Below are 81,364 nucleotides of genomic sequence, written 5' to 3'. Positions count from 1 at the left end.
CCCCGCGGGGCTTCGCGGGCGCGGGAAGAGGGCTGCTTTTGTGCACCCTCCCGCACAGACGGGTGAAAGGGTGTGTCTACCCCCGGCCCCCCCCCCCCCCCCCCCCCCCGCGCGTACGGTCACACGCCGGCCGGCGCGCTGCCCGCGCATGCCTGGAGCAGCCCGGCGGCCTCGGCCTCGCGCAACGTCGGCGCCTTGGCGTCCTGGTCCGACAGGATCCGCGGCGAGGCCGCCCACGGCAGCGCGAGGTCCGGGTCCAGCGGGTTGACGCGGATCTCCAGCGCCGGGTTGTAGGCGGTGGAGCACAGGTAGACCACGGTGGCCTGCTCGCTGATGGGCGCGAACGCGTGCCCCAGCCCTTCGGCGAGGTGGACGGCGTGCCGGGAGTACTCGTCCAGCGGCACCGCCACGTGCTCCCCGAACGTGGGGGACCCGGGGCGGATGTCCACGATGACGTCCAGGATGGCCCCGCTCACGCAGGTGACGTACCTGGCCTGGCCGGGCGGTGTCGCGCAGGAGTGCACGCCCCTGATCGTCCCGCGCCGGGAGACGGAGCAGTTGACCTGGGCCACCGGCATCCGGCCGCCGGTCGGTCCCTCGATGGCGCGCTGCTGGAACAGCTCGGCGAAGTGCCCGCGCTCGTCGGGGAAGATCTCCGGCTCGACGAGGAAGGCCCCTTCGATCCGCAACGGTTTGACTGACGTGCTCACGGCGTCACCATCCAGACTCGATCGTGTTCACGAGGTGCTCCTGACCGGCCCCCGGGGCCCGGTTCCACGGTCCGGTCCCGAGGTCCCGGGGGCCGGTTCCGGGGTCCAGTTCCGGCAGCCCACCGTGACAGCGCCGCTTGGAGATCGCCTGGACGCCCGGTCGAGCCGCGCGCCGGTCCGCGAGCGGGCGCGCACCACCCGGGCTCGAGCGGCCCGCGCCATGCTGGCGCGCATGAACGCTCTCAGATGCCCGGCCCCCGCGCGGAGCGCGCCATGAACGGCGGCATCCAGGCGGAAGGGCTGGTGAAGCAGTACGGCTCGGTCCGCGCCCTCGACGGTCTCGATCTGCACGCCCCGGAAGGACAGGTGCTCGGCCTGCTCGGCCCCAACGGGGCGGGCAAGTCCACGCTGGTGCGCATCCTGGCGACGCTGCTGCGCCCCGACGGCGGGCACGCCCGCGTGTGCGGCTTCGACGTCGTGCGCGAGGCGCAGGCCGTCCGCAGGGTCGTCGGCCTGGCGGGACAGTACGCGGCCGTCGACGAGTACCTGACGGCCCGCGAGAACCTCGACATCTTCGGCCTGCTGGCCCGCATGAGCCCGGCTGCGGCTCGGGCCAGGGGCGAGGAGCTGATCGAACGCTTCGACCTCACCCGCGCCGCCGACCGCCCGGTGCGCACCTATTCTGGCGGCATGCGCCGCCGCCTCGACCTGGGGGTGGCGCTGATGGCCCACCCCCGCGTGCTGTTCCTCGACGAGCCCACGACCGGCCTCGATCCCCGCGGCAGGGCGGAGGTGTGGCGGGCGCTCGGCGACCTCGTCAAGGAGGGCACGACCGCGCTGGTCACCACCCAGTACCTGGAGGAGGCCGACCAGTTCGCCGACCTGATCGTGGTCATCGACCACGGGCGGGAGATCGCGACGGGCAAGCCGTCCGAGCTCAAGGACCAGGTCGGCGGCGATCACCTCGACGTGGCGGTGCGCTACGCCGGCGATCTGGCCCCGGCGCTGGCCGCGCTGGCCTCGGCCGGCCTCCCCGAGCCGCAGGCCGACGAGGACACCCTGAGCGTGACGGCGGTGCTGCCCGGCGGCGCCGGCCGGATGGCGGACGTGGTCAGGGAACTGGACGCCTGCGGAGTCGAGGTCGCCGACCTCACCGTCCGCCGGCCCACGCTGGACGACGTCTTCTTCGCCCTGACCAGGAAGGCGGACGAGCATGGCCGTGACTGACCGGGGCGCCGCGCCCTCGGACCTCGCCCTCGCGCTGCGCGACTGCGCCGTGATGACCAGACGGGGGCTGCTGCGCATGGGCCGCGTCCCCGACGAGCTGGCCTACCAGCTGGCCCAGCCGATCATCTTCGTGCTGCTGTTCAGCTACGTCTTCGGCGGCGCGATCCCGCTGCCCGGCGGCGGGCCGTTCACCGAGTACGTCGTCGTGGCGGTCTTCGCCCACACCCTGGCGTTCATGGGCGTCGGCACCGGCACGAGCCTGGCCGTGGACATGAGCAGAGGGGTCATCGACCGGTTCCGCGCCCTGCCGATGGCCCACGTGGCGGTGCTCGTCGGACGCGCCAACGCCGAGCTGGTGCGGGCCGTTCTCGTGACCGGCGTGCTCGCGGTGGTGGGCCTGCTGGTGGGCTGGCGGGCGCACGCGGGCCCGCTGTCCACGGCGGCCGGGCTGGGGGTGCTGCTGCTGTTCGCGTACGCGATGACGTGGGTGGGCATCGCCATCGGCCTGTCGGTGCGCAGCCCCGAGGTGGCCGGGACCGCCGGGCTGCTCTGGGTGTTGCCGCTCGGCTTCGTCTCGAACGGGTTCGTCCCGATCTCCTCGATGCCGGACTGGCTCCAGACCGTGGCGGCGTGGAACCCCGTGAGCGCCGTCGTCACCGCGGCGAGGAGCCTGTTCGGCAACCCGCTCGGGATGGCCGCCCAGGACCGGCTGCCGCTGGAGCACCCCATCGCCGCCGCCGTGATCTGGTCGCTGGCGGTGGTCGCGGTCTTCGTCCCGCTGTCCCTGCTCGCCTTCCGCCGCTCGGCCCGCCGCGGATGACCCCGCCGCCCGTCCCCGGCGCGGGGGTACGCCGTGCCGCCCTGCCCCGAGCCGGTCCCAGGATCAGTGCCGCCGGGTCCTGAAGCGGCTGAGGAAGCGCCGTACCTGCTGCTGCGTGTGCGGGTCACGGGCCATCCGCTTGGCCTTCTCGACGTTCTGCCTGCCTTTGGGGCTGCGCATGTACGCGCGTACCCGATCCATGAGTGCCATGCGCGTGCCCCTACCCCGGCTTTGCACGATCACGCACCCCGCGTGGCAGGAGAGGCCGATCAGCCGAACTCCTCGACGTACTCCTCCACCGGCCCCAGCTCGGGACGGTCCCTCAGTTCCAGGACGGCGCCGAGCCGCTCCAGTTCCATGACCGTCACGGTGTTCTCGCCCGCGCGGAGCAGCGGCGCCGGGCAGTACAACGTGACCTGCGGCCCGATCTCCCAGTAGCGGCCGAGCAGGAAGCCGTTGACCCAGACGAGGCCGCGGCCCGATCCCGGCAGCGCCAGGAAGGTGTCGGCGGGCGTGGCGATCCGCACGGTCGCGACCGCGAACCCGGTGCGCGTGGTCGCGGGGCCGGCGGCGAGCGCGCGGGCCGTCTCCCCCTCTGACCACTCCTGCAGGGCGATCGGCCTGCTGTCCCAGCCCTGGACCATCCGCCGGTCGACGAGCACCGGGCCGATCAGGCCCTTGTGCCGGCCGAGGCCCGGCCCGTAGTTGACCCGGCCGAGGCTCTCGACCAGGACCTCCAGGCGTACGACGGCGCCCGTTCCGCGTACCGGGAGCTCCTGGCGGTCGGGGCCCGCCTCTCCGAGGAACGTGCCGTCGCAGAAGACCAGGGCCCGGTCGCGCACGTCGGTGAGGACGAGCCGGTGCTCGCCCGCGGGGATGCGCGGGTGCGCGGTGTGCAGGACCATCCCCGCGTCGAGCCCGAGCCGCTCGAACGAGGCCGGGCGGGGGCCGGTCGAGGTGGGCGCGGGCACGGCGCCGAGCCCGGCGAGCAGGTCGGCACGGTGCGCGAGGGGGACGTGGGCCGGCGGCAGCGTGGGCATACGTTCTGGCGTCCGCAGCGGGCCGCGCGCGCCGAGCGCCTCCCGCAGGGCGAAGAACTTGGGCGTGAGCGTGCCGTCCTCGGCGACGGGCGCGTCGGAGTCGTAGCTGGTCACGGTGGGCTGCAACCGGCCGCTCGCCTCGTTGGCGCCCGCCCAGAGCCCGAAGTTGGTGCCGCCGTGGGCCATGTAGACGCTCACGCTGCCGCCGTCGGAGACGATCTCCTCGAGGACGCGCGCGGCACTGTCCGCGCCGCGGACGTGGTGCCGCTCCCCCCAGTGGTCGAACCAGCCGTTCCAGAACTCGGCGACGACGAACGGCTCGTCCGGCCGCCGCGCCGCGAGAAGGCGCCGGGCGGCGTCGGGCTTGGAGCCCAGGGTGACGGCGGCCAGGGTGCCGGGCAGGGTGCCGCCGTCCTGCATCAGGTCGGTGGGACCGTCGGCGGTGAACAGCAGTTCCCTGATGCCGCGGGTGATCAGCGCCTCGCGGTTCCAGCGCAGGTAGGCCTGGTCGTCGCCGTAGCTGCCGAACTCGTTCTCCACCTGCACCGCCACGACCGGCCCGCCCTCGCCGGCCTGGAGCGCGGCGATGCGCGGGATCAGCTCGTCGAACCAGCGGCCGACCGCGGAGGTGAACGCGGGGTCGGAGCTGCGGAGCGCGACGTCGCGGGCGGTGAGCCAGCTCGGCAGGCCGCCGTTCGACCACTCGGCGCAGATGTACGGCCCGGGCCGGACGACGACGTCGAGGCCCTCCTCCCCCACCGTGCGGATGAACCGCTCGACGTCCCGCCAGCCGTCGAAGCACGGCTCGGCGTCCTCGCGGGGCTGGTGGAAGTTCCACGCGACGTAGGTGTCGACCGTGTTGAGCCCGAGGTCGGCGAGGCGGCGGATCCGGTCACGCCAGAGGCCGGGGTGCACGCGGAAGTAGTGCAAACCTCCCGACACCATGCGGTGGGGGACGCCGTACCGGTGCAGGCGGCGCCCGCGCCAGGTGAGCGCGCCAGTGAGCGGGCCGGTGAGAGGACCGGTGAGAGGACCAGTGAGAGGACCAGTGAGAGGACCAGTGAGAGGACCAGTGAGAGGACCAGTGAGAGGACCAGTGAGAGGACCAGTGAGAGGACCGGTGGGAGGACCGGTGGGAGGGCCGGCGGGAGCGCCGGTGGGAGGGTCGGCCGGCGCGTCGGCCATCTCGTCGGCCATCGCGTCGGCCGTGGTCGTCGTCTGGTCCGGGGAGGCGTCAGGCGGGGAAGGCTCGATCACGGGGCGAGAGCCTATGTTATCGATGCCATATGTAACAAGCGCGGTAGGATCCACCTGACGACCCCGCGGGCGGGCCGCGAGAGAGGAGCGCCATGACCGGAGCCATCGAGCGGCCCGCGAGGCAGCCGAGCATGACCGACGTGGCCAGGACGGCCGGGGTGTCGGCGCAGACCGTCTCCCGCACGCTGCGCGACTCGCCCAACGTCAACCCGGAGACCAGGAAGCGCGTGCTCGCCGCGGTCGAGCAGCTGGGCTACCGCTTCAACAACGCGGCCAGGGTGCTCTCCTCCGGGCGCAGCCGCACCATCGGGCTCGTGCTGTTGCAGTCGGGCGGCTACTACTCGCGCTCGGCGGTGACCGCGGGCGTCGAGGCGGCCGCGGGCGAGGAGGGCTACGCGGTGAGCATCGCGACCATCGCCAGGCTCGACACCGGCCTGATGGAGCGGTCCCTGTCCAAGCTCGCCGACCAGGGCGTGGAGGGCATCGTCATCGCCGTGCCGCTGATCTCCGTGACGCAGAAGATGGAGGACATCACGCGCGACATCCCCACCGTCACCCTCGACGGCTCCCGCACCGCGAGCGCCCGGGTGCTCGGGATCGACCAGAAGGAGGCGGGCCGCATCGCCACGCGGCACCTGCTCGACCTCGGACACCGCCAGGTGTGGCACGTCTCGGGGCCCGACGAGTGGATCGAGGCCCGCCAGCGGCGGCAGGGCTGGCAGGAGTGCCTGGCCGCGGCGGGGATCCAGGCGCCGCCCCCGCTGGAGGGCGACTGGTCGCCCGACTCGGGCTACCGGCAGGGGCAGGTCCTCGCGATGATCCCCGACGTGACCGCCGTCTTCGCCGCCAGCGACGAGATGGCCTTCGGGGTGATCCGCGCCCTGCGCGAGGGCGGCAGATCGGTGCCGGAGGACGTGTCCATCGTCAGCGTCGACGACATCGAGCTGGCGGCCTACTGCACCCCGCCGCTGACCACCGTCCGCCAGGACTTCTACCGCTCGGGCGCGGCGGCCGTCGCCCTGCTGCTGCGGCAGGCCGACGCCGGGGAGACGCTCGTCACCGCGTCGCTCTCGGTGCGCGCGTCCACGGCGCCACCCCGTTCTCCCTGAGCCCCATGCCGGCCATTCCAGGAAGTACCCTCTTGCGCCGCCATGTTATCGATGCCACTGTAACAACGTCCGGATCCCGGACTCGTTCCTCCGCCCCGTCAGGTGGGCAGCCCTTCACGGAAGGATCCCAGAACCATGAGGAGATCACTCGTCCTCGCCGGCGCCGCGATCACGGCGCTCGGACTGCTCACCGGCTGCGCGGCCGAGGGGGACGGCCAGGACTCCGGCAAGACGACCCTCAACGTCGCCGCCCTCGAAGGCGGCTACGGGCGCGACATGTACACCAAGGTCATCCAGGCGTACGAAACCGCGCACCCCGACGTCGACGTGCAGCTGCAGATCTCGAAGAGCATCGAGGACGAGATCACCCCCAACATGAAGGCGGGCCGGTTCCCCGACGTCGTGGTGCTCGGCCAGGGCCGCAAGGCCGCGCTCACCGAGACCCTCATCAAGGACAAGGCGCTGGAGGACCTCACGCCCGTGCTGCAGGCGAAGGTCCCCGGCGAGGACAAGACCGTCGGCGACAAGCTCATCGAGGGCATCGTCGGCAACCTCAACACCAACCCCTACGGCGACGGCAAGACGTACACGATGCCGATGTACTACGCGCCGACCGGCCTGTTCTACAACAAGGGCCTGTTCGACAAGAAGGGCTGGAAGGTCCCGGCCACCTGGGACGAGATGTTCGAGCTCGGCGAGAAGGCCAAGAAGGACGGCATCGCGCTGTTCACCTACCCGACCGCCGGCTACCTCGACTCCTACTTCTTCTCGCTGCTCGCCGACGTCGGAGGGGAGCAGTTCTACACCGACGTCATGACGTACAAGCAGGGCGTGTGGCAGACGCCGCAGGCCCGGAAGGCGCTCGACCTCACCGCCCGGCTGCTGAAGTACGCCGCGCCGACCACGGTCGGCTACGCCAACGAGCAGGACTTCACCAAGAACCAGCAGTCGGTGCTCGACGACAAGGCGCTGTTCATGCCGAACGGGACGTGGATCGTCGGCGAGATGGCCGACGCCCCGCGCGCCGACGGCTTCGCGTGGGGCCTGACCCCGCTGCCCGCCGTCACCGAGGGCGGCAAGCGCTACATCACGACGTCGGTCGAGTCGGTCTGGGTCCCTGCCGCCGCCAGGAACAAGGACGCGGCCAAGGACTTCGTCGCCTACCTCTACTCCGACGCGGCGGCGAAGATCTTCGCCGCGTCCAACGCGATCCAGCCGATCGAGGGCATCGCGGGCAGCCTGTCGGAGGAGAACGCCGAGTTCTACAAGGTCTACGACGACCCGTCGGTCTCCGCGCTCGTCGGCGGGTTCGCCAGCACCGCGCCCGTCAAGGGCGTCGACATCAAGGCCACCCTCTTCGACACCGCCAACAGCATCATCAGCGGCGACAAGACCCTGGACCAGTGGCAGGCCGCGCTCGACGAGGCCAGCGAGAAGCTGCGCCAGGCGGGCAGCTGACGTGCCGGGCAACCCACCGGACAGCTCACTGGGCACCTCACCCGGTACCTCACCGGGCACCTCACTGGGCACCTCACTGGGCACCCTGCCGCGCCCCGCGGCGCGCCGCGCGGCAGGACCCGCGCCCCGCCGGCGCGGCGCGGCCGGGTCCGCCCCGCGCCGGCGCGGCAACGGGCTCTTCGTGCTGGCCTGCCTCGCGCCCGCGCTCGTGCTCTTCGCGCTGTTCATGATCGTCCCGACCGTGAACGTGTTCCGGATGTCGTTCTACACCTGGAGCGGCTTCTCCCCCGACATGCGCTTCGTCGGGCTCGACAACTTCACCGCGCTCCTCGACGACGCGCAGTTCGTCCGCGCGTTCCAGAACACCGTCGCGCTCCTGGTCGTCGTGACCGTGGTGACGATGGGCATGGGCCTGTTCCTGGCGGCGATCATGACCCGGCAGCGGCTGCGGGGCCGGACCCTCTACCGGTTCGTCCTCTACGTCCCGAGCGTGCTGTCCGTGGTCGTCATCGCGGCGATCTTCTCCGCCGTCTTCGACCAGGAGAACGGCCTGATCAACGGCACGCTGCGGGCGCTGTCGCTCGACGGGCTGCGCCAGGTCTGGCTCGGCGACCAGGACCTCGTGCTCTGGTCCGTGGCGATCGCGATGGTCTGGCAGTCGCTCGGCTACTACATGGTCCTCTACATGTCCGGCATGGCGAGCATCCCCGAGGACGTCTACGAGGCCTCCGCGCTCGACGGCGCGTCCCCTGGACGGCAGTTCTTCGCCATCACGCTGCCGCTCATCTGGCAGAACCTCCGCACGACGCTGACGTTCTTCGTCATGAGCGCGGTCAACCTCAGCTTCGTGCTCGTCCGCGCCATGACCGGCGGCGGACCCGACGGCTCGTCGGAGGTCCTGCTGAGCTACATGTACAAGCAGGCCTACACGAACTCGTCGTACGGCTACGGCATGGCCATCGGCGTCGTCATCTTCGCGTTCTCGTTCCTCGTGTCGCTGCTGGTGAGCCGGGCGACACGGCGCGAGCCCCTCCAGTTCTAGAGGACCCTCACCATGACCACGATCAGAAGCGCCGCACGGCCGAGGACCGGCAGGGCACTGACCTACGTCCTCGTCATCGCGATCGCCCTGGCCATCGCGGTGCCGGTGGCGTGGGTGCTGCTCGCCTCGCTCAAGCAGAAGGGCGAGTTCTACGGCAGCCCCTGGGTGCTGCCGGAGGGCCTGCACCTGCAGAACTACGTCGACGCGTTCGTCACCGCGCGCATGGGACAGTATTTCCTCACCTCGGTGCTGGTCACGGTGCTCGGGCTGGTGTTCGTCGTGGCCGTGTCGGTGCCCGCGGCCTACGTCGTCGCGAGGTACGAGTTCCGCGGCCGCGGCCTGGTCGAGGTCGCGCTGCTGGCCGGGTTGTTCGTCAACGTCAACTACATCGTCGTGCCGATCTTCCTCATGCTCGTCGGCTGGGATCGCGCGCTCGTCGACGTGTTCCCCGGCGGCTTCTTCATCGACAACCCCGCGGTCCTCTCGCTCGTCTACGCGGCCACCTCGATCCCGTTCACCATCTACCTGCTCGCCGCGTACTTCCGGTCGATCCCCGTCGACTTCGAGGAGGCCGCGGCCCTGGACGGGGCCTCCCGCTTCCAGATCATGACCCGGGTCATGCTGCCGATGGCGCGGCCCGCGCTCACCACCGTGCTGCTGTTCAACTTCCTGGCCTACTGGAACGACTACATCATCGCGCTCACCCTGCTCCCAGGTGAGGGCAAGACGCTGCAGGTCGGGCTGCTCAACCTGATGACCGCGCAGAAGGCGGCGGCCGACTACGGGCGCCTGTACGCCGGCATGGTCATCGTCATCGTCCCCGTCCTCATCTTCTACGCGCTCATCCAGCGCCGGCTCATCGAAGGCATGGCGTCCGGCGGCGTGAAGGGCTGACCGGCGCCTCCCGGAGAGAGGAAACCCATGAAGGAATCGACGCGCAGCGTGCTGCTCGTCACCGCCCGGACGCTCGTCGCGGCGCTCTGCGTGGCCGTGGTCGTCGTCGCCCGCGCGACGGTCGGGTGGGGCAGCCTCGCGATCATGCTCGTCGCGCTGTGCGGGCTGCTGGCCGTGCTCGCCTCGTACAACCGGCGGTTCCGGTGACCGGGCCGATGACCGGGCCGGTGACCGGGCCGGTGACCGGGCCGATGACCGGGCCGATGACCGGGCCGGTGCCGGACGGGCGGGCCCTGGCCCGGGTACGGCCGAGCGGGCGCCAGCTCGCCTGGCAGGCGATGGAGTTCTACGGCTTCATCCACTTCGGCATGAACACGATGACCGACCGGGAGTGGGGCGAGGGGCACGACGACCCGGCCGCCTTCGACCCCGCCGGCCTCGACGCCGACCAGTGGGTCACGGCGCTGAAGGCCGCGGGGATGACCGGCGTGATCCTCACCTGCAAGCACCACGACGGCTTCTGCCTGTGGCCGAGCGACGTCACGACGTACTCCGTCGCGTCGTCGCCGTGGCGCGGCGGCCGGGGCGACGTGGTCGCGGAGGTGGCGGACGCGGCACGGCGGCACGGGCTGCGGTTCGGGATCTACCTGTCGCCCTGGGACCGCACCGAGGCCTCGTACGGCTCCGGCGCCGCGTACGACGACTTCTACGTGGCCCAGCTCACCGAGCTGCTCACCCGGTACGGACCGGTGTTCACGGTCTGGCTGGACGGCGCGAACGGGGAGGGCCCGAACGGCCGGCGGCAGGTGTACGACTGGGAGCGGTACTACGCGGTGGTCCGCGAGCTGCAGCCCGACGCGGTCATCAACGTGTGCGGGCCCGACGTGCGGTGGTGCGGCAACGAGGCCGGGGCGACCCGTCTCGACGAGTGGAGCGTGGTCCCGCGGGCCCTCCAGGACGCCGAGCGGATCGCGGACCGCTCGCAGCAGGCCGACGACGGCGCGTTCGCCCGGCTGGTCCGCAGCGACGACCGCGATCTCGGCAGCCGCGCCGCGCTGGCGGGGCACGAGGGCGACCTGGTCTGGTATCCGGCCGAGGTGAACACCTCGATCCGCCCCGGCTGGTTCCACCATCCCGCCGAGGACGACGCGGTCCGGTCGCCGGACGAACTGTTCGGCATCTATCTGCGTGCCGTCGGCGGCAACTCCTGTTTCCTGCTCAACGTCCCGCCGGCCCGCGACGGGCGGATGCGGGACGCCGACGTGGCGGTGCTGGAGCAGCTCGGGCGGCGCATCGACGGCTTCCGCGGGCGGCGCGCCGAGGCGGGCGCGACGGTGTCGTCCGGTCCCCCCGGCGACGTCGCCTCCGCGTGGCCTGGTGGGGGCCGTACGCCGTGGCGGCCGGACGGCGACGACCCCCTGCCCGGCGTGACGCTCACCTTCGCTGAGCCCCGCCGGATCGAGGCGGTCGTCGTGGGCGAGGACATCGCGCAGGGGCAGCGCATCGAGCACGTCGTCGTCCGGGGCCTCGGGGACGGCGGCTGGCTGCCGCTCGCGGAGGCGAACGCCGTGGGCTACCAGCGCATCCTGGCGTTCCCGCCGGCCGAGGTGCACGCCGTGCGGGTCGAGATCCCGCAGTTCCGGGACACTCCCGTCGTCGCCCGGGTGGCCGCGATCGAGGGGACGCCATGAAGACGTCCGGGAAGAAGGGCGCCGCGGGAAGGGGCGCCGGCGAGAAGGGCCACGGGAAGAGCGCCGCGAGGAAGGGCGGGGCGGCGAAGAGCGCGGCGCGCAGGCCGTCGCGCAGGGCCGCCGTCCTGGTCGCCGGCGTGTGCGCCGTACTCGCCGCGCTGCTGCTCACCGGCGCGGTGATCAGCCAGCGCGGCGGCGAGGTCGCCTCCGTCGACGGGCACGCCGTGACCCGCGACGAGTTGCTCTTCCACATGCGGCGGCTGGCGCCGAGCGTGCAGAACGAGCTGCGCAACCGCTACCACCTCCAGGGCGCCGTCGACTGGAACGCGCGGGCCGGCGACCGGAGCGCGCTCCAGCGGCTGGCGGCGCGCGCGCTCGACGAGGTCGGGCGGGACAAGACGGTGCTCATCCTGGCGCAGGAGCAGGGGCTGGTCGAGTCGGTCGACCACGCCGGCTTCCTCGCCGAACTGGCCGCCGAGAACGAGCGGCGCGCCGAGGCCGTCACCAGGGGCGAGGTCGTGTACGGCCTGACGGAGTTCTCTCCCGACGAGTACTACTCGCACCGGCTCACCGAGCTCACGACCCGCCTGAAACAGCGGCTCAGCGCGTCCGCGGACGGCCCGCTGCACGTCAGCGACGCCGACGTCCGGCGGGAGTTCGACGCCGACCCGGCGGCCTGGAGCGCCAACGCGACGACGTACGCGTACGCCAGGCTCGTGGTGCCGGTGCCCGACGGCGCCTCCGCCGGGCACCTGGCCGAGCTCCAGCGGCGGGTGGACGCCGCCGACCGGCTGGCGGACCTCGCCGGCCGTGAGCCCGGCGCGCGGCTCACGAAGGCCACGCACCAGGGCGGCGGCTCGGCCGCCCACGAGCAGGACCTCATGGCGGTGCTCGGCAAGCTCGCGCCGGGCGAGATCTCCGCCCCGGTCCGGGGCGGCGGCCAGGTCACCTACTACGAGCTCACCAGCAAGTCCGTCGACGAGGACGCGGCGTTCGCCGAGTACGCGCGGCGGATCCGGCAGTCACTCATCGACAGGAAGTTCGGCTCCTACCTCCAGCGCCGCGTGGACGACCGTGGCGTCACGGCCGACACGGCGGCGGTGGAGTCCATCAACGCAGAGGATGTTCACAGTGAAACCTGACGGCACCACATCCCCCGGCGCGCCGGTCCGGCGACGACCCGTGGCGCGGGCGTTCCGCGCGGGCCTGGCCGCCCTGCTCGCCGCGCTCGTCGCGGCCTCGCTCGCCCCCGCGGCGCACGCCGCGGCGGCTCCCGGCCGCACCGCCGCGGCCGAGCGGGACCTGCCCGGCAACAAGCCCAACCGGACCGGCGGCAGCGACTACTACGTCGACGCCACGAACGGCCGCGACGACGCCGCCGGCACCTCGCGGAAGACCGCCTGGCGGAGCCTGGCAAAGGTCAACGCCACGACGTTCGACCCTGGCGACCGCATCCTGCTCAAGGCCGGCGAGCAGTGGCACGACGAGCAGCTCTGGCCGAAGGGCTCGGGCAGCGCGAACCGGCCGATCACCATCTCGGCGTACGGCGACGCGCGCGCCCGCCTGCCCTACATCGCGACCAACGGCAAGGTGCCGAACCCGTTCCGCGCGGACGGCACCAAGAACCCCGACACGGTCGGCCTGACCGGGGCCATCGTGCTGCGCAACCAGCAGTACTTCGAGATCGACCACGTCGAGCTGTCCAACGACGACGACTTCGCCACCGACATCACCACCGGGACGTACGTCCGCGACGGCATCTCGGTCTCCATCAACGCCGACCTCCTGGAGCCGGGCGCGGACAGCGTCATGGACCACTTCCGCGTCTCCGACGTGTACGTCCACGACCTCGACGGCCCGAGCACCTGGCAGAAGATCCACTACGGCGGCGTGAACTTCCAGGTCTTCGGCAGCAAGAGCTACAAGGAGTACGGCACCGGCGGCCACCACTTCAAGGACGTCCGGATCGAGAACAACACCTTCAAGAAGGTCGAGCTGCACGCCGTGCAGTTCGCGTTCAACTGGTTCGCCGCCGACGGGCAGGACGCCGGTGAGTACGACGACAGCGGGAAGTTCCACGAGGGCTGGGAACAACTCTGGGTGCGCACCCGCGACCTGTACAGCCGGGACGTCTCCATCAGCCACAACTACGCCGAGAGCATCGGCCAGGGCGCCTTCCAGTTCGCCAACAGCAAGAACCTGATCTCCGAGTACAACGAGGTCAACGGCTTCCTCCAGCGCTATGACGCGGTGTCGTGCGGGTTGTACCTGTGGGCGGGGGCCGACTCGGTCATGCAGTACAACGAGGTCTACGGCGGCCCCGACAACGAGTTCGACGGCACCCCGTGGGACCTCGAGTACACGAACTTCAACGTCACCTACCAGTTCAACTACTCGCACGACAACGCGGCGGGCTGGATGGCGTACATGGGTAACAGCTCGAATTCGGTCGCCCGCTACAACCTGAGCGTGAACGACAACGGCGTGCTCGTGAAGAACATGTTGTCGACGAACTACTCGCCGACCTATTTCGTGAACAACACGTTCGTCTACGACGGCGCGGACCTCGACACGTTCCACGACGAGACGTTCCTGAGCACCGTCTACTTCCTGAACAACATCTTCTACAACACCTCGAAGACGGATGCCACGCCGTGGTACCGCCGCACCGGGGCGCTGCGCCAGGCGGTGTTCTCCAACAACGACTACTACGAGGCGAGCGGCACGCACTCTCCCCAGGAACCGGCGGACCGGCGCGGGCTGCGCGTCGATCCGAAGTTCGCCGGCGACCCCGCCGAATACGTCACCGGGGCGGGCGTGAAGAACATCCGCAAGGCCGCCGCCCACTTCAGGCTCCGCAACGACTCTCCCCTCATCGACGCCGGCCGCTACAACCCCCGCCTGGGCACGGAGGACTTCCTCGGCACCCACATCTACTACGGCGACGCGCCCGACATCGGCATGGCCGAGAGCCGCAAGGGCAGGAAGGTCACCAACCCGGTGGACGACGATCCCATCGAGGAGGAGACCGGCGACGACCGCGTCAACCTCGCCCTCGGCAAGCCCGTCACCGCCAGCTCGACCCACCCGGGCGCGAACGGCACGCTCGTCGCGAAGAACCTGACCGACGGCGATCCGGCGACCCGCTGGGCGGCGGCCGACGACGCCTCCTACCCGGTCACGCTGGACGTCGACTTCGGCGCGGACACCACCTTCGACGAGGTGTACCTGGACGAGTACACCGACTCGGGCACCAATCCGCGGGTCAGGTCGTACGAGCTGCAACGGTGGGACGCCGGCACCGGCGCCTGGGTGACGTTCGCCCGCGGCTCCGACGGCATCGGCCACGACGCGTCCGTCACCGGTTTCGGCGACGTCACCACGTCCAGGCTGCGCGTGTCGCTCACCGACCGGCTGCCGGGCGAGGTGTACAGCCCGACGCTGACGGGGGTCGCCGCCTACCGCACCGGCGGGTGACCGCGTACGGGGTGGACGTCACGGCGTCCACCCCGTACGGCCGTTCACCGGCTCGGGGCGGTCTCGGGCTGCTCGGTGTTCAGCGAGTCGACCAGCTCGTCGGCCTCGGCGTCGCGCGCGGGAGCGACCAGGCCGACCAGCACGAACACCACCAGCGCCGACAGGACCGGGGCGGCCACCTCCACGGTCTGGCCCTGGCCCGGGAAGACGTACTTCAGCAGCGCGAAGACCACGAGCCCGGTCGCCCACGAGCCGATCGCGGCCGCGGGACCGCTGCGGCGGAACATCGGCAACATGCCGAGCAACATCGGGATGGCGATCGGGCCGACCAGCGCGCCGAACCAGAGGATCAGCAGGCCCAGCACGCCGCCGAAGCTGTCCGCGCCGAGCGCGATGCCCATCGACAGCGCGATGAACAGGAACGTGGAGACCCGGCCGGCCAGCAGCTCGGACGCGGACGACAGCCGGTTCGCCCGCTTCCAGACCGCGGGGATGATGTCCCTGATCACCACCGAGGAGATGGCGTTGGCGTCGGAGGACGTCATCGCCATCGTGTGCGCGAACATCCCGGCGAGCACGAGACCGATGAGCCCGCCCGGCAGCAGCTGCTGGGTCAGCAGCGCGTACGACTGGTCGGGCTCGGCCAGGCCGGGCAGCAGGACCGGTGCGGCCCACATCGGGAAGAACAGCACGAGGGGCCAGAAGAGGTAGAGGCCCGCGGAGAACAGCGCGGCGCGCCTGGCCGACTCGCCGGTCGGCGCGGCGATGAAGCGCTGGGCGAGGTTCCAGGTCCCGCCGTTGTAGGAGAGCGTGTTGATCAGCAGGTAGACCAGGACGAATCCCATGGTGTACGTGCCGTTGAACGGCTGGCCGTGCCCTTCGGGAAGCCTGTCCCACAGCGTCCAGATCGCGGACACGCCGCCGAGCTGGGCGAGCACCGCGACGAACAGCGTGATCCCCGCGACGAGCTGGATGACGAACTGGCCCAGGTCGGTGAGCGCGTCGGCCCACAACCCGCCGATCGTCGAGTAGATCAGCGTGACCCCGCCGGTGAGCAGCACGCCCCAGGCGATCGGCACGCCCGCGAACACCTGGAGCAGCAGCGCGGTCGCCGCCCACTTGGCTCCCACGTCGAAGACCTTCAGCGCGGTGCCGCTCCATGCGAGTACCTGCTGCGCCGGCACGTTGTAGCGGGTCGCGAGGTATTCCAGCGGCGAGATGATCCCGAGCCGCTGCCGCAGCCGTGGCCAGCGCGGCGCGAACAGCACCGATCCGACCAGCATCGCGAACGTGATGCCGATCGCCCACCAGACGTACAGGGTGAATCCGGCGGTGTAGGCGATGGCCGCGTAGCCGACGAACACCGCGGAGCTGTAGCCCGACATGTGGTGGGAGATGCCGGACAACCACCAGGGCATTCTGCCTCCGGCGGTGAAGAAGTCCTTGGCGTCACGGATGCGGGATTTCGCCCAGACACCGATCGCGATCATCACCACGAAGTAGCCGCAGATCACTAGCCAGTCGAGAAAGCCCATGAGATCTCCCAGGTCGGGGGGTGGGGAGGGGGTCAGGCGCCGTGGACGGGCACGCCGTTCACGAAGGTGCGCAGGACGGACAGGTCGGATATATCGGATGTGGTGACGATCAGATCGGCGGGCGCGCCAGGCTCGATCCGGCCGCACTCGGCTCCGAGCAGCCGGGCCGGGTTCGCCGCGGCCAGGCGCAGCGCGGTGCCGAGGTCGATCTCCGTGTGGGTGACCGCCCATGCGACGCACTCGATCAGCGAGCTTCCGGAACCGGCCAGCAGCTCGCTCCCCGGCAACGTCACCCGGCCGTCCCCGCGTACGGTGATCCGGCCGCCGACCGGGGTCGTGTAGTCGCCCGGAGCGCAACCGGCCAGCGCGACCGAGTCGCTGACCAGCAGCGCGCGGGCGGTCCCCTTGGCCCGCACCATCGCGGTGAACGTGTCGGCCGGCAGGTGGTGCCCGTCCGCGATGAACGTCGCGGCGAGCCGGTCCTCGGCGAGCTGCGCCCAGATGTAGTTGGGGTGCCGGCGGATCACCGCGTGGGCGCCGTTGCCGAGGTGGGTGGAGAGCCGCGCGCCCGCCCGCACGGCAGCCCGGATGCCGGCGGGCGCGGCCGCCGTGTGCCCGATGGACACGATGACGTTCCGCCGGGAGAGCTCGGCGATGTAGGGGACGGCGCCCGCCCGCTCGGGAGCCAGCGTGACGATCCGCACCAGCCCGCCGCTCGCCTCCTGCCAGCGCCCGAACTCGGCGAGATCGGGATCCCGCAGGTGCGCGGCGTCGTGCGCGCCTCGCGGCCCGTCCTCGGCCGCCAGGCAGGGACCCTCGATGTGCAGGGCCGGTATGGCGTGCCGGACCAGCGGATCGGCCTCGCGGGCCGCCGCGATCACGCGGAGGTTCCTGACGATCTTGTCTTCCGGCGCGGTGATGACCGTGGGGCACACCGTCGTGGTGCCGTGCCGCCACAACTCGCGGACCAGCTCGGCCACGTCGCCGGCCGACAGGTCGTCGGCGTTGAAGTCACGCCCGCCGTACCCGTTGACCTGGATGTCCACCAGGCCGGGGAGGATGAGCACGTCGGGCGCGTCACGGAGCTCGGTGACCGTGGCGATCCGCGGTCCGTCCAGATCGACGCGGACGGGACGCCCGTCCGCGAGCCTGCCTTCGACGCTCACCGTGCCTCCCCCGCCTCCCCTGCCAGGGCCCTGGCGGCGGCCATGACCAGGTGGCCGGCCTCGGGCGTGAACGCGGCGCGCAGCCCGTAGGCCCTGTGGGCCTCGCAGATCTCGTAGCCGCCCGCCTCATAGTGCGTCTCCGGGTAGGGCAGGTAGCCGGGGACCCCGCCCGTGTAGCCGGCGACGAGCAGCCCGGGATCGCCGAGCGCGGCGCGCAGCTCCACGGCGAACTCGACGAACGGCTCGCCGGGCAGGAACACCAGCGGCACGCCGCCCCACCGGTGCACGGCGACCTGCACCTCGACCGCCGCCGGCCCGGTGCCGGTCAGCTGGGCACGCGCCCACGCCGCCCAGATGCCGCCGGGCTCGTCCGCGAGCTCCCGCAGCCGGTCGGGCGGGAGGGGCTCGCCGAGCGGCAACTCGACCCGCGCGGCGGCCACCGACACCCGCCCCGCCCCGGTGGGCGACCCGGTGGGCGACCCGGTGGGCGACCCGGTGGGCGACCCGGTGGACGACCCGGTGGACGACCCGGTGGGCCGGGCTGCGAGTGGTCGTGTCGCGGTGCCGAGCACGGCCTCGCCCACCAGGGTCCCGATCCGTTCCGCGGCCTCGAAGGTCCTGCCCGGCCGTGGCCCGGCGCCGCGCAGGCTGTCGATCGCGGTGTGCCCGGTGTTCAGCTGGCCGCAGCAACCTTGGAGGAACACGGCCACGCCGCCGGCCCCGGACTCCACGTGCCGCCGCGCGTACCCGGGCCAGTCGGCGGTGATCTGGAGGTTGTCGGGGCCGAGCGTCACCGGGTGGCAGGCGTAGGAGAAGACGGTGGCGATGGGCTCGCCGTCCTCGCGCTCCAGCCGTACGACGGGGACCACGGGGTCGGTGAGGGTCCCGCCGCGCCGGTTGCTCGCGACGCCGTCGAGCGTGCCGCTGCCGCGGCGGAGCACGGCGGGGGTCATGGCGTCGAGCGCGGCCTCCCCCGCGGCGACGATCCGCGAGCGGGCGTGCCGGACGTACGAAGGGTCGGCGACGCCGCCGATGCCGCCCCTGGTCACCGCGGGCCCGGCGTGCGTGTGCGTCACCGCCACGGCCACCCGCTCCTCCGGGATGCCCGTGCGCTCGCGCAGGTCGCCGGCGATGTGCCGGGTGGTGTCCGGGTCGAGAGCGACGAGATCGGCGCAGATCACGACGGACGTGGTCGTGCCGTCGGAGACCGCCACGGCGGTGGCCAGCAGCGGATCGTGCACCTCCGTGGACGGGGAGGTCCTGGCGGCGTAACCGGCGAGCGAACCGCCGGGCCGCGGCGTGATGTCGGCGACCGCGGCCCCGGCGAGCAGGCCCTCCCCTGTCACAACCACCGGACCCGCCCCCGGAAGCGGTCGAGGAAGAGCGCGTTGCGCTCGTCGCCGCCCGGCGCGTTCCCGCTGCGCCAGATCTCCGGAACGGTGCCGCGCTCGGCCAGCTCGGCGATCGCGGCGGCCATGACGCAGTTGAGCGTGTACGCGTTGGCGAACGTCGAGATGGCGCCGACCCGCTCGGGCACCCCCTCGATCTCGAGTACGGCGTCGCCGACCGGCACCTTCGTGTCGATGTGCAGATCGACGAGGTCGTGCAGGTTCTGCCCGGTGGGGTGCCTGGCCGGATGATCGGGCGCGGTCCGGTCGGCGTGCTCCCTGGAGGAGACACCGAGGACGGCGACGCCGCGCTCGCGGGCGGTCAGCGCGGCGTCGATGAGCGCGGCGTTGATGCCGTAGGCGTTGACGAGGATGAGCAGGTCGCCCGCGCCGAGCCGGTTGTCCTCGATGACGACGCGACCGTAACCGGGGGTCCGCTCGATGGCCATCGAGCGCAGCGCGCCACCGGACAGCAGCGTGCCCTCGTCGAGGATCGCGCTGACGTTGACCAGGCCGCCCGCGCGGAAGAACACCTCCTGCGCGGCGAGGTTCGAGTGCCCGCCGGGGCCGTAGACGTAGAGCAGCCGGTCCGCCCCGGTGATGTGGTCGGCGATGAGCTCCGCCGCCGCCTCGATGGCGCCGGCCTCCTCGGTTTCGATCCTGCCGATCAGGCCCGTGACCTGCTCGGCGTACGTCCGCATGAGCGACGCGTGCCGTCCGTTTGGCCGTCCGTTTGGCCGTCCGTTTCGCACCCTGCAAGCTCCTCATGACCGATGAAAGCGATTGCAGGCATTCAAGACTACGACCGAACCCCGGTCAAGAGGTGGACCGCGGCACTCTGGAGTGCCCCGTGGAGTCGCGCGCGACGAACACGCCGGGCAGCCTGTGGTGCTCCGGCGCACCGCCCGGCGCCTCGATCTGCCTGGTCAGCACCTGGACCGCGGTGGCGCCGAGATCGTCCATCGGCGCGGTCACCGTGGTCAGGCTCGGCGTCACGGTCCTGGCGAGCAGCACGTCGTCACAGCCGACGACGCTGCGGTCGCCGGGCACGGCGACGCCCCGCCCGGCCAGCTCGGCGAGCACTCCGCACGCGGTGAGGTCGTCGAAGGCGAACGCGGCCGTGGCGTCCGTCTCCAGCAGCGCGGCGCCCGCCTGCCTGCCGCCCTTGAACGTCGCGCGGAACGGCCCGAGCTCCGTCAGCTCGACCCCGCGGCCCCGCGCCCACCCGCGGATCGCCTGCGAACGCCGGGCCGCGGCCCACGACGCGCTCGGCCCGGCGAGCAGCGCGAACGAGCGGTGACCGTGCTTGTGGAGGTGCTCGCCCGCGTCGAAGAGCGCGCTGGTGTTGTCGCAGATCACCGAGGACAGGTCGCGCAGCGGGCGGTTGAGCAGGACGCAGGGAAGCCCTTTCGCGGCCTCGCGCAACGCCGCCGACGACGAGCGCGGCGAGGCCACGATCACCCCGTCCACCCTGCCGCGCAGCCGGGCGACGTGTCTCACCTCGGCCGCCGCGCTCTCCTCCGCGTCGACCAGCATGACCGAGCTCCCCATCCGCTCCGCCGTACGCTGGATCGAGCGCACCAGCAGCGGGAAGAACGGGTTGGTGATGTCGGAGACGATCAGCCCGATCGTCTCGGCCCGGCCCGTGACCAGCCCGCGCGCGGCCGGGTTGGGCAGGTAGCCGAGCTCCCGGGCGACGGCCGTCACCTGCTCCCTGACCTGCCGGCTGACCAGCTCGGGGCGGTTGAAGACCCGCGACACGGTCGCCGCGGAGACGCCGCACCGCTGGGCGATGGAGTAGATCGTCGGCTTGCTCAACCCGCGCTCCTCGGCATCGGCTCGCCCCGGCTTGACCGAAGTACTCTAGCGGAGCAAGAATCAATGCAATCGCTTTCATTGTTCCTCAGGAAAGGACGGCATGGGTTCGGAGCAGCCCGAGCAGGTCGCCCGCAGGCAACTCGAGGACGTCATCCTCCCGTTCTGGCTCGGGAACGGCATCGACGCCGAGCACGGCGGGTTCTTCACCTGCTTCGACAACCGCGGCCGGCGCCTGCTGTCCACGAACAAGTTCACCTGGTCCCAGGGGCGTTTCGTCTGGCTGCTCGCCCGCGCCGCCCGGCTCGCCGACCGCGGCCTGCTCTCGCCGGGCGAGCTGGGCGCCGACGCCGGCACGCTCGTCCGGCACGCGGAACGCGGCGCGTCCTTCCTGCTCGACCACGCCGTCGGCCCCGACGGCCGGTGCGCCTACGTCCTCGGCCGGCGGGGCGGGACGGCGCTCGACGAGCAGGGCCTGCCGCTGCCCGCGGAGCGCAGCATCTTCGCCGACGCCTTCGTCGCCATGGGGCTCGCCGAGCTCACCCGCTACACCGGCTCGCCCGCCCACCTCCCCACGATCGACGTGATCGTCCAGCGGATCGCGGACGACGTGGAGGCCGGCGATCCCCCGACCCCGCCGTACCCGCTGCCGCCCGGCTGCTCGGGGTTCGGCGCCCGCATGATCGTCCTCAACGCCAGGCTCGACCAGGCACGCGCGCACCAGGCGGCGTCCGCGGACCGGACCAACCCCCACGCGGACGAGTTGCGCGCCGCGCGCCGCGCCGTGCTCGCGCACCGGGAGGACGGCGGCCTGTTCACCGAGACCTTCGTGGCCGATCCCGGCATGCGCGACACCGTCCTGGCCAGGCACCGCACGCCCGGCCACGCGCTGGAGGGGATCTGGATGGCGCTGGAGGCGGGCGAGTCGCTCGGCGAGACCGGCGACCACGGCGACCTGCTCGCCAGCGTCTCCGCACTGTGCGCCGCCGGGTGGGACGACGAGCACGGCGGGCTGTTCCGCTACGTCGGCGTCTCGGGGCGGCCCGCCGGAGGGCCGTACGAAGACCTGGTCAGGCGGACCTGGTCGACCAAGCTGTGGTGGGTCCACACGGAAGCCGCCTACACCACCCGGCTGGCGGCCGAACGTTACGGCGACCGGGAGGCGGCCGGCTGGTTCGACCGGATCTGGGACTACACGCTCCGCACGTTCCCCGGCGGAGCGGACGGCGCGGAGTGGATCCAGATCAGGGACCGGGCCGGGGCTCCCTTCGACGAGGTCGTCGCCCTGCCGGTCAAGGACCCGTACCACATCACCAGGAACCTCATGCAGATCATCGAGCTCCGCTCCCAGGGAGGCCGGCCGTGACGGCCACGAACACGGACCCCGTGATCGAACGGGTGGCCGGACACCTCGAGGTCCGGATCTACAGCGACCGGGCGCGGTCCGGCGCCGCCGCCGGACGGGCCGCGGCCGCGGCGTTGCGCACGGCCCTCGCCGCCCGCGACGAGGCCAGGGTCATCTTCGCGGCCGCCCCCTCGCAGCGGGAGACGCTGGCCGGGCTGCGCGCGGCCGAGGGGATCGACTGGTCCAGGGTCGCCGTCTTCCACATGGACGAGTACATCGGCCTGCCCGCGGACGCGCCCCAGCGGTTCGGCCGTTTCCTCCGCCACGAACTCTGGGAGTCCGTACGGCCGGGCGCGGTCCACGTGATCGAGCCCGGCGACGACCCGGAGGCGGAGAGCTCCCGCTACGCCGCGCTCCTCGGCAGCGCCCCGATCGACCTGGTCTGCCTGGGCATCGGCGACAACGGCCACCTGGCGTTCAACGACCCGCCGGTGGCCGACTTCGCCGACCCCCTCGCGGTCAAGGTGGTCGAGCTGGACGAGGACTGCCGGCGGCAGCAGGTCAGCGACGGGTGCTTCGCCACGCTCGCGGACGTGCCCGAGCGGGCGATCACGCTGACCGTTCCCGCGCTGATGGCCGCGCGCACGCTGGTCGCCACCGTGCCCGGCGCGAACAAGAGGGCCGCGCTCGCCGCCGCGCTCGACGGGCCGATCAGCGAGAGCTGCCCCGCCTCCGTCCTGCGCACCCACCCGGCCTGCACCCTCTTCGCCGACCTGGAGGCCTACCGGTGAGCATCGCGGGCGGCGCTCCTCCGGGAGGCGTGCCGATGAGCGTCGCCGGCGGGAGCGTGCGCTCTTGGTGAGGCTCAGCCGCGCCACCCTGTCCAGGGTCGCGCCGGCCGCGCGCCCGCTCGCGGAGCCGCGCGCGACCGGGGTCGTGCACCTGGGCATCGGCGCCTTCCACCGGGCCCACCAGGCGATCTACACCGAGCGCGCCATGGCCGCGACCGGCGACGACCGCTGGGGCATCTGCGGGGCCAGCCAGCGCAGCACCGACGTGGCCGACCGGCTCCGCCCCCAGGACTGCCTGTACGGCGTGCGCGCCGGCGAGGAGGCCCGCGTGGTCGGCTCCCTACGCGAGGTGCTCGCCCCCGGGGACGACCTGGCGGCCCGGCTGAGCGCCCCGGAGACGTCGGTGGTGACGCTGACGATCACGGAGCGGGCGTACCGGCGCGATCCGCGGGGCGCGATCGGCAGGCTCGTCGCCGGGCTGCGTGCCCGGGCCGCCGCGGACGCGGGCCCGCTCACCGTCATCTCCTGCGACAACCTGCCCGGCAACGGCGCCACCCTCGCCGCGCTCGTGGCGGACCTGTGCGAGCCTCCGCTGCTCGCCTGGGTCGCGGAGAACGTGACCTTCCCCGCCTCCATGGTGGACCGGATCGTTCCCGCGACCACGCAGGCCGACCTGGACGACATGGCCGCCAGACTCGGCGTGACCGACCTGGGCGCGGTCGTCACCGAGCCGTTCACGCAGTGGGTGATCGAGGATCGTTTCGCCGGTGACCGGCCCGCGTGGGATCGGGCGGGCGCGCTGCTGGTGGGAGACGTCCGGCCGTACGAACGCATGAAGCTGCGCCTGCTCAACGGCAGCCATTCGGCCATCGCCTACCTGTCGGGCGCGGCGCACGTGTCCGAGGCCGTGGGCGATCCCGTGTTCGCCGGGTTCCTGCGCCGGCTGATGGACGACGACCTCTCGCCCACCCTGGACGGGCTGGAAGGTTTCGACCTCACGCGGTACAAGGAGTCGTTGCTGGCCAGGTTCGCCAACCCCGGCCTGCGGCACCGCGTCGCGCAGATCGCGGTGGACGGCTCGCAGAAGGTGCCCCAGCGCCTGCTCGACCCGGCCCGCGAGAGGCTGGCGGGCGGGCACGAGCCCCGCTGGATCGCGCTGGCCGTGGCCGGGTGGATGCGGTACGTCACCACGGCCCGCGAGCTCACCGACCCGCTGGCCGACCGGCTGCGCGGCGACGAGAGGGCCTCCGCCGCGGCGACCGTGAACCGCCTGCTGGCGATCGAGGAGATCTTCGGCGCCGATCTCCCCGGCGACCGGGTCTTCCGCGCGCTCGTCACCGACTGCCTGGAGCGGCTCGACGCCGGCGGCCTGCCCGCCACTCTGCGCGCACTCACGTAGTGGTACGGACCTATACCGGAACGTTTGACACATCACTCCCCCAGCGGCCAAGATTCCCTTCCAGTGGTACGGACCACTTCGAAGGGCGGCCAGGGGATGACGCAGGAGACCAAGTACGAAACGCTCCGGCGCGTCCTCACCGACCTCATCGAGGCGCGGATGGCGCCGCACGACCCGCTGCCGAGCGAGCGCGAGCTGATGCAGCAGTACAACGTCAGCCGCATGACGGTGCGCCAGGCCATGGAGGGCCTGGCTCGTGACGGCCGCGTCTACCGGGTCCAGGGGGCGGGCACGTTCGTCGCCGACTCCGGGAAGATCACGAAGTCGCTGACGTTCAGCTCGTTCAGCGAGGACATCAGGGCCAGGCGCATGAAGCCGGGCGGCCGGCTGCTCGTGCTGGAGAGCGAGCCCGCCGAGATCGACGTGGCCCGCGACCTGTTCCTGGAGCCGGGCACGCCGGTCGTGCACGTCACCCGGCTGCGCACCGCCGACGGCGAGCCGATGTGCCTGGAGAACGCCTGGGTCCCCGAGCACCTGGTGCCGGACCTCGTCACACGGGGACACGTCGAGAGCCTGTACGCCGTGCTGGAGGCGGCGGGCGCCGCTCCCGAGCACGCCGACCAGACCATCTCGGCCACGGTCGTCAACCGTGAGCAGGCCGAACTGCTGGGCGTGCCCAACAACTTCCCGGCGCTGCGGGTCTCGCGGGTGACGCACGACGCGCGCGGCCGGGCGGTGGAGCGGGCCGTCAGCCTGTACCGCGCCGATCGTTACGACTACCGGCTGTCGATCGCGAGGGGGCGCGGGACGTGAGGCTGGGCATCGACATCGGCGGAACCAAGATCGCCGCCGGGCTGGTGACGCCGGAGGGGACGGTCCTCCGCCGGGCGTACGCTCCGACACCGGCCGCGCAGGGACCGGGGGCGGTCGTGCGGGCCGCGGCGCGACTGGCCCGCGAGCTGGGCCTGGACGGCATCACCTGCGCCGGGGTGGGAACGGCGGGAGTCGTCGACCCGGCCGGCAGGAAGATCGCCGGAGCGACGGACGCGATCCGCGACTGGGCGGGCACGCCGCTGGCCCAGCTGCTGGAGACCGAGCTGGACCTGCCCGTGCTGGTGCGCAACGACGTGCACGCGTTCCTCGCCGGCGAGCTGGCGGGCTCCCCGTGGCGGGCGGCCCTGGGCGTCACCGTGGGCACCGGCATCGGCGGAGCCCTCGCCCTGGACGGCCGCGTCGTGACCGGCGTCCGCGGAGCCGCCGGCCACGTCGGGCACGTACCTGTCCCCGAGGCGGCGGGCCTGGCGTGCTCGTGCGGCGCCGAAGGCCACGTCGAGGCCGTCGCCAGCGGGCCCGCCATGACAGCCGCCCTGGACCGTGAGCGAGGTCGTGGCCTGCGCGCTGACCTGCGACGGGTGGTGGGGGCGGCCGGGGAGGGCGACGCGGACGCGCTCGGCGTGCTGGCGCGCGGCGGACGTGCCCTGGGCAGGGCCCTGGCCGGCGTCGTGAACGTCTGGGACCCGGACGTGGTGATCCTCGGGGGCGGGGTGCTGGCCGCCGGAGAGCTCTACCTGGCCCCGCTGCGCGCCGCGCTGGCCGCCGGCGTCCTGCCCGTCCTGGCCGACGTTCCCGTGGTCACCGCCCGTCTCGGGGACGACGCGGTACTGGTGGGCGCCGCCGCTGCCGCCGCGGAAGCAGAACGGGCACGCCGATGAGCCCGTGCCGGGGCGGCGCGCGGATGAGGCCCCTCCAGGACCGGCACGAGCGGACCCCGGACCCGGGACGCGACCGCACTGATCCGGCGGGCGCGCTCGCCGTGGCGAAAGGAAGAGCATGACCGACGGCGAGGTGTTCGGGCTCCTGCGCGGCGGCCTGGTGGTCTCCTGCCAGGCCTACGAGGGCGAGCCGCTGCACGGGCCGCAGTTCATGAGCGCGATGGCGCGCTCCGCCGTCCTGGGCGGCGCGGCCGGCGTGCGGATCAACGGCCCGGCCGACGTCGAGGCCGTCCGCGCGGCCGTGTCCGTCCCGATGATCGGCCTGTGGAAGGACGGCGACCGTGACGTCTACATCACGCCCACGCTCCGGCACGCCCTGGCGGTGGCGCGGGCGGGAGCGGACATCGTGGCGGTCGACGCCACCTCCCGCCCCCGCCCCGACGGCCGGGGCCTGGCGGAGACGATCGCCGGCGTACACCGGGCGGGGGCGCTCGTCATGGCCGACGTCTCCGCCGCCGAGGAGGGCCTGGCCGCCGCCGAGCTCGGCGCCGACTGCGTCTCGACGACCCTGTCGGGCTACGCGTCCGCCTCACCGCCTCCTGACGGGCCGGATCTGGAGCTGGTGGCCGTGCTGGCGGGCAGCCTGGACGTCCCGGTCTTCGCCGAGGGCAGGATCGGCACCCCCGGCCAGGCCGCCCGGGCGATCGAACTGGGCGCGCACGCCGTCGTCATCGGCGGCGCGATCACCCGCCCCGCCGACATCACCCGGCGTTTCGCCCAGGGCCTGGAGACGGCCCGGCCCTGACCTCCAGCCCGCTCCCCACCTCCTGGCCACCGGCCCGTGACCGCGATCGTGACGGACCGGTCGAGACGGGCCGGCGCCGGCCGCCGGCCGCCCGCGCCGGTGTCGGTGTCGGTGTCGGTGTCGGTGTGGTGTGGTGTGAGGAACCGCGGGCGGGCCGGCCGAGGGAACGGCTCACGTCCGCCGGTTCCAGGTGGTGAGCTCGATCGTGGTGCCGCCGCGGCCGACGCGCAGGTCGACCCGGCCCTCGGGAGCGTCGGAGTCGATCTCCGGGTAGTCGTCGCTGGACACGGTGACCCGCGGCTGTGCCCGGCCGGGAGCCGGTAGTGCGTCGGCCAGGTGCGGATCTCCAGGTCGTACGTCTTGCCGGGGCGGACCGGCACCGCGCGATGGTGCCCGAAGCGGTGGCCGGCCTTGAGCCAGCCCTGGGTGATGCGGACGGCCGTGCCGTCGGGGGCGACGTCCTCGACCACGACCGCGATGTTGCCGTCGGTGGCGCTGAAGGCGGCCCGGACCTTCGCTGTGACGTCACCGGCCAGGACGACGTCCGACGCGTACGGCTCCGTCTGGAACGCCAGGCGCTCGTAAGCCGGTGCCGCTCGCCGCGGTCCCCGAGATCTCGTGGGACGTGACCTTGCCGGCGGGCATGGGAACGTCCCGGCGTCCGGCGAGCCAGCGGTCCCACCAGGCGAGGTACGCGCCCCTGCCGATGTCGGCGGGCTGCCCGGCGGGCCAGCCGTGCTCCCAGGGGCCGGCGACCAGCCAGACGTTGCGGGGACGGGCCCGGAAGTTCTCCACCATGGCCGCGCGGTACCTGTCGAACCAGCCGGCGATCTGCAGCACCGGGACGTCGAGGTCCTTCCAGCGGGCCTTGACGCTGCGTTCGCGCCAGAAGTCGTCGTAGAGGGGGTGCCGGGCGTAGGTCGTCAGCGTCTCGGGAGCCGTCTCGCGCTGCCAGCCGCGGATCCTGGCGGAGTAGATGCCGCCGCGGTAGATGGTGTTCTCGTACCAGTCGCTGATGCCGTTCACGGGGATGATCGCGGCCAGGTGGGGCGGTTTGTTCACCGCGGCGAGGAGGGTGGAGTGGCCGCCGTAACTGAGCCCCATCTGCCCGACCTTGCCGGTGGACCAGGGCTGCACGGCCAGCCACTCGATGAGGTCGTAGTTGTCGCGTTGCTCCTGCCCGCTGAACGGATCGAGGTGGCCGGGCGAGTCGCCGGAGCCGCGGGCGTTGCAGACGGCGGCGGTGTAGCCGCGGGTGACGTAGTACGCGGCCGCCTCGCCGAGGTTCACGAGATCGTCGTAGGCGGTGTAGTCGTACACGATAGATCGAGATGGCGCCGGTCAGGAGTGCGACGACGGTCATGACGGCGGTGGTGGCGAACGCCCAGCCGAAGATGAAGCGCTGGTGCTGGCCGAGCTGCACGCCGCTCATGCCGACGAGGATGAACGTGGCCGCGGTGAGCGGGCTGAGGGGGAAACCGGTGGTCATCTGGCCGAGGATGGCGGCCCTGGCGATCTCGGCCGGCTCGATGCCGAAGCCGCCGGCGGTCTGCGCCAGCACGGGCAGCACGCCGAAGTAGTAGGCGTCGGGGGTGAAGACGAGGCTGAGCGGCATGCTGGTGATCGCCACGAGCAGCGGCAGGTGGCCGCCGAAGGAGTCGGGGACGATCCCGACGAACGCGGTGGCCATCTGGTCGATCATCTTGGTCCAGTGAAGACGCCGGCCGCGAAGATCATGGTGGTGACCAGGACGACGCTCCTGGCGTGCTTGTCGAGCAGGGCCTGCTGCTTCTCCCAGGTGGGGAGGTTGACGACGCCGGCGATCGCGAAGCCGACGACGAACAGCACCGGCAGCGGCATCACCTGCAGGACCAGCGCGACCAGCAGCACGACGGTGAGCACGAGGTTGAACGCGGTCAGGGCCGCGCCGCCGCGCCCGGGGGCGAGCCGCGTGCCGGGCCCGTCACCGCGTGCCGGCCCGGACCCTGCCTGGACCTCTGCCTGGACCTCTGCCGGGACCTCTGCCGGGACCTCTGCCTGAATCCGGGGCTCGGCGGGCAGGCCCACGGTGCCCAGGCGGCGGCGTTCCCGCAGCCCGATCAGGTACGCCGCCACCAGCACCCAGACGATGCCCGCGGCCATGGCGGGCAGCACGGGGGCGAACACCTCGGAGCTGTCCAGCTTCAACACCGCCATCGCGCGGGCGGTCGGGCCGCCCCACGGGACCATGTTCATCACGCCGGCGCCCAGGCAGACGACACCGGTCAGCACGAGGGGGCTCATGTTGAGCCGCTTGTAGACGGGCAGCAGGGCCGAGACGGTGATGAGGAACGTGGAGGCCCCGTCGCCGTCGAGGGCCACGCACATGGTGAGGACGGCGGTGCCGACGGCGATGCGCAGCGGATCGTCCTTGGCCAGGCGCAGGATGCCCCGGATCAGCGGATCGAACAGGCCGGTGGCTCGGCGAGTCCGGCCTGGTCGCCATGGCCACCCACCCGTCGGTCGCGGCCGTGCTGCTCCCCCGGATGATCTCCGCATTCCGCGGCAGGCGGCCGGACGTGAGCGTGCGCATCGTGACTCCTCCGCTCCCTGGAGGAAGCGGCTTCTCGCCCCGCTTACGCGGGAGACGACGGCCAAGCCCTGACCGATGCCCGAAAGCACGAGCACAAGGCCGGGGCCGTGGTCACGCCCGCGGCGGAGGCCGGCAACGTGGCGACCGTGGGCGGGCTGGTCGCCGCCGGCCTCGGGGTGTCGGCGATGCCCGCCCTCGTGCTGCCGCTGCTGGGGCCCGGGCACGTCGTGCACCGCGAGCTGACCGGGCCCGCGGTCGAGCGGCGACTGGACATCGTGGTGCGGGCCCGGCGGACCCTGCCGCCGGCCGCCGCCGCGTTCCTCGACCTGCTGGACGAGGCCCGCGCCGAAGGGCGGGAGGTGCCGGCCGGCGCCGCGTGGATTCACCACTGATGCACGAACCGCATGAATATATCCGGTCGTTCTGCTGGACCCGCATTTCTCCACCCATGCACGATGAATTTCCGTTGACCAGGACGAAGGAGTTCATGCGTGGCCTCTGAACAGCGCGGGCAGTTGCGCGGCCTGAAGGTGGTGGAGTTCGCCCACGTCGTCGCCGGGCCGCTGGCCGGGTCCATGCTCGCCGACCAGGGCGCGGACGTCGTCCACGTCGAACCGCCCGGCACCGGCGACGCCGCCCGCGCGATGGGGCCGGCGCGTGACGGCGTGCCGCTGTGGTTCAAGGTCGCCGGCCGCAACAAGCGCTCCGTCACGTCGACGACCCCGACCTCGGGCCCGTGCGCATGCAGGCCGCCCTGCCGCACTTCCGCCAGGCGCCAGGCGGCGTCTGGCGCACCGGGCCCGCCCTCGGCGAGGACAACGCCCTCGTCTACCGCGACTGGCTCGGGCTCGACGCCGGGGAGCTGGCGAAGCTGGAGGAGCGCGGTGTCATCTGACCGGCCGCGGCTGCGCTCCCTGCTGTTCGTCCCCGGCACCAGGACCGGCTGGCTGGCCAAGGCCGAGTCGGCGGGGGCCGACGCGGCCATCCTCGACCTCGAGGACGCCGTCCCGCCGGCCGGGAAGGCCGCCGCCCGCGCCGATGTGGCCGAGGCCGTCGCGAACACGACCGGCGACATGGCTCTCCTCGTCCGGATCAACCCGCTCGACGGCTGGGCGGGCGCCGAGGACCTGCGCGCCGTCACCCACCCCCGCCTGGCCGGGGTGGTCCTGCCCAAGGTGACGGGACCCGCCGACGTGCGGCTGGCCGACCGGCTGCTGACCTGGTGCGAGCGCGAGCACGGCCTGCCAGGGGGGCACCTCGCCCTGGTGCCGCTGCTGGAGAGCGCCGCCGCCCTGCGGGAGGCGTACGAGATCGGGCGCGCCGCCCCGCGCGTCGCCTATCTCGGAGCGGTCACCGGCAAGGGCGGCGACGTCGAACGCGCGGTCGGCTACCGCTGGAGCCGCGACGGGACGGAGACCCTCGCCCTGCGCTCCCGCGTCCTGCTCGACGCGCGCGCCGCGGCCGTGCCCTGCCCGGTCGCGGGCCTGTGGACGGACATCTGGACGGACATCGCCGACCTCGACGGGCTGCGCGCCTTCGCCAGGCAGAACCGCTCCCTGGGCTACGAGGGGATGATGGCGATCCATCCGTCCCACGTACCGGTGATCAACGAGGTGTTCTCGCCGAGCCCCGAGGAGCTCGCCCGCTACGAGCGGCTGGTCGCCGCCGTGGACCGGGCCCGGGCGAGCGGAGCCGGCGCGATCACCTTCGAGGGCGACATGGTGGACGAGGCCATGGCGGCCAGGGCCCGGGCCGCCCTCAGGGCCCACGCCACGCGGCCGGACGCGTAAAAGGGTTGGCGCGCGGGCCCGGCGATCGGATAGTCCTTGCAGCCGATGGAACACGACGACCTGACCGTGCGCCCGATCACGGGGCGCGACGAACTCGACCTCTTCTCCCGGCTGCCCTACGTCCTCAACGAGGAACTCGCTGACGACCTCGCCGCCGGCCGCAGGCGACCGCAGTGGATGTGGGTCGCCCTCCGCGGCGACCGCCTGGTGGCCAGGGCCGCCTGGTGGTGCCAGGCCGGCGACGACACCCCCTTCCTCCTCGACGTCTTCGACCTCGACGACGGCGGCCCTGACGACGACCGCGTGGACGTCGGCGCGCGGCTGTTGCGGACCGCCATGGCCGCCGTCGTCCCGGCAGGGGCCCGGCCGCCCGAGTACGGTCGCTTCGCCCCGCCCGGCTGGCGCGACGACGGGGCGGCCAGGCGCGCCGTCGAGGACCGCATGGCCGCGCTCGAACGGACCGGCGCCCGCCTGTTCGTCGAGCGCCTGCGCCTGGAGTGGCGTCCGGCAACGCCGATCCCTGAGCCGGGCGGGCGCCTGAGGTTCCGGCAGGTCCGCGACACCGAGGAGATCCTCTCCCTGATGACCCGGGTCCTCGAGGGCACGCTCGACGCGCACAGCAGGGACGACCTGACCCGGATGCCCGCCCGCGAGGCCGCTGTCAGGCACTACGAGGACGAGCTCGCGCGTTATCGCAGCCCGCGCGACTGGTGGCGGATCGCGACGCTGCCGGACGGCGAGCCGGTGGGGTTCGTCACCCCGGCCCGCAACGACTACAACCCCGTCATCGGCTATCTCGCCGTGGTGCCCGCGCACCGGGGCAACGGCTACATCGACGACATCCTCGCCGAAGGCACCCGGGTCCTCGCCGCGCAGGGTGTCCCGCGCATCCGGGCGGCCACCGACCTCGGCAACGTCCCCATGGCGAACGCCTTCCGGCGCGCCGGATACGTCGACTTCGAACGCTCGATCATCATGACCTGGCCGTGAGCCGGGCATCCAGGGGGAGCTCCCCCACCCGGGTCAGCGGCTGAGGAGCCCGGCGAAGATCTCCACCAGTTCGGGCCGGTCGAACGGGCCGACATGGGGTGCGGCGACGCTGCGCACGTCGGTCGGATTGTCCGGAGTGAGCCGGTCGGCCTCCTCGATGAACCGGTCCTGCAGCGCCGGCGGAATCAGCCGGTCGAGGGTGAGCCGCACATAGGTCCGGGGAATCCGGCCCCAGGTGTGCGCTTCGCCCCGCGCCTCGGCCAGGGGGATGCTCGCGCTCTCGTCCGGCTCCAGCATGTTGAGCAGCCGGCTCACCCCCTCGTCGGTGAAGTCGCCGGCCAGGGCCTCCTTGACGCCCTGGAACACCGCCGGCTCGGCCGAACGCCAGTTGAGCCGGCTCACTCCCAGGACCGCAGGATCGGCGACCATCGCCGCGGTCACCCGGGAGAGCAGGCTGTCACCGTTCTCCGGCGTCCCGAGGTAGGCGGTCAGGTTCGGCAGGTCCACGCAGCAGTACGCCGCGACGTAGACGACCCGCTCGAGCAGGTCGGGGATGGCGTTGCCGACTCTGCTCACGGTGACGCCTCCCTGGCTCATGCCGGCGAGGATCACGGGCCCATGCTCGCGGGCGCGGCGCACCACGTCCACGACGTGCTCGACGTAGTCGTCGATGGTGATCTTCGTGAGGGGCGACGGTTCGGTCGCCAGCGCTTCGAGGTCCTGCGGCGCCTGGTACGAACGGGGGTAGAACGCCTGGCGGCCGTGTCCCGGCAGGTCGACGGCCACGCAGCGGTGGCCGCGCAGGGTGAGCGCGCTGACCAGTCCCGAGGCGAGGGCCGACGAGGAGTTGGTGCCGTGGATCAACACCAGGGTGGGCGGTCGGCGGTCGGCGTCGTGGGTGGTGGTCATGGACGTGATCTCCTTCTGTCTCTGTGTCGGGCGGCGGGGACGGTGGTCAGCGGCTCGGCGGGCGCCACATCGGCCACAGGAGCGGGCTGTCCGCCACCTGTACGGGCCCGCCGAGGTCCTCGAACCCGTGCCGCTGATAGAGGGCGCGGCTGCGGGGCGAACTCGCCTCCAGGTAGGCGGGCAGCCCGTCGGCGTCCGCTCGTTCCAGCCGGTGGCGCAGCATCGCCGAGCCGAGCCCGGCGCCCTGCCGCCCGCTGATCACCCCCATGAACGGGAGATAGAGGTGCGGTTCGTGTCGGGGGTGCCGTGGGGCCAGCGCCTGGCCCAGAGCCGGCAACCGGGCGCCGCTCTCGCTGAGGACTCCGTTACTGTCCGGCTCGTCGGGGCTCTCCTCGTGGGACGTCAGCGTCTGCCACACCGAGGCGCCCTCGGAACGGCCGGCCAGGTACGCCTCGGCGGCGGGGTGGGTGAGCAGCGGGCGGTGGAAGTGCGCCCTGAGGTGACCTCGCCGGCCCGCGCCGGGGAAGAGCCAGCGGGCGAGGGCATCGTCCATGAACGCCTCGGTCAGGACCTCCAGCACCTTCTGCTGGTCCGCCTCACCTGCCAGCCTCACGGGTGCGTACGGTGTATCAACTGTCATGCGTACATCGTATGGACCTGGCGCCCCGATGTGCATAGACCGCGAAAACGAGCGACAGAAAGTGCACTGGTACACGAGAAGGTGACCTAGTACACTGGATCGGCGATGCCGCGTCAGATCCGGAGGTCACATGCCGTCGCGGAAAGAAGCGCCCTACCGGCGGATCGTCGCGGAGCTCCGCGCCCGGATCGAGGCCGGCGACCTGCGGCCAGGCGATCGTGTGCCCTCCATCCGGCAGATCGCCCAGCGCTGGGGCGTCGCGGTCGCGACCGCGACCAGGGTGATGGCCGCGCTCCGCGACGAGGGGCTGGTCGAAACGAAGGTCGGCGCCGGCACGGTGGTCAGCGCCCCCGCGGGCCGGCTGAGTCCCGCCGCCCCGAGACGGCGGCAGGACGCCACCCCCAAACCGGCACTCGACCGGAAGCAGGTGCTCCGCACCGCCATCGCGATCGCCGACGTCGAAGGGCTCGACGCGGTGTCCATGAGGCGGCTCGCTGCCGAGCTCGACGTCGGCCCGATGTCGCTCTACCGCCACGTGGCCGGCAAGCACGAACTCGTGACGCAGATGGCCGACGAGGCCTTCGGCGAACCAGAGCTGCCCGTCCCGGGGCCGGACGGGTGGCGGGCCAAGCTCGAACTGGTCGCCCGCCTGCAGTGGGAGTTGTGCCGGCGGCACCTCTGGCTGCCCAGCGCCGTCTCGTTCATCCGCCCGTTGCTCGTACCCGCCATGATGGCGCACACCGAGTGGACCCTGCGCGCGCTCGACGGGCTCGGGCTGACGATGGCGGCACGGATGCGCGAGGCGCTCACGCTGCACGCGCTGGTCATCCCCGTCGCCCAGTCCATGGCGGCCGAGGTCGAAGCCGAGCAGGAGACCGGCGTGACCCTCGACCAGTGGCGGCTGTCCCAGCGGAAGCGGACGGGCGAGCTCCTCGGCAGCGGGCGATTCCCGCTGCTGGCCACGGCTCAGGAGGACGTGGCGTCGGACTTGGACGGGTTGTTCGAGTACAGCCTTGCCCGCCATCTCGACGGTTTCGCGGCCCTGGTGGCGGATCAGCCCTGACCCCGGAAAAGGTCGCTCATGCACCGCCCGGCGTCCGGCACGCGAGCCGCTCCCGGCAGGTGGCGCCGCCGCTCATGCACCGCCCGGCGTGCGGCGCGCGAGCCACTCCCGGTAGGTGGTCTTCGCGATGGCGGCGCCGTCCTTGGCCACGAGGGCGTCGCCCGAGGCTGCCGCGTACATGCCGGCGCGGTCGTCGGTGACGACGGCGCGGTGGTCGCCACGGGCGGCGAGGGTGATCCTGCCCAGCTCGTCGAGCGCGAAGACCTCCGGGCCCGCGATGTCCCGGGTGCCCCGCACCGGCGCGCCCGCGCTGACGCCGGCCACGGCCTCGGCGACGTCATCCGCGGCGATGGGCTGCAGGCGGGTGGCGGGCAGGCGGACGGTGTGCTCGTCGGAGGTCCAGGACATCACCGTGCCGATGAACTCGAAGAACTGCGTGGCTCGCACGATCGAGTACGGTACGGGCCCGGCCTTGAGCATGTCCTCCTGCAGCACCTTCGCGCGGTAGTAGACCAGGCCGGGCACCAGGTCGGCGCCCACGATGGACAGGATGACCGCGTGAGCGGCGCCTGCCGCCCCGGCGGCGGTCAGCAGGTTGCCCATGGTCGTACGGAAGAAGGCGGGTGAGGTCTCGTCGAAGGCCGGCGGCTTCGTGAGGTTGACCACGACGTCGGCGCCCGTCAGCGCCTCGGGCAGGCCCTTGCCGCTGAGCAGGTCCACACCGGTGGACCTCGCGTGCGGCACCGCCTCGTGCCCGCGCGCGACAAGGATCTCGACCAGCCGGGACCCGATGAGACCGGTCCCGCCGATGACGGCGATCTTCATGGTCTGGCCCTCCTGGCTCGCGAACATGGCGGCCCCCTGCGCTCGTACACGAAGGGCCCCTTCACCGTCCAGACCGGATGACCATGCGTTTCGTGACAGGCCCTCCCCAGGGCGAGCACGCGGGGCGCCTCAGCCCGTGAGGTTCTTGAGGGTCTCCCTGGCGATCTCCTCCACTCCCTGCAGCAGTTCTTCCTCGGGGACGGGCCGGCTGTCCTTGTTCGGAAGGATCTCGCGGCCCTTGTTGTCGGAGCCGTGGAAACGGATGTCGATGGTGGCGTTGCCTCGGACGACGAGAATCCAGGCCATCGCCCTCCGCCTGTCGGTGTGCTCGTTGTAGATCGCGTACGCCCCGTCGCCAAGATCGCTGATTTCCTTGATCTCCCCATATTTCGCGTTGTACGGGGCGTCTTTGGTCTGGCCCGAATCGTCACGCATCGAGCGCCACGAGAAGTCGGCGTCGTCCCGGGCGGAGTCGTTGTCCGGGAAGACGTTGACCTTGACGGTGAAGGAGCGGGACTCGTTGTAGCCGCCCTTCATGTTGTAGCCCTTCTGGTTCCATGCGCAGTCCTTCCGCTTCGCGCCGTAACCGTCCTTGGCCACACCCGGCTCGGACTCGCTCTTGGGCGCCAGCCGCGAGGTCAGGCTCGCGGGGAGCAGGTCGCACACCTCGGGCACGTCCTGCAGCGGCGGGAAGGTGGAGGTCACGGTGGAGGAGGGCGAGGCCTGCGCCGTGTCCTGCGGGGACGCGGTGGGCGGGCTCGCGGTGGGGCCGAGGGTCGGTTCCGCGGTGGGCGGGGTGGCCGGAGCGCCGACCTTGCCTCCGGGGTCGGGAGGCATCGCCACGGGAGGCTGCGTGCCCACGTTCCGCACGGCGATGAGCCCGCCGCCGAGCACCGCGACCGTCGCGGCGGCGGCCATGATGCCCATCGCCCACCCTGGTGGCTTCGAGGTCGACGGCTGCCCGCTGCCCTGGTCCGGCCAGTAGGACGCAGGTGGCACAGGTGGTGCTGTGGTCATCATCGCTCCCGGTGCTCGGACGCATGCGATTGATTGCGGCGTGAAATATAGCGAATTGAAACCTGCCCTCAATACTGTTGGCCGCGTGCCGGGTAACGGGGAAGGAAAAATCGCGGGCCGCTACCGAGTGTTGCAGACACTCGGCCAGGGCGGCATGGGCACGGTATGGCTCGCCCACGACGAGCTCCTCGACCGCCACGTCGCGGTCAAGGCCCTGCTGCTGCCGGAGTCGCTCACCGCGGCCGAACGCGAGGAGGCGCTGCAGCGCGCGACACGTGAGGCGATGGCCGCCGCCCAGCTACGGCACCCGAACATCATCACGGTCCACGACGTCCTCACCCACAACGGCCTGCCCACGATCGTCATGGAGATGCTCAAGGGCCGCGACCTGAAGGACGCCGTGGCCGCGGAAGGCCCGTGGCCGCCGGAACGCGCGGCGGCGCTCGGGCTGCGGGTGCTCGACGCGCTGTCGGCCGCGCACGCCCACGGCATCCAGCACCGCGACGTCAAACCGGCCAACGTGTTCCTGACCGACGACGGACGGGTGGTGCTCACCGACTTCGGCATCGCCCGGCTGGAGGACCAGGCCACGATCACCGAGTCGGGCCTGCTCGTCGGCTCCCCCGGCTACATCGCCCCCGAGCGGCTGCGCGGCGAGCGCGGCGGCCCGGCCTCCGACCTGTGGTCCCTGGGCGCCACCCTCTACTCCGCGGTCGAGGGCCAGGCTCCCTACACCGGCACCTCGCCCATGGCGGTGCTGCGGGACGCGCTGACCCGGCCGCCCCGGCCGCCCGAGCGCGCCGGACGGCTCGGCCCGGTGCTCATGCACCTGCTGGCGCGCGAGCCGTACCAGCGCCCCGACGCGCGGCTGGCAGCCCACCTGCTGCGGCAGGTGGCGGAAGGCGGGCAGGGCGCCGCCCCGCCGTCAGGGTCCACGACCTTACCCCTGTCCGGGTCCCCGTCCGGGCCTCCGTCCGGGCCTCCATCCGGACCCCTGACCGTGCCGCGCCAGGGCGGCAGGCGCGGGCCGGTCCTCGTCGGCGCCGGCCTGGTCGCGGCCGTGGCGGCCGTGGCGGCCACCGTCGTGCTCCTGCCGCGATCGGCGCCGACCACCACACAGCCGACCCCGCAGTCCACCCTGCAGCCCACCGTGACCGCCGGCACGCCTGCCGCCACCTCCGCCCCCGTTCAGACGCCTGCGGCGACACCCTCCGCCACGGCGACGGCCGCGAGGTTCGGCGCGCCCGTCGACGTGTGCGCCCTCATGACGCCCACCCAGGTGCGCACGCTGGTCCCGAAGGCCTCACCCGAGGGCACGAGCGAGGACGAAGGCTGCGCGTGGACGGCGCGCGGCAACGGCGTCACCGTGATCCCGGTGGAGCCGGTCGCGCTGGAGAGCGCGTGGGGACGCAGCGTGGACGAGGCATCGGAGAAGTTCGTCAACAAGCTGAACAGCGCCGAATCCGGCGCGAAGATCAGATGGAACTGGCCTGACATCGGCCTGGAGAAGACCCTCCTTCAGGAGAGCAAGGCGTACACGGAGGTCAACGGCATCGGCGACGAGGCCTTCAGTTACGAGCTGGTCAACACCAAGGGCCAGGTGGAACGGCACGACGTGATCTTCCGTATGAGCAACGTCGTGATGCAGATCGGATACGTCGACGTGAAAAAGATCGGCGACAACGAGGCCATGCGCAAGGGCGCGCGTGACGCCGCCCGATGGGTCGCGGCGGCGCTAGGACGCCAGGGGTGATGATGCGGTGAACCAGCCACGACTCGTGGGCGGGCGCTACCAGTTGATCGCGCAGATCGGCAGGGGCGGGATGGGCGTCGTATGGCGCGCCCACGACACGGTGATCGGGCGCGAGGTGGCGATCAAGCAGGTGCACCTGCCCGCGAACCTCTCGCCGGACGATCACGCGCGGCTGCGCGAGCGCACCCTGCACGAGGCGCGCGTCGCGGTCCAGGTCAGGCATCCCGCCGTGGTCGCGATCCACGACGTGGTCGTGGAGGGGGCCGAGCCGTGGATCGTCATGGAGCTCGTCAAGGGCCGCTCCCTCGATGAGGTCGTGAAGTCGGGCGGGCCGCTGTCACCGCAGTGGGCCGCCTCGATCGGGCTGTTCGTGCTGTCCGCGCTGGCCGCCGCGCACACGCGCGGGCTGCTGCACCGCGACGTCAAGCCGGGCAACGTGCTGCTCGCCGACGACGGCCGCATCCTGCTGTCCGACTTCGGCATCGCCACCAGGGCCGGCGGGCAGCAGGGCGGCGCGCCCATGGGGACACCCGGGTACACCGCTCCCGAGGCGCTCACGGAGGAGCCCGGCCGGGCCGCCGGGCCCGCCGCCGACCTCTGGTCGCTCGGGGCGACGATCTACACCGCCGTCGAAGGCGTGCCGCCGTTCGCCCGTCCTACCGCCATGGCCACGCACGGCGCGGTGATGACCGAGCCGCCCAGGCCACCCCAGCGGGCGGGCGCGCTGGGGCCCGTGCTCATGCGGCTGCTGGAGAAGGAGCCCGCCCAGCGCCAGGACACGGTGGCGTTGCGGGCGGCCCTGCAACCCCTCACCGGCGGCACCGCCGCCACCATGCCCGCGGGCTCGCACCAGGCGTCCTGGGTGCTGCCCAGACTCCCGGTGTACGGGTCCGCCGCGGCCGTGCTCGCCGTCTTCGTGACGGCGGTCGCGCTCATCCTGACCACCACCCCGCCCGCCACCTCGACCACTCTGGCGAGCACCGCGGCCCCCACCACACCGCCCACCGCGCCCACCACCGCGCCCACCACTGCGACAGGCCCGACGACGACCGCGCCCACGGGCACGCCCGCGCCGACCGCCACGGGCACACCCGTCGCGCGCACGCCCGGCAAGTTCACCGCCATCCCCCGGCCCTGCCAGCTGCTCACCAGGGACCAGGCCACCGAGGTCGTGGGCAAATACCTGACCAGCAGCGTGGAGCCCACCGTCAAATGCACGTGGGCCAGGTCGCGCGACGACAAGAGCCTCTCGCTCAACCTCACGCTCTTCCTGTATCCGCAGCAGGGCGACGGTTACGAGACCAAGCTGGCCGAGGAACACGTGCAGGGCGCCAGGGCCAAGGCCGAGACGGAGGCCGGACGCGGCGGCAGCGGCGGCGAGCAGGGCGAGGTCTTCGAGATCACCGGCGCGGGCGACGGGGCCGTCGGCTGGGAGAAGAGCGAGACCACGTTCAGCACCAAGAAGTCCTCGGTCTACTCGGTGTTCAGGACCAGCAACATCGTGGGCGAGATCCGCTTCACCCGCAACGTCGAGAAGGAGCCGGGGTTGCGCGAGAAGACCGAGAAGGCGATCAAGCACCTCGTCCAGAACCTCGACGCCAAGGCCTGACCGATGCACGTGATCGCCGGTCGATACCAGCTGCTCGCTCCCCTGGGCGCGGGCGGCGCGGGCACGGTGTGGCGGGCCCGCGACACGGTGCTGGGCCGCGAGGTCGCGGTCAAGGAGGTGCGCCTGCCCGCCGACCCGGCCAGGAGGGACAGAGCGCTTGCGGACACGCTGCGCGAGGCCCGCGCGGCGGCGTCGCTGAACCATCCGGCGATCATCACCGTGCACGACGTCCTCGCCGAGCAGGGACAGCCGTGGATCGTCATGGACCTGCTCCCGGGCCGGTCCCTGGCCGATCTCCTGCGGGAGAGCGGCAGGCTGCCGCCCGGCCAGGTCGCGTCCATCGGCCTGCGGGTGCTCGACGCGCTGGAGGCGGCGCACCGGCGCGGGATCCTGCACCGGGACGTGAAGCCGGGCAACGTGATGCTGACCGACTCCGGCGAGGCCGTCCTCACCGACTTCGGCATCGCCGCGCACATCGACGACACCCCGAGCGCGACCGCGGCGGCCGGGCGGCCGGGGGCGGCCGGCTCGCCGGGGTACGTCGCGCCGGAACGCCTGCGCGGCGAGCCCGCTGGGCCGGCCTGCGATCTCTGGTCGCTGGCCGCCACCCTGTACACGGCGGTGGAGGGGCGCAGCCCTTTCCACCGCGACTCCCCCATGGCGATCGTCGCGGCGGTGCTCACCCAGCCCCCGCCGCCCCCGGTCAACGCGGGACCGTTCGGCGGGCTGCTGGCGGCGATGCTGGACAAGAACCCGGCCGCGCGCCCCCACCCGCAGCAGGTCAGAGCGGCACTCCAGCCGATCGCCGCTCCCCTGCCGGCGCGCCGCTCGGCGATGACGGCGACCACGATGCCCGTCCCCTCCAGGAAGAGCAGGCTCCCCGTCGTGCTCGGTGGCCTGGCCGCCGCCACCGCCGTCACCATCACGGCGGTGGTCCTGGTCAACGCGTCCGCCACCACCGGCCCTCCGAGGAACACGCCGGTCGCCCAGGTCCCGCCCTCCTCGCACCCGCCGGTCTCCACCCCGCGGCCGCCGGCTTCCGCCCCGGCGACCACGCCCGCCCCCGCGCCGAAGGGTGACGGCCGCTTCGCCGCGGCGCCCGAGGCCTGCCGGCTGGTGAGCGACCAGGAGGCCGAGAAGATCATGCCCGGGATGCGCAGGCGTGCGGGCGGCCTCGACACCACCAAGTGCGACTGGGCGGTCGGCATGTTGAAGGACGTCGTCAACATCCACATCACGCACTCGCCGCAGGTGGCGACGGCAAAGAAGATCCTGACCAGCAGGAAGCGGGCGCAGGCCTCCAAGAAGGGCAGCGCGCAGGGCAGCACCTACCAGGCCGTGCGCGAGCTCGAAGGCCTCGGGGACGGGGCCTTCGCCCAGAACTGGTGGTCGACCCTGTTCCCGCAGGCCCACAGCATCGTGTGGGTACGCGTCAGCAACCTCGTCGTCGAGATCGACTCGACCGCCGCCGACAGTGCCGAGCTGAAACCCGAGCAGCAGGACCGAGCGGTCAAGGTGGCCCGCGCGATCGTGGACGCGCTCGGGGATGTCCCGTCGACGGAGACCGGCTGATGCGCGCGGCGTTCACCCAGAAGTCCCCGAGAGGAGGAGTGGCGTTCCCCCGGGCTCCGCGGACGACCGGAGCCCCGCGCCACGGAACGACATGAACGAGGTACCCACCCCGCCCCGCTCCCCCCGGCCCGGCGGAGTCCGGGTGACGCCCGGCCTCCTCAGCGGGGCCATGGCGGTGCTCGTGCTGATGGTGTTCACGGTCGCCTTCCTGCTGACGAGGCAGGAGCCGCCGCCCGCGCCGCCGGGTGAGCCCGTCTCCGCGCGGACGAAGCCCTCGTCCGCGCCGCCCAGCACGCAGCCCCCGCCCAGCACGCAACCCCCGACGAGCGAGCCGCCCCCGACCGGTGAGGCGAAGTTCTCCGGCGACGTCGACCCGTGCGAGCTCCTCAGCAAGGAGCTGCTGACCAAGCTGGTGGTCTTCCCCAAGCAGCAGAAGATCTACAAGGAGGAGTGCGAGTGGACGACCCTGCCCTCGTACGGGGCGGGGCTTCCCACCAACATGACCTTCAGGCTGAAGGTGTACACCAAGGTGTTCCCCGACGGGGTGACGCAGGCACACGAGCAGTTCGTCGCCCGCCGGCACGAGGCGTCGCTCATCCCCCAGGGCTACACCAAGGCCGAGCCGGCGGTCGGGGACGACTCCTATGTCACCGCGTACACGCTGGAGGGCAGCGACAGGGGGCCCACGAAGGCGGTCGTGGGGGTCCGGGTGAGCAACGCGGTGGTGGAGGTCGAGTATGACCGCTCCGTCACCGAGGACGCCGAGGGCAGGCTGACCGCGGGCGCGCTGGAGACGGCCCGCGCGGTCGCGGAGAAGCTCGGCGGCGGCGGGGGGTGAGAGGGCCCGGGGCGGCGCCCCGGGCCGTTTTCAGGACCAGGTGACCGGCAGCGCATGCACGCCGAAGATGAGCATCTCGTTGCGGACCGGCACCAGGTCGGCCGGGACCGCGAGGCGCAGATCCGGCAGGCGGGAGATCAGCTCGCCCAGCCCTATGCGCATCTCGACCCGGGCCAGCTGCTGACCCAGGCACTGGTGGATCCCATGGCCGAAGGCCAGGTGCGGGGCACGCGAGCGGTGCACGTCGAGCGCGTCGGGATCGGACCAGTGCCGCGGGTCACGGTTGACCTCGGGCGTGGCGATCACGACGGTCGCGCCGGCCGGGATCTCGACGCCGCCCAGCGTCACCGGCTCCGTGGTGACCCGGCTGACCCCTAGCTGGATGATCGACAGAAACCGCAGCAGTTCCTCCACCGTGTTGTCGATCAGGCCGGGATCGGCACGCAGCGCCGCGAGCTGCGCGGGATGCTCCAGCAGCGCGAACATGCCCAGACCCAGCATGTTCGCCGTGGTCTCGTGGCCCGCGTTGAGCAGGATGAGTGCGACGTCGACCAGTTGCGCGTCCGTCAGGGGCGGGTCGGCGTCGTGGACGAGCCCGGACAGCAGGTCATCGGCGGGGTTCGCGCGCTTGCCCGCCACCAGCTGCTGCATGAACGCGTAGAGTTCGGCGCGCGCGACGGCCCGCTCCTCCGGGGTCGCGTTCGCGTTCAGCCCGATCGACGTACGCTTCTGGAACAGCTCGCGGTCGGCGTAGTCCACGCCCAGCAACTCGCAGATGACCAGCGACGGCAGCGGCAGCGCGAACGCCGGCACCAGATCGGCCCGCGTGCCCGCCGCCTTCATCGCCTCGATGTGCTCGACCGCGATCTCCGTCACCCGCGACTCCAGCTCCCGCATCCGCCGCACCGTGAACTGGCCCGTCAGCAGCCGGCGCAACCGGGTGTGCTCCGGCGGGTCCATGAAGACGAAGAGACCGTCCTGCCGCTCCGCCACCTCCGGTTTCCGCGGCTGCGCCTCCATCTCGGACACCTCGTGCGGCTGCAGCGACGTCGCGTCGCGGTGGCGCACCTTGTCGGCGCTGAAACGCGCGTCCGACAGCACCGTACGGGCCTCCTCGAACCCCGTCACCAGCCACGCCCGTGCGCCGTTCAGCAGGTCCAGCGGCCGGACCGCGCTCTCGCCCCGCAGGCCCGGCGGCGGATCGAACGGGCAACGCCCTCGCTCCACCAGGTCCGCCGGCAGGATCCGCCGCATCTCCGTAGGGTTCACGCTCGGAGACTCCTCGGTCACGCTGTCTTCGGCCATCAGCACGTCCTTGCTCTCGGTCGAGGTCACCAGAAGACCCTACAAAGATGCACGGCGCGCATCAATGCTCGTCGTGCAAGAAAACGCGGTGTCGGGGTCAGTCCCCCTTCACGGAGCAGATCGCCGATCCGATCACGGCCGTGACCTTCTCCGGATGCGAGATCAGGGTGAGGTGCGAGCCGCCCGCGAACTTGGTGATCTTCGAGCGGGCCCGCTGCGCCATGGAGAGCTGCGACTCGGGCGTGATGATCCGGTCGCCGGTGCTGACGAAATACCAGGACGGGATCCTCTTCCACGCCGCCGCCCGCGACGGGGTCTGGAAGGCGCTGGTCGAGGCGGCCCGCTGCGTCGCCCACAGGCGAACGGCGGTGTCCTTCGGCAGGTCCGAGGCGAACGAGCCGACGAAGACGTCCCGCCTGAGGTACAGGTCCTTCGCTCCCTCGGGCGCGTTCGCGTACGACGCCGTGTCGTAAAGCTCGGCCGGGTCGCCGTTGAGCACGGAGCCCGGACCGCTGAGCTGGGCGGTGGTCTCCCCCGTGTCCGGCATCGCCGCGTCGACGTACACCAGGGCCTTGACGTTCGGGGCGTTCGCGGCGGCGTTCGTGATGACCGAACCCCCGTAGGAGTGCCCCACCAGGACGACGGGCCCGGAGACGGTCCTGAGGAAGTCCGCGACGGTGGCGGCGTCGCCGTCGAGGCCCCGCAGCGGGTTGGCGATGGCGCGCGCCGGGTAACCGGCCCGGCGCAGGGCGTCCACCTCTCCGTTCCAGCTGGAGGTGTCGGCCCACGCTCCGTGGACCAGGACGACCGTCGGTTTCGTGGAGCCCGATGACGGGCCCGGTGACGGGCCCGATGACGCGCAGGGCACCGGGGCGCTCGCGTGGCCCGCGGCCGGGTGCGCCGCGGTTGTCAGCGTGGCCAGGAGCACGATCGTCTTCACGGCGCGGCTCATCTTCTCTCCCCCAGTCGCACGCTGACCAGGGACGTCTCCTACCGCGAGAGCCGCACGCCTAACGGGGAGGAGACCTAAAGCGAACGTATATCGTGCCGGGCTAAGGTCTCGCCATGCTCTCGCGTGACATCATGGCCGCGGCCATCGCCCTGCCCCTTCTGTGGCCCGGCACGGCCGGTGCGCAGACCGCACGCCAGGCGCCGCTCGGAGCCGTGTTCAACAATCCCGGCACGGCGGACGCAAGCAAGATCGTCGATCAGTTGATCACGCTGATCGGCGGCGCGGCGGCGGGCTCGGACATCAGGATGACGGCGTTCGAGTTCACCGACTCCGACGTGCTCGCCGCCCTCAAGGCCGCGCACGCCAGGGGTGTCAACGTCAAGGTCCTGGCCGACGGCGGCGCCAAGGACAGCGACCAGTTCAAGGAGCTCGCCACGGCGCTGGGCGGCGACACGAGCCGGCCGTCGTGGGCGAGCCACTGCCGGCACGACGGCAACTCCTCGACCGCGTGCATCGGCGACGTCCCCGGCGACGACGGGTCGAAGATGCACAACAAGTTCTACCTGTTCTCCAGCACCCTCGGCAGCTCCGACGTCGTGATGCAGTCGAGCGCCAACCTCAAGAAGGGCGGCTCGGGGACAGGGCAGTGGAACAGCTCCTACACCCTCTCCGACAAGGCCGTCTACGACGCCTACCTGGCGTATTTCGACGACCTGGTGGAGATGGAGCTGATCCCCGACTACTACGAGACGCACCCGCCGGTCGAGACGCCGGCCATGAAGCTCTATTACGCGCCCCGCGAGGACGGCGACACGATGTACAACATCCTCGGCCACGTCACGTGCAAGGGCAACACGGAGGGCGGCACGACCGGGGACCACCGTACGATCATCCGGGTCTCCACCTGGCACATCGCGCGGACGGCCGTGGCCAGGCGGCTGTGGGAGCTGGACCAGCAGGGCTGCTACGTCGACATCGTCTACCGGCACGCCGGCAAGGCCGCCCTCGAAGCGCTGCTGAAGCCGCCGAACGGCTATCACGGCCCGGAGATCCGCACGTTCGCGGACGCCCCGGGAACGCACCAGAAGGACCTGCTGATCGACGGCACGTACAACGGCGAGATCAACCAGAAGGTGGTCTTCACCGGCAGCATGAACCTCAATCCCTCCTCGCTGCGCGAGAACGACGAGACCATGCTCCGCATCACGGACCCGGAGGTCCATCGGGCCTTCAAGTACAACTTCTGGGACGTCCGGGAGGCCGCCGACGTCGACGTCCAGACCAGCAAGAAGCGGGCGGCGCGTTTGCCCGCCACGGTCGAGTCCCCCGGCGAACGATCGGAGTGAGCGCCGCGCCGCCCGCCCCCGACTAGCGCAGCGACGTCGTCACCAGCTGCGGGCTCGCCTCGATCTCGGCCTCGGTGAACCGTTCGGTCACCCACTGCCCGCGCGAGAACAGCTCGGTCTGGTCGGCGTGGTGCGGCGAGGCCGCGTTGGCCGACAACGAGTACGTCAGCACGGTGCGGGTGCGCGGCCCCTCCGGGGTCAGTTCCACGGCCATCATGAAGCTGGAGCCGGTGTTGACCTCCGGGTAGCGGCCGTCCTCGCCGAGCGGGCCGCCCGTACGGATCCGGTCGAAGCACCCCTCCCCCTCGGTGCACCCCGGCACCGCGACGGCGCCGTACCGCTGGGCCTGCCCCGGCGTGAGCGTCAGCGGGACGTCGTTGGCCGTGAAGAACTGCACGGCGTCGGCCAGCGCGGTCCGCACCACCGGGACGGTGATGTCGAGCCCGCGCGGCGTGGTGAGCGGGTGCTCGGCGTCGAACGGCACCTTCCACCAGCTCCTCGGCGGAGCGATCGACCCGTCGGGCCGTCTCTGCGGGCCGTTGAGACCCATGAAGAACTCCCGCCACAGGATCGCGCCCCGGCTGCCGAGGCGGGCGCGCCCGTCCCATGCCGCCAGCGTGGCGCAGGCCCGGCGGACGTCGACCTTCTCGCCGTCGCTCGCCGTCATCACGGGCTCGGCCCGGCACAGCGCGCGCAGATCGCGGCGGAGCAGTTCGGCGCTCAGGTTGCGCTTGCCGGTGGCCACCTTCTGGAGGGTCTCCAGGGTGAAGCCGGGCGCGCCGAGCCCGTCGTCGCCCGACAACCGCTGCGCGATCATGTCGAGGCCGACCCGGGTCCGCAGGTCCCGCATCGTACGGACGTTGCCGTAGATGTGCGGATAGTCCGTGAGCGGGGCCTCGGGGTTGGTCAGCCAGGGGCTGGCGTTGGCGTTCGCCACGTAGTCGGCGCGGACCAGCCGGGGCTGGGCGGCCGGGCCGAAGATGCCCGGCTCGATCGCGTCCGCGTCCTCGCCCCACAGGCAGTCCGACCTGGAGCCGTCCAGGATGAGCGGCTCGGGGTCGTCCTCGGCGCGGCAGCGCTCCGCCTGCTCGTCGGTGACGTGCGGGACGACCGAGGCGTCGGCGAAGTACGCCTGGCCGCCGACGTCCGTGGCGAGCGTGTAGACGAAGGGCATGCCCTGGTACGTCTCCTGCGCGCGCCGCAGGGCGGCCACGTCGGGCGCGGCGCCCATGGCCAGCCACTCGTCGGCGAACCGCAGGTTGACGGCGTTGGCGTCGGCCAGGGCGATCGCCGTCTCCTCCGTCCAGTCGTTCGCCAGCACCGGCCCGTACCTGGAGGTGAACAGGGTGGTGGTGACGGGCCTGACCGCGCCCTGGGCGTCCCGGACGGTGACCGTGACCTCCTGCCTGCCCATCGGCTCCGGCCTGCCGTTCACGAGGTACGTGGTGCGCTGCCCCGGCGCCAGCTCGAGCTGGTAGAGGGTGAAGCGCTGGGCGTGGGAGACGGTGTGCGTCCAGGCCATGCTCGCGTTGTGGCCGATCTGGACCATGGGGGTGCCGTAGAGGCTGCCGCCCGCCACGTCGAGCAGGCCCGGGATGGTCAGGTGGACCTGGTAGAAGCGGCGGCTGCCGTTCCACGGGAAGTGGGGGTCGGCCAGCAGCATGCCGTGGCCGCCTCGGGTGGCCTCGCGCCCGAGGGCGTAGGCGTTGCTGCCGGGGGCGGTCACCCTCTTCGACGGACGCTCCCCTCGCGACTGCCCGGAGGCGGCGATGGCCTCCTTGAACTGGGAGCTGCCGCCCAGGCGACCGAGGTCGAGCAGGTTCATCCAGACGTCCGTGGCCGTGATGGGGCCGACCCACGTCTTGCCCCGGCAGGCCGGGTCGGGCAGCCTGGCCACGCCCGTGTCGCTCAGGTAGCGGTTGAACCCGGCGACGTAGCCGTCCACGAGCGCGCGCAGCGCGGCGCTGGGGCCGTGGGGCGCCGGGCGGGCGAGCACCCGGCGCAGCGCGCCCGACGCCTCGACGCTCTTGTAGTACACGTCGCTGGCCAGGTTGGAGATCGGGTCGGTGACGTCGTCGGACATCGCGTCCGCGCCGAAGTGGCGCGACCGCTCGCCGCGCAGGGTGAGCGCCCACGAGGCCATGACGCACAGGTTGTCCTGCGCGAACGCGTAGCCGTAGCCGTAGCCGAGGCCGCCGTGGTCCTTCGCGGAGATGTGCGGGATGCCGTACTCGGTGCGCCTGATGTCGGCGGCGTAGCGGCCTTCGGCGGCTCGCGCCGGGGGGACGCCGCTCCCCGGCGCCGCGACGAGGAGGGCGCCGGCCGCTGCCGCTACGAGCGCTGCGGAAGTCCGCCGGAGGAGGGTCATGGTCATCGGCAGTCCTGTTCGGTGCGGGCCTGTTCGGATCGGGCCTATTCGAAGCGGGCATTGTCGGGGGCGGTCACGCGCTTGAGCAGCGGCAGGCCGGCGGTGATCACCAGCAGGGCGGCCAGCAGCCCGCCGCCGAGGGTCAGGAAGTAGGCGGGCCCCGGCAACGCCGGCGGCGCGCTCTTGATGGCCAGCTGGTCGATCAGCGGCTCGGCCACGCCGAAGCCCGCGGCCGCCGCCACCAGGGCCGCCAGCACCATGGGGGCGGCGGTCTCCAGCAGCACCACCCTCGACAGCGTCCGCGTGGGCGTGCCGCACAACCGCAGCAGCGTGAACGGCTGCCTGCGCTCCACCACGCCGCCGGTGACCGCCACCAGCAGCCCGCAGCCCGCCACCAGCAGGGTCAGCGCGACGATGGCCAGCGCCACGCGTTCGGCCTGGTCGAGGAGCACCGCTCGGGCCTGGGCTACCTCGGCGAACGTCAGCGGCGCCTCGGCGCTGCCGGCGCGGGCGACGTACGGGGTGAGCAGCGTGCGGATCTCTTCGAGGACGGCCGGGTCGCCGGCGCTGATCAGCACCGCCGCCAGGGGCAGGTCGGCCAGGTCGGCGGGCGCGGCCGTGTTGGCCGGGTCGACGAGCGGCAGGTTGCGATCGACGGAGAGCATGTTGTCGCCGGTCAGCAGCCGGTTGAAGTCGGCCGCCACCGCGCGGACGCCCGGGACGCACCGGCCGAGCGCGGGGAATCGGGCCAGGGCGGCGCAGTCGACCACGTGGGCGAGCAGGAAGTCGGGCCGGCAGCCGGGGCCCGGGTCGCACGGCGGAGGGCCGCCGGGCCAGGGCGGCGTGTCGGCCCTGCGGCGGACCGGCAGGACGGTGACGCCGGGACGGGCGCGGATCTCGGCGAGCAGTTCGGACGCCGTGTCAGGCGGCAGGGGCAGGCCCGGGGCGGCCTCGGCGTACCCGAACGACACCCGCATGACGTTGTTCAGCGTGCCTCCGCCCGCGGCCTGCTGGCCCGAGACGACGGCGGGGACGATGCCGGCGACGGCCGTGCCGATGAAGACCGCCAGCACGATGCCGTTCACCGACCTGAAGGCCCCCTTGGGGTCGGCCGCCAGCCGCTGGGCCGCCAGCAGCGTCGCCGCGCCGGGCGTGACCCTGGCGACCAGCCGCGCGGCCAGCATCGTCAGCCAGGGCCCGGCCACCACGAGACCGACCATGATCAGCGCCAGGCCGACGTCGACGAGCACCGCGTCCGGTTCCCTGCCGTTCGCGAACACCGGGCCCGCGAACAGTCCCAGTCCCGCCACCAGCGGGACGATCCGCCACCATCCCGGAGCGGAGGCCCGTACCCTTCCTGCCACGCCGAGCGGCGTGATCCGCACCCGGCGCAGCGACCACAGGGCGGCGCCGGCGGCGGCGAGCGGCACGCCCGCGACCACGGCGGCGTACTGGAGCCCGGTGGGCGCGACGACGTCGGGGAAGAAGCGGGAGCCGGTGATGGCTACGCCGGCCAGGGCGGGCCGCACCGCCTGGAAGGCCGCGATGCCGGCGAGCGCGCCCAGGAGCGCGCCGAGCGCCGCGTCGACCGAGGCGATCGTGTTGATCTGGCGCGCGGTGGCGCCCGCCAGCCTGATCGCCGCGAAGCGCGCCTCGCGGCGGGCGGCGGCCAGGCGCGTGGCCGTGCCGACGAGGACGAGCAGCGGAACGATCAGGCCGACGGCGGCGATGCCGAAGCCGTGCTCGTACAGCGCCGTGGTGTCGTCGGCGGCCGGGGTGGTGGCGACGGCGTCGACGGCCACGGTGCCGGCCATGGCCGCCAGCTCGCCGGGGGTCCGGCCCACGACGACGACCAGGTCGTCAGGGCCGGACAGCGCCGCCCGCCCGATCAGCCCCGTACGGGTGCCGGGGAAGCGGTCGGCGAGTCGCTCCCGTGGCACGCTCTCCATCAGCGCGGCGAGCGCGGGCGAGACGTGATGCCGCCCCGCTCCGGGCAACTCCGGGATGCCGGGAAGGGCGGGCGCGGGTGTTCCCGCGTCGAGCACGGCGACGTCGAGTCGCTTGATCGGGCGGCCCGCGTAGGAGTCCTGGCGGTGGTTCCACAACACGGCGCCCGGGGTGGCGCCCAGCGCCCAGCCGCCCGGCGCGGAGCCGGTCGTGCACTCCCAGCAGGGCCGGCCCGCGGTCACCTGGAAGGCGTTGAACAGCGCCACCGTGGACAGCAGCACCGTCACCCCCATCGCGACGGCGGCGGTGACGAGCGCCAGCCGGACGGCCGACTCGCGGCCGCCGCGCAACGACAGCCGCAGGCCCAGCCACAAGGTCATCGCACGACCTCGCCGGCGTAGGGATCGGTGACCTTGCCGTCGCGCACCACGACCTCCCGGTCGGCGCAGGCGGCGACGCGGGCGTCGTGGGTCACCACGATCACGGTCGTGCCCTCCTGGCGGGCCAGGCCGACGAGCAGCTCCATGACCCTTTCTCCGGCGAGCGAGTCGAGCGCGCCGGTGGGCTCGTCCGCGAAGATCACCTTGGGCCGCGTCACCAGCGCCCTGGCGATCGCCACGCGCTGCGCCTGCCCTCCGGACAGCTCGCCCGTACGCCGGCCGTCCAGCTCGTCGAGCTCCAGCCGCCGCAGCCAGCCGCCCGCCCGCTGGTAGGCCTGCTTGCGCCCGGCCTTGCCGAGCAGCAGCGGCAGGGCGACGTTGTCGGCCACCGTGAGCTCCGGCACCAGCCGGCCGAACTGGAAGACGAAACCGAAGGCGGTGCGGCGCAGCTCGGACCGCCTCGCGTCGCTCAGGGTGTCCAGCCGCCGCCCGTCGAACCAGACCTCGCCCTTGTCGGGGCTGAAGATTCCGGCCAGGCAGTGCAGCAGCGTGGACTTGCCGGAACCGCTCGGGCCCATGATCGCCAGGATCTCGCCCGCCGCCACGAACAGGCTCGCCTCGCGCAACGCCGGCGTCCGGCCGTACGAACGGTCGATGGAACGGGCCTCCAGCAGCGGGCCCGGCACGGGAAGGGCGTCGACGGTCATGCGGGCCGGACCGTTTCCGCCAGCGCGCCCAGCCGGGCCGCGGTCACGTCGATCCAGCGCAGGTCGGCCTCCAGATGGAACATGCCGTGATCGGCCAGCAGCGCGTCCACGAGAGCGCCGCCGCGTCTGACCTCCGACAACTCGCGCATGCGCCGCATGTGCGTGGCGCGCTGGAGGTCCAGGAAGCGCTGCGCGTCGTGGCCCAGCATCAGCGCCAGCACGACCTTCGTGAACAACACCGTCTGCAGGTACGGCTCCGCCGCCACCGGTTCGGCCAGCCACGCCGTCACCTCGTGCCTGCCTTCCGGGGTGATGGCGTAACGCTTGCGGTCGGGGCCGTCGCCTCGTTCGCTCTGGCCGGCCGTGACCTTGCCGTCCCTGGCCAGGCGGGCGAGCGTCGAATAGACCTGCCCGAAGGGGAGCGGCTTCCCCCTGCCGAAGTAGGTGTCGTAGTCGCGCTTCAGGTCGTAGCCGTAGCTGGGCTCGCGGTCCAGGAGGCCCAGCAGCGCCAAGGGGACTGTCATGGCGGCGACTATACACCGGAGGTATATCCGTGGCGTATAAAGGCGCTGGCGCCTACGGTCACGACGACCGGGCGTCCGGCGTCCCTTGCCTGAGCACCGCCCCGCACCTCGGCCTGCCGATCGATACGGCGCGGGCCACGCTGCAGGGCTCGACGCCAGCGGGGCGCTAGAGACGCGCTAGACGGACCGGACACCATGTCCTGTCGTGGATCTCTTGCTCGTCGCATGCCAAGTCCTGCTCGGAGCCGTCTTCGCGGTCTCCGCGTTCACCAAGCTCCGCAGCGGCGCGGCCGTGCGCTCATTCGCGGCGTCCTTGACGATGCTGCCGGAGGCGTTCCGCCTGCCCGCCGCCGGTGCGGTGGCGGCCGGCGAGACGGTGGCGGCGGTCCTCATGCCGATCCCCCAGGCGGGGCTGGCCCTGAGCGCGATCCTGCTCGCCGGGTTCACGCTGGTGATCATCATGTCGATCCGGAAGGGCGTACGCGCGCCGTGCCGCTGCTTCGGCCTCTCCGCGACCCCTCTCGGGCGGGTGCACCTGGTCCGTAACGCCCTGCTGCTGCTCGTGGTGGCGCTGGGCGGCACGGGCCTGATCTACTCCGGCGGGCCGCCGGCCGCCGCCGGGCTGGCGGTCGCGGTGCCCGCCGGGCTGGCGGGGGCGATCGTGCTGATCGCCTTCGACGACATCGCTGGGCTGTTCATGGAAACGTCAGGGAGTGTGTGATGCCTTATCTGGTCGCCGCGGTCGTGCTGGTCGGTCTGCTGTGCATGGTGAACCTGCTGCTGACGGTGGGCGTGATCCGCCGGCTCCGCCAGCAGAGCGGCCGGGAGGACTTCTCCGAGCCGATGACCACGGGAGGGCTCGCGCCGGGTGACAGGGTCCCGGACTTCGCCGCCACGACCACGGACGGCGAGCCGATCTCGGGTGAACTGCTCGGCGGCCCCGCCATGGTGGGCTTCTTCTCGGCGGGGTGCAAGCCGTGCAAGGACCTGCTGCCCCATTTCGTCGAGGCGGCGCGGCAGACGCCGGGCGCGGTGCTCGCCGTGGTCACCGCCGGCTCCGGCGAGGACGCGGCGCCGTACGTCGAAGACCTCGCGCGGGTGGCGAGCGTCGTCACCGAGGAGCCCCAGGGCCCGATCCAGTCGGCGTTCAAGGTCGCCGGCTACCCGACCGTCTTCCTGCTCGACGCGGACGGAACGGTGGCCAGCAGCGATCACATCATCCCCACCACGGTGGGCTCGTGATCCGGCCTAGTCCATGACGAGGACGCCGCCGCCCCGCAGGATCTCCTGGTGCTGGCGGCGCAGCGCGTCGGCAGGCTCGATGCCGAGCTCGGAACCGAGGATGTCGCGCAGCCGGCGGTAGGCGGCCAGCGCCTCGGCACGCCGGCCACGGCAGGCCAGCGCCTGCAACAACATCGCCCACGCGGCCTCGCGAAAGGGATGGGCCTCGACGAGCCGTTCCAGCTCCGGGATGACGCGGTTGTGGTGGCCGAGCCGCAGTTCGGCCTCGGCGCACAACTCGCGCGCGGTCAGATGGAGCTCCTCCAGGCGGCGGCGCTCGCAGCGGACGAGCTCGACGTCGATCTCCGGCGCCACGGGGCCGCGCCAGAGCCCCAGAGCCTCCCGCAGCAGCTTGACCGCGGCTCCCGCCTCGCCTTCGGTCAGGGCGTCCGACCCTTCGGCGACGGCCGCCTCGAACACCCTGACGTCGACCGCCCGGTCCGGGACGATCAGGGTGTAGCCGTTTCCCACGGTGGTCAGGTCCACACCGTCGGCGGCGAGCGGGGACAGCGTGCGCCGCAGGCGGTACACGTACGTCTGCACACTCGCCTTCGCCGTGGCGGGCGGCTCGTCCTGCCAGAGCTCGGCCATCAGCCGGTCGATGGTGACCACCTCGCCCGGACGCAGGACGAGTACGGCGAGCACCGCCTGCTGTTTGGCGGCCCGGACCGTGATCGCCCGGCCGCCGCCATCCGCCACGGCCAGACGTCCCAGCAATGTGAACATCTCCCACCTCCGACCGGAATCCTGGCCGGAGGAGGTATGTTCCAGGTATGTCGTGGGTATGCCTGCCCGTCACGTTCGGACGGGCAGGCGCGGTGGAGGACGGCCGTCAGCAGCCGTTCTCGCTGATGATCTCGTACTTGCCGCAGCTTCCGTCACAGCAGCGGGCGCGGAGCCTGATGGGGTATATGCACTTGTAGATGTAGTAGCACTCCACGGCCGCGGCGCTCTTCTGCGGAACGACCATCGCCAGCAACCGGTCGCCGAGCCTTCCAAGGACAGACGTCATGAGCCATTCCTTCGCTGTAGGGATTGCCTCTCCCTCCGCCCGCCGGTCGCATGCGCGCAGCGGGCGGAGCCGGCACGACGTCAAGGCTCACCCATCGCCCTAGCCCGCCGATCGCGTGCCGCTAGCGGCAGGCGATCCACCCTCGGCGCCGGCTACTGGAGCCCGGCGCGAACGGACGTGATGCGCTGCGTGTTGAAGCCGAGCCAGTGCATCCGGCCCACGTAGCGCGCGTGCTCCACCTTGATGCAGCGGTCCTTGACCACCGTCACGCCGCCGTCCTCGGCGATCCGCGCGCCCTCCTCGTTGATCACGCCGAACTGGCACCACAGGGCGCCGGCGTGGATCGCCACGGCATCCCGGGCGATCCCCGGCAACGCGTCCGGCGCGCGGAAGACGTTCACGACGTCCACCGGCACGGGCACGTCCAGCAGGCTCGCGTAGCTGGTCTCCCCGAGGATCTCCTTCTCCCGGGGATTGACCGGGATCACCCGGTAGCCGTGCCGCCTGAGGTAGTAGCCGACGAAATGGCTGGCCCGCAGCTCGTTGCCCGACAGGCCCACGACCGCGATCGTCCCGGCGGTGTGGAGCACGCGCTGGATCGTCAACGGGTCCTGGTAACGCTCGAGGTCGATCATGCCGTCTTCCCCTCTTTCCCGGTGGCCGCGGCGACGCGGGCGAAGCCCTGTTCGAGATCCCAGATCAGGTCCTCGACGGACTCCGTGCCGACGGACAGGCGTACCGTTCCCGGCCTGACTCCGGCCGCCCGCAGCTCGTCGTCGCCGAGCTGGCGGTGCGTCGTGCTGGCGGGGTGGATGACCAGGCTCTTGGCGTCTCCGACGTTCGCCAGGTGGGACCAGAGCGTCAGGCCGTTGATGAGGTCCTGGCCGCCGGCCCGGCCGCCGGCGCAGTCGAACGAGAAGACCGCGCCCGCGCCGCGCGGCAGGTATTTCTCCACCAGCGGCGCGTACCTGCTCCCGGGCAGGCCGGGGTGGGTCACGCCGGAGGCAAGCTCGTGCGACTCGAGGAACGCCGCGACCGCCAGCGCGTTGTCGACGTGGCGTTCCATCCGCAACGACAACGTCTCGAGCCCCTGCAGGAACAGGAAGGCGTTCAGCGGCGCGAGCGCACCGCCGAGATCGCGCAGGGTCTCGGCCCGCAGTTTCATGAGATAGCCGTACGTCCCGAACGTCTCGTGGAAGCGCAGGCCGTGGTAGGCGGGCGACGGATCCGCGACCACGGGGAAGCGCCCGTTGGACCAGTCGAACGTCCCCGCCTCGACGACGACGCCCCCGATGCTCGTGCCGTGGCCGCCGATGAACTTGGTCGCCGAGTGGACGACGATGTCGGCGCCCCACTCGATCGGGCGGCACAGGTAGGGGGTCGCGAACGTGTTGTCCACGATCAGCGGCAGCTCGTGCTCGTGCGCGATGGCCGCCACGGCTTCGATGTCCAGGACGTTGCCCGCGGGGTTGCCGATCGTCTCGCCGAAGAACGCCTTGGTGCCCGGGCGGACCGCCTGCCGCCAGGCGTCGAGGTCGTCGGGGTCGACCCAGGCCAGCTCCACGTTCATCTTGCGCAGCAGGTGCTTGAGCTGGTTCACCGTCCCGCCGTACAGGGCCGAGGAGGCGACGACGTGATCGCCCGGCTGCAGCAGCGTGAAGAGCGCGGCCGCCTGCGCGGCGATCCCGCTGGCGAACGCGACCGCGCCGGCGCCACCCTCGAGGTTCGCCACGCGCTCCTCGAACACCGCGACGGTCGGGTTCATGATCCGCGAGTAGGTGTTGCCGTATTCCTGCAGGTTGAAGTAGGCCGCCGCCGACTCCGGGTCCTCGAACACGTAGCTGGTGGTCTGGAAGATCGGCACGGCGCGCGCGCCCGTGTTGGGGTCGGGCCGCTGCCCGGCGTGCAGCTGCCGGGTCTCGAAGCCGAACGCGCGGGCCTGCTCTGAACGGGAGGGCTGGTCGGTCACGAAGCTCTCTTCCTTGATGTCACTCGGGCCCGCCCTGGGCCAGGAACCGCCGGATGATGGGCGTCTGCCGCGCTTCTTCCAGCAGGAAGCAGTCGTGGCCGTACGGCGCCTCGATCACATGGAACTCGACCGGCTTGCCGAGGCCGCGAAGTGCCTCGTCGATCTCGCGCGACGCGGACGGCGGGTAGAGCCAGTCGGAGCTGAACGCGATCAGCAGGGTCCGCGCCCGGACGTCCTCCAGCGCCCGCTTGAGCGATCCGCCGCCGTGCTGCCTGGCCAGGTCGAAATACGTCAGCGCTCGCGAGGTGTAGAGGTAGGTGTTGGCGTCGAAGCGCTTGACGAACGAGCCGGCCTGGTGGCGCAGGTAGCTCTCCACCTCGAACTCCGGCTCGCTGATCGTGTAGCGGACGTCGTCGGCGAACTGCAGCCGCCGGCCGAACTTCTCGCTCAGCGCGGGCGCGGACAGGTAGGTGATGTGGCCGACCATCCGCGCCACGCCCATGCCGGCTTCCGGCGCGCTGCCCGTGCCGTGGTAGCGGCCGCCCTGCCAGGCCGGGTCGCGCATGATCGCCTCACGCGCGATCGCGTTCCAGGCCACGCCCTGGGCGTGGAGCGCGTGCGTGCTGGCGATCGGGACGATGGCGTCGACCTGGTCAGGGAACTGGATGGCCCACTCCAGCGCCTGCATCCCGCCGAGCGAACCCCCGGCCACCGCCGCGAGCCGGTCGATGCCCAGGGCGTCGAGCAAGGCGCGCTCGGTGCGCACCATGTCGGCGACGGTGATGACGGGGAAGTCAGGGCCGTACGCCTTGCCCGTCGCCGGATCGATCGACGACGGCCCCGTCGTCCCGCGGCAGCCGCCGAGCAGGTTGGTCGAGACGACGAAATAGCGGTCGGTGTCGAACGCCTTGCCCGGGCCGATCATCCCGTCCCACCAGCCGAGCCCCTTGCGGCTCGCGCCGTCGCGCTCCTCGGCCCCGAACCCGTCGCGCGTGCCCTCCCCTGGCGGCGCCTTCGCCAGGCCGGCCGCGTGGGCGTCGCCGCTGAGCGCGTGGCACACCAGGATGACGTTGTCGCGCCGCGGCGACAGGACGCCGTAGGTCTCGTAGGCCACGCGGACCGGGTGCAGCTCCCGCCCGCAATCGAGGCGTAGCGGCTCCGGCAGATCGAGGTATCGCGTCTCCACCGTGCCGACCGAGCCGGCAGCGAGCGTACGGACCGGCTGCGACATGGGGCTATGGTAGCCCGACACGCGGGGTGTATGGTCAAATACCTACTTGGAATACGGGAAGCATGCGAAAGGGCGTGACATGACCACGGTCGCCAACGGAGTGAACGTGCAGGCACTGCTGGACGCACGCGAGGCGCTCAAGGGCGCGCCCGAGGCCGCCCGGTTCGTCTGGCGGGCCTCCTCCAAGTGGCAGGACGGCGTGCACAGCACGACGCGGGTCCGGGAGTTCTTCGGTCTCGGGCAGGAGCAGAGCCACAAGTCGGAAGGGGTCTTCGACGCCGACCACCCCGCGGTCTTCGCGGCGGAGGACAACGGCATCACGCCGATCGAATACCTCCTCGTCGGCCTGGCGAGCTGCCTGACGGCCGGCGTGGCGTCCGTCGCCCAGAACCGCGGCATCCAGCTGCGCTCGGTCGAGGCGACGCTCGAAGGCAAGCACGACATCCGCGGGATCCTCGGCGTCGACAGCGACGTGCGCAACGGCTTCAACGACATCAAGGTGACGTTCACCATCGACGCGGACGCGTCGAAGCAGGACATCGAGGCTCTGGTGGCCCAGTCCCAGAAGCGCTCCGCCGTGTTCGACGCCCTCACGAACCCGACGGACGTCACCGTCGAAGTCGCCTGAGGAGCCGAGCCATCGAGTCCGTCACGACCATCGTCATCGGCGCGGGACACGCCGGCCTCGCCGCGAGCCACTTCCTCGACGAACGGTCGATCGACCACGTCGTGCTCGAACGCGGCGAGGTGGCGAACTCGTGGCGGCGCGAACGCTGGGACTCCTTCCGGCTGCTCACGCCCAACTGGCAGAGCCGCCTGCCGGGCCATCACTACGACGGCCCGGACCCCGACGGCTACATGACGATGGGCGAAGTGATCGCGTTCATCGAGCGCTTCGCCACGCTGTCGCGGGCTCCCGTACGGACCGGCACGACCGTCACGTCGGTACGCCGGGCCGACGGCGGCTACCACGTGACGACGGACCGCGGCGACTACCGCTGCCGGACGGTCGTGATCGCGAGCGGCGCCTGCAACCTGCCGTCCGTGCCGGGGTTCGCCGGCGCGGTTCCCGGCTCCGTCGAGCAGCTGACGCCGTTCGGCTACCGCGGCCCCGGCCAGCTGCCCGACGGCGGCGTGCTCGTGGTGGGAGCGTCGGCCACCGGCGTGCAGCTGGCCGCGGAGCTGCGGCGTTCCGGCCGGCCGGTGACCCTCTCCGTAGGCGAGCACGTGCGGATGCCCCGCACGTACCGCGGGCGCGACGTGCTCTGGTGGATGGACGCGTCGGGCGTGTGGGACGAGCCCTTCGATCGGATCGACGACCTCACGCGGGCCCGGCGGCTGCCCTCGCCCCAGCTCGTCGGGACCCCCGAGCGGACGACCCTCGATCTCAACGCGCTCGCCTCGATGGGGGTCGAGATCGTGGGCCGCTGGGCCGCCGTACGCGACGGCCGGGCGCTGTTCTCCGGCGGCCTGCGCAACGTGTTCTCGCTCGCGGACCTCAAGATGCGGCGCCTGCTGGACACGTTCGACGAGTGGGCGCGGACGCACGGCCGTGACGCCGAGGTCGGGCCCCCTGAGGAATTCACGGCGTCCCGCGTTCCCGAGAGGGCCCGGCTCCAGCTCGACCTGCGCAGCGGCGAGATCCGCACGATCGTGTGGGCGACGGGGTTCCGGCCCGACTACGGGTGGCTCGACGTGCCCGTGATCGACGCTAAGGGCCTGCTGCGCCACGAGGGCGGCGTGGTCGACAGCCCCGGGCTCTACGCGCTGGGGCTGCCCGTGCTGCGCCGGCGCCGGTCCACGTTCATCCACGGTGTCGAGGCGGACGCCCGCGAGGTGATCGACCACCTCGCGCGGCACCTGGCCGTGCGCGGCGGCGCCTGACCGCCGCTCTCCGCGGGCGGCCGGGACGGCCCTGGATCCGGCCGTCGTCCGGATGCAACACATCCTCAACAGATCCTCAACACGAGGGGCCCCACACTTCTCCGGGATGTCCCCCTTTCACGAGGGACGAGTCAGCGGAGAAGGGAACCGTATGCGTTACCTGAGCACATCCACGGCAGTGCTCGCGACCGTCGGCGCGATCGCGGGCCTGGCGTTGGTGAGCGCCCCGGCCGCCCAGGCCGCGACATCGATACCGTGCATAACGGTCTCGGCCAGCGGCCCGAACCTGGACGACGGCTGGGGTGTCATGAAGGGGTCGTACAACCTCAAGAGGAAGCCGGTCACGCGCACCTGCAACGTCAGGCGGATGCACAAGGGCCAGGTGCTCTACTTCCACTGCTGGACGAAGAACAGTTACGGCAATCTCTGGGTCTACGGGCGGGTCAAGGGCACCAGGACGTACGGGTGGATGTCCGTGGCCAACTTCCGGTCCGTCCACGGTTCCAGCTACCCGAAGTGCGACTGGAACAAGGGCAAGGACCACACGTAACACGATGAGGACGGTGGCGGCCGGGCCGCCACCGCGTGTCGCCGATCCTCCGGGTACGCCCGTCCGCCATGCCGGTCTTGCGGTATGACGCGAACGCTGCATATCGTGACGATGTATCAACTCGATATATCGGACTGATGGTTCGGGGAAGTCCGACCGGCGCGCGGGAGCTGCGATGAGGCGGATCGACTACGACACCGAGCAGTACCAGGACTACGCGCGCGGCCGCGCGCTCAACGAGCAGCAGTTGCGGACCTGGGTCAGCGCCTTCGCGGAGGTGCTGCCCGAGCGGCGTCCGCTGGAGGGGCTGGACGTCGGCTCGGGGACCGGCAGGTTCACCCCCGCGCTCGCGACATCGTTCGGGCCGGTCACCGGGGTCGAGCCGTCGGTCCGCATGCGGGAGACGGCGCAGGCGCGCGCCCCGCATCCCGGCGTGCGCTATCTGGCGGGCTCCGCCGAGGACATGCCGGTGCCGTCCGGCAGCGCCGACTACGCTCTCATGTTCCTGTCCTGGCACCACGTCCAGGACAAGGCGGGGGCGGTCCGGGAGCTGGCCAGGGTGCTCAGGCCCGGCGGCCGGCTGCTGCTGCGCGCGAACTTCCGCGACCACCATCCCCGGCCGTGGTGGCTGGAGCACTTCCCCCGCGGCTACGAGGTGGACGCCTCGCTGTTCCAGCCGCTGCACGAGGTCATCGCGATGTTCACGTCGGACGGCTGGCGCGTCGCCGGCTTCGGCACGGTGACCGAGCCGTCCGCGGGCACCCGCGGCGACATGCTCGAACGGCTGCGCCTGCGCACCCTGTCGTTCTTCGCCCAGCTCGCTCCCGACGAGCTGGAGGCCGGCTTCCGCCGCCTGGAGGAGGCCGTCGCCGCGGATCCCGACGCGCCGGCGCCGGTCTTCGCCGAGCCGCTGCTCACGCTCGAACGGCCCTGACGCCTTTCAGCCTCAATGCTCGCGGCGGGGAGCGGCCGCTTCGGCGCCGGACAGGATCTGCTCCAGCTGGGCGGGCGTGGCCGCGCCGCCGGCCGCCAGGACGGTTCGGGCACGGTCGGTCACCACGACGTACGGCGGCCACGGGATGTCGTTGCGGTCGAAGACGTCCGGGTCCACGACCACGGGCAGCCCGTCGCCACCGTGTCCGTCCACCGCGCTGACCAGCACGACCTCCAGGCGGGCGGCCGCCGCGGCGAACTCCGGGAGCATCGCCCCGCACAGCCCGCACGCCGGCGAGACCAGCGCGTACATCACCCGGTCGCCGTCCGGCTCAGGCGCGCCGGCCAGCGCGAAGCGGGCGCCGGGGCGCGGTCCTGACGCGGGTCTGTCCACATGCAGCAGCCGCGCGGGCAGGATGGCCAGCCCGAGCAGGACCGCCGCCACGGGAAGCTGGACGGGCGCGAACGCGACCGGCCCCGCCAGGGCCGCCGTCACCGCGAGGGCCAGGAGCAGGCCCGTACGCAGCAGCGTGCCGGCCCCGACGAGGTCACGGCCGCCGAAGCACCCGCAGTTCACGGTCATCCGGCGCCGCATGACGGAGGCCATGGCCGCGAGGAACGCCGCGAACAGCAGGCCCGCCACCGCAGCGCCCCACCGCCGGCCGCCCGGAACGAGCAGCAGGCCGGTGGCGGCCAGCTCGGCCGCGAGCACGCCCACCGCGGCGGGCCCGGCCAGCCCGTCCGGCAGCACCTGGTAGCCGGCCACCGACCGGGCGAAGCCGGGCACGTCCCGCAGCTTGCCCAGCGCCGCGAACAGCAGCGCGGCGGTCACGGCGAGGTACGCCGACTCGGCGACGATCATGGCACCGTCTGGTGGTAGGCCGAGGCCTGCAGCTCGTACAGGCCGGCGTACAGGCCGTCGCGTTCCATCAGCTCGGCGTGCGTGCCGTGCTCGGCGATCGCGCCGCCGTCGAGCACGTAGATGCGGTCGGCGTAGCGGACGCTGGCCAGCCGGTGGGTGATGAGCACGATGGTGCGGTCGTCGGCGTGGCCGCGGATCCGCTCGAACAGGGCGTGCTCGGCACGGGCGTCCAGGGCCGAGGTCGGCTCGTCGAAGATGACCAGCGCGGCGTCGCGGTAGAAGCCGCGTGCCACGGCGATGCGCTGCCACTGGCCGCCCGAGAGGTCGTGGCCGCCCCGGAACCGGCGGTCGAGCAGCGCGTCGTAGCCGTCGGGCAACCGCGACACCACCTCGTCGGCGCCCGCCGCGGCGGTGGCGGCGGCCAGCCGGCCCTCCTCCAGGGGCCGTCCCATGACGATGTTCTCGCGGACGGTGAGCGGCCAGCGCGTGTGATCCTGGGCGATCACGGAGATCCGCCGCCGCAGCGCGTCGCCGTCGAACGCGGCGAGGTCCACGCCGTCCCAGCTGATCGTGCCCTCCTGCGGGTGGTAGAGGCCGGCCAGCAGCTTGGCCAGGGTCGTCTTGCCCGAGCCGTTCTCGCCGACCAGGGCGATGACCTCACCCCGGCCGACGGTCACGCTGACTCCCGACAGTGCGGGCCGGTCGGCGCCGGGATAGGTGAACGTGACGTTCTCGGCCGTCAGCAGGTGGAACGGCGCCGGCTCCGCGGAGGGTGCGGGCGTGGCGGGCGGCGGGGGGATCCGCTCCCGGGCCAGGTCGCAGAAGGCGAGGTAGTCGCCGAAGTAGAGGCCTGCCTCGTAGAGCCGGTTCATGGTCTGGATGAGGGCGGTGAGCGACACCTGCCCGGTCCTGATCGCCAGCACCGCCGCGCCGGCCACCGACAGCGGGATGACGCCGACGGCCAGCAGCACGCCGAGCGCGACGTACACGCCGGCCGTGGCCACGCCGGTCAGCAGGTCACCGCCCGCTTTGATCACGGTCCGCCGCCGCGCCACGTCGAGCTGGACGTCCTGCTCCAGGCCGGCCACCTTGGAGTACTGGCCGAGCAGGAAGTCCCTGAGCGTGAACGCCCGCACCTCGGCGGCGGGCTGCCGCTCGGCCATCAGGTCGGACAACATGAACTTGCGCCGCCGCGCGGCGGACAGCCGGTAGAACGCCTGGTAGCCGAGGCGCGCCATGCGCACCGCGGCCCATCCGGCCGGCACGGCCGCCACCAGCAGCAACGGCATGAGGATCGGGTGCAGCAGGCCGAGCGCCACGGCCGAGGCCAGCACGCCGACCGCGCCGGTGACCACGGCGATCGTCGTCTCCACCACGGTGGCGGTGTCGGGCACGCCGCTGTCGCGGGCCCTCCGCATCGCGTTGTGGAAGTCGTGGTCGTCGAACGCGGCCAGCTCCACCCGGGTGGTCAGCTCGAACAGGCGGGTCTCGGCCAGCCGCTCGACCAGCGGTTTGAGCCGGGCCTGCGCCCATCCGGCGCCGGCCAGCAGCGCGCCGCGCAACCCTGTGGCGGCGGCGACGAGCAGCAGCGAGGGCAGCGCCGCGCGTACCCGGTCGGGTGTGGGGCCGGCGGCGAACAGCGAGGCCAGCACGTCGGAGGTGGTCACCAGGCCGAAGACGGTGAAGAAGCCGGCGGCCAGGTTGCCCAGCAGGGCCACGGCCGTGTCGCGAGGGCTGGCCTGCCACGCCATCCGCAGCGCGGCGGCCACCAGGGACGGCAGCTTGCGGGCGATCGTGCCGAGGGTGGCGGTCAGCAGGTGCTCGTCGTGGCTCTCCCAGTACGCGACCATGAGCCCCGACCGGTCATCCGGGACGCCGGTCCTGCGTTTGCGCCGCCAGAGCCTCACGCGAGGGTGCCGTTCGAGGAGCGGCACACCGGAGATCCCCCTATCACGCACGCCAATCTAGAAGATCGAACTCTTGGTGTAAAGGTGCATGTAAAGGGATTATGGGCGTTACGGTCACCCTCTGGACAGGCTTCTGGATATATGCACATAATGCATCCGTTTGCTCGCGGTGCGGGAACGTACCCGCGATTCCCGCCCGTGAGCAGGGCACGGGAAAGGCGCCCACCGGCGCACTCCCGAGGCTCGGATCCCCACGTCGGCCGCCCATAGGCGGCCAAGGAAGGAGCCCTCATGTCGGTCCTCGCCCTGGAGCCCCGCGACGCCGGAGTCCTGGAGTACGAAGATCTCGCCGTCGACTTCGAAGGCGAGCTGAGCAAGCTGCTCCATGGCCCTCAGGCCTGCGTCAACACCTGCAAGCGTACGGTGTGCAGCAGCTTCCCGTGCTGCCCGTCCATTGTGTGAAGCGCCTGATCCCACGCGGTGACGCGTGGTGAGGTGAAGCGCTGGAGAAAGGCCATCGGCGCGGTTCTGATGGCCTTTTCTCATGCGAGGCCGACTTACTCCGTTTCAGGGGATGACTGTGGACAACAATGTGGTCGACCGCCTTACCCAATTTGCCGAGTCAAACGGTAGGGAAATGTACGAGGACGACACGTGGATCAGCGTCCACGACCCTCACCACGACGTTCCATTACAGGGCTGGAAAATCCACGTCTCCGCACGTCCCGGCACGCTCGCCGACACCCTCGACCGCGCGCTGCCGATCCTGGCGGGCACCGGCTACGCCTTCAAGGTCGCCCGCTCCTCCCGCCGGCTCATGGAGCTCAACACCGGAGACGTCGACCCGGGAGCCGTGGGCAAGGCCATGACGATCTACCCGGATCAGGACGCGGTGGTCGAGCTGGGCCACACCCTCGCCGACGCCCTGTCCGGGCTGTCGGCCCCGCGCATCGTCAGCGACCGGCAGGTCCGTCCCGGCGCCCCCGTGTACTACAGGTACGCCCCGTTCGCCCCGCAGTACCGCGTGGACGAGAACGGCGACTTCGAGCTGATCGTGACCGGTCCGGACGGCGAGCACCTGCCGGGCGCCGCCGGCCCCGAGTTCACCTGCCCGCCCTGGGCAACCGACCCCTTCCGCCCCGCGGAGGAAGCCGCATCGCCGGACGCTGAACCCGCGTCACCGGAAGAACCCGCGGAAACGACCGGCCCGGAATCGATCGGCCCGCAATCGATCGGCCCGGAAACGGCCGGCAGGGTCATCGGCGGCCGGTACCGCGTGACGTCCGGCGTGGTTCGTGGCCCGCGCGGCAACGTCTACCGCGCCGCCGACGCCACCGGCCGGCGGGTCGTGGTCAAGGAGGCCCGCGCGTACGTCGGGGAGAACGTCGAGGGCTGGGACCTGCGGATGTACCTCCGCAACGAGCTGCGCGTCCTCCAGGCGCTCAAGGGCGTGGCGGGCGTACCGGAGCCGATCGACCACTTCCGGCACGGCGAGGACGAGTTCCTCGTCATGACCGACGCGGGCAGCCTGGACCTCAACCGGTTCGTGGCGGAGAAGGGCCTGTTCGGCGAGGAGCCCGCGAGCGGTGGCCGCGACCTCGGCGCGCTCGCCGTCCGGCTGCTGGAGGTGATCGACGCGGTGCACGCGCACGGCGTCGTCATCCGCGACCTGTCGCCCAAGAACGTCGTGCTCGGCGAGGACGGCCGCTGCACCCTCATCGACTTCGGCAACAGCAGGTACGACGGGCTGCAGCTGCCCGGGTGGAGCCGCGGCTACAGCGTCCCCGACCAGCACACCGACCGGGAGTCCGTGCCCGACGACGACTACTTCTCGCTGGGCGCCACCCTGTTCTTCGCGGCCACCGGGATGAACCCCATCATGATCGGCCCGGACCCGGTCCGTAACGTCGAGCGCACGCTCATGTGCCTGGCGGGGATGTACCCGGACGTCACCACGGGCGTGCTCGGCCTGCTGCCCGGCCTGCTGAGCCTCGACCCCGCCGACCGCGCCGCGGCCGCCGCCGCGATCAGGTGCGTCCCCGTCGCGGCCGGCGGGCGGGCGCCCGCGAGGCGGTGGAGGGTGCCCGCCACACCGGCGCTCACCGGGGAGCTGCTGTCCAAGGCGCTCGACCACACCGTGCGCGAGTGCGCGGCCTTCGCCGAGCAGCTGATGGCCGGGCCCGAGGACGCCCGCCGGGAGAGCCCGCCGGTGACCAACGTCTACGGCGGCTGCGCAGGAGTCGGCATGGAGCTGCTGCACCATGCGGCGTCCAGGGCCGTGGCCGCCGACCTGGCCCGGTGGACGTCCCGCGTGATGCCGCCCGCCAAGCTCCCGCCCTCGTTGTACTTCGGCCGCACCGGCACCGCCCTGTTCCTGACCGCGGCCCGGCTGACCGCCGCGCCGGAGCTGAGGGCTCCGGACCCCGTCACCATCGACGGCCCGCAACGTGCCGACCAGGCGCACGGCGTGGCGGGCATCGGCTCGGGCCACCTGGCGCTGGCCGCCCTCGAACCCGGCGACGCCCGGCACCTGCGGATCGCCGCCGAGTGCGCCCGGCTGCTGATCACGGGTCAGGTCACGCGGTCGGAGGACGCCGTGGCGCCCGCCCAGCCCGGATCCGGCGTGTCCGTCGACGCGGCGTACGCCCACGGCGACGCGGGCTGCGCGGACTTCCTGCTCTCCTACCACGAGGCCACGGGCGACCCGGCGGCGGGCGAGGCAGCGCGGGAGCGGCTAGCGGCGCTGGCCGGCCAGGCCGAGGCGCTGATCGCCGAGCTGCACGGCCCGGACGCCCGGGCGATGGGGGCCTCCTGGTGCCAGGGCATGTCGGGCATCGCCGGCACGCTGGCCCGCGCGGCCCGCGCGTACGGCGATGATCGCTACCTCGACCTGGCCGAGCGGGGCGCGCGGGCGTGCCTGGTCGTCGCCCCGCAGGCCTGGGTGGTCTCCCAGTGTTGCGGCCTGGCCGGCACCGGGGAGGCGCTGATCGACCTGGCGATGCTCACGGGCGATGACGGCTACTGGCGTCACGCCGAGAAGATCGCCGAGTTGATGCTGGTGAGGGCCGGCGGCGAGCCGGCGCAGCCGGTCTTCCCCGGCAACGACCTCGACAGGGCCGCCTACACCTGGAGCACGGGCACCGCGGGCGTCCTGTCGTTCCTGCGCCGCCTCGACCGCCGGTCGGGGGCGCGCCTGTGGACGGCGGGCTGGCGGCTGCCCGGGCCGGACCTGGCGGAGCACGCGGCGCCCTGAGCCTGGCCCCGCCCTGCGAGGTGACCGGCCGCACGGTCGCCGAGGCCGGTCACCTCCGGTGGGTCAGACGCGTACCACCGCGGTGCGGGCGTGCCCGCGGCTGCCGTCGAGCTCCACCTTGACCGACTTCTTAGTTCTACGCACGCCGCGGTCACCGGTCCTGACCGACTTCACCGGCCAGGGCAGCGTGATCTTCACCTCGCCGGCGGTCCTGGACGGGTCGGAGACCGCGAGCCGTACGTTCTCGTCGTCGCGGCGGATCAGCAGCGTGCACGGGCCGTCGGCGGCGAGCGGCCCGTCCGCGGTCTCCACGGTCCCCGCGCGCCAGAACACGGCGGCGAGCAGGCCGTCGCGGGAGATGGCCTGCGCCCCTCCGGAGTTGGCGAGGATCTCGACCTGCCGGCCGTAGGCCGCGGTCTGCGCGACGGAGGCGCCGGGCAGCACGGCGTAGGCGTAGCGCGCCTTGCGCGGATCGACGCCGTGGTCGACGAGGATCGTCGTGTAGTGCCTGGTGACGCGGGTCTTGTCGCCGCCCGTGGTGGCGCCCTTGTCGATGTCGCGCCAGCGGCCGGTGCGCTTCTCGCGGACCACCTTCGCGTCGGCGCCGTCGAGCAGCGCGTAGCCGGCCACACCGCACAGGTGCACCCAGCCGTCGCCCCGGCACAACCGCGGATGCCGGTCATGGGTGTTGCGGTTGTCCACGACGGTCTCGATGCGGCGGTCGTCCGAGGCGGTGATCCCGGCGCCGAGCGCGATCACCGCGTCGTCGAGCAGGAACCACGCCTTCTTGGCCCGCAACGAGGAGCCGCCGGCGACCAGTTTCATGGCCGCCACGCCGAACCCGTCGAGCGCCACGCCGCCGGCCCACGGGGTGGGCGGCAGGCGGCGCCTGCCGTGCCGGAGATCGGCGCGCCTGCGGGTGTCCACCGTCGTGCCCGGCAGCCGGTACGGGTCGATCGTGGGCCACAGATCGTCGTTCCAGTGCGTGAGGTCGCCGGTGTAGAGGTAGGTCATGCCGTCGCCGGTGTACCAGCCGTGCAGGTTCTCCCGGTTCATGGCCTCGGCCGCGCCGATGCGCTCCGAGCTCATCGCGATCGCGAAGGCCCAGGTGGGGCGGCGGTGCACGACCCGGTCCATGTCGGCGAAGACGTACGTGCCCGTCGTCCGCGGGCCGACCGGCACCGACCGGTCCTCCAGCAGGGCCCTGGCCTTCGCGATGCTCGCCAGCGGCGCGAGCGTGTCGTAGGGGACGGCCTGGTTGCGGGTGAGCCAGCCTTTCACCATCGGCTGCCAGCGCCGGGCATGGCCCTCGGGCGCCGCGTCCAGCAGGGTGAGGATGGCCTCCACGGTCTTCTGTCCCGCGTGGTAGTCGCGGTGGCCCTGGCGCGAGATGGCCCGGCCGCGTACGCAGTCCATCATCAGCCCGTCGAAGACGAACGGCACGAACGAGCGATCCACGATGTCGTAGACCTTGCCGGTGTCGGAGATCTCCCAGGGCGAGTGCGCGAGCATGGCGATCAGCTTGGCCACGCTCTCCAGGTAGTCGACGCCGTAGCTGCCGGTGTAGGGGTACACGTCGTGCTGGATGAACGATCCGTCACGGTAGAAGCCGTCACCCGGGCCTCTGGTCGTCCGCAGCAGGTCGGAGACCGCGTGCTTGGCCCGCTTGACGAGCCGTGCGTCGTGGGTGAGTAATCCCCGCATCGCCACCGCCATGGCCTTGCTCGCCCGGTTGGCGCCGGTCTCGGTCACGCCGGGATGGCTGACGCGGCGCTCCGGGTCGGGGCACCAGCGGCGCAACGGGCGCAACCAGCGCTTGAGACGGTCCTTGGGCAGGCCGTCGTAGAGCAGGGCGCAGGTGTCGGTGAGCGAGCGGGGCACGCCGATCTCCCACCAGAACCAGTTGCTGCCCCGCGGGTCGAGCTTCTCGTGGTAGGCGTGCTCGTACAGGAAGTCCAGCGCCCTGACCGCGGTCTCGGCGACCTGCCTGTCCCGGTGCATGGCGGTGCCCGGCGTGGCCCAGCCCAGCGCCAGGGTGCGCATGCGGTTGTAGGCGCGGTTGAAGTTGCCCGTCCTCGGGTCGTCCAGCGGCAGGTCGGGCCAGAGGCTCGGGCGGCCGGGGGCCGGCTTCAGCTTGCGCAGCACCGCGTGGGCCGAGCCCTCGACCGCCCGCGTCTTGTCGGCGTAGGCGGGGTCGTACGACCTGCCGGCCAGCAGGCCCACCCACCGCTCGCGCGCGGCGTCGAAGGCGGCGCCGCCGGCCGCCTCGGCCGGCTCCTCCCAGAGGGTGAGGCCGGCCACGCCCGCGGCGCCCAGCAGGGCGGACCGCCGGCTGAGGGGGTGGGACATGGAGTCCTTCCGACAATCGGGCAAAACCAAACCAAAAGGTCGATCATATATGCCCCGCGGGCGGGTCACCCTGTCTCGAAGCCCCTCAGCATGGCTTCGAGCGCGAATCCGAAGCGGGGGTCCGGTCCGGAGGGACGCTGGGCTCGGGTGGCCTCGGCGAGGAGCGGGGTCTCGCGCAGATCCGGATCGGGTATCGCCTGCAGCCGGTCGCCCGGCGCGTGCCGGTCACTCCCGCTGGCGGCCAGGATGGCGACGTGACCGACGACGAAACCGGTCACGGCGTACAACATGTCCAGGGCCCGCTCCAGCGGCAGTCCGGCAGCCCGCAGCATGTGGAGCGCGTCCTCCATCAGGTGCAGGTTCTGCGGGGTGATCGCGGGCCGGCCGACAACCAGGGGGATGACGTTCGGGTGCGCGAGCAGGACGCGCAGCAACGTGTGGCCGTAGCCACGCAGGCCCTCCTGCCATGAGGCGGCCTCGGCCAGCGGTGGCGCGGCCTGCGTGAACAGCTGCTCGACCAGGCCGTCCAGCAGGGCGTCCTTGCCGGCGACGTGCTGGTAGAGGGACATGGCCTCGACCCCGAGCTCCTGGCCGATGCGGCGCATCGACAGCGCCTTCAGCCCTTCGCGGTCGGCCAGCGCCAGGGCCGCACGAAGGATGGCCTGGCGGGTCAGCCCGGCGTTCTGGCCGCGGGTGCGCTTGGGGGACATGGTGGCCCTTCTCACAGCACGGATTCTTACGTCGTAAGTATAGTGGTGGACGACAAACATACGTTGTAAGAATCCGGAAGGACTCGAACCATGACAGCGTCGGCAACGAAACCGGCCAGGCAGACGGCTCTCCCCCTGATGTACGGCGGCGCCGCCCTCACGGTGCTCGTCACCCTCTTCGCGTTCGTCGACCGGGCCGGCCTGGCCGGCCACATCCACGCGGGTTACCCGGCCTACGGGCCGGGAGAGGTCGACGCCGCCGTAACCGCGTACACGGTGATCCTGTCCGTCGTGGGAGCCCTGGGACTCCTCGGCTGGCTCGGCACCGCCTGGGCGGCCCGCGGCGGCAGAGGCTGGGCCCGCTGGCCGGCGTCCGGCATGTTCGCGATCGCGCTCTGCGTCGCGGTAGCGGGCGTGACGACTCAGGACATCAACGGTCAGGTCGGGCTCGCGCCGCTGCTGGGCTGGCTGCAGTTCCTGCCGTTGCTCCCCGGACTCGCAGCGGTCGTCCTGCTGTGGAGAAGGGCGGTATGACGGCGGGGACGACGCTCAGGGCCGTCCTGCGCGGGGTCGCGGCGCTCAAGCGCTGGACGTACCGGAACGGACGGCCCAACACGTTCATGCGGCTCGTCAACCGGTTCGACGCGCTGGCGTACCGGTTCGGGTGGTCGGCGCCGCGCCAGGGCGCCGTGCTCCAGGTGGCCGGACGCCGCAGCGGCAACCTCACCCAGGTCCCCGTCGCGATCGCCGAGCACCAGGGCGCCGAGTTCCTCGTGTCCATGCTCGGGCCGGACGCGAACTGGGTGCGCAACGTCCACGCCGCGGACGGCCGGGCCGTACTCCGCCGCCGAGGGCGCGAGCTGCCGGTCAGGCTGGAGGAGGTCCCGGTTGAGCACCGCGCCGAGATCCTGCGCCGCTACCTCGCCATCGCGCCCGGCGCGAGACCGCACCTGGGTCTCGCGCCGGCGGCGCCGCTGGAGCGGTTCCGCCTGATCGCCCCTCGCCATCCCGTGTTCCGCATCATCGAGGACGCGGACGGCGGGTGAGCCGCGCGGCACGCCGGCCCGGAACCTGGCCGGGTTCCGGGCCGGCGTGCGGTCGGGTTTCCGGATAGCCGTTGACCCCTCGTGTGAACGCCGTGTATACATGCGCCATACGTGCTGGACTCCTACCCAAGACGGCTCAGTGTCAGGCCCGGCCACCTGGAGAGATGTCATGGCGATGATGAGCAGGCGAAGCTTCCTCGCGGGAGGTGCCGCCGCGTTGGGGACCACGACTCTGGCGGCCTGCGGCAACCCGGTGACCTTGCCAGAGTCCATGGAGGCCATCAGGCCCAAACCCGGCGGTCCGAACCGCGGCGGAGCTCTTCACTTCGGCCTGTCCACCGATCCGGCCAACCTGGATCCGCACGTCTCCACGGGCAGCGCGTCCGACTATCTGCGGCAGCTCTCCTACAACGGCCTGGTCCAGTACGACGGCGCCGGCGAGATCGTCGCCGATCTCGCGACCGAGTTCGGCTGGACCGACGAGCGGACGTACAAGGTCAAGCTCCGTCCGGGCGTGAGGTTCCACGACGGGTCCACCCTGACGGCCGAGGACGTGGTCTTCTCGTTCCGCCGCATGATGGACAAGGACACCACGGCGACGTCCGGGCCGCTCCTCGAACAGGTCGCCTCCGTCGAGGCCGTCGACGCCACCACCGTGGTCTTCCGCTTCAAGCAGCCCGACGTGGCCTTCCCGTTCGCCCTCGCGGCGCCGACCTCCAACATCGTGTCCAGGAAGTGGATCGAGTCGGGCGCGAACACCAAGACCCAGGTGATGGGCACCGGCCCGTTCCGGTTCGTCGAGCGCATCCCCGGCGTCAGCACCACCTTCGTCCGGTTCGACGACTACTTCGAGCCCGAACTGCCGTACCTCAACGGCATCGTGTTCCAGCCGATGAGCGATGACTACGCGCGCGTGACGGCGCTCCGCACCGCCACCGTCGACATGATCGACTATGTTCCGGCGACCCATGTCGGAGTCATCACCGGCAATCCGCGGTTGCGGTTCGCGTCCGACAAGACGTTCGGTTTCGGCTTCGTCGGGTTCGTCACCAGCCGGCGGCCGTTCGACGACGTGCGCGTCCGCAGGGCGGTCGCCATGTCGATCAACAGGCCGTCGGTCCTCGACACCGCGCTGCTCGGGAACGGGCGGCCCATGGACGGGGCCCTGATGCCCGAGATCTTCGCCCCCTACGCGCGGCAGCTCGACGGCTCCATGCCGTACGACCCCGAGCAGGCGAAATACCTGCTCAAGCAGGCGGGTCAGGAAGGGCTGACGCTGCCGGTGGTCACCACCAGCTCGTACTCGGTCATCGCCCGGCCGGCACAGGCGATGTTGCCAGGCCTGCGCGCGGCCGGCATGAACGTGCACCTCACCCAGCAGGAGTGGCTGACCTTCAGGGCCAGCGTTTCCGCCAAGTCGTTCCCGGTCCACTCGTGGGGGACGGCGCCGAAGTTCGGCGATCCCGCGTCGCTGCGTGACTTCATCGGCGGCACCGGCACCTTCGCGAAGAACCTCGACTTCCAGGACGACAGGATCGACGACCTGCTCGACCAGGGAAGGAGGACGACCGACCCGGCTCTGCGGAACGAGATCTACCTCGAAGCCGAGAAACGAGCGCTGGAGCTGGTCCCGATGACCTACACCGTCCGCCGCGAGCAGGGCGAGGCTCACTACACCTACGTCAGGGGCTACGAGCACCCGCCGAAGGGCGCGTGGACCGCCACGGCCCTCCGCCGGACCTGGATGGAGAAGACAGCGTGAGGCGTTTCCTTGTCAGACGATTCACCCAGGCGATCGTCCAGTTGCTCTTCGTCGGAAGCATCGTGTTCTTCCTGGCCCGGCTCATCCCCGGCGATCCCGCCAGGGCCGCCCTGGGGGACGCCGCCACGGAGGAGCAGGTGGCGCTGACCCGGGCCGCGATGCACCTCGACGAGCCTTTCCTCGGACAGTTCTTCGGCTTCTGGGCGCGGCTCCTCCAGGGAGACCTCGGCACCTCCCTCATCAGCGGCCGCGCGGTGATGCAGGACCTCCCCTCCCGGATCGGCAACTCCCTCGAGCTGGTCCTGCTCGCCCTGGCCGTCTCCCTGGTGGCCGGCATCGTGCTCGGCCGCATCGCCGCCACGCGGGCCGACAAGCCGGCGGACCACGCACTCGTCGCGGGGTCGATCTTCGGGATCTCCCTTCCCGTCTTCGTCGTCGGAACCCTGCTCCTGCTGGTGTTCGCGGTCCTCATCCCCGTCCTGCCGCCGCGCCGCTTCGCCGCGCCGCTGGAGGATCCCGTCGCGCACCTGCAGATCCTCGTCCTTCCTGTGGTCACGCTGGCGGCGGCCTCATGCGCCGTGGTCACCCGGATGACCAGAGCGGCGATGCTCGAGACGCTCAACGCGGACTACGTGCGTACGGCACGGGCCAAAGGGCTCGTCGAAAAGCGCGTCATCAAACGTCACGCGCTGCGGACCGCCATGCTTCCCGTGGTCTCCATGACGACCGTCGAGCTGACGACGCTCATCGGAAGCACGGTCCTGGTCGAGACCATCTTCGGGTGGCCGGGAATGAGCTCCCTGCTCATGAACGCCGTGGGGCAGCGCGACTACCCCGTCATCCAGGCCGTGGTCCTCGCCGCGGCGACCATCGTCATCCTGGTCAACCTCGTCGGGGACCTGGTGGTCAGAGCCCTCGATCCTCGGGCGGAGGACAACTGATCGTGACTCCTCCGCTCCCTGAAGGAAGCGGCTTCTCGCTAAGCCGCTTGCGCAGCCTGGCGAAGGGCAAGCCCTGCCCTCACGATGTTGATGGCCGCGTTGACGTCGGCGTGTGCGGCATGCCCGCACGCCGTGCAGGCGAACGCGGCTTGGGTGACGCGGTTCTCCTTCGCGCTGTGCCCGCAGCGGGCGCAGGTGCGGGAGGTGCCGGCGGGGTTCACCGCGATCAGTTTGCGACCGGCGCTTTCAGCCTTGTGCGCGAGGATCGTCAGGAACACCCCCCAGCCCGCGTCCAGGATGCTCCGGTTGAGGCCGGACTTGGCGGCGACGCCCCGGCCGGGCGCTTCGATCGTGCCGGACGCCGAGCGGGTCATGTGCGCGATCCGCAGGTCCTCGTGCACGATCACGTCATAGGCGCGGACCAGGGCGAGCGCGGCCTTGTGCGCGCCGTCCAGACGTTGCCTGCGCACCCTGGCGTGCAACGCGGCCACGCGGGCCACCGCCTTACGCCGCCGCTTGGAGCCCCGTTCCTTCCGGGCCAGAGCCCGCTGCGCGTCCGCCAGCCGGCCAGCGGACGCGGCCAGGTGACGGGGGTTGCTCAGATGCTGTCCGCCGCTGGTCGTGACGAGGGACGCCACGCCCATGTCGATCCCCGCGACCGCGCCGGTGGCGGGCAGCGGTTCAGTCGGCACGTCGTCGCACGACAGCACCACGAACCACCGGTTGCCTTCCCGCTTCACCGCGATCGTCTTCACCCGGCCCTTGACCGCGCGGTGCCGGTGGACGCGGACGTGCCCGACCCCCTGGAGCCGCACGTAGGTCGTGGTGGGGTGGCCGGGCTGAGCATCCCACCGACAGCCGTCACCGTCCTTCGGCCATTCCACGGTGTCGAACCGGCCACGCCCCTTGAAACGCGGAAAGCCCGGCGCGCGACCCTCGCCGACCCGCTTGAAGAACGCGCGAAACGCCTTGTCGAGCCGTCGCAGCGTGGCCTGCTGGGAAGAGAACGACCAACGCCCCTGCCCATCCGCATCATCGGCGCGGATGTGTTTCAGCTCGCCCGACTGCTCGCCGTACCGGACACTCACCCCCGCCCTGTCGTAAGCGGTGCGCCGGTGCTCCAAGGCGGCGTTGTACAGCTGCCTGTGATCCTCCAGGCACGCCGCCAGCGCCGCCGCCTGCCGGGCAGTGGGGCGCAACAGGAATCTGAACGACCTGCGCACACCCCACCCCTCATCACGTTCGGTAACAACACCGCCACGATACCGGCTGGCGCCGACAAAACCAGGAAGGACATCCGCGATGCGCAGACCCGACAGGTCGGGGCACGCTCGGGCCTTGAAGGGCCTCCCGCTCCCGATTCACCCGTCGCCTGAAGGCGACGGTCCCCTCGGGGGACTCTGATGGCAACTGCTCCCGAGTCACTGGCGCAGGCCCTGCCTGGCGCGTCGTTGGCCGAAGGCGCCGGCAGGCAACCCTTCCTCAAGCGGATGGCGTCGAACCGCAGGACGTCCATCGCGGGCGCGTTCCTCCTGCTGGTCGCCGTCGTCGCGGTGTTCGCGCCGGTCATCGCCCCCTACGACTACCGCGACATCGTCGGCAAGCCGCTGACCTCCGGCGGGCCGCTGGGCATCGACGACTTCGGCCGCGACGTCCTGTCCCGCCTGCTGATCGGGCTGCGCACCTCCCTCGGTGTGGCCCTGTCGGCGGTGCTGGTGGCGGGGGTCATCGGGGTCGCGCTGGGCCTGGTGGCCGGTTACGTGGGCCGGTGGGTGTCGACGATCATCATGCGCGGCATCGACGTGCTGCTCAGCTTCCCTCCGATCGTGCTGGCGATCGCGGTGGTGGCGATTCTGGGCCCGGCGCTGGTCAACGTCGTCCTCGTCATCGGCGTGCTCTACATCCCGAGGTTCACCCGGATCGTCTACAGCCAGGTGCTCTCGATCAGGACCATGGAGTACGTCGAGGCCTCGGAGATCATGGGGACCAGACCGGCCGACATCCTCGCCAAGACGATCCTGCCGAACGTGGCCGCGCCGATCATCGTCCAGCTCAGCCTCTCGGTGAGCTTCGCCATCCAGATGGAGGCGGGCCTGAGCTTCCTCGGCCTCGGGGCGCAGCCGCCGCTTCCGTCCCTCGGCACGATGGTCGGCGCGGGACGTGACTTCCTCGAGGTCCAGCCGACGCTCCTGATCTACCCGTCCGTGCTCATCATCCTCGTCGTCCTCGCGCTCAACGTGTTCGGGGACGGCATGCGCGACCTCCTCGACCCGCGTCACCGCACCTGACCACCGCTTTCCCCGGCCACGACGGCATCTCAGAAAGGAAACCCCATCACCATGGCCCTTCCCGCCACGCACAGGCTCGGCGAGCTCTCCTGGACCCAGGTCAAGGAGTTGGCGGAGCAGGATCCGATCATCCTTCTGCCCATCGGAGCCGTCGAGCAGCACGGGCCGCACCTGCCGGTCCATGAGGACTCCATCGTGGCCGAGTGGGTCGCGGACAAGCTGGCGAAGGAGAACGGCTGCTATGTCGCGCCGGCCCTCAACTACGGGCACTCCGGCACGTTCCGCGGCTACCACGGCAACCTCTCGCTGAGCCAGGCCACGCTGCGCAACGTCACGTACGAGATCATCGAGGCGCTGGTGAAGTCCGGTTTCAGGCGCATCATCATCGTCGACAACAACGGCGGGAACGTCGGGCCGGTCACGGGCGCGGGCCTCGACGCCAGGCGCGACTTCGGGGTCCTGATCGGGCATCTGTATCCGTGGCAGCTGGGTTACGCGCTCATGCGCGACGTGTACGACGACCCGGCCAAGGCGTACGGCCACGGGGCGGAGCCCGAGCACTCCGCGATGCTCGCGATGTTCCCCGACCAGGTGCAGGGCGACCTCGCCGTGGCCGGGGGCCTGGAGTCCTCCAGCGGCTGGACCCCGACGAGCTACACGGAGGCGGCGATTCCCGGTTACGACGTCCGCGGCACCGTCTTCTGGGACTTCTCCGAGGTCAGCTCGACGGGATGCACCGGCGACGTGAGCCTGGGCAGTGCGAAGACCGGCGAGATCTGGATCGAGCGCGTGATCGGTTTCTGCTCGGCGTACATCCGGGAGTACGACAAGAACACCGCGTCGGCGAAGTAGCTCACCGTCCTTCCCCCGCACGAGCATCTGAGGAGAGGCCATGACAACCGGCACGATTCCTTCCGACCCGATTCTTGAGGTCAAGCGGCTCTCCGTGGACTTCCGGATCGCCGGCGAGTGGACACCGGCCGTGAGGGACGTCAGCTTCTCGGTTGCCAAGGGCGAGGTGGTGGCGCTGGTCGGAGAGTCCGGCTCCGGCAAGTCCGTGAGCTCGATGTCGGTGCTCGGGCTGCTGGCGCCGAACTCGCGTCGCCGGGGCAGCATCCGTTTCGGCGACACCGAGATGCTCGGCCTCGGCGAGGAGGCTCTGCGCGCCATCAGGGGCAGGAGGATCGCGATGATCTTCCAGGAGCCGATGACGGCGCTCAACCCCGTCTACACCATCGGAGAGCAGATCATCGAGGCGATCCAGTGTCACGAGCCCGTGCCGGCGGCCGAGGCCCGCGCGCGGACGCTGGAGCTGCTGAAGAAGGTCGGGATCCCGGAGCCGGAGCGCCGGATCAACAGCTACCCGCACCAGCTCTCCGGTGGTCAGCGCCAGCGCGCCATGATCGCCATGGCCATCTCCGGTTCGCCGGAGGTGATCATCGCCGACGAGCCGACCACGGCGCTCGACGTCACGGTCCAGGCGGAGATCCTGGAGCTGCTCCGCCGCCTGCGGGAGGACCTCGGCTCAGCGGTCGTCATCATCACCCACGACATGGGGGTGGTCGCCGATCTCGCCGATCGGGTGGTCGTCATGAGGCAGGGGGAGGTCGTCGAGGAGGCGCCGGTCACCCGGCTGTTCTCCGACCCGCGGCACGAGTACACCAGGAAGCTGCTCTCCGCGGTGCCGCGGCAGGAGCCCGGAGGGCACGCGGACGCGGCCACGGCCGGCGGGGGCGGGGACACGACCCTCCGCGTGTCCGATCTGGAGGTCGAGTATCCGGGGCGGCTGGGCCGCAAGGGCTTCAAGGCCGTCCACGGAGTCAGTTTCACCATCGAGAAGGGCAGGGTCCTCGGCCTCGTGGGCGAGTCCGGCTCGGGCAAGTCCACCATCGGCCGGGCGATGGTCGGCCTGGTGCGGGCGTCGGCCGGCTCCATCGAGGTCTGCGGGCAGGACGTGACGAGCCTCAGGCCCAGGCAACTGCGCGGCCTGCGCAGGAAATACTCGATGGTCTTCCAGGACCCGGGGTCGTCGCTGAACCCGCGGTTGTCGATCGGAGACTCGATCGCGGCCCCCATGATCGTGAACCGCTACGCGGATCGCCAGGCCGTCCGCAAGCGGGTGCTCAGCCTCCTCGACCAGGTCGAACTGCCCACGAGCTGGGCCGACAGGTTCCCTCACGAGCTGTCCGGCGGCCAGCGGCAGCGCGTCGGCATCGCCCGCGCGCTGGCGCTCGATCCGGAGCTGCTCATCGCCGACGAGCCGACGTCGGCGCTCGACGTCTCGGTTCAGGCCACCGTCCTGCGGCTGTTCCAGGACCTGCAGGACAGGCTCGGCTTCTCCTGTCTGTTCATCAGCCACGACCTCGGCGTCGTCGAGCTGCTCTCCCACGACGTCGCCGTCCTGCAGCACGGGCGGCTGGTGGAGAGCGGGCCCGCCCGTGACGTGCTGCGCGATCCGCGTACGGACTACACCAGGAGGCTGATCGCGGCGGCGCCGGTGCCCGATCCCGTCGAGCAGGCCGAGCGCCGCGCGCCGTCACCTCAGGTGGGAGACGACTGTCTCGTCGGGGCGCAGGTGGTGGCGCAGGGTCCGCTCGGCGGTGTCGAAGTCGTGATCGGTCAGCGCTTTCAGCAGGGTGCGGTGCTCCGGGGCGATGACTTCCAGGCGCTTGGGGCGCAGGGACACGGCGCTGACCGCGATCCGCTGGTGGCGCGGCTGCAGGGTCGCGTAGAGGTCGATCAGGATGCTGTTGCCGGTCGCCCGCACGAAGGAGTAGTGGAAGAAGAAGTCCATCTTCGCGTGCTCGGCGATGGCGTCCCGGTCACCGGCGCGGACCCGTGCCACCCGTTCGGGGTCCTCCATCCGGTCAAGATGCTCGGACAGCCCGGCCGGGATGTCGATGCTCTTGTCGCAGAGGATCTTGAAGCCGTGGAGCTCGAGCAGCAGCCGCATCTCGTAGGTCTCGAAGAGCTCTCCGGCTGTCACGCGCCGCACCTGGGCGCCTCGACGGGGCAGCAGGTCGATGAACTTCTCCGCGGCCAGACGGTGGAACGCCTCGCGTACGGGGGTGCGTGACACTCCGGCCTCGTCACAGACGAGCTTCTCCTCGAGGAACGCCCCCTCGGGGATCCGCCCGCTGAGGATCGCCTCCCGCGTCCACTGGTAGGCACGCTCGCCGGCTGTCATCGCCCGGCCGTTGCCGAGTGACTGATTCATGCCACCCCCTGTCCATGTGTATACACAGCGTATACTACATCCCCGAAGGAGACTCCATGACGTACGAGCAGGACCGAAGGTACGCCGCATGGCTGTCCGGTCCCGGTTTCGCCGCGGCCGAGATCGTCGCCGGCCTGGGCTACGGCGCCGTGGTCCTCGACATCGAACACGGCACCTTCGACCTCGCCGACCTGGACCGTTTCGTCCTGTTCCTCCGAGGGCTGAACCTCGAGGTGCTGGGGCCGGAGAGAGGGCCGATCCAGCAGGCTCTCGACTTCGGCGCCACCGCCGTCGTCGTGCCCCACATCGAGAACGCCGCGCACGCGGCCGCCGTCTGCGCGTTCGGGAAGTTCCCCCCGCTGGGTGACAGGAGCTTCGCCGGCGGCAGGACCGCGCGGTACGGCGGCCACGACGACGGCTGGATCGAGCGGCAGGACCGCGAGACCCGCGTGTACCCGATGGTGACTCCTCCGCTCCCTGAAGGAAGCGGCTTCTCGCCCCGCTTACGCGGGAGACGACGGCCAAGCCCTGACCGATGCCCGGAAGCACAAGCACCGTCCTACCCGCAGGAGGCGACGGTGTCCGAGGTTCTGCCACTGAACGCCCGAGCCTTGGCGGACCTCCCGCTCCCGACTCCCCCATCGCCTGAAGGCGAGCGTCCCCTCAGGAGGCTCTGATGGCCGGCTTCGGCGCGGCACTCGACGAGACGAACGCGCTGGCCGGCGGCCACCCTTGACAGGAGCCGCGCGCATCGGCCCCCTCGCCTGCCGGAACGCGACGCTCGCGGAAACGACCGAAGCCGATGGAACAGACCGAAGGAAACGTGAGTGATGACGACACTCGTCGCCGGCGTGGTGGCGATCGCGGCGCTGGCGGCCTTCGCCCAGGCCCTGAGCGGCTTCGGCTTCGCCCTCGTCGCCGTACCGCTCCTGACCCTCCTGATCGGACCCCAGACCGCCGTCACGGTGGTGACGGCCCTGGGAGGCCTGCTCGCGCTCGCCATCGCCGTCCACCAGAGGCGTCACGTCGAGCGACGGATCGCGGTCCTGGTGACCGGGGCGGGGCTCGTCGGCATGCCGCTCGGCCTGCTCGCGATCACGGTGCTGAGCGCACGCTCGCTGTCGGTGCTCATCGCCTGCGTCGTCCTGGCGTTCACCCTCCTCCTCGGCCGCGGGGTGACCCTCCGCCGCGGAGCCGGCTCCGCGGCGGCCGCCGGCTTCGTCAGCGGAGCGCTGCTGACCTCGACCGGCATGAACGGCCCTCCCGTGGTCGCGGCGTTCCAGGCGATGAGGCTGGAACCCCGCGAGTTCCGCGCGACGCTCCAGGCGACGTTCTGCGCGGGAGACGCCCTGGCCGTCCTGGGGTTCGTCGCCGTCGGCCGGCTGACCGCGGACAGCCTGCTCCTGACCGCCGCCGGCCTGCCCGGCATGGCCGTGGGCTGGTGGCTGGGAGAGCGGATCTTCGCGCGGACGGACCCGCAGCGCTTCAGAAGGATCGTCCTGGCGGTGCTGGTCGCCAGCGCGTGCACGGCCCTGATCCAGGCCGCCCTGGCCTGAGCGCACGCGATCGTCGGGTCGCGCGCAGCGTCCGCCTCGATGGCCTGATCAGGGCACCGCACAGGACACGAACAGTAGGGTCAAGCGGGGAAAGCGGCGGTCGGGATGCGGGGGGCACTGGGTGGACTGGATCGCTGAAGGCGTTCAGGCAGTGAGCGATCTTCCCTTCCCCCTGCTCGGGTTGGTGGCCGGAGCCATGGCGTTCGCCGAGTCGGGGCTGGGGGTCGGCTCGGTCGTCCCCGGCGAGACGGGCGTGCTGCTGCTGGGCGTCGCCGCGACCACCCCCGTGCGGTTCGCCGCCATGCTGCTGATCGTGGCGCTGGGGGTCACCGCCGGCGACCACGTCGGCTACTGGCTCGGGCACCGGTACGCCGGTCGCATGCGCGGCACCCGGGTGGTGCGACGGCTCGGAGTGCGCCACTGGGATCGCGCGACCGCCGCGCTGCACCGCCACGGCGCGGCCGCGGTGTTCGTCACCCGGCTGGTTCCGATCGTCCGCACGCTCACGCCCGCGGCCGCCGGGGCCGCGCACGTGCCCTACGGCCGGTTCCTCCCGGCGTCGCTCGCGGGTTCCCTGTTGTGGTCGGCGGTGTACGTCGGCCTCGGCGCGTTCGCCGGAGCGTCGGCCGCTCGCCTGGAGGAGCTCCTGGGTCGTTTCTCGTGGCTGCTGCTCGCGGCCCTGGCGCTGATCGTCGCGGCCGTGGCCTTGCTGCGGCGGGGGGGGGGGGGGGGGGGGGGGGGAGGAGGAGGGAAGGGGGGGGGGGGGGGGGGGGGGGGAGGGGGGGGGGGGGGGGGGGGGGGGGGGGGGGGGGGAGGGGGGGAAGA

General features: G+C 72.0%; 77 protein-coding genes and 3 pseudogenes. 47 read left to right on the top strand and 33 right to left on the bottom strand.

What is annotated here, in order from left to right:
• Positions 1-119: 119 nt before the first annotated feature.
• Positions 120-710, bottom strand: a complete 591-nt coding sequence (locus ACZ6SA_RS37255) for a dTDP-4-dehydrorhamnose 3,5-epimerase family protein (RefSeq protein WP_347648813.1) — start codon at positions 708-710, stop codon at positions 120-122.
• 273 nt (positions 711-983) lie between these two features.
• Here ACZ6SA_RS37255 and ACZ6SA_RS37250 point away from each other — a divergent pair, with 273 nt between their 5' ends.
• Together ACZ6SA_RS37250 and ACZ6SA_RS37245 are read left to right on the top strand one after the other, a co-directional pair.
• Entirely contained in the window at positions 984-1,937 is a 954-nt protein-coding gene (locus ACZ6SA_RS37250; RefSeq protein WP_347648812.1) for an ATP-binding cassette domain-containing protein, read from the top strand.
• Positions 1,924-2,757, top strand: coding sequence for an ABC transporter permease (locus ACZ6SA_RS37245; RefSeq protein ID WP_347648811.1), 834 nt, complete (start codon positions 1,924-1,926; stop codon positions 2,755-2,757). Before ACZ6SA_RS37250 ends, ACZ6SA_RS37245 begins: the two co-directional genes overlap by 14 nt.
• 63 nt (positions 2,758-2,820) lie before the next feature.
• Here ACZ6SA_RS37245 and ACZ6SA_RS37240 read toward each other — a convergent pair whose 3' ends face one another.
• Positions 2,821-2,967, bottom strand: coding sequence for a hypothetical protein (locus ACZ6SA_RS37240; RefSeq protein ID WP_347648810.1), 147 nt, complete (start codon positions 2,965-2,967; stop codon positions 2,821-2,823).
• Between the two features lie 59 nt (positions 2,968-3,026).
• Complete coding sequence (locus tag ACZ6SA_RS37235; RefSeq protein WP_465833555.1) at positions 3,027-4,982, bottom strand: glycoside hydrolase family 35 protein; 1,956 nt, start codon at positions 4,980-4,982, stop codon at positions 3,027-3,029.
• Positions 4,983-5,146: 164 nt separating this feature from the next.
• On the opposite strand from ACZ6SA_RS37235, the gene ACZ6SA_RS37230 reads away from it, so the two are divergent.
• The 8 genes from ACZ6SA_RS37230 to ACZ6SA_RS37195 all read left to right on the top strand — a co-directional run bounded on the left by ACZ6SA_RS37230 (position 5,147) and on the right by ACZ6SA_RS37195 (position 14,725).
• Positions 5,147-6,163, top strand: coding sequence for a LacI family DNA-binding transcriptional regulator (locus ACZ6SA_RS37230; RefSeq protein WP_347648808.1), 1,017 nt, complete (start codon positions 5,147-5,149; stop codon positions 6,161-6,163).
• Between the two features lie 135 nt (positions 6,164-6,298).
• Positions 6,299-7,621 (top strand): carbohydrate ABC transporter substrate-binding protein, encoded by a 1,323-nt coding sequence (locus ACZ6SA_RS37225; RefSeq protein WP_347648807.1) that lies wholly within the window; start codon positions 6,299-6,301, stop codon positions 7,619-7,621.
• A 1-nt stretch (position 7,622) separates the two neighbouring features.
• Complete coding sequence (locus ACZ6SA_RS37220; protein WP_465833527.1) at positions 7,623-8,663, top strand: carbohydrate ABC transporter permease; 1,041 nt, start codon at positions 7,623-7,625, stop codon at positions 8,661-8,663.
• 12 nt (positions 8,664-8,675) lie between these two features.
• Entirely contained in the window at positions 8,676-9,557 is an 882-nt protein-coding gene (locus tag ACZ6SA_RS37215; RefSeq protein WP_443155749.1) for a carbohydrate ABC transporter permease, read from the top strand.
• Between the two features lie 27 nt (positions 9,558-9,584).
• The gene (locus ACZ6SA_RS37210; protein ID WP_465833525.1) at positions 9,585-9,764 is read left to right on the top strand and encodes a DUF6903 family protein; all 180 of its coding nucleotides are present in this window, start codon (positions 9,585-9,587) and stop codon (positions 9,762-9,764) included.
• 8 nt (positions 9,765-9,772) lie between these two features.
• Positions 9,773-11,248, top strand: a complete 1,476-nt coding sequence (locus ACZ6SA_RS37205) for an alpha-L-fucosidase (protein WP_465833523.1) — start codon at positions 9,773-9,775, stop codon at positions 11,246-11,248.
• Entirely contained in the window at positions 11,245-12,390 is a 1,146-nt protein-coding gene (locus tag ACZ6SA_RS37200; protein ID WP_347648802.1) for a hypothetical protein, read from the top strand. The genes ACZ6SA_RS37205 and ACZ6SA_RS37200 overlap by 4 nt, the downstream gene beginning before the upstream one ends.
• Complete coding sequence (locus tag ACZ6SA_RS37195) at positions 12,380-14,725, top strand: discoidin domain-containing protein (protein ID WP_465833521.1); 2,346 nt, start codon at positions 12,380-12,382, stop codon at positions 14,723-14,725. The genes ACZ6SA_RS37200 and ACZ6SA_RS37195 overlap by 11 nt, the downstream gene beginning before the upstream one ends.
• A gap of 44 nt (positions 14,726-14,769) precedes the next feature.
• Here ACZ6SA_RS37195 and ACZ6SA_RS37190 read toward each other — a convergent pair whose 3' ends face one another.
• The 5 genes from ACZ6SA_RS37190 to ACZ6SA_RS37170 form a co-directional block, all read right to left on the bottom strand.
• Positions 14,770-16,260 (bottom strand): sodium:solute symporter family protein, encoded by a 1,491-nt coding sequence (locus ACZ6SA_RS37190; RefSeq protein ID WP_465833519.1) that lies wholly within the window; start codon positions 16,258-16,260, stop codon positions 14,770-14,772.
• 32 nt (positions 16,261-16,292) lie between these two features.
• On the bottom strand, positions 16,293-17,426 hold the full coding sequence (locus ACZ6SA_RS37185) for an N-acetylglucosamine-6-phosphate deacetylase (protein WP_465833517.1): 1,134 nt from the start codon (positions 17,424-17,426) through the stop codon (positions 16,293-16,295).
• Positions 17,423-18,778 (bottom strand): neutral/alkaline non-lysosomal ceramidase N-terminal domain-containing protein, encoded by a 1,356-nt coding sequence (locus ACZ6SA_RS37180; protein ID WP_465833515.1) that lies wholly within the window; start codon positions 18,776-18,778, stop codon positions 17,423-17,425. Before ACZ6SA_RS37180 ends, ACZ6SA_RS37185 begins: the two co-directional genes overlap by 4 nt.
• Positions 18,769-19,515, bottom strand: coding sequence for a sugar isomerase domain-containing protein (locus ACZ6SA_RS37175; RefSeq protein WP_347648797.1), 747 nt, complete (start codon positions 19,513-19,515; stop codon positions 18,769-18,771). The genes ACZ6SA_RS37180 and ACZ6SA_RS37175 overlap by 10 nt, the downstream gene beginning before the upstream one ends.
• A 115-nt stretch (positions 19,516-19,630) precedes the next feature.
• Complete coding sequence (locus ACZ6SA_RS37170) at positions 19,631-20,632, bottom strand: LacI family DNA-binding transcriptional regulator (RefSeq protein ID WP_347648796.1); 1,002 nt, start codon at positions 20,630-20,632, stop codon at positions 19,631-19,633.
• Positions 20,633-20,732: 100 nt separating this feature from the next.
• Here ACZ6SA_RS37170 and ACZ6SA_RS37165 point away from each other — a divergent pair, with 100 nt between their 5' ends.
• The 6 genes from ACZ6SA_RS37165 to ACZ6SA_RS37140 all read left to right on the top strand — a co-directional run bounded on the left by ACZ6SA_RS37165 (position 20,733) and on the right by ACZ6SA_RS37140 (position 26,681).
• Complete coding sequence (locus ACZ6SA_RS37165) at positions 20,733-21,995, top strand: AGE family epimerase/isomerase (RefSeq protein WP_347648795.1); 1,263 nt, start codon at positions 20,733-20,735, stop codon at positions 21,993-21,995.
• Entirely contained in the window at positions 21,992-22,765 is a 774-nt protein-coding gene (locus ACZ6SA_RS37160; protein WP_347648794.1) for a 6-phosphogluconolactonase, read from the top strand. Before ACZ6SA_RS37165 ends, ACZ6SA_RS37160 begins: the two co-directional genes overlap by 4 nt.
• A gap of 67 nt (positions 22,766-22,832) precedes the next feature.
• A complete protein-coding gene (locus tag ACZ6SA_RS37155) occupies positions 22,833-24,164 on the top strand; it encodes a mannitol dehydrogenase family protein (RefSeq protein ID WP_465833553.1) in 1,332 nt (443 codons plus the stop codon).
• A gap of 96 nt (positions 24,165-24,260) precedes the next feature.
• Positions 24,261-24,977, top strand: a complete 717-nt coding sequence (locus tag ACZ6SA_RS37150; RefSeq protein ID WP_465833512.1) for a GntR family transcriptional regulator — start codon at positions 24,261-24,263, stop codon at positions 24,975-24,977.
• Complete coding sequence (locus ACZ6SA_RS37145; RefSeq protein WP_465833510.1) at positions 24,974-25,876, top strand: ROK family protein; 903 nt, start codon at positions 24,974-24,976, stop codon at positions 25,874-25,876. Before ACZ6SA_RS37150 ends, ACZ6SA_RS37145 begins: the two co-directional genes overlap by 4 nt.
• Before the next feature lie 118 nt (positions 25,877-25,994).
• Positions 25,995-26,681 (top strand): N-acetylmannosamine-6-phosphate 2-epimerase, encoded by a 687-nt coding sequence (locus ACZ6SA_RS37140; protein ID WP_465833508.1) that lies wholly within the window; start codon positions 25,995-25,997, stop codon positions 26,679-26,681.
• A 359-nt stretch (positions 26,682-27,040) separates the two neighbouring features.
• Here the strand turns inward: ACZ6SA_RS37140 and ACZ6SA_RS37135 are convergent.
• Both ACZ6SA_RS37135 and ACZ6SA_RS37130 read right to left on the bottom strand, forming a co-directional pair.
• Positions 27,041-27,217: pseudogene (locus ACZ6SA_RS37135) on the bottom strand (CocE/NonD family hydrolase C-terminal non-catalytic domain-containing protein); the annotation flags it as partial.
• Positions 27,207-28,001 carry a CocE/NonD family hydrolase gene (locus ACZ6SA_RS37130; protein WP_465833506.1) on the bottom strand — a complete coding sequence of 265 codons (795 nt, stop codon included), beginning with the start codon at positions 27,999-28,001 and terminating at the stop codon, positions 27,207-27,209. The gene ACZ6SA_RS37130 and the pseudogene ACZ6SA_RS37135, both read right to left, overlap by 11 nt.
• A 41-nt stretch (positions 28,002-28,042) precedes the next feature.
• On the opposite strand from ACZ6SA_RS37130, the gene ACZ6SA_RS37125 reads away from it, so the two are divergent.
• Both ACZ6SA_RS37125 and ACZ6SA_RS37120 read left to right on the top strand, forming a co-directional pair.
• A complete protein-coding gene (locus ACZ6SA_RS37125) occupies positions 28,043-28,261 on the top strand; it encodes a hypothetical protein (protein WP_465833504.1) in 219 nt (72 codons plus the stop codon).
• Positions 28,262-28,273: 12 nt separating this feature from the next.
• Positions 28,274-28,396 carry a hypothetical protein gene (locus ACZ6SA_RS37120; protein WP_465833502.1) on the top strand — a complete coding sequence of 41 codons (123 nt, stop codon included), beginning with the start codon at positions 28,274-28,276 and terminating at the stop codon, positions 28,394-28,396.
• On the opposite strand, the gene ACZ6SA_RS37115 is transcribed toward ACZ6SA_RS37120, so the two are convergent.
• Positions 28,380-29,219: an SLC13 family permease gene (locus ACZ6SA_RS37115; protein WP_465833500.1), complete on the bottom strand. Its 840-nt coding sequence runs from the start codon at positions 29,217-29,219 to the stop codon at positions 28,380-28,382. The genes ACZ6SA_RS37120 and ACZ6SA_RS37115 overlap by 17 nt on opposite strands.
• Positions 29,220-29,270: 51 nt before the next feature.
• Between ACZ6SA_RS37115 and ACZ6SA_RS37110 the strand changes: the two genes are divergently transcribed.
• On the top strand, positions 29,271-29,645 hold the full coding sequence (locus ACZ6SA_RS37110; RefSeq protein ID WP_465833551.1) for a LysR substrate-binding domain-containing protein: 375 nt from the start codon (positions 29,271-29,273) through the stop codon (positions 29,643-29,645).
• 93 nt (positions 29,646-29,738) lie between these two features.
• Here the strand turns inward: ACZ6SA_RS37110 and ACZ6SA_RS37105 are convergent, their stop codons facing one another.
• Entirely contained in the window at positions 29,739-29,861 is a 123-nt protein-coding gene (locus ACZ6SA_RS37105) for a hypothetical protein (protein WP_347648788.1), read from the bottom strand.
• Here ACZ6SA_RS37105 and ACZ6SA_RS37100 point away from each other — a divergent pair.
• The 4 genes and pseudogenes from ACZ6SA_RS37100 to ACZ6SA_RS37085 all read left to right on the top strand — a co-directional run.
• Positions 29,829-29,906 (top strand): annotated as a pseudogene (locus tag ACZ6SA_RS37100) (CoA transferase); the annotation flags it as partial. The gene ACZ6SA_RS37105 and the pseudogene ACZ6SA_RS37100 sit on opposite strands and share 33 nt — an antisense overlap.
• Positions 29,907-29,989: 83 nt before the next feature.
• The gene (locus ACZ6SA_RS37095) at positions 29,990-30,148 is read left to right on the top strand and encodes a hypothetical protein (protein WP_347648787.1); all 159 of its coding nucleotides are present in this window, start codon (positions 29,990-29,992) and stop codon (positions 30,146-30,148) included.
• Positions 30,138-31,043, top strand: coding sequence for an HpcH/HpaI aldolase/citrate lyase family protein (locus ACZ6SA_RS37090; RefSeq protein ID WP_465833549.1), 906 nt, complete (start codon positions 30,138-30,140; stop codon positions 31,041-31,043). Before ACZ6SA_RS37095 ends, ACZ6SA_RS37090 begins: the two co-directional genes overlap by 11 nt.
• 45 nt (positions 31,044-31,088) lie before the next feature.
• Positions 31,089-32,033, top strand: a complete 945-nt coding sequence (locus ACZ6SA_RS37085; protein WP_347648785.1) for a GNAT family N-acetyltransferase — start codon at positions 31,089-31,091, stop codon at positions 32,031-32,033.
• Positions 32,034-32,066: 33 nt separating this feature from the next.
• Here ACZ6SA_RS37085 and ACZ6SA_RS37080 read toward each other — a convergent pair whose 3' ends face one another.
• Positions 32,067-32,942: an alpha/beta hydrolase gene (locus tag ACZ6SA_RS37080; protein ID WP_465833497.1), complete on the bottom strand. Its 876-nt coding sequence runs from the start codon at positions 32,940-32,942 to the stop codon at positions 32,067-32,069.
• 46 nt (positions 32,943-32,988) lie between these two features.
• Positions 32,989-33,582, bottom strand: coding sequence for a GNAT family N-acetyltransferase (locus ACZ6SA_RS37075; protein ID WP_465833495.1), 594 nt, complete (start codon positions 33,580-33,582; stop codon positions 32,989-32,991).
• A 130-nt stretch (positions 33,583-33,712) separates the two neighbouring features.
• Here ACZ6SA_RS37075 and ACZ6SA_RS37070 point away from each other — a divergent pair, with 130 nt between their 5' ends.
• Positions 33,713-34,645 carry a GntR family transcriptional regulator gene (locus ACZ6SA_RS37070; RefSeq protein ID WP_465833493.1) on the top strand — a complete coding sequence of 311 codons (933 nt, stop codon included), beginning with the start codon at positions 33,713-33,715 and terminating at the stop codon, positions 34,643-34,645.
• Positions 34,646-34,717: 72 nt separating this feature from the next.
• Here ACZ6SA_RS37070 and ACZ6SA_RS37065 read toward each other — a convergent pair whose 3' ends face one another.
• Positions 34,718-35,497: an SDR family oxidoreductase gene (locus tag ACZ6SA_RS37065; protein WP_465833491.1), complete on the bottom strand. Its 780-nt coding sequence runs from the start codon at positions 35,495-35,497 to the stop codon at positions 34,718-34,720.
• Between the two features lie 102 nt (positions 35,498-35,599).
• Positions 35,600-36,397 carry a hypothetical protein gene (locus tag ACZ6SA_RS37060; RefSeq protein WP_347648780.1) on the bottom strand — a complete coding sequence of 266 codons (798 nt, stop codon included), beginning with the start codon at positions 36,395-36,397 and terminating at the stop codon, positions 35,600-35,602.
• Between the two features lie 175 nt (positions 36,398-36,572).
• Here ACZ6SA_RS37060 and ACZ6SA_RS37055 point away from each other — a divergent pair, with 175 nt between their 5' ends.
• The 4 genes from ACZ6SA_RS37055 to ACZ6SA_RS37040 all read left to right on the top strand — a co-directional run bounded on the left by ACZ6SA_RS37055 (position 36,573) and on the right by ACZ6SA_RS37040 (position 42,259).
• Positions 36,573-38,240, top strand: coding sequence for a serine/threonine-protein kinase (locus ACZ6SA_RS37055; protein WP_347648779.1), 1,668 nt, complete (start codon positions 36,573-36,575; stop codon positions 38,238-38,240).
• Positions 38,241-38,247: 7 nt separating this feature from the next.
• Complete coding sequence (locus ACZ6SA_RS37050; protein WP_465833488.1) at positions 38,248-39,849, top strand: serine/threonine-protein kinase; 1,602 nt, start codon at positions 38,248-38,250, stop codon at positions 39,847-39,849.
• Positions 39,850-39,852: 3 nt separating this feature from the next.
• Positions 39,853-41,421, top strand: coding sequence for a serine/threonine-protein kinase (locus tag ACZ6SA_RS37045; protein WP_347648777.1), 1,569 nt, complete (start codon positions 39,853-39,855; stop codon positions 41,419-41,421).
• Between the two features lie 91 nt (positions 41,422-41,512).
• On the top strand, positions 41,513-42,259 hold the full coding sequence (locus ACZ6SA_RS37040) for a hypothetical protein (RefSeq protein WP_465833486.1): 747 nt from the start codon (positions 41,513-41,515) through the stop codon (positions 42,257-42,259).
• A gap of 30 nt (positions 42,260-42,289) precedes the next feature.
• Here ACZ6SA_RS37040 and ACZ6SA_RS37035 read toward each other — a convergent pair whose 3' ends face one another.
• Positions 42,290-43,513: a cytochrome P450 gene (locus ACZ6SA_RS37035; RefSeq protein ID WP_465833547.1), complete on the bottom strand. Its 1,224-nt coding sequence runs from the start codon at positions 43,511-43,513 to the stop codon at positions 42,290-42,292.
• A gap of 148 nt (positions 43,514-43,661) precedes the next feature.
• A complete protein-coding gene (locus ACZ6SA_RS37030; protein WP_347648774.1) occupies positions 43,662-44,516 on the bottom strand; it encodes an alpha/beta hydrolase in 855 nt (284 codons plus the stop codon).
• Positions 44,517-44,629: 113 nt separating this feature from the next.
• Between ACZ6SA_RS37030 and ACZ6SA_RS37025 the strand changes: the two genes are divergently transcribed.
• Entirely contained in the window at positions 44,630-45,862 is a 1,233-nt protein-coding gene (locus tag ACZ6SA_RS37025) for a phospholipase D-like domain-containing protein (RefSeq protein WP_347648773.1), read from the top strand.
• A gap of 22 nt (positions 45,863-45,884) precedes the next feature.
• Here ACZ6SA_RS37025 and ACZ6SA_RS37020 read toward each other — a convergent pair whose 3' ends face one another.
• Genes ACZ6SA_RS37020 through ACZ6SA_RS37005 form a run of 4 tightly spaced genes read right to left on the bottom strand, consistent with a single transcriptional unit; the run spans position 45,885 to position 51,788 of the window.
• A complete protein-coding gene (locus ACZ6SA_RS37020; RefSeq protein ID WP_465833483.1) occupies positions 45,885-48,236 on the bottom strand; it encodes a penicillin acylase family protein in 2,352 nt (783 codons plus the stop codon).
• Positions 48,237-48,274: 38 nt separating this feature from the next.
• Positions 48,275-50,557: an FtsX-like permease family protein gene (locus ACZ6SA_RS37015; protein ID WP_465833481.1), complete on the bottom strand. Its 2,283-nt coding sequence runs from the start codon at positions 50,555-50,557 to the stop codon at positions 48,275-48,277.
• On the bottom strand, positions 50,554-51,264 hold the full coding sequence (locus tag ACZ6SA_RS37010) for an ABC transporter ATP-binding protein (protein WP_465833479.1): 711 nt from the start codon (positions 51,262-51,264) through the stop codon (positions 50,554-50,556). The genes ACZ6SA_RS37015 and ACZ6SA_RS37010 overlap by 4 nt, the downstream gene beginning before the upstream one ends.
• Positions 51,261-51,788, bottom strand: a complete 528-nt coding sequence (locus ACZ6SA_RS37005; protein ID WP_347648769.1) for a PadR family transcriptional regulator — start codon at positions 51,786-51,788, stop codon at positions 51,261-51,263. The genes ACZ6SA_RS37010 and ACZ6SA_RS37005 overlap by 4 nt, the downstream gene beginning before the upstream one ends.
• A 205-nt stretch (positions 51,789-51,993) precedes the next feature.
• On the opposite strand from ACZ6SA_RS37005, the gene ACZ6SA_RS37000 reads away from it, so the two are divergent.
• Positions 51,994-52,509 (top strand): MauE/DoxX family redox-associated membrane protein, encoded by a 516-nt coding sequence (locus ACZ6SA_RS37000; RefSeq protein ID WP_347648768.1) that lies wholly within the window; start codon positions 51,994-51,996, stop codon positions 52,507-52,509.
• A complete protein-coding gene (locus ACZ6SA_RS36995) occupies positions 52,509-53,030 on the top strand; it encodes a TlpA family protein disulfide reductase (RefSeq protein WP_465833476.1) in 522 nt (173 codons plus the stop codon). The genes ACZ6SA_RS37000 and ACZ6SA_RS36995 overlap by 1 nt, the downstream gene beginning before the upstream one ends.
• A gap of 6 nt (positions 53,031-53,036) precedes the next feature.
• On the opposite strand, the gene ACZ6SA_RS36990 is transcribed toward ACZ6SA_RS36995, so the two are convergent.
• From ACZ6SA_RS36990 to metX, 5 genes are all read right to left on the bottom strand, one after another.
• Positions 53,037-53,795, bottom strand: a complete 759-nt coding sequence (locus ACZ6SA_RS36990) for an AfsR/SARP family transcriptional regulator (RefSeq protein ID WP_465833474.1) — start codon at positions 53,793-53,795, stop codon at positions 53,037-53,039.
• A 106-nt stretch (positions 53,796-53,901) separates the two neighbouring features.
• Positions 53,902-54,081 (bottom strand): hypothetical protein, encoded by a 180-nt coding sequence (locus ACZ6SA_RS36985; RefSeq protein ID WP_347648765.1) that lies wholly within the window; start codon positions 54,079-54,081, stop codon positions 53,902-53,904.
• A 152-nt stretch (positions 54,082-54,233) separates the two neighbouring features.
• Positions 54,234-54,716: a CoA-binding protein gene (locus ACZ6SA_RS36980; protein WP_347648764.1), complete on the bottom strand. Its 483-nt coding sequence runs from the start codon at positions 54,714-54,716 to the stop codon at positions 54,234-54,236.
• Complete coding sequence (locus ACZ6SA_RS36975) at positions 54,713-56,050, bottom strand: O-acetylhomoserine aminocarboxypropyltransferase/cysteine synthase family protein (RefSeq protein WP_465833472.1); 1,338 nt, start codon at positions 56,048-56,050, stop codon at positions 54,713-54,715. The genes ACZ6SA_RS36980 and ACZ6SA_RS36975 overlap by 4 nt, the downstream gene beginning before the upstream one ends.
• Before the next feature lie 19 nt (positions 56,051-56,069).
• Positions 56,070-57,281, bottom strand: coding sequence for a homoserine O-acetyltransferase MetX (metX, locus tag ACZ6SA_RS36970; RefSeq protein WP_465833470.1), 1,212 nt, complete (start codon positions 57,279-57,281; stop codon positions 56,070-56,072).
• A 79-nt stretch (positions 57,282-57,360) separates the two neighbouring features.
• On the opposite strand from metX, the gene ACZ6SA_RS36965 reads away from it, so the two are divergent.
• The 4 genes from ACZ6SA_RS36965 (at position 57,361) to ACZ6SA_RS36950 (ending at position 60,649) form a co-directional block, all read left to right on the top strand.
• The gene (locus tag ACZ6SA_RS36965) at positions 57,361-57,909 is read left to right on the top strand and encodes an OsmC family protein (protein WP_465833468.1); all 549 of its coding nucleotides are present in this window, start codon (positions 57,361-57,363) and stop codon (positions 57,907-57,909) included.
• Positions 57,906-59,165 carry an NAD(P)-binding domain-containing protein gene (locus ACZ6SA_RS36960; protein WP_465833545.1) on the top strand — a complete coding sequence of 420 codons (1,260 nt, stop codon included), beginning with the start codon at positions 57,906-57,908 and terminating at the stop codon, positions 59,163-59,165. The genes ACZ6SA_RS36965 and ACZ6SA_RS36960 overlap by 4 nt, the downstream gene beginning before the upstream one ends.
• A 151-nt stretch (positions 59,166-59,316) precedes the next feature.
• Positions 59,317-59,715, top strand: coding sequence for a hypothetical protein (locus ACZ6SA_RS36955; RefSeq protein WP_347648760.1), 399 nt, complete (start codon positions 59,317-59,319; stop codon positions 59,713-59,715).
• A gap of 175 nt (positions 59,716-59,890) precedes the next feature.
• Entirely contained in the window at positions 59,891-60,649 is a 759-nt protein-coding gene (locus ACZ6SA_RS36950; protein ID WP_347648759.1) for a class I SAM-dependent methyltransferase, read from the top strand.
• Between the two features lie 12 nt (positions 60,650-60,661).
• Here the strand turns inward: ACZ6SA_RS36950 and ACZ6SA_RS36945 are convergent, their stop codons facing one another.
• A complete protein-coding gene (locus ACZ6SA_RS36945; RefSeq protein WP_465833465.1) occupies positions 60,662-61,510 on the bottom strand; it encodes a MauE/DoxX family redox-associated membrane protein in 849 nt (282 codons plus the stop codon).
• Positions 61,507-63,417: an ABC transporter ATP-binding protein gene (locus ACZ6SA_RS36940; protein WP_465833463.1), complete on the bottom strand. Its 1,911-nt coding sequence runs from the start codon at positions 63,415-63,417 to the stop codon at positions 61,507-61,509. The genes ACZ6SA_RS36945 and ACZ6SA_RS36940 overlap by 4 nt, the downstream gene beginning before the upstream one ends.
• A 291-nt stretch (positions 63,418-63,708) precedes the next feature.
• On the opposite strand from ACZ6SA_RS36940, the gene ACZ6SA_RS36935 reads away from it, so the two are divergent.
• Together ACZ6SA_RS36935 and lanL are read left to right on the top strand one after the other, a co-directional pair.
• The gene (locus ACZ6SA_RS36935) at positions 63,709-63,879 is read left to right on the top strand and encodes an SflA family class IV lanthipeptide (protein ID WP_165959921.1); all 171 of its coding nucleotides are present in this window, start codon (positions 63,709-63,711) and stop codon (positions 63,877-63,879) included.
• An 82-nt stretch (positions 63,880-63,961) separates the two neighbouring features.
• Entirely contained in the window at positions 63,962-66,670 is a 2,709-nt protein-coding gene (gene lanL / locus ACZ6SA_RS36930; RefSeq protein ID WP_465833460.1) for a class IV lanthionine synthetase LanL, read from the top strand.
• 63 nt (positions 66,671-66,733) lie between these two features.
• Here the strand turns inward: lanL and ACZ6SA_RS36925 are convergent, their stop codons facing one another.
• Both ACZ6SA_RS36925 and ACZ6SA_RS36920 read right to left on the bottom strand, forming a co-directional pair.
• Positions 66,734-69,019 (bottom strand): polysaccharide lyase 8 family protein, encoded by a 2,286-nt coding sequence (locus ACZ6SA_RS36925; protein ID WP_465833458.1) that lies wholly within the window; start codon positions 69,017-69,019, stop codon positions 66,734-66,736.
• A gap of 65 nt (positions 69,020-69,084) precedes the next feature.
• A complete protein-coding gene (locus tag ACZ6SA_RS36920; RefSeq protein ID WP_347648755.1) occupies positions 69,085-69,729 on the bottom strand; it encodes a TetR/AcrR family transcriptional regulator C-terminal domain-containing protein in 645 nt (214 codons plus the stop codon).
• A gap of 90 nt (positions 69,730-69,819) precedes the next feature.
• Between ACZ6SA_RS36920 and ACZ6SA_RS36915 the strand changes: the two genes are divergently transcribed.
• The 4 genes from ACZ6SA_RS36915 (at position 69,820) to ACZ6SA_RS36900 (ending at position 73,478) form a co-directional block, all read left to right on the top strand.
• Positions 69,820-70,263, top strand: coding sequence for a hypothetical protein (locus ACZ6SA_RS36915; RefSeq protein WP_347648754.1), 444 nt, complete (start codon positions 69,820-69,822; stop codon positions 70,261-70,263).
• A complete protein-coding gene (locus tag ACZ6SA_RS36910) occupies positions 70,260-70,775 on the top strand; it encodes a nitroreductase/quinone reductase family protein (RefSeq protein WP_347648753.1) in 516 nt (171 codons plus the stop codon). The genes ACZ6SA_RS36915 and ACZ6SA_RS36910 overlap by 4 nt, the downstream gene beginning before the upstream one ends.
• 217 nt (positions 70,776-70,992) lie before the next feature.
• A complete protein-coding gene (locus tag ACZ6SA_RS36905) occupies positions 70,993-72,537 on the top strand; it encodes an ABC transporter substrate-binding protein (protein ID WP_465833455.1) in 1,545 nt (514 codons plus the stop codon).
• Positions 72,534-73,478, top strand: coding sequence for an ABC transporter permease (locus tag ACZ6SA_RS36900; RefSeq protein WP_347648752.1), 945 nt, complete (start codon positions 72,534-72,536; stop codon positions 73,476-73,478). Before ACZ6SA_RS36905 ends, ACZ6SA_RS36900 begins: the two co-directional genes overlap by 4 nt.
• Positions 73,479-73,516: 38 nt before the next feature.
• On the opposite strand, the gene ACZ6SA_RS36895 is transcribed toward ACZ6SA_RS36900, so the two are convergent.
• Complete coding sequence (locus ACZ6SA_RS36895; protein ID WP_465833453.1) at positions 73,517-74,701, bottom strand: RNA-guided endonuclease InsQ/TnpB family protein; 1,185 nt, start codon at positions 74,699-74,701, stop codon at positions 73,517-73,519.
• Between the two features lie 180 nt (positions 74,702-74,881).
• Between ACZ6SA_RS36895 and ACZ6SA_RS36890 the strand changes: the two genes are divergently transcribed.
• The 3 genes and pseudogenes from ACZ6SA_RS36890 to ACZ6SA_RS36880 form a co-directional block, all read left to right on the top strand.
• On the top strand, positions 74,882-75,766 hold the full coding sequence (locus ACZ6SA_RS36890) for an ABC transporter permease (RefSeq protein ID WP_347648751.1): 885 nt from the start codon (positions 74,882-74,884) through the stop codon (positions 75,764-75,766).
• A gap of 51 nt (positions 75,767-75,817) precedes the next feature.
• Complete coding sequence (locus ACZ6SA_RS36885; protein WP_347648750.1) at positions 75,818-76,618, top strand: creatininase family protein; 801 nt, start codon at positions 75,818-75,820, stop codon at positions 76,616-76,618.
• Positions 76,619-76,658: 40 nt separating this feature from the next.
• Positions 76,659-78,281, top strand: a pseudogene (locus tag ACZ6SA_RS36880) (ABC transporter ATP-binding protein); the annotation flags it as partial.
• Positions 78,282-78,302: 21 nt separating this feature from the next.
• Here the strand turns inward: ACZ6SA_RS36880 and ACZ6SA_RS36875 are convergent.
• The gene (locus tag ACZ6SA_RS36875; RefSeq protein ID WP_465833543.1) at positions 78,303-78,953 is read right to left on the bottom strand and encodes a GntR family transcriptional regulator; all 651 of its coding nucleotides are present in this window, start codon (positions 78,951-78,953) and stop codon (positions 78,303-78,305) included.
• Between the two features lie 86 nt (positions 78,954-79,039).
• Here ACZ6SA_RS36875 and ACZ6SA_RS36870 point away from each other — a divergent pair, with 86 nt between their 5' ends.
• The 3 genes from ACZ6SA_RS36870 to ACZ6SA_RS36860 form a co-directional block, all read left to right on the top strand.
• Entirely contained in the window at positions 79,040-79,660 is a 621-nt protein-coding gene (locus tag ACZ6SA_RS36870; protein WP_465833450.1) for an HpcH/HpaI aldolase family protein, read from the top strand.
• 153 nt (positions 79,661-79,813) lie between these two features.
• Complete coding sequence (locus ACZ6SA_RS36865) at positions 79,814-80,539, top strand: sulfite exporter TauE/SafE family protein (protein ID WP_347648746.1); 726 nt, start codon at positions 79,814-79,816, stop codon at positions 80,537-80,539.
• 121 nt (positions 80,540-80,660) lie between these two features.
• A partial coding sequence (locus ACZ6SA_RS36860; RefSeq protein ID WP_465833448.1) for a DedA family protein occupies positions 80,661-81,364 on the top strand: 704 nt, incomplete at its 3' end.

The sequence above is a fragment of the Nonomuraea sp. NPDC049378 genome (assembly GCF_055586745.1).
The sequence above is the reverse complement of the archived record's forward strand: the minus strand, read 5'-3'. Positions and strand labels throughout refer to the sequence as shown.

Bases quoted from the DNA above. Each gene is read 5' to 3' on its own strand.
- ACZ6SA_RS37250 (WP_347648812.1), top strand. From the start codon at position 984: ATGAACGGCGGCATCCAGGCGGAAGGGCTGGTGAAGCAGTACGGCTCG.
- ACZ6SA_RS37245 (WP_347648811.1), top strand. From the start codon at position 1,924: ATGGCCGTGACTGACCGGGGCGCCGCGCCCTCGGACCTCGCCCTCGCG.
- ACZ6SA_RS37240 (WP_347648810.1), bottom strand. From the start codon at position 2,967: ATGGCACTCATGGATCGGGTACGCGCGTACATGCGCAGCCCCAAAGGC.
- ACZ6SA_RS37235 (WP_465833555.1), bottom strand. From the start codon at position 4,982: ATGGCCGACGCGCCGGCCGACCCTCCCACCGGCGCTCCCGCCGGCCCT.
- ACZ6SA_RS37230 (WP_347648808.1), top strand. From the start codon at position 5,147: ATGACCGGAGCCATCGAGCGGCCCGCGAGGCAGCCGAGCATGACCGAC.
- ACZ6SA_RS37225 (WP_347648807.1), top strand. From the start codon at position 6,299: ATGAGGAGATCACTCGTCCTCGCCGGCGCCGCGATCACGGCGCTCGGA.
- ACZ6SA_RS37215 (WP_443155749.1), top strand. From the start codon at position 8,676: ATGACCACGATCAGAAGCGCCGCACGGCCGAGGACCGGCAGGGCACTG.
- ACZ6SA_RS37210 (WP_465833525.1), top strand. From the start codon at position 9,585: ATGAAGGAATCGACGCGCAGCGTGCTGCTCGTCACCGCCCGGACGCTC.
- ACZ6SA_RS37205 (WP_465833523.1), top strand. From the start codon at position 9,773: ATGACCGGGCCGGTGACCGGGCCGGTGACCGGGCCGATGACCGGGCCG.
- ACZ6SA_RS37200 (WP_347648802.1), top strand. From the start codon at position 11,245: ATGAAGACGTCCGGGAAGAAGGGCGCCGCGGGAAGGGGCGCCGGCGAG.
- ACZ6SA_RS37190 (WP_465833519.1), bottom strand. From the start codon at position 16,260: ATGGGCTTTCTCGACTGGCTAGTGATCTGCGGCTACTTCGTGGTGATG.
- ACZ6SA_RS37175 (WP_347648797.1), bottom strand. From the start codon at position 19,515: ATGCGGACGTACGCCGAGCAGGTCACGGGCCTGATCGGCAGGATCGAA.
- ACZ6SA_RS37165 (WP_347648795.1), top strand. From the start codon at position 20,733: ATGGGTTCGGAGCAGCCCGAGCAGGTCGCCCGCAGGCAACTCGAGGAC.
- ACZ6SA_RS37150 (WP_465833512.1), top strand. From the start codon at position 24,261: ATGACGCAGGAGACCAAGTACGAAACGCTCCGGCGCGTCCTCACCGAC.
- ACZ6SA_RS37140 (WP_465833508.1), top strand. From the start codon at position 25,995: ATGACCGACGGCGAGGTGTTCGGGCTCCTGCGCGGCGGCCTGGTGGTC.
- ACZ6SA_RS37125 (WP_465833504.1), top strand. From the start codon at position 28,043: ATGACGGCGGTGGTGGCGAACGCCCAGCCGAAGATGAAGCGCTGGTGC.
- ACZ6SA_RS37115 (WP_465833500.1), bottom strand. From the start codon at position 29,219: ATGCGGAGATCATCCGGGGGAGCAGCACGGCCGCGACCGACGGGTGGG.
- ACZ6SA_RS37085 (WP_347648785.1), top strand. From the start codon at position 31,089: ATGGAACACGACGACCTGACCGTGCGCCCGATCACGGGGCGCGACGAA.
- ACZ6SA_RS37080 (WP_465833497.1), bottom strand. From the start codon at position 32,942: ATGACCACCACCCACGACGCCGACCGCCGACCGCCCACCCTGGTGTTG.
- ACZ6SA_RS37075 (WP_465833495.1), bottom strand. From the start codon at position 33,582: ATGACAGTTGATACACCGTACGCACCCGTGAGGCTGGCAGGTGAGGCG.
- ACZ6SA_RS37070 (WP_465833493.1), top strand. From the start codon at position 33,713: ATGCCGTCGCGGAAAGAAGCGCCCTACCGGCGGATCGTCGCGGAGCTC.
- ACZ6SA_RS37065 (WP_465833491.1), bottom strand. From the start codon at position 35,497: ATGTTCGCGAGCCAGGAGGGCCAGACCATGAAGATCGCCGTCATCGGC.
- ACZ6SA_RS37060 (WP_347648780.1), bottom strand. From the start codon at position 36,397: ATGGGCATCATGGCCGCCGCCGCGACGGTCGCGGTGCTCGGCGGCGGG.
- ACZ6SA_RS37045 (WP_347648777.1), top strand. From the start codon at position 39,853: ATGCACGTGATCGCCGGTCGATACCAGCTGCTCGCTCCCCTGGGCGCG.
- ACZ6SA_RS37040 (WP_465833486.1), top strand. From the start codon at position 41,513: ATGAACGAGGTACCCACCCCGCCCCGCTCCCCCCGGCCCGGCGGAGTC.
- ACZ6SA_RS37035 (WP_465833547.1), bottom strand. From the start codon at position 43,513: ATGCGGCGGATCCTGCCGGCGGACCTGGTGGAGCGAGGGCGTTGCCCG.
- ACZ6SA_RS37030 (WP_347648774.1), bottom strand. From the start codon at position 44,516: ATGAGCCGCGCCGTGAAGACGATCGTGCTCCTGGCCACGCTGACAACC.
- ACZ6SA_RS37025 (WP_347648773.1), top strand. From the start codon at position 44,630: ATGCTCTCGCGTGACATCATGGCCGCGGCCATCGCCCTGCCCCTTCTG.
- ACZ6SA_RS37020 (WP_465833483.1), bottom strand. From the start codon at position 48,236: ATGACCATGACCCTCCTCCGGCGGACTTCCGCAGCGCTCGTAGCGGCA.
- ACZ6SA_RS37015 (WP_465833481.1), bottom strand. From the start codon at position 50,557: ATGACCTTGTGGCTGGGCCTGCGGCTGTCGTTGCGCGGCGGCCGCGAG.
- ACZ6SA_RS37010 (WP_465833479.1), bottom strand. From the start codon at position 51,264: ATGACCGTCGACGCCCTTCCCGTGCCGGGCCCGCTGCTGGAGGCCCGT.
- ACZ6SA_RS37005 (WP_347648769.1), bottom strand. From the start codon at position 51,788: ATGACAGTCCCCTTGGCGCTGCTGGGCCTCCTGGACCGCGAGCCCAGC.
- ACZ6SA_RS36995 (WP_465833476.1), top strand. From the start codon at position 52,509: ATGCCTTATCTGGTCGCCGCGGTCGTGCTGGTCGGTCTGCTGTGCATG.
- ACZ6SA_RS36990 (WP_465833474.1), bottom strand. From the start codon at position 53,795: ATGTTCACATTGCTGGGACGTCTGGCCGTGGCGGATGGCGGCGGCCGG.
- ACZ6SA_RS36985 (WP_347648765.1), bottom strand. From the start codon at position 54,081: ATGACGTCTGTCCTTGGAAGGCTCGGCGACCGGTTGCTGGCGATGGTC.
- ACZ6SA_RS36980 (WP_347648764.1), bottom strand. From the start codon at position 54,716: ATGATCGACCTCGAGCGTTACCAGGACCCGTTGACGATCCAGCGCGTG.
- metX (WP_465833470.1), bottom strand. From the start codon at position 57,281: ATGTCGCAGCCGGTCCGTACGCTCGCTGCCGGCTCGGTCGGCACGGTG.
- ACZ6SA_RS36965 (WP_465833468.1), top strand. From the start codon at position 57,361: ATGACCACGGTCGCCAACGGAGTGAACGTGCAGGCACTGCTGGACGCA.
- ACZ6SA_RS36955 (WP_347648760.1), top strand. From the start codon at position 59,317: ATGCGTTACCTGAGCACATCCACGGCAGTGCTCGCGACCGTCGGCGCG.
- ACZ6SA_RS36950 (WP_347648759.1), top strand. From the start codon at position 59,891: ATGAGGCGGATCGACTACGACACCGAGCAGTACCAGGACTACGCGCGC.
- ACZ6SA_RS36945 (WP_465833465.1), bottom strand. From the start codon at position 61,510: ATGATCGTCGCCGAGTCGGCGTACCTCGCCGTGACCGCCGCGCTGCTG.
- ACZ6SA_RS36935 (WP_165959921.1), top strand. From the start codon at position 63,709: ATGTCGGTCCTCGCCCTGGAGCCCCGCGACGCCGGAGTCCTGGAGTAC.
- lanL (WP_465833460.1), top strand. From the start codon at position 63,962: ATGCGAGGCCGACTTACTCCGTTTCAGGGGATGACTGTGGACAACAAT.
- ACZ6SA_RS36925 (WP_465833458.1), bottom strand. From the start codon at position 69,019: ATGTCCCACCCCCTCAGCCGGCGGTCCGCCCTGCTGGGCGCCGCGGGC.
- ACZ6SA_RS36920 (WP_347648755.1), bottom strand. From the start codon at position 69,729: ATGTCCCCCAAGCGCACCCGCGGCCAGAACGCCGGGCTGACCCGCCAG.
- ACZ6SA_RS36915 (WP_347648754.1), top strand. From the start codon at position 69,820: ATGACAGCGTCGGCAACGAAACCGGCCAGGCAGACGGCTCTCCCCCTG.
- ACZ6SA_RS36910 (WP_347648753.1), top strand. From the start codon at position 70,260: ATGACGGCGGGGACGACGCTCAGGGCCGTCCTGCGCGGGGTCGCGGCG.
- ACZ6SA_RS36890 (WP_347648751.1), top strand. From the start codon at position 74,882: ATGGCAACTGCTCCCGAGTCACTGGCGCAGGCCCTGCCTGGCGCGTCG.
- ACZ6SA_RS36885 (WP_347648750.1), top strand. From the start codon at position 75,818: ATGGCCCTTCCCGCCACGCACAGGCTCGGCGAGCTCTCCTGGACCCAG.
- ACZ6SA_RS36875 (WP_465833543.1), bottom strand. From the start codon at position 78,953: ATGACAGCCGGCGAGCGTGCCTACCAGTGGACGCGGGAGGCGATCCTC.
- ACZ6SA_RS36870 (WP_465833450.1), top strand. From the start codon at position 79,040: ATGACGTACGAGCAGGACCGAAGGTACGCCGCATGGCTGTCCGGTCCC.
- ACZ6SA_RS36865 (WP_347648746.1), top strand. From the start codon at position 79,814: ATGACGACACTCGTCGCCGGCGTGGTGGCGATCGCGGCGCTGGCGGCC.